This is a genomic window from Streptomyces sp. NPDC040545, assembly GCF_055595065.1.
Genome location: NZ_JBVIWA010000018.1, coordinates 1 through 115343 on the forward strand (window position 1 = coordinate 1; position 115343 = coordinate 115343).

Below are 115343 nucleotides of genomic sequence, written 5' to 3' on the forward strand. Positions count from 1 at the left end.
CGCCGAGACCCGCGAGGTCCTCGTCAGCGCCCTCGCGATGCTCCGCAACAAGCACGCCGATCTGCCGTCCCGCAAGCACGGCAACCCGCCGCAGTAACCGCGAAGGAGACCTGCCACCACATGAGCATCACCGCCGACACCCTGCTGAAGGTCGAGAAGGGCAACGCCGCCCCCGAGGAACTCGCCGCCATCACCGCGATCCTCCTCGCCCGCGCCGCCGCCACGCCCGACGAGACCCCGGTGCGCCTGCCCGGCCAGGCCGGCTGGCGCCGCCTGGAGCGCACGCCCGGCTTCCGCGCCCCGCACAGCTGGCAGGGCTGAGTTCCCGAGCCCAGAAGGCCCCGCACCCGTCCAGGGTGCGGGGCCTTCCGCGTACCCCCGCAGGGGGCCGCCGTACGCGCGAGGCTCCGCAGGCGCCAGGGAGACGCAGGAGCCGCTCCATGGCGAAGGCCCCCGCGTCGCGACACGGGGGCCTGTCGGGTACGGCAGGGCTGCTACCGCAGGCGCGCCATGAGGGCGTGCTCGACGAGCGTGATGAGCGCGCTCTTGGCGTCCGCGCGGTGGCGGGCGTCGGTGGTGATGATCGGGGCGTCCGGGCCGATCTGCAGGGCCTCGCGGACTTCCTCCGGCGTGTAGGCCTGGTTCCCGTCGAAGCCGTTGAGGGCCACGACGAAGGGCAGGCCGCTGTTCTCGAAGTAGTCGACGGCGGGGAAGCAGTCGGCGAGGCGGCGCGTGTCGACGAGCACGACGGCGCCGATGGCGCCGCGGACCAGGTCGTCCCACATGAACCAGAAGCGGTCCTGGCCCGGGGTACCGAAGAGGTACAGGATCAGGTCCTGGTCGAGCGTGATGCGGCCGAAGTCCATGGCGACGGTGGTGGTCGTCTTGTCACCGGTGTGGGTGAGGTCGTCGATCCCGGCCGAGGCGCTGGTCATCACGGCTTCGGTGCGCAGCGGGTTGATCTCGGAGACCGCGCCGACGAACGTGGTCTTGCCCACGCCGAAGCCGCCCGCCACCACGATCTTCGCGGAGGTGGTGGAGCGAGCAGGAGCCGCTCCGCCGTTAGAGCTTGCGAAGTCCACTGAGCACCCTTTCGAGCAGTGTCACATCTGGCTGGCCACCGGCAGACTCGTCGCCGCCGGGCTGGTGAATGGCGACAAGGCCCGCCTCCGCCAGGTCGGCGACGAGGATGCGGGCGACACCAAGAGGAATGGAGAGAAGTGCCGAGATCTCCGCGACGGATTTGATCTCCTGGCACAGACGGCAGATGCGCTGGTGCTCGGGCAACTGCCCTTGCAGACGCGCGGGATCCGCCGTGGTACTGACCAGCGCCTCGATGGCGAGCTGGTAGCGCGGCCGAGTACGGCCGCCGGTCATCGCGTACGGACGCACCAGCGGGTTGTGGGCCTTCGGCGCCGGCTGCCGCGCGGCGCGCGGAGGCGGCTGCTGAGGCATCTGGTACTGGGGCTGCTGGGGCTGTCCGTACGGCTGCTGCTGGTAGGGGTTCTGCTCCTGCACGGGCCGGCTCGGTGCGGAGGGAAAGTTGAAGCGGTTCTGGTCGTGCCCACCCTGCGGCTGCTGCGCGCCGCCATAAGGATGTCCTCCGGGTGTTGTCACGTTTCCTCCTCCGACTCCAAGTACGCAGTACTCCCTGTGGAACCGCGCCACCGCACCCTATGGTGCGATGGCGCGAAACGCACTGCCTGTCTGCTAGTTGAGAAGACTTCCTTGCAGCTCGGCGCGCAGGTCCGGGGTGAGGACACTGCCCGCGCGATCCACCAGAAGAGCCATCTCGTAGCCCACGAGGCCGATGTCACATTCCGGGTGCGCGAGCACCGCGAGGGACGAACCGTCCGAGACGGACATGAGGAAAAGGAATCCCCGGTCCATCTCGACCACGGTCTGGTTGACGGCACCACCCTCGAAGATGCGAGAGGCACCGGCGGTCAGCGAGGTCAGTCCGGAGGCCACGGCCGCCAGCTGATCGGCGCGGTCGCGCGGAAATCCGTCGGACATCGCCAGAAGAAGGCCGTCGGCGGAGACCACCACCGTGTGGGACACCCCGGGGGTGTTGTCCACGAAGTTGGTGATCAACCAGTTCAGGTTCTGTGCCGCCTGGCTCATCGGGCTCACACTAACGCTCCTGGTCATAGCTGTTACTTGACTGCTCAGAACCCGCGCTGCGTCCCTGCTGGACACCGCGCCGCAGGTTGCTCAACCTGCCGCGGACGTCCTCCGGAGCGCGGGAGACCTGGGGGCCGCCCTGCGGGGTCGTCTCCGCTGCGCCCTCGACCAGGTTGGCCTTGGGCACGCGCCGAGGGAGACCGGACGGGGTGACCCCGCCCGCCTTCGGCTCACGGAGCTTTCCGGCCTGCTGCCAGCGTTCGTCGTTGCGCGAACGCCAGGCGGCGGTGCCTTCAGTTCCCTCCGGCGCCCGCTCCGTTTCGGCGGGCTGCTGCTGACGCGGCGACCGCTGTTCGAAGAGGGATCCGGTGGACTCCGCTTCCTGCTTCCCGGGCGGCCACTGCTGCTGGCTGCCGCGTCGCGGCAGGCCCGCTCCGGTCACCGCGTGACCGGTGTCGGCAGCGGCACCCGGACGGTCGAAGCCTACGCGCTCCGGAGCCGGTTCGGGGACGGCCTGGGATTCCGATTCAGTCCCGTAATCCTGCTGGTAGGCAGCCGGATAGGTGTTCTGTTCGGGCCATTCGGCCTGCCCCGACCCGGCTTCGAAGCCATTGTCGTAGCCCTGAGCGGCCGGCTGCTGGTCCGGGTAACCGTCTTCCGTATAGCCGTAGTCCTGCTGCGGGTACGCCTCGTAGCCCTGCTGTGCCTGCTGAGCCTGCTGGGCCTCGTAGGAGGTGTCGTAGGCCTGCTCGGACTGCTGCTCGTAGCCCTGGTACTCCTGGTACCCGTGCTCCGGCTGAGGTTCCGGATACTCCTGGGCGGAGTACTGCTGCTGTTCCTGCGGGTAACCCACCTGGGCCGCCAGTGCGGCCCGGCGCTCCTGCTGTCCCAGGGACCGGCCGACCGGGTCGGCGGCGAGGCCGTCGGAGCCCTGCTGCTCGTACCGAGAGTCGTCGAAGCCGAGCTCGGCGGCGGTGCGCAGCGGGGCGGCCTGCTGGGCCTGCTGCTCCGGGATGATCTGCGAGACCGTGAAGTCGTCGTCCGGGATGCCCTCGCCACCGCCACCGTGGGTGATGGCGTCGGGGAGCATGACCAGCGAGGTGGTACCGGCAGCCTCGCCCGAGGGGCGCAGCTGGACGCGGATGCTGTGGCGGTCCGCCAGCCGGCCGACCACGAACAGACCCATGCGCTGCGAGATCGCGGCGTCCACGGTCGGCGGGTTGGCCAGCTTGTGGTTGATGTCCGCGAAGTCCTCGGCGGTGAGGCCGATGCCCTTGTCGTGGATCTCGACCATCACGCGGCCGTCGGGCAGACGCGTGGCGTTGACACGGACCTTGGTCTGCGGGGAGGAGAACGTGGTGGCGTTCTCCAGGAGCTCGGCGAGCAGGTGCACGAGGTCGGTCACGGCCTGGCCGTGGATCTCGGCCTCCGAGACACCGGAGAGCTCGATGCGCTCGTACTGCTCCACCTCGGAGGAGGCGGCGCGCAGGACGTCGACGAGCGGGACCGGCTGGTCCCAGCGGCGTCCCGGCTCTTCGCCCGCGAGGATGAGGAGGTTCTCGCCGTTGCGGCGCATACGCGTGGCCAGGTGGTCCAGGCGGAAGAGGTTCTCCAGCTGGTCCGGGTCGGCCTCGTTGTTCTCCAGGTCGGTGATGAGGGTCAGCTGGCCCTCGATCAGCGACTGGTTGCGCATGGAGAGGTTCGTGAAGATCGCGTTGACGTTCCCTCGCAGGAGCGCCTGCTCGGCCGCGAGCCGTACCGCTTCCCGGTGGACCTGGTCGAAGGCGCGGGCGACCTCGCCGATCTCGTCCTGGGAGTCGATGGGGATCGGGTGGACACGGGTGTCCACCTTGCCGGGATCGGTGCGCGAGAGCTGGTCGACGAGCATCGGCAGACGCTGCTCGGCGATGTCGAAGGCGGCGGCGCGCAGGCGGGCCATCGCGCGGCCCATCTGGCGGGCCATCATGCCGGCGAGGATGAAGGCGGCGAGCAGGGCCACGACCACGATGGCGCCGTTGACGATGGCGTCGGTGCGGGCGTCGTCGGAGACCGCGACGGCGTCCTTGACGGCCTTGTCGAGGAGTTCCTTCTCGACCTCGTCGTAACCGTCGAACTTCGCGGTGGCGGCGGCCTGCCAGAACGCGGGGGTCGCCCCGGTCTCGGAGAGCTTCTTCTTGCTCTCGCTGTTGGCGATCGCGTCGGTCATGCCGGCGAGCGCGGAGTCGTTGATCGTCGGCGGCGGCGTGAAGCGGACACCGGCCTGCTCGGCCTGGTGCTTCGCGTCGGCGATCTTGGCCTTGCCCTCCTCGGACTTCTTGGCCATGACCGCCTTGAGGCGGTTCACGTCGTCCTCGGTACCCGCCGCGACGTACTCGCCGATGGCGATGTCCTCGAGGTAGGCGTAGGAGGAGAAGGCGACGAGCTGAGCCTTGCGGGTGTTCTCGTCGGCGCTCGGGCGCACCAGCAGGTGCGTACCCACGGCGCGCTGCAGCGAGTTCGCAGCCTTGGCCAGCTGGATCGCGTAGACCATGCGGCCGTACGAGGTCACGTTGCCGGTGCCGAGACCGAGCTCGTTCGCGAACTGCATGAGGTAGTGCTGGACCAGCACATAGCCCTCTTCGGTCGGGATGGGCCCGGCCGCGGTGGGCAGATTCTTCTTGGGGCTCTCCAAGGCCGCCACGTACGCCTTGTCGCGTACGGCGTCGAGCTTGGGCTCCTCCGCGCGGAAGAGGTCCAGGCGCCGCTCCAGGCCGAGGTTCTTCGGCATGTCCTTGACGGCCTGGTCGAACTTCTCCTTGGCCGCGGCGGTGTCCGCGTAGGCCTTGAGGACCTTCGGGTCCTTCGTCTGGCCGTTCAGGAGGGGCTCGGCGGTCAGGTCACGCTCGTTGAGCAGTGCCTGGCTGTAGCCCGAGGCCGCCTGGACGACCATGGCTATGTTCTCGGCGTCCTTGGCCTCGTTCCAGGTGTCGATGGAGCCCTTCACCTGGAAGCCGCCCATGACCAGACCCACGAGGGCCGGCACGAGCAGGATGGCGTTCAGACGGGTCGGCACACGCCAGTTGCGGGGCGAGAACCTGCTGCTGCTCCCGCTGCTCGCGGGCGGGTCCACGGGCACGTCGACGGGCGACGCGGCCGCTCGCGGCGGCGGGGTGAAGTTGCCGCGCGCGGGTTCATCCGCGGGGCTTGCGATGCTTCGCCTCACTCGACCAACAACCTCTCGGCGGTGCTACTAGCTAGTTCGTTGAATTCCAGCACGGTTAACGGCCGTGTTCCAAACAGTTGAATCCGGCCGTACCCAGAAGCTTATGCCCTACGTAAACCGGACATAAAGAGCGTCCTGCGGCAAAAGCGGGGGCAGTTGTGCGCGCAGTGGTACCAGGCGACCGCACCCCGTTGCCAATTGGCCGTAATTCTCTGTCGAAACGTTATGAACGACAGGAGCGGGCCGTGTCGTAAGACACAGCCCGCCCCTCCCGCGCGACAACTGAAACCGTGTTACTTGAGCCGCGCCATGAGGGCGTGCTCGACGAGCGTGATGAGCGCGCTCTTGGCGTCCGCGCGGTGGCGGGCGTCGGTGGTGATGATCGGAGCACCGGGGCCGATCTGCAGGGCCTCGCGGACTTCCTCCGGCGTGTAGGGCTGGTGACCCTCGAAGCCGTTGAGGGCCACGACGAAGGGCAGGCCGCTGTTCTCGAAGTAGTCGACGGCGGGGAAGCAGTCGGCGAGGCGGCGCGTGTCGACGAGCACGATCGCACCGATGGCGCCGCGGACCAGGTCGTCCCACATGAACCAGAAGCGGTCCTGGCCCGGCGTACCGAAGAGGTACAGGATCAGGTCCTGGTCCAGGGTGATGCGGCCGAAGTCCATGGCGACGGTGGTGGTCGTCTTGTCACCGGTGTGGGTGAGGTCGTCGATCCCGGCCGAGGCGCTGGTCATCACGGCTTCGGTGCGCAGCGGGTTGATCTCCGACACGGCTCCGACGAACGTGGTCTTGCCCACGCCGAAGCCGCCCGCCACCACGATCTTCGCGGAGGTGGTGGAGCGAGCTGGAGCCGCTCCGCTAGATGTTCCGAAGGCCACTGAGCACCCTTTCGAGCAGCGTTACATCCGGCGTGCCGCCGGCCTCTCCATTGCCCGGCTGGTGGATGGCCACCATTCCGGCCTCCGCCAGGTCGGCGACGAGGATCCGGGCGACACCGAGCGGCATCGACAGCAGTGCGGAGACCTCGGCGACCGACTTGACCTCGCGGCACAGCGTGCAGATGCGCTGGTGCTCCGGGAGCAGGCCGGACAGGTGCATCGGATCGGCGGTGGTGCTGACCAGAGCCTCGATGGCGAGCTGGTAGCGGGGCCGGGTCCGGCCGCCGGTCATCGCGTACGGACGCACCAGCGGCTGATCGCCTTCCGAGTACGAGTCTCCGTACGAATCGGAGTAGGCGGGGGGCGGGGTCATTGATCCTCCGGGCTGGACAGCAGTGGTCAGCGTGCCGTCTTACGGGGCGGCCGGTGGGGGGAACGGGATGACGGCCTGGCGGGCGTACTGGATTCCGGGGCGGGGCCCCGATCTCCCGGCCGGTAGTACCGTCCGGCCGGGAGAGTGGGAAGTCAGCCGAGCAGACTTCCCTGGAGTTCGGCGCGCAGGTCCGGGGTGAGGACACTGCCCGCGCGATCCACCAGAAGAGCCATCTCGTAGCCCACGAGGCCGATGTCGCACTCGGGGTGCGCCAGTACGGCCAGCGAGGATCCGTCCGAGACGGACATGAGGAAGAGGAAACCCCGGTCCATCTCGACCACGGTCTGGTTGACGGCGCCACCCTCGAAGATACGGGAGGCACCGGCGGTCAGCGAGGTCAGTCCGGAGGCCACGGCCGCCAGCTGATCGGCGCGGTCGCGGGGGAATCCTTCGGACATCGCCAGAAGGAGTCCGTCGGCGGAGACCACCACCGTGTGGGACACCCCGGGGGTGTTGTCCACGAAGTTGGTGATCAACCAGTTCAGGTTCTGTGCCGCCTGGCTCATCGAACTCAACTAACGCTCCTGCTGGTAAGTGGGGTCGATGTGGTAACTGCCGGTCGCCGGTCCGTTGTTGCCGGCCTGACGGCCCTGCTGGATACCGCGTCGGAGGTTGGTCAGACGGCCGCGGACGTCGTCCGGCGCCCGCGAGACCTGCGGACCCGCCTGTGCCTCGGTCTGCTGCTGCGCAGTGCCGGCCACGAGGTTCGCCCGCGGGACCCGGCGGGGCAGCCCTGAGGTCGTGATGCCGCCTGCGGCGGGCTGACGCACGCGTTCGGCCTGCCGCATCAGCTCGTCGTTCGGCGAGGACCGCCAGCTGACGGTCGGCGTGGTGCCGGTCGCCGTGACGGCGGACTCGGCCGCCTGCTCCTGCCCGCGCTGCGGCAGCGGCTGCTGCTGCGGAGCCGCCGGAGCGGACTGCTGGCCCTGCTGGGGGATCGCCGTGCCCGGTCCCTGCGCGGGGGGCTGCTGCCCCTCCTCGCGGAACCAGTTCGATTCCAGGGTGTCGAAGATCGGGCTGCGGGCGTCGCCGGAGCTCTGGGCCGGGGGCAGTGCCTCCGGCCGGTGGGCCTGCGGCAGCCGCGGGGTCTCGGGACGCGCGGCCGGTGCGGGTGCGTACCCGTTGCCGGCCTGCGGAGCCTGAGCCTGGGGCTGCTGGGGCTGCTGGGGGGCGTAGCCGCCGACACCGGGGCCGCCGGGACGCTGGGGCTGGTAGCCCGGGCGCTCGAACTGTCCGGTGGAGGACGGGTTCATGGGGCCCCGCACGTCCGGACGCTCGAACTGTCCGGTCGTGCTGTTGCCGCCGTCCGCCTGGGGCATCGGGGCGTTGAAGTCCGGGCGGGCGAACTCGGCCGTCGAGCCGGGGCCCGACAGCTCGTCGTGACCGCGCGCCTGGTCGCTGCCCCAGCTGGTGGTCTGCGGGCCGGGGAGCTCCGCACGAGGAGCGCCACCGCGCGGCGGCAGCTGCGGCCGGGGTCCGTTCGAAGCCGGTGCCGCGGGCGGGGCCGGCTGCTGGGACTGCGACTGCTGGGGCTGCTGCTGCTGAGGCTGCTGGGGTCGCTCGAAGCCGTTGCCCTGCGGGTATCCGGTCGGACCGGAAGCCGGACGGGCCTGCGGGCCACCGCCGAACCCGGCGCTGGCGACCGGACCGCGCGCCGGCAGCGGCGCACCGGAACCGAAGGCACCCTGGCCCTGACCCGCGGTGGTCGGACCCTGCTGCGGACGGCCACCGGGCCCACCCTGCTGCGGGCGACCGCCCTGCGGACGCTGGCCGGGGCCGTCGCGGCCCGGCAGAGCGGCGCGCTGGCCGCCACCGGCGACCTGACCGCGCTGCGGGCCCGAGCCCACGGACGGACGTGCGGCCGGACCGCCTACGGCACCCTGGGCACCGGGAGCACCCGGAGCGCCACCGGGGCCGCCCTGGCCCGGCATCGGAGCCGGCTTCTTGCCGCCCTGGGCGACGTCCACCGGCAGCATGACGAGGGCCGTCGTACCACCCGAGTCGGAGGGGCGCAGCTGGATGCGGATGCCGTGTCGCAGGGACAGGCGGCCGACCACGAACAGACCCATGCGCCGGGAGACGGAGACGTCCACGGTCGGCGGCGACGCGAGTCGCTCGTTGATCGCGGCGAGGTCCTCGGGGGAGAGGCCGATACCGGTGTCATGGATCTCGACGAGCACGCGGCCGTCGGGAAGTGCGTGACCGGTGACCTTGACCTTGGTCTGCGGGGAGGAGAACGAGGTGGCGTTCTCCAGCAGCTCGGCGAGGACGTGCACGAGGTCGTTGACCACGCGGCCGGCGACATCGGTGCCGGGCACCGAGGCCAGCTCGACGCGCTCGTACTGCTCCACCTCGGAGGCCGCGGCACGGAGCACGTCGACCAGCGGGACGGGGCGGGTCCACCGGCGGCCCGGCTCCTCGCCCGCGAGGACGAGGAGGTTTTCGCCGTTACGGCGCATGCGGGTCGCGAGGTGGTCGAGCTTGAAGAGCGAGGACAGCTGGTCCGGGTCGGCCTCGCGCGACTCCAGTTCGGAGATGAGCGAGAGCTGACGCTGGATGAGGCCCTGCGAGCGGCGCGAGAGGTTGGTGAACATCGCGTTGACGTTGCCTCGCAGGAGGGCCTGCTCGGCGGCGAGTCGGACGGCCTCGCGGTGCACGTCGTCGAATGCCGCGGCCACCTGGCCGATCTCGTCGCGGGTGTGCACACCGACCGACTCCACGGACGTGTCCACGTCCTGTGGGTCGGACTCGGAGAGCTGCTTGACGAGCTCGGGCAGCCGGTCCTGCGCGACGCGCGTCGCGGTGTCCTGCAGGCGGCGCAGCGAGCGGATCATCGAGCGGGCCATGACGAAGGCGCCGACGAGGGAGACACCGAGGACGAGGAGGATCAGGGCACCGTTGATGATGGCGTCCTGCTGGGCCTCGTTCTTCAGCTCACGGGCCTTCTGCTCCATCTCCTCGAGCAGGGTCAGCTCGATGACCTTCATGGCCTGGAGCTTGGTGCCGTCGGCGTCGTACCAGTCGAGCCAGGAGCGGTTCTTCTCCCGGAGGAACGCGTCCTGGCTGGCCAGGACGCGGCGGGAGTAGCCGTCGGCGGTGGAGATCTCGGAGTTGCTGTCACCCAGACCCGCGAGGAGCTCCTCGGTCCGGCCCTGGTAGACGAGTCCGAAGGTCGTCTTCGCCTGCTGCTCGCCCTTCTGGGCGGAGAGGGCGTAGAGCCGGTCGTTCTCCTTCAGCTCACCCTGGCGCTCGTTGGTGTCGGGGAGCGAGGCGGCGATGATCGCGCGCTGGATGGAGGCGTACTCCTTGGCGGCGGAGAACGCGGCCAGGGCACGGGTACGCTTGATCATCTCCGGGTTGGAGGTGGCCTGCGCCATGTCCTGGGAGAGCGAAAGCAGCGAGACGATGACCGCGTTGTACTCACTGACGGTCTGCTGGGCGCCGTTGACGTACGCCCGGGTGCGGATCGTCTCGATGTTGGTGAGCTGACGGCCGATCTGCAGGACGTTGTTACGGATCGACCGGAGCGTGTCGTCCTTCGCGCCCGTGCTGTCGACCTTGTCGGTCGCGGCGGCGAAGGCCTTGGCAGCGGTGTCCGTCTGCTGACGGACGACGTCGACACTGCTGGTCGTCTTGCCCCTGGAGAGGGAGAGCGGACCTGCGGAGAGGTCGCGCTCCTCCTGGAGCATGGCGGCCAGGTTGGTGGCCTGTCGCGTCATCGTCGTCAGCAGCTGCATGTGCTCCAGCTGTGCGATGTCGTTGAGCGAGTCGTTGATACGGAAACCACCGAGCGTGGTGGCGGCGACGACCGGCAGGGTCAGCAGCGACACCAGTCGCGTACTGATGCGCCAGTTCTGCATGGCGAGACGAGAACCGGGCCCGTTCGGGGCCTTCGGTATCGCCTCGTCCTGCTCAGCCGGTCCGGCAGGCGCGGGGGATCCGGCTTTCGCCTTGACCCTGGCCTTCACGGACTTCCCACGGCCCTTCGCCTTCACCGCGGCGGAGGTGTCGGGGCCTGCGCCTTCGACAGCCGGCCCGCGGTTCTGGGCGTGCTGGGGCGAGGAGCCACGGTCGGTCCCGCCGCGCGGCTCCTGCTCCGCCGCAGCGCTGCCATCCCTCTTGAATCGTCCCTGCACTAGCGTCGCAACCTCTGGACCAGGCGTCCCGCCGGGAGACCGGTGGGACGGTGTCGAGTCGTGGGGCACTTGCCGCCCCATGGTGGTCGTCGGTGACCGGCGCGTCTTCCTCTCTTTGCCACCGCGCTCGGCGCGGTGTCGCGCCACCTGCGCGCCGGCTCATTCCCGCGGCGGTCCCGCGAATTCCAGCACAGTGGAGGATCTCCAACAAGGTGCGAGTGTCGGGCCGGAGAGTCGGTTACGGCTTGTGATAGATGGGCTACACGATGTGCGACTGCATTCGGTAGAAACCGGACTTACGCCATCCAAACAACGTGGCCGTCAAGGTGTCCCAGTCGAGATGATCAGGAGCGGAATGGCGCATTCAGTGGCGCAATGTCCGTTTCGGGGGGTGAAATTGACTGTCCATTATGCCGGTAATGTCGGGTCAAGGGTGAGCAAACTCACACAGCCGTGGCCATTACTTCCTGGTTCGCCGGGGGATTCAGATGTTTAGCCTTGCCCCTTAAAGGGTTGGCGCCAGGGTTGGTGCATACGACAACCGACATCCATAGATCGAACCGAGGACCCCGAACTCCGATGAAGACGACGACGATGTTCCGCAACATAGCCAACCCCCGCCGCACGACCCTCGCGCACCTCAAGGACGCCGAGGACCTGCAGGCGGCACCGGCCACCCCGGAGCACGCCGTCGAGCTGCCGACGCAGACCGCGAACCCGCGCCGCACCGTCCTGATGAACGTGCCGGTCGCCGCCGCCGCGGAGTAGCCACCCCCCAAGAACGTGAAGCGCCGCTGCCCGCCGCGTTAGCCTGGGGTCCGCAGACTCCAGCCAGCGGAAATACAGAGGGGCAGACGCAACAGGTGCGCATCGCCAGGTTCTCGATCGACGGCAACGTCGCGTTCGGCGCGGTCGAGGGCGACGGCGCCCCCGGCGACGACTCCACGCTCGTCCTCGACATCATCAAGGGCATCCCCTTCGCGGACTTCGAGCTCTCGGGTACGAAGGTCCCGATGAGCAAGGTCCGGCTGCTGCCGCCCGTGCTCCCGAACAAGGTCGTGGCCATCGGCCGCAACTACGCGGAGCACGCGGCGGAGCTCGGCAACGCCATCTTTGACGATCAAGGCCGTCCCGACGCCCCGATCACCTTCTTCAAGCCCTCCACCTCGGTGGTCGGCCCGGGCGACCCGATCACGTACCCCTCCTTCTCCCAGGACCTCCACCACGAGGCGGAGCTCGCCGTGGTCATCGGCCGCATGTGCCGCGAGGTCCCCAAGGAGCGGGTCAAGGACGTCATCCTCGGCTACACCTGCGCCAACGACGTCACCGCGCGCGACGTCCAGCAGCGGGAGAAGCAGTGGGCCCGGGCCAAGGGCTTCGACAGCGCCTGCCCCCTCGGCCCCTGGATCGAGACCGACCTGGACCCGAGCGACCTGACCATCCAGTGCACGGTCAACGGCGAACAGCGCCAGCTCGGCCGCACCAGCGACATGGTCCGCTCCATCGAGGACCTGATCGTCCACATCTCCGAGGCCATGACGCTGCTGCCCGGCGACGTCATCCTCACGGGGACCCCGGCCGGAGTCGGCCCCCTCAACGTCGGCGACGAGGTCGCCGTCACCATCGAAGGCATCGGCACTCTCACCAACAAGGTGATCAAGCGTGGTTAACGGACCTGTCCGCGTACGTTTCTGTCCCTCCCCGACCGGCAACCCCCACGTGGGCCTGGTCCGGACCGCACTCTTCAACTGGGCGTTCGCCCGCCACCACGGCGGTACGTTCGTCTTCCGCATCGAGGACACCGACGCGGCCCGTGACTCCGAGGAGTCCTACGACCAGCTGCTCGCCTCGCTGCGCTGGCTCGGCTTCACCTGGGACGAGGGTCCCGAGGTCGGCGGCCCGCACGCCCCGTACCGCCAGTCCGAGCGCATGGACATCTACGCGGACGTCGCGAAGAAGCTGCTCGACGGCGGCTACGCGTACCACTGCTACTGCTCCACCGAAGAGCTCGACGCCCGCCGCGCGGCCGCCCGCGCCGCCGGCAAGCCCTCCGGGTACGACGGTCACTGCCGCGAGCTCACCCCCGTGCAGGTCGAGGCGTACCAGGGCGAGCACCGCCCGGCGATCGTCCGCTTCCGGATGCCGGACGAGCCGATCACCTTCACCGACCTGGTGCGCGGCGAGCTGACCTTCACCCCGGAGAACGTGCCGGACTTCGGCATCGTCCGGGCCAACGGCGCCCCGCTCTACACGCTGGTCAACCCGGTCGACGACGCGCTGATGGAGATCACGCACGTCCTGCGCGGCGAGGACCTGCTGTCCTCGACCCCCCGCCAGATCGCCCTCTACGCGGCGCTGATCGAACTGGGCGTCGCCAAGAGCACCCCCGCCTTCGGCCACCTGCCGTACGTGATGGGCGAGGGCAACAAGAAGCTCTCCAAGCGCGACCCCGAGGCCTCGCTCAACCTGTACCGCGAGCGCGGCTTCCTCCCCGAGGGGCTGCTGAACTACCTCTCGCTCCTCGGCTGGTCCTTCTCCAAGGACCAGGACGTCTTCTCGATCGAGGAGATGGTCTCGAAGTTCGACATCGACGGCGTGAACGCGAACCCGGCCCGCTTCGACCTGAAGAAGGCCGAGTCGATCAACGCCGATCACATCCGCCTGCTGGACCCGAAGGCCTTCGCGGACGCCTGCGCCCCGTGGCTGCAGGCCCCGCACGCCAACTGGGCCCCCGAGGACTTCGACGCCGAGGCCTGGGCGCGGATCGCCCCGTACGCCCAGACCCGGGTGACCGTCCTGTCGGACATCACGGCCAACGTCGACTTCCTGTTCCTGAAGGAGCCGGTGGAGGACCAGGCCTCGTGGGACAAGGCGATGAAGGGCGAGCCGGCCGCACTGCTCACCACGGCGCGCGCCAACCTGGAGTCGGCGGACTGGGCCGACCCCGAGTCGCTCAAGCAGGCCGTCCTGACCGCCGGTGAGGCCCACGGCCTCAAGCTCGGCAAGGCCCAGGCCCCGGTCCGCGTGGCCGTGACCGGCCGCACGGTCGGCCTGCCGCTCTTCGAGTCCCTGGAGATCCTGGGCAAGGAGCGCTCGCTGGCCCGTATCGACGCGGCGCTGGCCAAGCTCGCCGCCTGACCGCTCCCGTACGAAGACCAGGCCCGGACCCCGAGGCAGTTGCCAGGGGTCCGGGCCTGAGTTCTGTGGTCCGGGCTCCGAGGTCCGAGCGGGATTTCCGCCTCTGCAATGAACCGGACGCGTACAGCAGCCCTTTTCCTGCACGCCCCGACGGCCCGCGAGTGTTCGGAATCCCTGCGGAAATCCAGAATCGACCGACCCGGGCCCCTCTTTCCGGGATCGACCCCGGAGGTCGCGGCGCCGCGCTGTACGGGGCCGGCGTCCGCGGTCGCGCCGCGTCCTCCTGCGGCGCTCCCTGTGCCAGGCGTCCGGCCGGAACGAACACGGCGAGCACGGCAGTTGCCACCTCGGCCCGTTCCGGCTGTGTGTAGCCGCTGCGGTCGGACCCCGAGGTCAGGGGAAATGAAAATGGAGAACTGAATTCCATTTCTTGCGTCCGTGAGACATGGTCCACAGGGGTTTCGCATACTTGGGGCATGGTCATCCGAGCGGTTCTCTGGGACATCGACGACACCCTCTTCGACTACACGGGGGCCGACGCCGCCGGGCTGGCGAGGCAGGTGGAAGCCGCGGGTCTGGCGGACCGGTACGGGACCCCCGCGCAGGCGCTCGCGCTGTGGCGGGAGATCACCGACCGGCACTGGGCGCGCTTCGCGGCCGGCGAGGGCACCTTCCAGGGGCAGCGGCAGGAGCGGGTGCGGGAATTCCTGGAGGAGCCCGGGATGACCGCGGACGAGGCCGACGCCTGGTTCGACCGGTACGTGGAGCACTACAAGGCCGGCTGGAGCGTCTTCCCCGACGTGGTGCCCGCCCTCGACGCCCTCGCGGCCGACTACCGGCACGGGGTGCTCTCCAACTCCTCCCTCGCCAACCAGGACCCCAAGCTGCGCGACCTCGGGCTCCGCGACCGCTTCGAGGTGCTGGTCTGCGCCGTCGAACTCGGGATCAGCAAGCCCGAGGCGGGGGCCTTCCTGGCCGCGTGCGAGGCGCTCGGGCTGCCGCCCGGCGAGGTGGCGTACGTGGGGGACCAGCCGGAGATCGACGCAAGGGGAGCGCGTGACGCCGGGTTGACGGCCGTCTGGATCGACCGCGACGGCGGCCGCGGCCCCGGGCCCGACGGCGCGCACCGCATCGAGGGCCTTGACCAGCTCCCTCAGCTGCTGGCACGGGATACCCGTTTTGGAGCACGGTCAGGCATCCGGTAATGTTCTTTCTGCGCCGCCGGAGCGGGCCGAGAGGCCGGACGGAGGCGCCACCCAAAGAAAAGCCCCCGCAAGGGGTTGACTTTTGGTGGGGTATAGTGTAATTGGCAACACGAGGGTTTCTGGTTCCCTTATTCTAGGTTCGAGTCCTGGTACCCCAGCGCAGTGCAGCAGTAACGCAGTGCTTTGCCCCCGTTGTGTAGCGGCCTAGCACGCCGCCCTCTCAAGGCGGTAGCGCCGGTTCGAATCCGGTCGGGGGTACAGATCCTTCCCGCGAGATCTCTTGGGTCGCACCCGGACGTCTCGAAGCAGGATCGCTAGGGCCCCCGTTGTGTAGCGGCCTAGCACGCCGCCCTCTCAAGGCGGTAGCGCCGGTTCGAATCCGGTCGGGGGTACTGGTCTGGTCTAGACCACTTTGGGCTATAGTGTAATTGGCAACACGAGGGTTTCTGGTTCCCTTATTCTAGGTTCGAGTCCTGGTAGCCCAGCGCAGTAACAGCAGCACCAGCTAGCCCCCGTTGTGTAGCGGCCTAGCACGCCGCCCTCTCAAGGCGGTAGCGCCGGTTCGAATCCGGTCGGGGGTACGCATCGAAGAGGCCCTCCGCGTTCATCGCGGAGGGCCTCTTTCGTATATGCCGGCGCACAGATAAGTAACGGGCCCGAAGGCGCGTGTCAGGACGTGTGCGGCGTCGTACGCGCCCCCGGGCCCGGGGGACGGGCGGGGGAAAAGGCCCTGTGGGCCCGAAGGGGCTCAGCCCGAGCGGCGCAGGGCCTCCGTGAGCCGGGCGGCCGCGTCGATGACGGCCTGGGCGTGCATCCGGCCCGGGTGGCGGGTCAGCCGCTCGATCGGTCCGGAGACCGATACGGAGGCCACCACGCGGTTCGACGGCCCGCGCACCGGCGCCGACACGGAGGCCACGCCGGGCTCCCGCTCGCCGATCGACTGCGCCCAGCCGCGACGCCGGACGCCCGAGAGCGCCGTCGCCGTGAAGCGCGCGCCCTGAAGACCGCGGTGGAGCCGCTCGGGCTCCTCCCAGGCCATCAGGATCTGCGCGGCCGAACCGGCCTTCATCGGAAGCGTCGAGCCCACCGGGACGGTGTCCCGAAGGCCCGACAGCCGCTCCGCGGCCGCCACGCAGATGCGCATGTCTCCCTGACGGCGGTAGAGCTGCGCGCTCTCTCCCGTCACGTCACGGAGGTGGGTGAGTACCGGTCCCGCCGTGGCCAGCAGGCGGTCCTCGCCGGCCGCGGCGGCGAGCTCCGCCAGCCGCGGTCCGAGGATGAACCGGCCCTGCATGTCCCTCGCCACCATCCGGTGGTGTTCCAGTGCCACGGCAAGGCGATGTGCCGTGGGTCGTGCGAGCCCTGTCGCCGCGACCAGCCCGGCGAGGGTGGCCGGACCGGACTCCAGTGCGCTCAATACCAGAGCTGCCTTGTCGAGAACGCCGACGCCGCTAGAGTTGTCCATGAAACGATATTCGCGTCTCACACTGTGAAACGCAAGTTCAATTTTTCCAAGAACCAGCGAGTCTGTATGTGCGGGTCCACGAACCACTGGGTCCGAGCCGTCGTCCGGGACGTGGGGTACGGGCGGCACGGCGCACAAGATCTCTATGAAGCGCCGGCACAACCGGCCGGCCGGAGGGAAAGCGATGGGTAGGACACTCGCGGAGAAGGTCTGGGACGACCATGTCGTCCGGCGCGCCGAAGGCGAGCCCGACCTCCTCTTCATCGATCTGCACCTGCTGCACGAGGTGACCAGCCCGCAGGCCTTCGAAGGACTGCGTCAGGCCGGCCGCAAGGTCCGACGCCTCGACCTCACCATCGCGACCGAGGACCACAACACCCCCACCATCGACATCGACAAGCCGATCGCCGACCCGGTCTCCCGCGCCCAGCTGGAGACGCTGCGGGCGAATTGTGCCGAGTTCGGCGTGCGCCTGCACTCGCTGGGCGACGTGGAGCAGGGCGTCGTCCACGTCGTGGGACCGCAGCTGGGTCTGACCCAGCCCGGCACCACCGTGGTCTGCGGCGACTCGCACACCTCCACGCACGGCGCCTTCGGCGCGCTGGCCTTCGGCATCGGTACGAGCCAGGTCGAGCACGTGCTGGCCACCCAGACGCTGCCGCTGGCCCGCCCGAAGACGATGGCGATCACCGTCACCGGCGCGCTGGCCGAGGGCGTCACCGCCAAGGACCTGATCCTGGCGATCATCGCCAGGATCGGCACCGGCGGCGGCCAGGGCTACATCCTGGAGTACCGGGGCGAGGCCATCGAGAAGCTGTCGATGGAAGCCCGCATGACCATCTGCAACATGTCGATCGAGGCCGGTGCCCGTGCGGGCATGATCGCCCCTGATCAGACCACCTTCGACTACCTGCAGGGCCGTGACCACGCCCCCACGGACAAGGACTGGGACGCGGCGGTCGAGTACTGGAAGACCCTGCGCACGGACGACGACGCGGTCTTCGACGCGGAGGTCGTCATCGACGGCACCGCGCTGTCCCCCTTCGTCACCTGGGGCACCAACCCGGGCCAGGGCGCGCCGCTGTCGGCCCACGTCCCCGACCCGGCTTCGTACGAGGACGCTTCGGAGCGCCTGGCCGCCGAAAAGGCCCTGGAGTACATGGGGTTGACCGCCGGACAGCCGCTGCGGGACATCAAGGTCGACACCGTCTTCGTAGGTTCCTGCACCAACGGCCGCATCGAGGACCTGCGCGCCGTCGCCGGCATCGTCGAGGGCCGCAAAGTCGCCGACGGCGTACGGATGCTGGTCGTCCCGGGCTCGGTCCGGGTCGCCCTGCAGGCCGTGGAAGAGGGTCTGGACAAGGTCTTCAAGGAGGCCGGCGCCGAGTGGCGGCACGCGGGCTGTTCGATGTGTCTGGGCATGAACCCCGACCAACTGGCTCCCGGTGAACGCTCCGCGTCCACCTCCAACCGCAACTTCGAGGGCCGGCAGGGCAAGGGCGGGCGCACCCACCTGGTCTCCCCGCAGGTGGCCGCCGCCACCGCGGTGCTGGGCCATCTGGCCTCGCCCGCCGACCTGTCCGCCGCCGACGCGACCGCCGGAGTCTGAACCATGGAAGCCTTCACCACCCACACCGGCCGGGCCGTCCCGCTGCGCCGCAGCAACGTCGACACCGACCAGATCATCCCGGCCCACTGGCTGAAGAAGATCACCCGCGACGGGTTCGAGGACGGGCTCTTCGAGGCCTGGCGCAAGGACCCGGAGTTCGTCACGAACCGCCCGGAGCGCGCCGGCGCGACCGTCCTGGTCGCCGGCCCCGACTTCGGTACGGGTTCCTCGCGCGAACACGCCGTCTGGGCCCTGCAGAACTTCGGCTTCAAGACGGTCATCTCCTCCCGCTTCGCCGACATCTTCCGCGGGAACTCGCTGAAGAACGGCCTGCTGACCGTCGTCCTCCCGCAGGAGACCGTCGAGCAGCTGTGGAAGCTGACGGAGGCCGACCCGGCCGCCGAGATCACCGTCGACCTGGTCGACCGCCAGGTGCGAGCGGAAGGCGTCGTCGCGGAGTTCGAACTCGACGACAACGCCCGCTGGCGTCTGCTGGAGGGCCTGGACGACATCTCGCTCACCCTTCAGAACGAAGCGGACATCGCCACGTACGAAAGCGCCCGACCCACCTTCAAGCCGCGCACGATTCAGGCCTGATTCCTGCCTGATCAGCGCTTATTCACCTTCGGGTGATCACATCGACAACACTGTGCCCCCCGCCCTCCGGCGGGGGGCACAGCCGTTTGTTGAGGCCCCGTGAGGCGACAACTCGCCCCAGATGGCACAATCTGTGCATGGAACGCGACAGTCAACTCGAGCTCTACGAACTCGTCGCGGACCGGTTGAAAGAAGCACACACACGGGTGCGCTCACTGCAAGTCCCGGAGGGCGTAAGGATGGCGCTGTCCCGGAAGCTGTTGGTCGTCACGGCCGCGGCGAAGCATGATCTCGCCGATGCGGCAAGGCGCCTGGACAGGTTGATGAAGGACCTCGACGAGGGTCGATTCCCTGAAGGCGACTGATGCGAAGGAACTCCGTAACGGCCTACAGCGTTGCGGCACTAGGGTGATTAGCCCGTTTCGTGTTTGATTTGCGGTATATATCCGCCTAACGTGCGAAATAAGCTTGAACACATTCGTTCTGGCGAAGTCTCCGAAGGGGAAGACGTGAACAAGGCGCAGCTCGTAGAAGCGATTGCCGACAAGCTGGGCGGCCGTCAGCAGGCCGCGGATGCTGTCGACGCGGTACTGGACGCGATCGTCCGCGCTACCGTCGCGGGCGACCGGGTCTCGGTCACGGGCTTCGGCTCGTTCGAGAAGGTCGACCGTCCGGCCCGTTACGCCCGTAACCCGCAGACGGGTGAGCGCGTCCGGGTCAAGAAGACCTCTGTGCCCCGCTTCCGTGCCGGCCAGGGCTTCAAAGACCTGGTCAGCGGCACCAAGAAGCTCCCCAAGGGTGGCGAGGTCTCCGTGAAGAAGGCGCCCAAGGGCAGCCTTACGGGTGGTGCCTCCGCGACGGTCAAGAAGGCCGCGGCGAAGAAGGCCACCACCGCCAAGAAGGCCGCGGCGAAGACCACGGTCGCAAAGAAGGCGACGGCGAAGAAGGCCACCGCGACCGCCAAGAAGGCGGCGGTGAAGAGCACGCCCACGGCGAAGAAGGCCACGGCCACCGCGAAGAAGACGACCGCGACCGCCAAGAAGACGACGCCCACGGCGAAGAAGACCACCGCCGCCGCGAAGAAGACCGCCCCGGCGGCCAAGAAGGTCACCGCCGCGACGAAGGCGCCCGCCAAGAAGACGGCGACGCGCAAGGCCACCGCGAAGAAGACCACGGCCCGCAAGAAGTAGGGGTACGGGTCACACACGCCGGGCCGGCTTCCCCCTGCTGGGGAAGCCGGCCCGCGGTGCGTTCCGTCGCAGGTCAGACGGCCGGGCGGCCGAACGGCCGGGCGGTCAGAAGGTCTGCAGCGTCACCAGGGTGATCCGCAGGCCCGCGCCCTCGCCGTCCGTCTCGATCCGCACCCGCTGCCCGGGCCGCAGCAGACGCAGGCCGCCCGCGTCGAAGGCCGGGGCCTCGAAGGGCACCGGGGTGCCGTCGTCCAGCAGCACACTGCCGCTGCGGGTCTCGGAGTCGTACGTGTACGCGGTCGCCTGCATACGGGCACTGTATCGGGCGGTGTGGCGCCCCACGCCGAGGGTGAGCGCGGTGCGCAGATCGGCCGCCGTGTCCACGTCCCGGCGCACGCTGTCGACGTCCGCCAGAGCGATTTCCACCGCCCCCGAGGCCGAATGTCTGGCCCGTGACGGCCCCCCGAAGGAGGGCGCCAATTCCACGTCCGGCGCGGCGGAAAGCAAGGTCGTCCCGATTCCGGCCGCATCCGCCAGAAATGCCCGCGGAAATACCGAGGCGTTTTCGAGCACGCGTAGCAATTCGGGGGGCCGCAGCGCCGGCAGATCGGCGTTCATCGCGGCGACCGCGGCACCGGGCCGCCCCGACCGCGCCGCCCGCGCCCCGTGGGCCAGCGCCGCGTTGAGCCCGGCCGCCGGGGCGTCCGGCACGATCCGCGCGCCCAGCCGGGACAGTTCCGCACCGGCCGCCGCGTCGTCCGTGACGACCACCACATCCGCGACCGCCGCGCAGGCCAGGGCCCCGGCGACGGTGTCCTGCGCGAAGGCCAGCGCGAGCCCGGGACGCGAGGCGCCCACGGCCGCCGCGAGACGGCTCTTGGCCACCGCCAGAGGCTTCAGCGGGACCACCAGACTCCAGACGGCGTTCGTGACGGACCCCTTCCCTGCGGCGCGCTCCGGCCCAACCCCGGACCATGGTCAGGTCATGGCCGGGTCATGTGTCGGCCCATTGTCGCCTCCCCCCGGGCGACCCGGGAGCCCGGTGGCGTGAGCGGGGCGTACGGTGTTCTCGACAGAGACCGGCCCCGGGGCGACACTTGTCCGGCCGACGAGGTGCCCAGACTCCCCAGCCGACGCTGGGAGGTACCCCAGCCCACCGGTCCAGAGGAAAGGTGTCCGAGTGTCCCGCCGCAGAATCGGCTTCTGGTACCGCCTGGCGGCGGTCATCGCAAAACCGCCGCTGGTAGTGCTCTTCAAGCGGGACTGGCGGGGAATGGAGCACATTCCGGCCGAGGGCGGCTTTATCACCGCCGTCAATCACAACTCGTATCTGGACCCGCTCTCCTACGCGCACTTCCAGTACAACACCGGCCGAGTGCCCCGATTGCTCGCGAAGGCCGCCCTCTTCAAGGTCCCTATTGTCGGGTCGATCCTGCGCGGCTCCGGCCAGATCCCCGTCTACCGGGAGAGCACCAACGCCCTGGACGCATTCCGGGCCGCGGTGGACGCGATCGAGCGCGGTGAATGCGTGGCCTTCTACCCGGAGGGCACCCTCACCCGCGACCCCGACATGTGGCCCATGGCCGGCAAGACCGGCGCCGCCCGCGTGGCGCTGATCACCAGGGCACCCGTCATCCCCGTGGCCCAGTGGGGCGCGAACCTCGCGATGCCCCCCTACGCCAAGGAGGACAAGGTCCGGCTCTTCCCGCGCAAGACCCTCCAGGTGCTCGCCGGACCGCCGGTGGACCTCTCCGCCTTCTACGACCGGGAACCCACCCCGGACGTCCTGCGGGAGGTCACCGAGGTCATCATGGCGGCCATCACCGGCCTGCTGGAGGAGGTGCGCGGCGAGACCGCGCCCGAGCAGCCGTACGACCATCGCAACGCCAGGGCGGAACAGCGGCGCAAGGCCGCAGGGGAGGGCAACAAGTGACACGTCCCGTGAAGGCGACCGTCTTCGGAACAGGCTCCTGGGGCACGGCCTTCGCCATCGTCCTCGCCGACGCCAGCTGCGAGGTGACGCTGTGGGGCCGCCGCCAGGAGGTGGTCGACGCCATCAACACCGGCCGGACCAACCCGGACTACTTCCCCGGCGTCGAACTCCCCGCGAACCTCAGGGCCACCACCGACCCGGCCGAGGCCGCGGCCGGCGCGGACTTCACCGTCCTCGCCGTCCCGTCCCAGACCCTGCGCGAGAACCTCGCCGCGTGGGCGCCCCTGCTGGCCCCCGACACCGTGCTCGTCTCCCTGATGAAGGGCATCGAACTCGGCACCGCCAAGCGGATGAGCGAGGTCATCGAGGAGGTGGCCAAGGTCCCCGCCGAGCGCATCGCCGTGGTCACCGGCCCCAACCTGGCCGCCGAGATCGCCGCCCGCCAGCCCGCCGCCTCGGTCGTCGCCTGCGTGGACGAGAGCGTGGCCCAGCGCCTCCAGGCCGCCTGCCACACCGCGTACTTCCGCCCGTACACGAGCACCGACGTCACCGGCTGCGAGCTCGGCGGCGCCGTCAAGAACGTCATCGGCCTCGCCGTCGGCATCGCGGACGGCATGGGCCTGGGCGACAACACCAAGGGCTCGCTCATCACCCGCGGACTCGCCGAAGCGACCCGCCTCGGCGTGGCGATGGGCGCCGACCCGCTCACCTTCTCCGGCCTCGCGGGCCTCGGCGACCTGGTCGCCACCTGCTCCTCGCCGCTCTCCCGGAACCACACCTTCGGCACCAACCTCGGCCGCGGGATGACCCTGGAGGAGACCATCGCGGTCACCAAGCAGACCGCCGAGGGCGTCAAGTCCTGCCAGTCCGTGGCGGATCTGGCCCGCCGCCACGGGGTCGACATGCCCATCACCGACACCGTGGTGGACATCGTCCACCACGGCAAGCCGACGCTGGTCGCGCTGAAGGAACTGATGAGCCGCAGCGCCAAACCGGAACGTCGCTAGCTCCTTTCCGGACGCATGAGCGGGTACTCTCGTGGCGATATGAGCAGCGAGAACCTCCCCCAGACCCCTGAGCAGCAGGGCCGCAAGCCCCGCGTGGCCGTCGTGTTCGGCGGCCGCAGCTCGGAACACGCCATCTCGGTCGTCACGGCGGGCGCCGTGCTGCGCTCCATCGACCGCTCCAAGTACGAGGTGCTGCCCATCGGCATCACCACGGACGGCCGATGGGCGCTGACCGCCGACGAGCCCGAGCGGATGGCCATCGCCGACCGCAAGCTCCCGAGTGTCGAGGAGCTCGCCGACTCCGAGGACGGCGCCGTCGTGCTCTCGGTCGACCCCGCCAGCCGCCAGGTCGTCTACACCGAACCGGGCGCCGTCCCCAAGGCCCTGGGCGAGGTCGACGTCGTCTTCCCCGTCCTGCACGGCCCGTACGGCGAGGACGGCACCCTCCAGGGCCTCCTGGAGCTCTCCGGCATCCCGTACGTCGGCTCCGGCGTCCTCGCCTCGGCCGTCGGCCAGGACAAGGACTACATGAAGCGGGTGTTCACGTCCTTCGGGCTGCGCGTCGGCCCGTACGTGACCATCCGCCCCCGCGAGTGGGAGGCCGACCGGGACGCGGCCACGGGCAGGATCCTGGACTTCGCCGCCGAGCACGGCTGGCCGCTGTTCATCAAGCCCGCCCGCGCCGGCTCGTCCATCGGCATCACCAAGGTCGACGACGCCTCCGGCCTGGACGCCGCGGTCAAGGAGGCCCGGCGCCACGACCCGAAGATCATCGTGGAGGCGCTGCTGCGCGGCCGCGAGATCGAGTGCGGAGTCCTGGAGTTCGAGGACGGGCCGCGCGCGAGCGTCCCCGCCGAGATCCCGCCGGTGTCCAGCCACGACTTCTACGACTTCGAGGCGAAGTACATCGACTCCGCCTCCGGGATCGTGCCCGCCCCGCTCACCCCGGAGCAGACCGCCGAGGTGCAGCGGCTCGCGATCGAGGCCTTCGAGGCCGCGTCCTGCGAGGGCCTGGTGCGCGCCGACTTCTTCCTCACCGAGGACGGCACCTTCGTCATCAACGAGATCAACACGATGCCGGGCTTCACGCCGATCTCCATGTACCCGCTGATGTGGCAGAAGACGGGCATCGAGTACCCGGAGCTGGTGGACAGTCTGATCCAGGCGGCCCTGCGCCGCTCCACCGGCCTGCGCTGACAGTCGTCCGAAAAGCCGACCGCCCGCCGACCGCCTTCGAGGCGGTCGGCGGGCGGTCGGCTGCTCGGTACCCCGTGCGCGGTACGCGGAGCGCGGTACTCAGTAGGAGGCGATGCCCTCGGGCACGGTCGCGGTGATGGCCGTGGACAGGCCGACCAGCATCCCCGCATCCGTGGCATGCTCCTTGTCGACCTGGACCTCGGTGTAGGCCAGCCGCAGCCCGGTGGTGAACCGGAACCCCCCGCCGGAACCCTCGTCGAGCTTCTCCAGCAGCCAGGCGACTCCGTTCACGTGGACGCCCTCCTGCTTCGGATCGAGCATCTTGGGGGGCTTGGGGATACCGCACCGCAGTACGATCGCCGAGCCGCCCCACGCGGCCGTCAGATCGGACTCCGGTTCGGTTCTGGTCCGCGCCAGGCCGGCCACCGTCTCCGGGAGCTCCTTGTGCAGTGCCGCACAGAGTCCCGCGACGGCGGCGGGCGGCGTCGGCGGTGGGTCCACCCGGGCTTCGGATCCGCCCGGGGAGCACGCCGCGGCGGCCAGGACGGCCATCGAGGCGGGCAGGGCGGACAGGGCGCGGACACGCAGGGGCCGGTGGTGGAGGGACATCACCGGCCAAGAGTAGACGGGGGCTACAGATGGACCACCGGGCAGGTCAAGGTGCGGGTGATCCCCTCCACCTGCTGGACCTTGGCGACGACCATACGGCCGAGGTCGTCCACGGTGTCGGCCTGGGCGCGCACGATCACGTCGTACGGGCCCGTCACATCTTCGGCCTGGATCACCCCCGGGATCTGGCCGATGGACTCGGCGACGAACGACGCCTTGCCCACTTCGGTCTGGATAAGGATGTACGCCTGTACCACGGAACCTCCAGGGCGGCCACGAGGATCATTTCCCCTAACCTTCGGGTGGGCCCCACACGATTGAACGGGCCGGGGGAAGAAGGGACGCCACGGTACCGCGTCGCCGTGCGCCGCGGGGAGACCCGCGGGCCCGGCGCCACGCACAGCGGGGCGTACGGAGAGCAGAAGTTGACGTATCTGTTGACGGTACCCAGAGCTGAGACGGCTCGCGACCGCAAGCGGACTGGGCAAGAAGGGGCACAGCGATGAAGGGCACTGTCGGCGAGCTGGGGGAGTTCGGGCTGATCAGGGAGCTCACCTCACGGCTCACCACCACCCCGGCGGTCCGGCTCGGGCCGGGCGACGACGCCGCGGTGGTGTCCGCCCCCGACCGGCGGGTCGTGGCGAGCACCGACATCCTGCTGGAGGGCCGGCACTTCCGGCGCGACTGGTCCACGGCCTACGACGTCGGCCGCAAGGCCGCCGCGCAGAACCTCGCCGACATCGCCGCCATGGGCGCGGTGCCGACCGCGCTGCTGCTCGGCCTCGTCGTCCCCGCCGAACTGCCGGTCACCTGGCCCACCGAGCTGATGGACGGGATCCGCGACGAGTGCCAGGTCGCCGGCGCGGCCGTGGTCGGCGGGGACGTCGTCCGCGGGGACGTCATCACCGTCGCCATCACCGCCCTCGGCGACCTGCGCAACCACGAGCCCGTCCTGCGCTCCGGCGCCCAGCCCGGCGACGTCGTCGCCGTCACCGGCTGGCTCGGCTGGTCCGCGGCCGGCTTCGCCGTGCTCTCGCGCGGCTTCCGCTCCCCGCGGGCCTTCGTAGAGGCGCACCGGCGCCCCGAGCCGCCGTACCACGCGGGCCCCGCCGCCGCCGGACTCGGCGCCACCGCCATGACCGACGTCAGCGACGGCCTGATCGCCGACCTCGGGCACATCGCCGACGCCAGCAAGGTACGGATCGACCTGCGCTCGGCGGCCGTCGACATCCCGACCCAGATGCACGACATCGGGCAGGCCGTCGGCGTGGACCCGCTGCAGTGGGTGCTCACGGGGGGAGAGGACCACGCGATCGTGGCGACCTTCCCGCCCGACGTGAAGCTCCCCGCCCGCTGGAAGGTCATCGGCGAGGTGCTCAACCGCTCCGCGCTGCCCCAGGTGACCGTCGACGGCGCGCCCTGGACCAGCACCGGAGGCTGGGACCACTTCGGGGCCGACCCGGCCGCCCAGGACGGCGCGCCGTGAGCTCCGCCCCGCCGCTGTGCCTGACCGTCGCCGGATCCGATTCCGGCGGCGGCGCGGGCATCCAGGCCGACCTCAAGACCATGCTGGCGCTCGGGGTCCACGGCATGAGCGTGGTGACCGCCGTGACGGCGCAGAACTCGCTCGGGGTACGGGGAGTGTGGGAACTGCCCGCCGAGGCCGTCACGGCCCAGTACCGGGCCGTGGTGGACGACATCGGGGTCCAGGCCGTGAAGACCGGCATGCTCTCCTCCGCCGCCCTCGTGGAGACGGTGGCCGGGCTGCTGGCGGACACCCGCGCCCCGGCCGTCGTGGACCCCGTCGGGGTCTCCAAGCACGGGGACGCGCTGCTCGCCGCCTCGGCGCTGGACGCCGTACGCAAGGAGCTGCTGCCACGGGCCACGGTGGCCACCCCCAACCTGGACGAGGTGGCCCAGCTCACGGGCGTGGTGGTGGAAACCGAGGACGACATGCGGCGGGCCGCCGACGCGATCCTCGGCCACGGGCCGCGGTGGGCGCTGATCAAGGGCGGGCACCTCGCGGCGCACCGCCACGAGGCGGTGGACCTGCTCACCGACGGCACCGATGAGCGGTGGCTGCGCGCCCCGCGGCACGACAACCGGCACACCCACGGCACCGGCTGCACCCTCGCCAGCGCGATCGCGGCGGGCCTGGCCAGGGGACTGCCCGTCCCGGAGGCGGTCATGGCCGCCAAGGAGTACGTCACGGGCGCCATCGCCGCCGGCTTCGCGCTCGGCGGGGGCATCGGCCCGGTGGATCACGCCTGGCAGTGGCGCTGAACCCGCTGCGACAGCCCGGCCGGCCCTCCGGCCGGGCCCCCGGGAAAGGCAAAAGGCCGGTTCACCAGAGGTGAACCGGCCTTTTTGGCAACCGGAAAGGGCTGCGCTACGACGGGAGGCGTCAGCGCGAGACCTTGCCGGCCTTGATGCACGAGGTGCAGGCGTTGAGGCGCTTCGGCGTCCCATTGACCACGGCACGGACGCGCTGGATGTTCGGGTTCCAGCGACGCGAGGTGCGGCGGTGCGAGTGGGAGATGTTGTTGCCGAAGCTCGGCCCCTTGGCGCAAACGTCGCAGTTGGCAGCCACAGGTCACTCCAAGACTTCAGATGCAATTACAGTGAAACCGGCGCACCGGATTCAGAGGTCTGAAGTGGTTTGCCGGGGGAATGGCCCGACTCTCGCCGGGCAACCGGAGCAGCATACAACGACTGCGTCCGTCCAAGAAAACTACCATGGCCGCCGCCGCCCCCGCCCCGCGGTCCCGACGCCCGGGCGGTCCTTCGTTACCCTGCGGTGAACCCTGGCCCGCACAAGGAGGAACGCCCGGTGCCGCACGAGTCGCAGCCGCAGCACCCTGACGAGCTCGACGCCGAAGCGGTGCGCACCTGGAGCTCCCTGGCCCTGGCCGCACTGGGCCGGGCCCGCGAGGACATCGACGCGATCAACGTCTACCCGGTCGCCGACGCGGACACCGGCACCAACCTCTACCTCACCGCCGAATCGGCCGACCGCGGCCTCGCCGAGGCCTTCCCCGAGGTGACCGACGGCACAGGGCGGACCTCCCTCGCCGAGGCCGTACGGGCCTGGGCGCACGGAGCACTGGTGGGAGCCCGCGGGAACTCCGGGACGATCCTGGCGCAGCTGCTGCGCGGGGTGGCCGACGTACTCGGAGACGAGCCGGCCGGGCCGGCCGAGCGGGCGCAGCAGGCCGGACAGGGCCCCGGCGGGCTGCTGGCCCGCGCGCTCACCCGGGCCGCCGAGGAGGCGTACGCGGCCGTCGCGCACCCGGTGGAGGGCACCATGCTCACCGTCGCCGGCGCCGCCGCCCGGGCCGGCGAGGCGGCCGGAGCCGCCGCCGGGACCGCGGCCGACGTGGCCCGGGCCGCCTACGACGGGGCCCGCGCCGCCCTGGCCGAGACCCCCGGGCAGCTCGCCGCGCTGGGCCGGGCCGGAGTGGTCGACGCCGGGGGCTGCGGGCTGGTCGTGGTCTTCGGCGCCCTGTGGCAGGCACTGTCCGGCCAGGAGGCGGCCGCCGAACCCGTACGCGGCCGCGCGGTGCCCGTACCGCAGTCGCCGGACCCCTGCGCTCAGGAGGACGACGGGCCCGCGTACGAGGTGATCTACCTGCTGGAGGCCTCCGAGGCGGCCGTCGGCGAACTGCGCGAACGCCTCGACGCACTCGGCGACTCACTGGTCGTGGTCGGCGGCGACGGACTGTGGAACGTCCACGTCCACGTCGACGACCCCGGCGCGGCCGTGGAGGCCGGAGTCGTGGCCGGACGGCCCTACCGGATACGGATCACCCACTTCGGGGACGAGCGCCGCCGGGCGCGGGGCGAGCGCGCCCAGCGGGCCGTGGTCGCCGTCGTCCCCGGCGAGGGACTGGCCGGGCTGTGCGGGGAGGCGGGAGCGACCACCGTGCTCGTACGCCCCGGGGAGCCGCCGGCCGTGGCCGAACTGCTCGACGCCGTCCGCCGCGCCCACGCCCGCGAGGTGGTGCTGCTGCCGGGCGGCGCCGAACTGCGCGCCGCCGCGGCCGCCGCGGCCGAACAGGCCCGCGCCGAGGGCGTACGGGTGGCCGTGATCCCCACCCGCTCCGCGGTCCAGGGCCTGGCCGCGCTCGCCGTGCACGACCCCGAGGGCAGCTTCGACGAGGACGTGGTCGCCATGACGGCGGCGGCCGGCGCCACCCGGTACGGGGAACTGGCCGTCGCCGAACGGCAGTCCTTCACCTCGGCCGGCATCTGCCAGGCCGGCGACGTGCTCGGCCTCATCGACGGGGACGTCGCGGTGATCGGCTCGGGCCTGGCCGAGACCGCCGAGGCCGTCCTGGACCGGATGCTGGGCTCCGGCGGCGAACTCGTCACCCTGGTCCTAGGACCCGACGTACCGGACGCCGTCGCCGAACGCCTTGAGGCCTACGTCCAGCAGGGCCACCTCGCCGTGGACACCGTCACCTACCGGGGCGGCCGGTACTCGGCGCCGCTCCTGGTCGGGGTGGAATAGCGGGCTTGTCAGCGCCATGGTGTGCAATGGAACACGTGCCCGCGCTCGACGAAGACCTCAAGAAGACGCTCGGTCCCGCCACCGCCAAGGTGCTGGCCGAGCAGCTCGGCCTGCACACGGCCCTGGACCTGCTCCACCACTACCCGCGGCGGTACGCCGAGCGCGGTGAGCTGACCTCTCTGGCCGAGCTCGCCGACCAGATCGACGAGCACGTGACCGTCGTCGCGCAGGTCGCCGACGCCCGGATCCTGACCTTCAACGGGGGCCGCGGCAAGCGGCTGGAGGTGACCATCACCGACGGCAGCGGCCGCCTCCAGCTGGTCTTCTTCGGCGCCGGCGTCCACAAGCCGCACAAGGACCTGCTGCCCGGCAGCCGCGCGATGTTCGCCGGCAAGGTCTCCAAGTTCAACCACAAGCTCCAGCTCGCGCACCCGGCCTACGAGCCGCTCGGCGGCGACGCCTCCGACCGGGACGCCGCGGCCGCCTTCGCCGGTCAGCTCATCCCGATCTACCCGGCCTGCGCCAAGCTGGAGTCCTGGAAGATCGCCAAGTGCGTGGACGCGGTGCTGCCCAGCGCCCAGGACGCCGTGGACCCGCTGCCGCCCGCCCTGCGCGAGGGCCGTGGACTGGTCCCGCTCACCGAAGCCCTGCTGAAGATCCACCGTCCGGGCACCAAGGCCGACATCGAGGACGCCCGCCAGCGCCTCAAGTGGGACGAGGCCTTCGTCCTCCAGGTCGCCCTGGCCCGCCGTCGGCACGCCGATTCCCAGCTCCCGGCCGTCCCGCGCCGCCCGGTCCCCGGCGGCCTGCTCGACTCCTTCGACGCGAAACTGCCCTTCACCCTCACCCAGGGCCAGCAGACCGTCTCGAAGGAGATCTTCGACGACCTCGCCACCGAACACCCCATGCACCGCCTCCTCCAGGGAGAGGTCGGCTCGGGCAAGACCCTGGTCGCGCTGCGGGCCATGCTCGCCGTCGTGGACAGCGGCGGGCAGGCGGCCATGCTCGCGCCCACCGAGGTGCTCGCCCAGCAGCACCACCGCTCCATCACCGAGATGATGGGCGAACTGGCCGAGGGGGGCATGCTCGGCGGCTCCGACCGGGGCACCAAGGTGGTGCTCCTCACCGGCTCCATGGGGATGCCCGCGCGCCGCCAGGCCCTGCTCGACCTGGTCACCGGCGAGGCCGGGATCGTGATCGGCACGCACGCACTGATCGAGGACAAGGTGCACTTCCACGACCTCGGCCTGGTCGTCGTGGACGAGCAGCACCGCTTCGGCGTGGAACAGCGCGACGCGCTGCGGTCCAAGGGGAAGCAGCCCCCGCACCTGCTGGTGATGACCGCGACCCCGATCCCGCGCACGGTCGCCATGACCGTCTTCGGCGACCTGGAGACCTCCGTCCTCGACCAGCTGCCGGCCGGACGCTCCCCGATCGCGACGCACGTGGTGCCCTCGAAGGACAAGCCGCACTTCCTCGCGCGGGCCTGGGAACGGGTCCGCGAGGAGGTCGAGAAGGGGCACCAGGCGTATGTGGTGTGCCCCCGCATCGGGGACGGGGAGGACGATCCCAAGAAGAAGTCCGCCGAGGACGACGGCGACAAGCGGCCGCCCCTCGCGGTCGTGGAGATCGCCGAGCAGCTCACGCGCGGACCCCTGGCCGGGATGGCCGTCGAGGTGCTGCACGGCCGGATGGACCCGGCCGACAAGGACGACGTCATGCGCCGGTTCGCCGCCGGCGAGGTCAAGGTGCTGGTCGCCACCACCGTCATCGAGGTCGGGGTGAACGTCCCCAACTCCACCGTCATGGTGATCATGGACGCGGACCGGTTCGGCGTCTCCCAGCTCCACCAGCTGCGCGGCCGCGTCGGCCGAGGCTCCGCGCCCGGTCTCTGTCTGCTGGTCAGCGAGATGCACGAGGCCAGCCCCGCGCGGGCCCGGCTGGCCGCCGTCGCCGCCACCCTCGACGGCTTCGAGCTCTCCCGGATCGACCTGGAACAGCGCCGCGAGGGCGATGTGCTCGGCCAGGCCCAGTCCGGAGTCCGCTCCTCGCTGCGCATGCTCGCCGTCATCGAGGACGAGGAGGTCATCGCCCAGGCCCGGGAGGAGGCCACCCGCGTCGTCGCCGAGGACCCCGCGCTGGAACACCTGCCGGGCCTGCGGACCGCGCTGGACGCCCTGCTCGACACCGAGCGCGAGCAGTACCTGGAGAAGGGCTGAGCGGCACGACCTATCGTTGGAGTGCCGCGGCAGCGCCGGGGCACCCCCCTACCGCCGTACCGAAGGACCCCAGATGACCCGCGTGATCGCCGGCAGCGCCGGCGGGCGACGGCTGGCCGTGCCCCCCGGCACCGGCACCCGTCCGACCTCGGACCGGATGCGCGAAGGCCTCTTCTCGACCTGGGAGTCGCTGCACGGCGTCGAAGGGGCCCGGGTGCTCGACCTGTACGGCGGCTCCGGCGCCGTCGGCCTGGAATCGCTCTCCCGGGGCGCCGCCCACACCCTGCTCGTGGAGGCCGACGCCAAGGCCGCCAAGGCGATCCGGGACAACATCCGCACGCTGGGCCTGCCCGGCGCGGAGTTCCGCGCGGGCAAGGCCGAGCAGATCGTGGCGGCCAGGGCCGCGGGGGACCCGTACGACATCGTCTTCCTGGATCCGCCGTACGCCGTGGACAGCGCGGAACTGCGGGAGATCCTCCTCACACTCCGGTCCAATGGCTGGATCACGGACGATGCGCTCGTCACCGTGGAGCGCAGCACCAGGAGCGGCGCCTTCCCGTGGCCCGAGGGCTTCGAGCCGCTCCGGTCGCGCAAGTACGGCGAGGGCACCCTTTGGTACGGCCGCGCCGCTTTCACCAGCGAAGACTCATGAACGAGGGAGTTCAGTTGCGCCGCGCCGTCTGTCCGGGGTCCTTCGATCCCATCACCAACGGACACCTCGACATCATCGGACGCGCCTCCAGGCTCTACGACGTCGTGCACGTCGCCGTGATGATCAACCAGTCGAAGCAGGGCCTGTTCACCGTCGAGGAGCGGATCGAGCTGATCCGCGAGGCCACGGCCGACTACGGCAATATCCAGGTCGAGGCCTTCCACGGCCTGCTGGTCGACTTCTGCAAGCAGCGGGACATCCCCGCCATCGTCAAGGGCCTGCGCGCGGTCAGCGACTTCGACTACGAGCTCCAGATGGCCCAGATGAACATGGGCCTGTCGGGCGTCGAGACGCTGTTCGTCCCGACCAACCCCACCTACAGCTTCCTGTCCTCCTCGCTGGTCAAGGAGGTCGCGGCCTGGGGCGGTGACGTCGCCCACCTGCTGCCGGCGCACGTCCACGCGGCGCTCCTGGAGCGGCTGCGCAACCGCTGACCGACTGACAGGGCGTCAGGCGGTGTCGGGGGCCCGCCCGGTGGCCTTACAGTCGTCCCGTCCGTCTCAGGAACCGCCTGAGGCCGAGAGAGTGCGAGCCCCCATGGACGTGCAGAAGAAGCTCGACGAGATCGTCGCGGCCGTCGGCGGCGCCCGGTCCATGCCCATGTCGGCCTCCTGCGTGATCAACCGCGCCGAGCTGCTGGAGCAGCTCGAAGAGGTGCGCCAGGCACTGCCCGGCTCGCTCGCGCAGGCTCAGGAGCTCATCGGCGGCCGGGAGCAGATGGTCGAGGAGGCCCGCCGGGAGGCGGAGCGGATCATCGACGCGGCCCACAACCAGCGCGGTTCGCTGATCTCCGACACCGAGATCGCGCGGCGCTCCCAGGCCGAGGCGGACCGGATCCTGGAGGAGGCCCGCAGGGAGGCGGAGGAGATCCGGGCCGAGGCGGACGACTACGTCGACAGCAAGCTCGCGAACTTCGAGGTCGTGCTGACCAAGACCATCGGCTCGGTGGACCGAGGCCGGGAGAAGCTCCTGGGCCGCGGCCCGGGTCTGGACGAGCACGGCTACCCGGACATGGACGCACCCGAGCGCAGCCACGACCCCGAGACGCAGCGGCAGCAGGCGGACGCCTACGTGGACACCAAGCTGGCGACCTTCGAGGCGGTGCTCTCCAAGACGCTGGAGGCCGTGGGCCGCGGCCGCCAGAAGCTCCTGGGCCGGGTCCCCACGGACGACCTGGGCGTGCACATGGCTGCCCAGGACGCGGTGGGCGGACAGCAGTCCCGCTCGGCGAGCGACTCGGACTTCCTGGCGGGCCTGGCGGAGCCGGAGCCGCTGCACGCGCAGGCACCGATCCCGGCGCAGGCGGAGCCCGTGTACGACACGTACGGCTACCAGCAGCCCGCCCAGCCCGCCGCCCAGCAGCAGGACGCGTACTCCTACCAGGACCCGTACGGCGGCTACCAGCAGCCGGACCCCTACTCCACCGCGGGCGGCGCCTCCGGAGCGGGCTACGCGGCGAGCTACGACGCGCAGCAGCCCGACCCCTACGCCGCGTACCAGCCGCAGGCCCAGCAGCCCTCGCTCGACGAGACCAGCCTCTTCGACACGAGCATGATCAACCTGGACCAGCTGCGTCAGTACGAACAGGGGCGCTAGACCGGATTGGGCGCTGGGCGCCGCTGCGGGTATCCTGGCTGTTCGGTCGCGCGTATGCACCGCGATCCATGCTGCCCTAGTGCGGCGGAATCTTTGATCTTCAGCGATCTGTGAAAGCAGGAACGGCCCTGAATACCCGCCTCGACCACCGCAACCCCCTCGTGTTCGACACGCACGAGCTGGGCCGGCGTCCTGGTGCCATGCAGCGGCTGTCCCGTGAGATCGCGGCACCGGCGGACTTCGGTCTCGTCGGCGTCATCGGAGTGCCGGAAGGCGCCCCGGTGAAGCTCAGCCTCCGCCTGGAGTCGGTCATGGAAGGGGTGCTTGTCACAGGCACCGCCCGTGCGTCGGCCGTGGGGGAGTGCGTAAGGTGTCTGGAGTCCGTCGAGCGCGAGCTCAAGGCGGACTTCCAGGAGATGTTCTCGTACCCTGACGCCGACGACCGGAGCCGCTCCAAGGCGGAACCGGCCGACGACGCCGAGGACGACGAGGACACGCTCTTCCTCGAGGACGGTTTGTTCGACCTCGAACCCGTGCTGCGGGATGTGGTGGTGCTCGCACTGCCCATGCAGCCGGTGTGCCGGGAGGACTGTCTCGGACTGTGCCCCGATTGCGGGCTCAGCCTGAACGACGACCCGGACCACCACCATGACGCCGTCGACATCCGTTGGGCGGCATTGCAAGGACTCGTCGTGACCGATCAGGACGGCGAGAAGGACAACATGAGCGGCACTGCCTCTGACGGAGTTCAGGGCGCCGCCGAGAAGCAGGAGAAGTAGCCGTGGCTGTTCCGAAGCGGAAGATGTCGCGCAGCAACACGCGCCACCGCCGGTCGCAGTGGAAGGCTGCGGTCCCCACCCTGGTTTCGTGCGAGCGTTGCCAGGAGCCGAAGCTCCAGCACATTGCGTGCCCGAGCTGCGGCACCTACAACAAGCGCCAGGTCCTCGAGGTCTGAGCGGCTGGTGAGAGGCGCAATGTCTGAGCTGTCCAACGCTGAGAAGCAGGCAGACAGTAACAACGCGGCCTCGTCCCACACGCTTCTGGAAGGGCGGCTCGGGTATCGACTCGAGTCCGCCCTTCTGGTGCGTGCGCTGACCCACCGCTCGTACGCGTACGAGAACGGCGGTCTGCCCACCAACGAACGCCTGGAGTTCCTCGGGGACTCCGTGCTGGGCCTGGTGGTCACGGACACGCTGTACACGACCCACCCGGATCTCCCCGAAGGCCAGCTGGCCAAGCTTCGGGCCGCGGTGGTCAACTCGCGCGCACTGGCGGAGGTCGGACGCGGCCTCGAACTCGGCTCCTTCATCCGGCTCGGCCGGGGCGAAGAGGGCACGGGAGGCCGGGACAAGGCCTCCATCCTCGCCGACACCCTTGAAGCGGTGATCGGCGCGGTTTACCTCGATCAGGGCCTCGACGCGGCCTCGGAGCTGGTTCACCGGCTCTTCGACCCGCTCATCGAGAAGTCCTCGAACCTCGGAGCCGGCCTGGACTGGAAGACCAGTCTCCAGGAACTCACGGCGGCCGAAGGCCTTGGCGTGCCCGAGTACCTGGTCTCCGAGACCGGTCCGGACCACGAGAAGACCTTCACTGCTGCCGCTCGCGTCGGTGGTGTCTCGTACGGCACCGGCACCGGCCGCAGCAAGAAGGAAGCGGAACAGCAGGCAGCGGAGTCCGCATGGCGCGGGATCCGTGCCGCCGCGGACGAGCGGACGGCGGCCGCGGCAGCTGCCGCAACCGCCGGTCCGGCGGAGGTTCCGGCTTCGGCCGGGACCGAGAACGGCGGGGTGCCGACGCCCGCCGACTCGGCGCCGGACGCCTGACCCTTCCTTCGGGACGTACCCGCCCGCCCCTGCCTCGCAGGGGCGGGCGGCTGTCGTTTTCGGCGGCCGGTACGCTCGCCGGGAGCGTCAGATCCACTCCCACCGGAGGTGCCCCGTGCCCGAGTTGCCCGAAGTCGAAGTCGTGCGGCGGGGGCTGGAGCGCTGGGTGGCGGGGCGGACCGTCGAGGCCGTCGAGGTCCTGCATCCGCGGGCCGTCCGGCGCCATCCGGGCGGCGGGGCCGACTTCGCGGCGCGGCTGCGCGGGGAGACCGTCGGGGTGCCGCAGCGGCGCGGGAAGTACCTGTGGCTGCCGCTGGAGGGCCGGGACCTGTCCGTGCTCGGACACCTCGGGATGAGCGGGCAGCTGCTGGTGCAGCCGCAGGACGCCCCCGACGAGAAGCACCTGCGGATCCGGGTGCGCTTCGACGACGACGCCGGGACGGAGCTGCGCTTCGTGGACCAGCGGACCTTCGGCGGCCTCTCGCTGCACGAGGTCGCCGCCGGCAGCACCGACGGGCTGCCCGACGTGATCGCGCACATCGCGCGCGATCCCCTGGACCCGCTGTTCGACGAGGGCGCCTACCATCTCGCGCTGCGCGCCAAGCGGACCACCGTCAAGCGGGCGCTGCTGGACCAGTCGCTGATCAGCGGGGTCGGCAACATCTACGCGGACGAGGCGCTGTGGCGCGCCAAGCTGCACTACGAGCGCCCCACGGCGGGCCTCACGCGCCCCCGGAGCGCGGAACTCCTCGGCCATGCCCGGGACGTCATGAACGCCGCCCTCGCGGTCGGCGGCACCAGCTTCGACAGTCTGTACGTCAACGTGAACGGGGAGTCGGGCTACTTCGACCGTTCGCTCGACGCCTACGGGCGCGAGGACGAGCCGTGCCGCCGTTGCGGTACGCCGATACGGCGCCGGCCGTGGATGAACCGGTCGAGCTACTTCTGCCCGCGCTGTCAGAGGCCGCCGCGCGTGGCGTCGTAGGACTGCCGGGCGCCCAGCACCGCCGGCATGTTCCCCTCCAGGCAGTGGATGAGCGCGAGCAGCCGGTCGGCGACCTCGACGCCGAGCGGGGTCAGTTCGTAGTCGACGCGCGGCGGGTTCGTGGGCTGCGCCTCGCGGTTGACTATGCCGTCGCGCTCCAGCGCGTGCAGGGTCTGGGAGAGCATCTTCTCGCTGACGCCCTCCACCCGTCGGCGCAGCTCGTTGAAACGGCACGGGCCTTCGCGCAGGGCGCCGACGGTGAGGCTGCCCCAGCGGCCGGTGACGTGTTCGAGGGTTTCCCGGGACGGGCAGGCGCGCGCGAAGACATCGAACGGTTGTGCCGTCTCGGCGGCTTCGGTACAGGCAGGGGTCTCCATACCGTCAGCGTACTCGCCCGCAGCGCTAACTCGGGGGTTGCGCTTTCTAAAAGTTAGTGATTCTCTTTGTCTCGTCGCACCACGTCCTGTGCCGCGACGAGAGTTTTCCCGAGGGAGAGATCAGCCTTGTCCGCAATCACGCACACCCCCGTCGTCTCGATCGCCTACCACTCCGGCTACGGCCACACCGCCGTCGTCGCCGAGGCGGTCCGCAGCGGCGCCGTGGACGCCGGGGCGACCGTTCACCTGATCAAGGTCGACGAGATCGACGACGCCCAGTGGGAGCTCCTCGACGCCTCCGACGCGATCGTCTTCGGCTCCCCGACGTACATGGGCACCGCCTCGGGCGCCTTCCACGTCTTCGCCGAGGCCTCCTCGAAGCGCTGGTTCGGCGACGCCTGGCAGGACAAGGTGGCGGCCGGCTTCACGAACTCCGCGTCCAAGAGCGGCGACAAGCTGCACACCCTGCAGTTCTTCCAGATCCTGGCCGCGCAGCACGGCATGAGCTGGATCAACCTGGGCCTGAAGCCGGGCTGGAACTCCAGCACGGCATCCGAGAACGACCTGAACCGTCTCGGCTTCTTCTCCGGAGCCGCCGCCCAGACCAACTCCGACGAGGGCGCGGACGCGGTCCACAAGGCCGACATCGCGACCGCCGAGCACCTGGGCCGCCGCGTCACCGAGCAGACCCGCATCGTCATCGCGGGCCGCGCGGCCCTGGCCGCCGCCGCGGCCTGAGCCCCAGGGCTCGCCTCAGAAGCCGAAGTCCTGGGTCCACCAGGGGCCGCCGTCGGCGACCTGGATGCCGACGCCCAGGGTGCGGAACTCGCAGTTGAGGATGTTCGCCTTGTGGTCCGGGCTGTTCATCCAGGCCTTCATCACGGCCTCGGCGTCACCCTGGCCGCGGGCTATGTTCTCGCCGCCGAGGCCTGAGATGCCGGCCTTGGTGGCGCGGTCCCAGGGGCTGTTGCCCTCGGGGTCCTCGTGACTGAAGAAGCCGCGGGTGGCCATGTCCAGGCTGAAGGCCCCGGCCAGCGCCGCGAGCGGCGGATTGGCCCGGACCGGGCCGCACCCGGCCAGCGCGCGCTCCTGGTTCACCAGGTCGACGACGGCGGACTCCTCCGCGGAGTGGCCGTCCAGGGGCGGGCGCGGCGCGGCGGTGGCCGGCTTCGAGGGCGCGGGGGCCGGGGCCTGGCTCGTGGCGGGTGCCGGGGCGGTCGGCGCGACCGGCGCGGCCGGGCTGGTGCGCGGGGCCTTGGGGGACGGGGCCTTGGTGGACGGGGCCGGCGTGGCCGACGGGGTCGACGGGGAGGGGGAGGCGCTCGGCGAGGCGGACGGCGAGGGCGGGGCGCTCGGGGAGCCGCTCGGCGAGGCGGACGCCGACGGCGAGGCCGGGGCCGACGGCTTCGGGGACGCGCTGCCCGACCCGGTGCCGGCGGAGGCGCGGCCGGAGAGGTTCACGAGGCCGTTCTGCTGCGGCAGAGCGGCATCGGAGCCGGTCGAGGACTTGGCCTTGGCCGCCGTGGTGGGGGCGTCCGTACCGCTGACACCCACATAGGGGAAGGAGCCGCCGACCGGCACCATGCCGGTGGTGACGGCCGCGGTGCCGAGGGCGACGGCCACGGAGATGCCCAGCAGGCCGGTGCGCAGGGCGGTGCCGCGCTTGCCGCCGCTGTGCGGCGGGGCGGGGAGTCGGTGACGGCCCATCGGAGCGTGCCTTCCTTGCCGGGTCAAGATCATCCCTTACCCACCCAAATGGGTGAGTTCATTGGTGCGCGACTGTACGCCATGGGGCCAGGGGGGCGATGTGTCCCGAAAGTGCCCGCCCGGTTAGCGTTCACGCATGAATGAAGATGTCCGTCTGACCGCCTGGGTGCGCGGCCGTGTGCAGGGAGTGGGCTTCCGCTGGTTCACCAGGGAGAACGCCCTGGAGATCGGCGGGGTCGTCGGCTTCGCGCTCAACCTCGATGACGGGCGAGTGCAGGTGGTCGCCGAAGGTCAACGTGAGAATTGCCACCGGCTGCTCGACTGGTTGCGCTCCTCCGACACGCCCGGCCGGGTGGACGGGGTGACAGAGATCTGGGGCACACCGCGCGGTGGCTACGACGGATTCGGGATGCGGTGACCGATCGACTGATCATGCACTCATCACATCTCTGAGCGTCCGCACACGGTCGGAACTGCGCATTCGTCGTCGACGCGTTGCCGACGACGGCGATCCGTGGAACGCTCGAAGATGAGGATGATCTCCACACCCCTTGCGGGGACCGGGGCGCGCGCCGATACGGGGCGTGATCGTGTTGACCGTCAAACTTTTTGGTGAGACGCTGGAAGCCCCGCGCACCTGAGCTGTTTGGCAGTGTTGGCAGTAGTAAGCGCAGTGACTGTCAGTCGCTGTCGGACATCCGCGGGTGCGATTCCCTCACGACCCACACCGCTTCGGTCGGTCACTCAGTGTGGAGGACCATCCATCATGGCAAAGGCGCTTCTCGGTTACGTCGGCGGTTCCGACCCGCGACTCCTCGCCGAGATGCGACGGCTTCAGCAGCGCGTCCAGGACCTCGAGTCCGAGCTCGTACGGATTCAGTCCGAAAATGACGCGCTGAACGCGGCCGCCGCTCAGCACGACGGAGACTCGCTGCTCGGCAGCATCGACATCGACGTACCCCAGGCGGAGCCTGCGCTCACCTGACCCGTGCTTCACTCGTCGCTCGACTCCAGCCCCGCATGATCTGCAAGGGACGCTCCGGCGTCCCTTCTTTCTTTCCTCGTTCCTCTTCCCTCGCCTTTCCCGCCCTCTTTCCCCGACCGCCGTGCCGCGTACCACAGGGCCAGGTGGGGGGCCTGATCCCATTGGCGTCAGTTGTGCCCAGCACCTTCATGGGTGAAACCGAACGCGAAAGGTAGAGTCCGGCGGCGTGCACCTCAAGTCCCTGACCCTGCGTGGCTTCAAATCCTTCGCGTCCGCCACCACCTTGCGCTTCGAGCCCGGGATCACCTGTGTCGTGGGCCCGAACGGCTCCGGCAAGTCCAATGTGGTGGACGCGCTGTCCTGGGTCATGGGCGAACAGGGGGCCAAGTCCCTGCGCGGCGGGAAGATGGAAGACGTCATCTTCGCCGGGACCACCGGGCGCCCGCCGCTCGGACGGGCCGAGGTGTCCCTGACGATCGACAACTCCGACGGCGCGCTCCCCATCGACTACGCCGAAGTCACCATCACCCGGATCATGTTCCGCGGCGGCAGCAGCGAGTACCAGATCAACGGCGACACCTGCCGCCTGCTCGACATCCAGGAACTGCTCTCCGACTCCGGCATCGGCCGCGAGATGCACGTCATCGTCGGACAGGGCCAGCTGGACTCCGTACTGCACGCCGATCCCATGGGCCGCCGCGCCTTCATCGAGGAGGCGGCCGGCGTACTCAAGCACCGCAAGCGCAAGGAGAAGGCGCTGCGGAAGCTGGACGCGATGCAGGCCAATCTCGCGCGCGTCCAGGACCTGGGCGACGAGCTGCGGCGCCAGCTCAAGCCCCTGGGACGGCAGGCGGCGGTCGCCCGGCGGGCGGCCGTGATCCAGGCGGACCTGCGCGACGCGCGGCTGCGGCTGCTCGCCGACGACCTGGTCGTACTGCGGCGCGCCCTCGACGCGGAGATCGCGGACGAGGCGGCGCTCAAGGAGCGCAAGGAGGCCGCCGAGGCCCAGCTCGCGGGCGCCGTGCGGCGCGAGGCGGAGCTGGAGGAGGCGGTACGGGAGCTCGCACCGCGGCTGCAGCGGGCGCAGCAGACCTGGTACGAGCTGTCGCAGCTCGCCGAACGCGTCCGGGGGACCGCCTCCCTGGCGGACGCGCGGGTCAAGAGCGCCTCGGCGCCGGCCGAGGAGGAGCGGCGCGGCCGCGATCCCGAGGAGATGGAGCGGGAGGCCGCGCGGATCCGTGAGCAGGAGGCGGAACTGACGGCGGCTCTGGAGGCGGCCTCGCGGGCGCTGGAGGACACGGCCGAGCACCGGGCGGAGCTGGAGCGGGCGCTGGCCGAGGAGGAACGCCGGCTGCGGGACGCCGCGCGGGCCATCGCCGACCGGCGCGAGGGACTGGCCCGGCTGACCGGGCGGCTCGGCGCGGCCCGCTCCCGTGCGGGGGCGGCGCAGGCCGAGATCGACCGGCTCGTCGCGGCGCGGGACGAGGCGCAGTCCCGGGCCGCCGCCGCGCAGGAGGAGTACGAGGCGCTGGCGCAGGAGGTCGGCGGCCTCGACGACCCGTCGGCCGACACCGACCACGAGAGCGCGCGGGAAGGGCTGGCACGGGCGGAGGCGGAACTGTCCGCCGCCCGGGAGGACCTGTCCGGGGCGGAGCGCTCACGGGCGGCCGTCTCGGCGCGCCGGGACGCACTGGCGCTGGGGCTGCGCCGCAAGGACGGTACGGGCGCACTCCTCGCGGCGCGGGAGCGGCTGGCCGGGATGCTGGGACCGGCGGCGCAGCGGCTGTCGGTGACCCCGGGGTACGAGGTCGCCGTGGCCGCCGCACTGGGCTCGGCCGCCGACGCGCTGGCGGTGGCCTCCCCGGGGGCGGCGGCCGAGGCGATCCGCCACCTCCGTGAGGCGGACGCGGGCCGCGCCACCCTGCTGATCGCCCCGGCCGTACCCGGCCTCCCGGGCCAGGCCCCGGCCGGATACGCCGACTCGGCCGGGGACGCGGGAGCGGCTGCCGGGGGAGCCGGATCCCCGGGAGCGGTCCCCCGTCCGGCCCCCTCCCGGGACGGAGATCTGCCCGCGCACGCAGCCGCACCGCACCTGCCGGCGAGCGTCGGGACATCCGCCCCGGCGGGCGCGCCCGTACCGGCCGCCGGGCTGGTCGGCGGGGACGCGGAGGTGCGGCGGGCCGTGGAGTGGGTGCTGCGGGACCACGTCGTGGTCGGGACCCTCGACGAGGCCGAGGCGCTGGTCGCGCAGCGCCCCGACGCGGTGGCCGTGACCCTCGACGGTGATGTGCTCGGGGCGCACCTCGCGCACGGCGGCTCCGCCGGAGCCCCCAGCCTGATCGAGGTGCAGGCGGCCGTCGACGAGGCAGCGGGCGAGCTGGCCCGGCTGGGCGTCCGGTGCGAGGAGCTCGCCGGCGCCCGGGCGGCCGCCCAGGCGCGCCGGCAGGACGCCGCAGCCCTGGTCGAGGAGCTCGCCGAGCGGCGGCGCGCGGCGGAAGCGGCCCGGGCCGGGGTCGCCCAGCAGCTCGGACGGCTCGCCGGGCAGGCGAAGGGCGCGGCCGGCGAGGCCGAACGCAGCGCCGCCGCCGCGGCCAGGGCCCAGGACGCCCTGGAACAGGCGCTGGCCGAGGTGGAGGAGTGCGCGGAGCGCCTCGCGACCGCCGAGGAGATGCCGGTGGACGAGGAGCCGGACGGCTCCAGGCGGGACCGGCTCGCCGCGGACGGGGCCAACGCCCGGCAGACCGAGATGGAGGCCCGGCTGCAGCTGAGGACCCTCGAGGAGCGGGTCAAGGGGCTGTCCGGACGAGCGGATTCACTCGACCGGGGGGCCCGTGCGGAACGCGAGGCCCGGACCCGCGCCGAGCGCCGCCGGGCCCGGCGGCGCCACGAGGCGGAGGTGGCCCGGGCGGTGGCCGACGGGTCCCGGCAGCTCCTCGCACACGTGGAGGTGTCGCTCGGCAGGGCCGACGCGGAACGGGTGGCGGCCGAACGGGCGAAGGGCCTGCGCGAGCGGGAGCTCGGCGAGGCGCGCAACCGCGGCCGGGAGCTGAAGGGGGAGCTGGACAAGCTCACCGACTCGGTCCACCGCGGCGAGGTGCTCGGCGCCGAGCAGCGGCTGCGCATCGAGGCGCTGGAGGCCAAGTCGCTGGAGGAGTTCGGCATGGCGGCCGCCGGGCTGGTCGCCGAGTACGGTCCCGACCAGCCGGTGCCCCCGTCCCCGGCCGCCGAGGGCGAGGTGCTGCCGCAGGACCCGCAGGACCCGCGGAACCGGCCCGGCCCCTTCGTCCGGGCCCAGCAGGAGAAGCGGCTCAAGGTCGCCGAACGCGCCTACCAGCAGCTCGGGAAGGTCAACCCGCTCGCCCTGGAGGAGTTCGCGGCGCTGGAGGAGCGCCACCAGTTCCTCAGCGAGCAGCTGGAGGATCTCCGTAAGACGAGGGCCGATCTCCTTCAAGTCGTGAAGGAGGTCGACCAGCGCGTCGAGCAGGTCTTCACCGAGGCGTACCGGGATACGGCCCGGGAGTTCGAGGGGGTGTTCTCGCGCCTGTTCCCCGGTGGCGAGGGCCGGCTGATCCTCACCGACCCCGACAACATGCTGACCACCGGCATCGACGTCGAGGCCCGTCCGCCGGGCAAGAAGGTCAAGCGGCTGTCGCTGCTCTCCGGCGGCGAGCGCTCGCTGACCGCCGTGGCGCTGCTGGTGTCCATCTTCAAGGCGCGCCCCAGCCCGTTCTACGTGATGGACGAGGTCGAGGCCGCGCTCGACGACACCAACCTGCAGCGGCTGATCCGGATCATGGAGGAGCTCCAGGAGAGCTCGCAGCTGATCGTCATCACGCACCAGAAGCGGACGATGGAGGTCGCGGACGCGCTCTACGGCGTCTCGATGCAGGGGGACGGGGTCTCCAAGGTCATCAGCCAGAGGCTGCGCTGAGGCCCGTAGTTACAAGAAGTGAATTCAATGTCAGCAATCTTCCGGACACGGCAACTTCAGGCCAAGTATTGACTTCAGAAACTGAACGCATAGGCTCGCTCCGCTGTCTCCCGCCTTCGAGTGGTGCCCGATCTTGAACTGTGCGCCACTGTGAGGACGGACAAAACCCCCACGGAGCACACCTTGACCAGCAGCACATCGCGGGCCCCGGCACCAGGCGGCGGATCCTCGCCGCACCCCGAGCACCTCGGCCACGTCATCTTCATCGCCGCGGCCGCGGCCATGGGCGGCTTCCTCTTCGGGTACGACAGTTCCGTCATCAACGGCGCCGTCGTCGCCATCCGCGAACGGTTCGACGTCGGGTCCGCGGCGCTCGCCCAGGTGATCGCCGCCGCGCTGATCGGCTGCGCGTTCGGCGCCGCCACCGCGGGCCGCATCGCTGACCGGATCGGCCGAATCCGCTGCATGCAGATCGCCGCCCTCCTCTTCACCGCGAGCGCCCTCGGTTCGGCCCTGCCGTTCGCCCTCTGGGACCTCGCCATGTGGCGCGTGATCGGCGGCATCGGCATCGGCATGGCCTCCGTCATCGGACCCGCCTACATCGCCGAGGTCTCCCCGGCCGCCTACCGCGGCCGCCTCGCCTCCTTCCAGCAGGCCGCCATCGTCATCGGCATCGCCGTCTCCCAGCTCGTCAACTGGGCCATCCTGAACCTCGCCGACGGGGACCAGCGCGGCAACATCGCGGGTCTGGAGGCCTGGCAGTGGATGCTGGGCGTCATGGTCGTCCCGGCCGCCCTCTACGGGCTGATGTCCTTCGTCATCCCGGAGTCCCCCCGCTTCCTGATCTCCGTCGGCCGCAACGACGAGGCCAGGAAGGTGCTGACCGAGGTCGAGGGTTCGAAGATCGACCTGGACGAGCGCGTCGCCGAGATCGAGCACGCGATGCGCTCCGAGCACAAGTCCACCTTCAAGGACCTGCTCGGCGGCCGCTTCGGCTTCCTGCCCATCGTCTGGGTCGGTATCGGCCTCTCGCTCTTCCAGCAGCTGGTCGGCATCAACGTGATCTTCTACTACAGCTCCTCGCTGTGGCAGTCGGTCGGCATCGACGCGAGCGCCTCGTTCCTGTACTCCTTCGAGACCTCGGTCGTGAACATCGTCGGTACGGTGATCGCGATGATCTTCGTCGACCGGATCGGCCGCAAGCCGCTCGCGCTCATCGGCTCCGTCGGCATGTCGATCTCGCTGGGCCTGGCCGCCTGGGCCTTCTCGTACAAGTCCGGGGTCGGCGACGACATCTCCCTGCCGCACGCCCAGGGCATCGTGGCCCTGGTCGCCGCCAACTGCTTCGTCCTCTTCTTCGCCCTCTCCTGGGGCGTGGTCGTCTGGGTGCTGCTCGGCGAGATGTTCCCGGGCCGCATCCGGGCCGCGGCCCTCGGCGTGGCCGCCGCCGCCCAGTGGATCGCCAACTGGGTCATCACCGTCAGCTTCCCGACGCTCTCGGACTGGAACCTGTCCGGCGCGTACATGATCTACACCGGCTTCGCCCTGCTCTCGATCCCGTTCATCCTCAAGTGGGTGCCGGAGACCAAGGGCAAGGCGCTGGAGGAGATGGGGTAACCACCCCCGCCAACGCCCCGTCTCCTCGATACTGCCCCGGCTCAGTCCTTGAGCCGGGGCAGTACCTGTTCGCAGAGCAGGTGCAGGCTCCGCCAGCCCTCGTCCAGCGGCATCCCGCCGCACAGCGGGTGCAGGACCAGGTTCCCCGCCTCGCCCGCGGCCCTGCCGTACGCGACCGCCTCGTCCGGGGTGAGGATCCGGTAGACGCCCTCCGCGCGCAGCTCCGCCACCGAGCGCGCCGCCGACCGTACGGCGCTGCGGATGTCCTTGGACTGCCAGGACGCGTACGTGGCCGCCTCGTGGAGGAAGCGCTCGCCGTGCTCGGCCCAGACCCGGTCCGGGTCCTCCGCGATGTGCAGCAGCGGGGTCTCGGCCGCCGGCATCATGCAGAAGCCCTCCGTGCCGTACTCCGCCAGCCGCGCGGTGTAGTACGCCTCCAGCTCCGGCAGGTGCGCGCTGGGGAAGAAGGGCAGCCCCAGCCGGGCGGCGCGGCGGGCCGCGGCCTCGGAGCTGCCGCCGACCAGGAGCAGGGGGTGCGGCCGGGTGAACGGCGCCGGGGTGACCCGTACCGTGCGGCCGCGGAACTCGAAGGGTTCGCCGGTCCACGCCTTCAGCAGGGTCTCCAGCAGCTCGTCCTGGAGCCTGCCGCGCCGGCCCCACTCCACGCCGTGCTGCTCGTACTCCTCGGGCCGGTAGCCGATGCCCGCGACCGTCACCAGGCGGCCACCGCTCAGCAGGTCGAGGACGGCTATGTCCTCGGCGACCCTCAGCGGGTCGTACAGCGGGCCGATGACCGCCGAGACGGTGACGGCGATCCGGCGGGTCGCGCCGAAGACCGCGCCCGCGAAGGCGAAGGGGGAGGGCAGCCAGTTGTTGCCGGTGCCGTGGTGCTCCTCGGTCTGGATGGTGTCGATCCCGCGGTCGTCCGCGTACCGGGCCATCTCCAGCGCCGCCTTGTAGCGGGCGGAGAGGGACTCGGGGGTGCCGTCGGGGTCGACGAGATTGAACCGGGCCACGGTGATGGGCATGGAGAAGTCCCCCTTCGCCGGATGTGGGTGGGCGGGCGAAGGGGGACGTTAGCTGACGTGACGTCAGTTGGACAGGGATCCGGCGAGCTCGCGCTCCCCGGCCGCGGCCGGCTCCACCGGAGCCGTGCGCGGCAGTACGGCGTACAGCGCGGCCGAGGTGAGGATGCCCGCGGCCCAGCCCAGGCCGTTCTCCCCGATCCAGGTGGAGGCGAGCGGTCCGGCGAACCAGTCCACCTTGGTGAACAGCAGGCCCACGACGAGGGCGAGGCCCCACGCGGTCATCGCCTGCCAGGCGTAGCCGCCCTTGTACCAGTAGGCACTGGTCCGCGTGGTGTCCAGCAGCGCGGGGCCGTCGTAGGCCGTACGGCGCAGCATGTCCACGCCGAAGACGCCGATCCAGGCGGAGAAGGCCACGGCCAGCAGCGTCAGGAAGGAGATGAACGAGCCGAAGAAGCTGGTGGCGACCACCATCAGAAGGAAGCCGAAGACCAGGCTGATGACCGCGTTGACGCTGACGGCCGCGGCGCGCGGGACCTTGATGCCCAGGGTCTGCGCGGTGAACCCGGCCGAGTACATGGACATCGAGTTGATCAGCAGCATGCCGACGAGCGCGATGAGCAGGTACGGGACCGCGATCCAGGTCGGGAGCAGCTCGCCGATGAAGGACACCGGGTCCTGGGCCGTGGCCAGGTCCGGGGTGCCGACGGCCATGACCGCGCCCATCAGGACCATCGGGAGCACGACCACGCCGGCGCCGCCGACCGTCGCGCCGACCATGGCCCTGGAGGAGGCGGTGCGCGGCAGGTAGCGGGTGAAGTCGGGGCCCGAGGGCACCCAGCTGATCCCGCCGGCCGCGATCGTGCCGATGCCCGCGATCATCATCGCGCTGGAGCCGGCGGGCTTGCCGAAGACGGCGGACCAGTCGGTGGTGAAGACCAGGTACCCGAGGACGAGCACGCTGAAGGCGCCGAAGAGGTACGTCGACCATGTGGAGCAGACACGCAGCGCGTTGATGCCGAGACCCGAGACCACGAAGGTGCAGCCCACGAAGAACAGCAGGGTGACGACGATGAGCGGGGTGCTGCTGCGGACCCCGAACAGCAGGTCGAGCACGGTCAGTACGGCGTAGGCGCCGCTCACCGCGTTGATGGTCTCCCAGCCCCAGCGGGCCACCCAGATCAGGGCGCCCGGGAAGAGGTTGCCACGCTGGCCGAACACCGCCCGCGAGAGGGCCATGCCCGGGGCGCCGCCGCGCTTGCCCGCGATGGATATCAGGCCGACGATCCCGTACGAGACGACCGGCGCGGCGACCGCGACGACGAGCACCTGCCAGATGTTCAGCTTGTTGAAGATCACCAGCCCCGCACCCATGGTCAGCAGCAGCACGCTGATGTTGGCGGCGACCCAGGTGGGTACGAGCTCGCGGACCCGGCCGCCGCGCTCGCTGTCCGGGACCGGTTCCAGACCGCGGGTCTCGATCGCGGTTTCGGCTGCGCCGTCGGCGGGCTCGGCAGGCATGCGATTGCTCCGTTGGGGAGGTTATGAGGGTAAGTCGCCCATCATCATGGATTTGCTGCTAAAACCACAAACCGCGGCTTACGCCCTGGTCCGCGCGCCCAGGTTCCCGGCTCCGGGGCGGCCGTGTCCGATACTGGTGGGGTTATGGACATCCTCATCCTTGCTGTAGTCATCGCCCTGGTCGCGGTCGGTGTGATCAGCGGGCTCGTGGTCAGCAGCCGCAAGAAGAAGCAGCTGCCGCCGCCGGCACCGCCGAGCACGCCGACCATCACTGCCCCGCCTGCCGAGCCGCAGGTGGGGGAGGACGCCGTAGAGACGGCGGAAGAGCCGCGCCGCACGATCGAGGAGGTCGGGCTCCCGGAGGCCGAGGCTCCCGTCGAGGCGCCGGTGGCCGAACCCGTGCCCCCGGCCCCGGCCGCGCCCGAGATCGAGGTTCCCGAGCCCACCGCCGGGCGCCTGGTCCGGCTGCGGGCCCGCCTGGCCCGGTCGCAGAACTCCCTCGGCAAGGGGCTGCTCACGCTGCTCTCCAGGGAGCACCTCGACGAGGACACCTGGGAGGAGATCGAGGAGACCCTCCTCGTCGCCGACGTCGGTGTCGTGCCGACCCAGGAGCTCGTGGACCGGCTCCGCGAGCGGGTCAAGGTGCTCGGCACCCGGACCCCGGCGGACCTGCGCGCCCTGCTCAAGGAGGAGCTGCTGACCCTGGTCGGCACCGACTTCGACCGCGCCGTGAAGACGGAGAGCGGCGAGGACACCCCCGGCGTGATCATGGTCGTCGGTGTCAACGGCACCGGCAAGACCACCACCACGGGCAAGCTGGCCCGGGTGCTCGTCGCCGACGGCCGCTCCGTGGTGCTCGGCGCGGCCGACACCTTCCGCGCCGCCGCCGCCGACCAGCTCCAGACCTGGGGCGAGCGCGTCGGCGCCCGTACCGTACGCGGCCCCGAGGGCGGCGACCCGGCCTCGATCGCCTACGACGCGGTCAAGGAGGGCATCGCCGAGGGAGCCGACGTGGTGCTGATCGACACCGCGGGCCGCCTGCACACCAAGACCGGCCTGATGGACGAGCTCGGCAAGGTCAAGCGCGTCGTGGAGAAGCACGGTCCGCTGGACGAGATCCTGCTGGTCCTGGACGCCACCACCGGGCAGAACGGCCTGACCCAGGCCCGTGTCTTCGCCGAGGTCGTGGACATCACCGGCATCGTGCTGACCAAGCTCGACGGCACCGCCAAGGGCGGCATCGTCGTCGCCGTCCAGCGCGAGCTGGGCGTACCGGTCAAGCTCATCGGCCTCGGCGAGGGGCCGGACGACCTGGCGCCCTTCGAGCCGGAGGCCTTCGTGGACGCCCTGATCGGCGACTGACCACGGTCCCGCACGGACACCTGTGCCCCCGCGTTCCGCCGGAACGCGGGGGCACCGTCATGTGCGCGTCCGGAACGGACACCCCCTAGCGGCGCAAGCGGTGGCAGATGTACGCGAGGGTCCCCAGCAGCAGCCTGGCCTGCGGCGGGCCGCCGGCGGAGTCGAGCGCGGGCGGCCGCAGCCAGCCGACCTGGCCGAGCCCGGCGCGGTCGGAGGGCGGGGCCGTCACGAAGGCGCCGTGGCCCAGGGCCCGCAGGTCGAGGTCGGCGTCGTCCCAGCCCATCCGGTACAGCAGCTGCGGCAGTTCGGCCGCCGCCCCCGGGGCCACGAAGAACTGCGCCCGGCCGTCGGCGGTGACGATGACCGGGCCGAGCGGCAGGCCCATCCGCTCCAGGCGTACCAGCGCGCGCCGCCCGGCCTCCTCGGAGACCTCGATGACGTCGAAGGCGCGGCCCGCGGGGAGCAGTACTGCGGCGCCCGGGTACTCGCCCCAGGCCTCGGTGACCTCGTCGAGGGTGGCCCCGGCCGGGACCGTGGGGGCGAAGGCCAGGGGATGCGCCCCGGGTGCGCGGCACTTGGCGTCCCCGCAGGAGCAGTCGCGGGCGGGCGCCGCGGCGCGGGCGCCGGGGACCACGTCCCAGCCCCACAGCCCGGTGTACTCCGCCACCGCCGTGCACTCCGAGGTCCGGCCGCCGCGGCGCCGGGTGCCGGAGCGGAACTCCTTGGTGCTGCGGCTGCCGCCGATCGTGAAGCCCATGCCCATGCCCCCTCCAACGGGTCGGACGTGCCGGTGGTTACGAAGCCGGTGCGACGACCTCGGCGGGACCTCTGCCGGCAGTCCCGCCGCGGGGTGTTCTCCGATGCCGCCCGGCGCACTCCTCGCCGCGCGCGCCCCGAGCGCACTCCAGTCCAACCGATCCGCTTTCACCTCGGTGTCAAGTGAATCGCGCCTGGCGGGTGGCTTGTTCATTCGAAGGGGTGGCGAATGGTGGCGTTTCTGGAATCGACCTGGCCGCAGGGGTGATCGTAGGATTACTTTCGGTACACGAAACCGAAGGCGACCCATCCGTGGGTATGCCGGAGGCAATACGTGAAGGACCTGTGAAGGTCCGTGGTGGCGCCCGGCGCCCCGGCCAGGGTTTCGTGTGGAAGATGCTGAGCGGATGGGGGCGTTCCAGTGAGCGGCAATGGCGCAAGCGGAACGATGGACGATGCTGCTGCGCGCAATGACCAGCTGACCTCGTGGTTCGTCCGCAGCGGCTGGTCCAAGGGTGAACTCGCCCGGCAGGTCAACCGCCGGGCGCGCCAGATGGGTGCCCACCACATCAGCACGGACACCTCCCGGGTGCGCCGCTGGCTCGACGGTGAACAGCCCCGCGAACCCGTCCCGCGCATCCTGTCCGAGCTGTTCTCCGAGCGCTTCGGCTCCGTCGTCGCCATCGAGCAGCTCGGCCTGCGCACCGCCCACCAGACCCCCTCCATCTCCGGGGTCGACCTGCCCTGGGCCGGCCCGCAGACCGTCGAACTGCTCGGCGAGTTCTCCCGCAGCGACCTGATGCTGGCCCGCCGCGGCTTCCTCGGGACCTCGCTCGCCCTCTCCGCCGGCCCCGCCCTCATCGAGCCCATGCAGCGCTGGCTCGTCCCGGTACCGGCCGCCGACCCGGGACCGCGCGGGGCGGGGCCGACGGGGGCCCTCGGCGGCCACCGCCCGCCCCGGCTCTCCGAACCGGAACTCGACCTCCTCGACGCCACCACCGTCATGTTCCGCCAGTGGGACGCCCAGTGCGGCGGCGGGCTGCGCCGCAAGGCTGTCGTGGGCCAGCTCCACGAGGTCACCGACCTGCTCCAGGAGAACCACCCGGCGCCGGTCATGAAGCGGCTCTTCAAGGTCGCCGCCGAACTGGCCGAACTGGCCGGCTGGATGAGCTACGACATCGGCCTGCACCCCACCGCGCAGAAGTACTTCGTCCTCGCGCTGCACGCCGCCAAGGAAGGCGGGGACAAGCCCCTCGGCTCGTACATCCTCTCCAGCATGAGCCGCCAGATGATCCACCTGGGCCGCCCCGAGGACGCCCTGGAACTCATCCACCTCGCGCAGTACGGCAGCCGCGACTGCGCCGGCCCGCGCACCCAGGCCATGCTGTATGCGATGGAGGCCCGCGCGTACGCCAACATGGGCCAGCCCAGCCGCTGCAAGCGGGCCGTGCGGATGGCCGAGGACACCTTCTCCGACGTCGGCTTCGCGGGCGAGCCCGAACCCGACTGGATCCGCTTCTTCTCCGAGGCCGAGCTGAACGGCGAGAACTCCCACTCGTACCGGGACCTGGCCTACGTGGCCGGGCGCAGCCCCATGTACGCCTCCCTCGCCGAGCCCGTCATGGAACGGGCCGTCGAGCTCTTCGAGAAGGACGAGGAGCACCAGCGCTCCTACGCCCTCAACCTCATCGGCATGGCCACCGTGCACCTGCTCCAGCGCGAGCCCGAGCAGGCCGCGGCCCTCGTCGACCGGGCCCTCGACGTGGCGGGAAAGGTGCGGTCCGAACGGGTGAACACCCGCCTGCGCAAGACCGTCGACACCGCCGCCCGTGAGTACGGCGACGTCGCCGAGGTGGTCCGGCTCACCGACCACCTCGCCTCCCGGCTCCCCGAAGCCGCGGAGGCCGTCTGAGGGCCCACGCGGCCGCACCCAAGGCCCCGGCCGCGGCAGTCACCCCGTGAAGCCCGATCAGGCTCCCCCAGCCAGGACATCCGGGTACTGCCGCGGCCGGCTTTTGTGATCCACCTGTTCATTGACGCGTAACACGCCCGCCCTCTTCGTCACGGGCGCGAAACACCGAGCGGCGCCGCCGGAAACCGGCCTGCGCGAATCTCGGGGTCATTAACCGGCCAGCCTCCCCAGCCCGGCCGGGCACCCCTTTTACGCCGCTCAGGTTTTCACGATCGCCCGCACGCGAACGTACCGACGACGAGGAGACGCCGATGGCATCAGCCATCACGACCCTCGCGGCAGACGCCCCGACGCTGTCTGCCGCGAACACCGGGTTCATGCTCATCTGCTCCGCCCTGGTCATGCTGATGACCCCGGGACTCGCCTTCTTCTACGGAGGCATGGTCCGCGTCAAGAGCAGCCTCAACATGCTGATGATGAGCTTCATCAGCCTCGGGATCGTCACGATCCTGTGGGTCCTGTACGGCTTCAGCCTCGCCTTCGGTACCGACTCCGGTTCCCTCATCGGCTGGAACTCCGACTACGTGGGCCTCAGCGGCATCGGGATCACCGAGCTGTGGGACGGCTACACCATCCCGGTCTACGTCTTCGCCGTCTTCCAGCTGATGTTCGCCGTCATCACCCCCGCCCTGATCAGCGGCGCCCTCGCCGACCGCGTGAAGTTCAGCGCCTGGGCCCTGTTCACCGTCCTGTGGGTCACCGTCGTCTACTTCCCCGTCGCCCACTGGGTCTGGGGCGCGGGCGGCTGGCTCTTCGAGCTCGGCGTCATCGACTTCGCGGGCGGCACGGCCGTCCACATCAACGCCGGCGCCGCCGCCCTCGGCGTGATCCTGGTCATCGGCAAGCGCGTCGGCTTCAAGAAGGACCCGATGCGCCCGCACAGCCTGCCCCTCGTGATGCTCGGCGCCGGTCTGCTCTGGTTCGGCTGGTTCGGCTTCAACGCGGGCTCCTGGCTCGGCAACGACGACGGCGTCGGCGCGGTCATGTTCGTGAACACCCAGGTCGCCACCGCCGCCGCCATGCTCGCCTGGCTCGGCTACGAGAAGCTGCGCCACGGCTCCTTCACCACCCTCGGCGCCGCCTCCGGCGCGGTCGCCGGCCTCGTCGCCATCACCCCCTCCGGCGGTGCGGTCAGCCCGCTCGGCGCCATCGCGGTCGGCGCCATCGCCGGTGTGCTCTGCGCCATGGCGGTCGGCCTCAAGTACAAGTTCGGCTACGACGACTCCCTCGACGTGGTCGGCGTCCACCTCGTCGGCGGTGTCGTCGGCTCCCTCCTCGTCGGTCTCTTCGCCACCGGCGGGGTCCAGTCCGACGTGGCTGGCCTCTTCTACGGCGGCGGCCTCGAACAGCTCGGCAAGCAGGCCATCGGGGTCTTCTCCGTCCTCGCCTACTCTCTGGTGGCGTCCGCGCTGCTCGCCTTCCTCCTCGACAAGACGATCGGGATGCGGGTGTCCGAGGACGTCGAGGTCGCCGGCATCGACCAGGCCGAGCACGCCGAGACCGCCTACGACTTCAGCGGAGCCGGTGGCGGCGCGACCTCGCGCAGCACCGCCGCACCCACCCCCTCCGCCGCGAGCAAGAAGGTTGACGCATGAAGCTGATCACCGCGATCGTCAAGCCGCACAAGCTGGACGAGATCAAGGAAGCCCTCCAGACCTTCGGAGTGCAGGGCCTCACGGTCACCGAGGCCAGCGGCTACGGCCGCCAGCGCGGCCACACCGAGGTCTACCGCGGTGCCGAGTACCAGGTCGACCTCGTCCCCAAGATCCGCATCGAGGTCCTGGTCGACGACTCCGACGCCGAGGAACTGATCCGGGTGATCGTGAGCGCGGCGGCCACCGGAAAGATCGGTGACGGCAAGGTGTGGAGCGTCCCCGTGGACTCGGTCGTACGGGTCCGCACCGGCGAGCGCGGCGCTGACGCGCTCTAGGTGACAGGAGCTCCCGGGTGACGAGCGTCGAAGAGAACACCGACCACACGGCCGACTCGGGACCCAGCGGATACGCCGCGGCCCGGCTGCGACTCCTCCAGGAGGAGTCGCAGTCCGGGCCTTCGCGCCGTTCCGCCCTGGCCGGGCTGACCGACGAATGGCTGAACGCCCTGTTCACGACCGCCGTACGGGAGACGGGCGTCCGCGGCGCCACGCTGGTGGCCGTCGGCGGCTACGGGCGCGCCGAACTCTCCCCGCGCAGCGACCTCGACCTGGTGCTGCTGCACGACGGCAAGTCCGAGCCGCGGGCGCTGGGCGCACTGGCCGACCGGCTCTGGTACCCGGTGTGGGACCTCGGCCTCGCCCTCGACCACTCCGTACGCACCCCGGGCGAGGCCCGCCGCACCGCCGCCGAGGACCTCAAGGTGCACCTCGGCCTGCTGGACGCCCGCACCGTCGCCGGTGACGCCGGACTCCTGGCCGGCCTGCGGACCTCCGTACTGGCCGACTGGCGCAACCAGGCGGCCAAAAGACTCCCGGAACTGCACTCCCTGTGCCGCGAGCGGGCCGAGCGGGCCGGGGAACTGCGCTTCCTGCTCGAACCCGACCTCAAGGAGGCCCGCGGCGGCCTGCGCGACGCCACCGCGCTGCGGGCGGTCGCCGCGTCCTGGCTGGCCGACGCCCCGCGCGAGGGCCTCGCCGAGGCCCGGCGGCGCCTCCTGGACGCCCGGGACGCCCTGCACCTGGTCACCGGCCGGGCCACCGACCGCCTCTCCCTCCAGGAACAGGACCAGGTCGCGGCCCAGCTCGGATTCCTTGACGCGGACGCGCTGCTGCGCGAGGTGTACGAGGCCGCCCGCGTCGTCGCCTACGCCGCAGACGTGACCTGGCGGGAGGTCGGACGCGTCCTGCGGGCCCGTGCCGCCCGGCCCAGGCTGCGCGGACTGCTGGGCACCCGCGGAGACCGGGCCGCTGCTGCGCGGGCGCCCCTGGCCGAAGGCGTGGTGGAGTCCGAAGGCGAGGCCGTACTGGCCCTGGCCGCGCGCCCCGACCGCGATCCCGTACTCGCCCTGCGGTTCGCCGCGGCCGCCGCGCAGGCCGGCCTGCCGGTCTCCCTGCACGCCGTACGCAGACTCGCGGCGCAGGGAAAACCGCTCCCGGTGCCCTGGCCGGCCGAGGCACGCGAGCAACTGCTGACCCTGCTGGGGGCGGGGGAGCCGACGTTGGCCGTGTGGGAGGCCCTGGAGGCCGAGGGCCTGATCACCCGGCTGCTCCCGGACTGGGAGCGGGTGCGCTGCCGCCCCCAGCGCAATCCCGTCCACACCTGGACGGTCGACCGGCATCTGATCGAGACGGCGGTGCGCGCCTCCGCCCTCACCCGCCGGGTCGGCCGCCCCGACCTGCTGCTGATGGCCGCGCTCCTGCACGACATCGGCAAGGGCTGGCCAGGAGACCACTCGGTGGCCGGCGAGACCATCGCCCGCGACGTCGCCGCCCGCGTCGGCTTCGACCCGCACGACGTCGCCGTGCTCGGGGCGCTCGTACGGCACCACCTGCTGCTGATCGACACCGCCACCCGGCGCGACCTGGACGACCCGGCGACGGTCCGCGCGGTCGCCGAAGCCGTGGGCTCGGTGAGCACGCTGGAGATACTGCACGCCCTGACCGAGGCGGACGCCCTGGCCACCGGTCCGGCCGCGTGGAGCGCGTGGCGGGGATCGCTCGTGGCGGACCTCGTCTCGCGGGTCGCCGCCGTACTGCGCGGCACGGCCCCGGCGGCCGGCGAACCGGAGATCCCGACCACCGAACAGGAACGCCTGGCGGTGGAGGCCCTGCGTACCGGGGAGCCGGTCCTGGCGCTCCAGGCCCGCCAGGAGGACGACGCGGTCGGCGTGGACCTCGTCGTCGCCGTCCCCGACCAGCCGGGGGTCCTCCCGGCGGTGGCCGGCGTCCTGGCCCTGCACCGGCTCACCGTACGGGCGGCCGACCTGCGCTCCATGGAGCTCCCGGACCGGCTGGGCGAGGTCCTGGTGCTGCGCTGGCGGGTGGCGGCGGAGTACGGCGCGCTGCCGCAGGCCGCCAGGCTCCGTACCGACCTGGTCCGCGCCCTGGACGGCTCGCTGGACGTCCCGGCCAAGCTGGCCGACCGCGAGGCCGCCTATCCGCGCCGGCGCGGGGTGGTCCCGCCGCCGCCCCGGGTCACGATGGTCCCGGACGTGTCCTCCCTGGCCACGGTCCTGGAGGTGCGCGCGCCGGACGCCGTCGGCCTGCTGCACCGGATCGGCCGGGCCCTGGAATCGGCGGGCGTCAGGGTGCGCAGCGCCCACGTCTCCACCCTGGGCGCGAACGCGGTGGACACGCTGTACGTCACCACACCCGAGGGCAAGCCCTTGGGCCCCCAGGAGGCAGCATCCCTGGCCGGCCTGGTGGCTGCTGCCCTGTCGTAGCGCGGGGGGCCGCTGCGCGGAGCGGTCCCCTACCCGCCCTTCCACCGTTCCCCGGGGCTCCGCCCCGGTCCCCGGCCCTCAAACGCCGGGCAGGCTGGATTTGCGCAGCAAATTCCAGCCCAGCCGGCGTTTGATGCGCGGGGACCGGGGCGGAGCCCCGGGGAAAGTCGACCGCAGGGCCGGATGGGCGGCCGGGCCGGATACCCTGGGGGACGACCACAACGCCCCCGACCCGAGGAATCGCGACCACCGTGTTCGATACGCTCTCCGACCGCTTGGCGAATACCTTCAAGGGCCTGCGCGGCAAAGGCCGGCTGTCCGAGGCTGACATCGACGCAGCGGCCCGGGAAATCCGTATCGCGCTCCTCGAGGCCGACGTCGCCCTCCCGGTCGTCCGCTCCTTCATCGCGAACGTCAAGGAACGCGCGCGCGGTGAAGAGGTCAGCAAGGCCCTGAACCCGGGCCAGCAGGTCCTGAAGATCGTCAACGACGAGCTCGTCACCATCCTCGGCGGCGAGACCCGGCGGCTGCGCTACGCCAAGACCGCCCCCACCGTGATCATGCTGGCCGGTCTCCAGGGTGCGGGTAAGACCACCCTCGCCGGAAAGCTCGGCCTCTGGCTGAAGGGGCAGGGCCACACCCCGCTGCTGGTCGCGTGCGACCTCCAGCGCCCCAACGCCGTCAACCAGCTGAGCGTCGTCGCCGAGCGCGCCGGTGTGGCCGTGTACGCGCCCCAGCCCGGCAACGGCGTCGGCGACCCGGTCCAGGTCGCGAAGGACTCCGTCGAGTACGCGCGGACCAAGCAGCACGACATCGTCATCGTCGACACCGCCGGCCGCCTCGGCATCGACGCCGAGCTGATGCAGCAGGCCGCGGACATCCGCGACGCCGTCAGCCCCGACGAGATCCTCTTCGTCGTCGACGCCATGATCGGCCAGGACGCGGTCAACACCGCCGAGGCCTTCCGCGACGGCGTCGGCTTCGACGGCGTCGTGCTCTCCAAGCTCGACGGTGACGCCCGAGGTGGTGCCGCGCTCTCCATCGCGCACGTCACCGGCAAGCAGATCATGTTCGCCTCGAACGGCGAGAAGCTCGACGAGTTCGACGCGTTCCACCCCGACCGCATGGCGGGCCGGATCCTCGACATGGGTGACATGCTCACCCTCATCGAGCAGGCCGAGAAGACCTTCTCGCAGGCCGAGGCCGAGAAGATGGCGGCCAAGCTCGCCAAGGGCCCCAAGGAGTTCACGCTCGACGACTTCCTGGCCCAGATGGAGCAGGTCCGCAAGATGGGCTCCATCTCCAAGCTGCTCGGCATGCTGCCCGGCATGGGGCAGATCAAGGACCAGATCAACAACATCGACGAGCGTGACGTCGACCGCACCGCCGCGATCATCAAGTCGATGACCCCGGCCGAGCGCCAGGACCCGACGATCATCAACGGCTCGCGCCGTGCCCGTATCGCCAAGGGCTCCGGCACCGAGGTCAGCGCGGTCAAGTCGCTGGTCGAGCGGTTCTTCGACGCCCGCAAGATGATGTCCCGCATGGCCCAGGGCGGCGGCATGCCGGGCATGCCCGGCATGCCCGGGATGGGTGGCGGCCCCGGCCGGCAGAAGAAGCAGGTCAAGCAGGCCAAGGGCAAGCGCAAGAGCGGCAACCCGATGAAGCGCAAGGAAGAGGAGGCCGCAGCCGCGGCCCGCCGGGAGCAGGGCCCGCAGGCGATCGAGCCCGCGGCCGCCGGCAACCCCTTCGGCCTTCCGGCGGGCGGTCAGGGCGGCGAGGACTTCGACCTTCCGGACGAGTTCAAGAAGTTCATGAAGTAACACCCGCGCACGTGGGTGAGGAGGGCCCCGGCCGTGTTCGCACGGTCGGGGCCCTGCTGTTCTCCGCTGGGGCGGCAGCCTGATATATCCCTTATGGTCGGCCGGGAGGATGGCAGAAGGAGGCGCCCCGTGCCCAGCCCCACCCCCGTACCTCCCCGCGACAGGGCCGACACCCCCTGGCGCTCGGAAGGCGCCCCGCCCAGTCCTCCGCCGAAGAAGAAGGGGCTGCCGGGCGGCTGGCGGGGGCTGATCCTCGCGGCCCTGATCGTCTACCTGGTGGCCAACCTGGTGCTGTCCTTCTTCAACGAGGGGGACGAGCCGACGATCTCGTACACCGAGTTCAGCAAGCAGGTGGCCGCCGGCAACGTCTCGAAGATCTACTCCAAGGGCGACGCCATCCAGGGCGAGCTGAAGGCGAAGCAGCCGCTGCCCGACGGCGACAAGGGCGACTACACCAAATTCGTCACCCAGCGCCCGGCCTTCGCCGAAGACGCGCTGTGGGCCGACCTCACCAAGCAGAACGTGACCGTGACGGCCTCCCCGGTCGTCGTCCAGCGCAGCTTCCTCGCCAACCTGCTGATCTCCCTCGCCCCCATGCTGCTGCTCGTCCTCCTGTGGGTGGTCATCGCCCGCCGGATGGGCTCGGGAATGGGCGGCATGGGCGCACTGGGCCGCAAGGCACCGCCCAAGCCGGTCGAGCTGGAGACGGGCTCCCGCCGCACCACCTTCGAGGACGTGGCGGGGATCGACGAGGTCGAGGGGGAGCTCAACGACGTCGTCGACTTCCTCAAGAACCCGCAGGAGTACCGGAGGATGGGCGCCCGGATGCCCGGCGGGGTCCTGCTCTCCGGCCCGCCCGGCACCGGCAAGACCCTGCTGGCGCGGGCGGTCGCGGGCGAGGCCGGGGTGCCCTTCTTCTCCGCCTCCGCCTCCGAGTTCATCGAGATGATCGTCGGGGTCGGCGCCTCCCGGGTGCGCGAACTGTTCACCGAGGCGCGCAAGGTGGCCCCCGCCATCATCTTCATCGACGAGATCGACACCATCGGACGGGCCCGCGGCGGCGGCAGCGCCATGGGCGGCCACGACGAACGCGAACAGACCCTCAACCAGATCCTCACCGAGATGGACGGCTTCTCCGGCTCGGAGGGCGTGATCGTCCTCGCGGCCACCAACCGCGCCGACGTGCTGGACCCCGCCCTCACCCGCCCCGGCCGGTTCGACCGCATGGTGGTCGTCTCCCCGCCCGACCGGGTCGGCCGCGAGGCCATCCTGCGCATCCACACCCGCGACATTCCGCTCGCCGACGGCGTCGACCTGGCACACGTGGCCCGTACCACCCCCGGCATGACCGGAGCGGACCTGGCCAACCTGGCGAACGAGGCCGCGCTGCTCGCCGTCAAACGCCGGCAGACGCAGGTGACCGGGGCGGACCTTTCGGACGCCCTGGAGAAGGTCCAGCTCGGCGCCGAGAGACCGCTGGTCATGCCGGAGGAGGAGCGCCGCCGCACCGCCTACCACGAGAGCGGCCACGCCCTGCTGGGCATGCTCCAGCCCGGCGCCGACCCGGTCCGCAAGATCACGATCGTGCCCCGCGGCCGCGCGCTGGGCGTCACCCTCTCGACCCCGGACGCGGACCGGTACGCCTACACCGAGCCGTACCTGCGCGGCCGCATCATCGGCGCGCTCGGCGGCATGGCGGCCGAGCACGTCGTTTACGACGTCGTCACCACCGGCGCCGAGAACGACCTGGAGCAGGTGACCAACATCGTCCGCGGCATGGTCGGCCGCTGGGGCATGAGCGAGCGGATCGGCCGCCTCACCGCGATCCCCTCCGACGGGCAGAGCCCCTACGGCCTCTCCGCCGCCCCCGCGACCCTCGACGCGGTCGACCACGAGATGCGGCGCATCGTGGACGAGTGCTACCTGGAGGCCTGCCGCCTGCTGCGCGATCACCGCCCGCAGCTGGACGCCCTGGCGCGGGCCCTCCTCGCCAACGAGACCCTGGACGAGACGGCCGCCTACGCCGCCGCGGGCATCACCCGGATGACGAAGGGGCACGGCACCGACTGAGGGCGGCCGTCAGCCCACCCGGGCGATCACGTACCGGAAGATGTTCGGCAGCCACACGGCGCCGTCGGATCGCTCGAACGGGTGGAGCGCCTCGGCCAGCTCCTTCTCCGCCAGCACGGAATCGGCCGTGCCGTCGTAGAGCCCGGTCGACAGCAGTCCGCGTACCGCGCTGTCCACGTCCGCATACCCGAACGGGCAGAACACCCGCCCGGAACCGTCCGGCCGGAGCCCGGCCCGCTCCACCAGCGCGTCCAGATCCCGCGGCGCGGGCCCGCCGCCGAGGACCGAGGGCACCGTGCAGCGCTCCGCGGGCCCCCAGCCGGCCAGCACCACCGCCCCGCCGCGGCGGACCGCGGGCAGGGCCGCGGCCAGGGCCGCGGGCGCCGGGGAGAAGGCGAGCAGGGCGTCGTACGGGCGGGGCGGGGCCGGTGGCTCCGGCGGGGCCGCCAGAACCTCCAGCAGCCGCTCACGGGCCAGCGCCCGCCGGGCCGGATCCGCCTCCACACCCGTGGCCACGGCTCCCCGCCCGGCCGCGAGCAGCAGCGGCAGCCCGGCTCCGCAGTCCAGCCCGAGCAGCCGGTCGCCCGGCCCGACCTCCAGCCGGTCGTAGACCGCTTCGTACAGCGGTACAAGCATCCGTTCCTGGATCTCCGCCCAGTCCCGGGCGACGAGCGTCGCCGTCGGCGTCGGTGTCATCGAAAGAGCGCTCCTGATTCCGTGTCGCCCCCTTGCCCCCGTTGCCAGAGAACTCCCCATTCGCCCCCGCGTCCAGAGGAGCGTGCCACCCGATTCACGCATCGCGTGCCCGGCGCCGTACGATTCGCGGCATGGCAAAGGCACCCGTTCTCACCCCGCAGGCGGAGGATTTCCCCCGCTGGTACCAGGATCTGATCAACAAGGCCGAGCTGGCCGACAACGGTCCGGTCCGAGGCACCATGGTCATCCGACCGTACGGCTACGGCCTGTGGGAGCGGATGCAGCAGGAGATGGACGCGCGCATCAAGGACGCGGGCGCCCAGAACGCGTACTTCCCGCTCTTCATCCCGCAGTCGTACCTGACGAAGGAAGCCGAGCACGTCGAGGGCTTCGCCCCCGAGCTCGCGGTCGTCACGCACGGCGGCGGCAAGGAGCTGGAAGAGCCGGTCGTCGTCCGGCCCACGTCCGAGACGATCATCAACGACTACTTCTCCAAGTGGGTCCAGAGCTACCGCGACCTGCCCCTGCTGATCAACCAGTGGGCCAACGTGGTCCGCTGGGAGATGCGCCCGCGCGTGTTCCTCCGTACGAGCGAGTTCCTCTGGCAGGAGGGCCACACCGCCCACGCCACCTACGAGGACGCCCGCGACTACGCCGCCCGCATCCACACGGACGTCTACGGCGACTTCATGACGAACGTGCTCGGCATCGACGTCGTGCTCGGCCGCAAGACCGCCAAGGAGCGCTTCGCCGGCGCCATCAACACCCTCACCCTCGAGGGCATGATGGGCGACGGCAAGGCCCTGCAGCTGGGCACGAGCCACGAGCTCGGCACCAACTTCGCCAAGGCCTTCAACACCCAGTACCTGTCGAAGGAAGGCAAGCAGGAGCTTGTCTGGCAGACCTCGTGGGGCGTCTCGACCCGCATGGTCGGCGGCCTGATCATGTCCCACGGCGACGACAACGGCCTGCGGGTCCCGCCGCGCCTCGCGCACGTCCAGGTCGTCGTCATGGCGATCAAGGGCGACGAGGCCGTCACCAAGGTCCGCGAGCTGGGCGCCCAGCTCAAGGCCGCGGGCCTGCGCGTGCACGTGGACGACCGCGTCGACACCCCCTTCGGCCGCCGCGCCGTGGACTGGGAGCTCAAGGGCGTACCGGTCCGCATCGAGATCGGTCCCCGCGACCTGGAGGCCGGCACCGCGATGCTGGCCCGCCGGATCCCGGGCGGGAAGACCCCCGTGCAGATCGACGCCCTCGCCGACCTGCTGCCCAAGGTGCTGGACGAGGACCAGGCGCAGCTGCTGCGCGAGTCCCGCGAGCGCCGTCTGGCCCGTACGTCCGACGTCGCGACCATCGGGGAGGCCGCCGAGGCCGCCGTCGCCGGTGGCTGGGCGCGGATCCCGTGGGCGGACCTCGGCCCGGAGGGTGAGGCGAAGCTGGCCGAGCAGGCCGTCTCCGTGCGCTGCCTGATCGCCGAGGACGGGTCGGTCCCGGAGGCGGACGACGCCCCCGGTACGCTCGCGATCGTCGCGCGCTCGTACTGACCGGGCCGACCGGCTCGTGTGCCCCGGCGTGCGGCTCGTGCCGCGCGCCGGGGCCGGTTCATGTCGGTCGACCGGGGCGGCTTGGTCGACGTTACGTACCGACTCCTCCTGAGATCGGCGCACCCGTCCTCGTCAGGACGCATGAGACTGAACTGACTGGTACGTGCAAAAAATTTGGAATGGCCCGGAATCGGAACACCCGGGCACCTCGGCTCGTTGTCACGACGTGAGCACGACACCACCTGTTCTCGCCGCAGAGCTGGCGCAGGCGTGGGCCGATATTCAGCGGTACCACCCCGAGCTGCCTGACCTTGCCGCGCCCGAGTCCCTGATCGGAGAGTCCTCGTCCGCCTGCGGCGCCGAGCTCTCCTTCGAGCGACTGCTGCACGAGGCAGTCCACGGCATCGCCGCCGCCCGCGGTGTCCGCGACACCTCGCGCGCAGGCCGCTACCACAACCGCAGATTCCTCGCGATCGCCGAGGAGATGGGGCTGGACCACTCCGAGGAACCGCACGCGAGCAGCGGGTTCTCCCTGGTCACGCTCAATCCGGAGGCGAAGCGCCGCTACCGTCCCACCATCGAGCGGCTGCAGCGCGCGCTGAAGGCACACACGGCCGCCACCGCGGCCGACACCAAGCGCAGCTTCCGGGGACCTGCCGCCCGGCACGGTTCCTCCGGCGGCGGCGTGCGCGTCAAGGCCGTCTGCGACTGCGGGCGCAACGTCCGGGTGGTCCCCTCCGTGCTGGCCCAGGCACCGATCGTGTGCGGTGGCTGCATGAAGCCCTTCCGCATCCCCGACGTGGCCATCGCGGCGGCCTCCTGACCGCCCTTCCGGTCGCCGCCGGGGCCACCGCCCCACGGCGAACCGGCCGCCGGGCCATCGCCCCCACCGGGGCGCCGCCGACGGCGCACGCACGGGTGGCCCGTACCGCCGCACCGCCGGCGGGCACCGGTCCTGCCCGCCCGGCTGAGCGCGCCGCAGGCGTATGGCACAATGGCTAGCTGTACTCGACAGTCGCATAGGACCCCTCTCTCCTCCGGCTGACGCGTCCATCGGGCACCCGAGTACCGCAACCCCACGTGGCATCTCATGTGCCCAACCACGTCAAGTTCAGGAGACACCACTCCAGTGGCAGTCAAGATCAAGCTCAAGCGCCTCGGCAAGATTCGCCAGCCGCACTACCGCATCGTCGTCGCCGACGCCCGCACCCGCCGGGATGGTCGCGCGATCGAGGAGATCGGTATCTACCACCCGACCTACAACCCGTCGCGCATCGAGGTCAACGCCGAGCGTGCGCAGTACTGGCTGTCCGTCGGCGCCCAGCCCACCGAGGCTGTGCTCGCCATCCTGAAGCTGACCGGTGACTGGCAGGCCCACAAGGGTCTCCCCGCCCCCGCGCCGCTCCTGCAGCCGGCGACGAAGGAGAGCAAGCGTCGCTCCTTCGACGAGTTCGCCAAGGCCCTCGAGGGCATCGGCGAGGGCAAGGGTGAGGCCATCACGCAGAAGGCGAAGAAGGCCGACAAGAAGGCGGACGAGGCTGAGGCCGCCGCCGAGTCGACCGAGGCCTGATCATGCTCGAGGAGGCTCTTGAGCACCTCGTAAAGGGCATTGTGGACAACCCCGACGAAGTGCAGGTCGCCTCGCGCAACCTGCGCCGCGGGCAGGTGCTCGAGGTCCGGGTTCACCCCGACGACCTCGGCAAGGTGATCGGCCGCAACGGCCGCACCGCACGTGCTCTGCGTACCGTCGTGGGCGCCATCGGCGGCCGTGGGATCCGCGTCGACCTCGTCGACGTGGACCAGGTCCGCTGAGCAGTTGATTCACCGGCACGGGCCGGGGAGGGCGTTGGTCGCCCGCCCCGGCCCGTGTCGTTTCTGCCCCCGGGCAGGAGCGACCATTGAAGTGAGCAACCACGCCGCAGTAAGGGAAGAGCACAGTGGAGTTGGTAGTCGCGCGGATCGGCCGCGCCCACGGCATCAAGGGTGAGGTCACCGTCGAGGTGCGCACCGACGAGCCGGAGCTGCGACTGAGTCCCGGCGCCGTGCTCAAGACGGACCCCACGACGGCGGGGCCCCTGACGATCGAGACGGGCCGCGTGCACAGCGGGCGGCTGCTGCTCCGCTTCGCGGGCGTCAAGGACCGCACCGGAGCCGAGTCGCTGCGCAACATCCTCCTGATCGCCGAGGTGGACCCCTCCGAGCTGCCGGAGGAGGAGGACGAGTACTACGACCACCAGCTGATGGACCTGGACGTGGTGCTGGAGGACGGCACGGAGATCGGCCGGATCACCGAGATCTCCCACCTGCCCTCGCAGGACCTCTTCATCGTCGAGCGCCCGGACGGCACCGAGGTGATGATCCCCTTCGTGGAGGAGATCGTCGCCGAGATCGACCTGGAGGAGCAGCGCTGCGTCATCACCCCGCCGCCCGGGCTGATCGACGAGCGTGACGCCGTCGTCGTCTCGACCCGGGACGAGGACGCCGCCGATTCCGGGGACGACGCCTGATGCGACTCGACGTCGTCACGATCTTCCCCGAGTACCTGGAGCCGCTGAACGTCTCCCTCGTCGGCAAGGCGCGCGCCCGCGGGCAGCTCGACGTCCACGTGCACGACCTGCGGGAGTGGACGTACGACCGGCACAACACGGTGGACGACACCCCGTACGGTGGCGGTCCCGGCATGGTCATGAAGACCGAGCCGTGGGGCGAGGCCCTGGACTCGGCCCTGGCCGACGGCTACGAGGCGGGCGCGCACGGTCCCGTCATCGTCGTCCCCACCCCCAGCGGCCGCCCCTTCACCCAGGAACTGGCCGTCGAACTCTCCGAGCGGCCCTGGCTGATCTTCACGCCGGCCCGGTACGAGGGCATCGACCGCCGGGTCATGGACGAGTACGCCACGCGCATGCCGGTGTACGAGGTCTCCATCGGCGACTACGTCCTGGCGGGCGGTGAGGCCGCCGTGCTGGTGGTCACCGAGGCCGTGGCCCGGTTGCTGCCCGGGGTGCTCGGCAACGCAGAATCGCACCGCGACGACTCCTTCGCGCCGGGCGAGATGGCGAACCTGCTGGAGGGGCCCGTCTACACCAAGCCCCCGGTGTGGCGCGGCCGGGACATCCCCGAGGTGCTGCTCAGCGGGCACCACGGCAAGATCGCCCGGTGGCGCCGCGACGAGGCCTTCCGCCGGACCGCGCAGAACCGCCCCGACCTGATCGAGCGCTGCGAGGCCGCCGGCTTCGACAAGAAGGACCGGGAGATCCTCTCCGTCCTGGGCTGGCAGCCGTCCGCCGACGGCCGATTTTGGCGCAGGGCCCAGGCCGTGGAAGAATAGGCGGCTGCTGTGTGCTCGCGGGCGCCCCTGCCACAGGGGGACCGTCGTCCGCCGGGCCCCGCAGCTCCCGAATTCTCTACGGAAACCCGCACTGGCGACCTGTGGCGTCATGCGAAGAAAGCAGACGAAGAACATGTCTCACCTGCTCGACGGCGTCAACGCCGCCACGCTCCGCACGGACGTCCCGGCCTTCCGCCCGGGTGACACGATCAACGTGCACGTCCGCGTCATCGAGGGCAACCGCTCCCGTATCCAGCAGTTCAAGGGCGTAGTCATCCGCCGCCAGGGTGCCGGTGTCTCCGAGACCTTCACCGTGCGCAAGGTCTCCTTCAGCGTCGGTGTGGAGCGTACCTTCCCGGTCCACTCCCCGATCTTCGAGAAGATCGAGCTCGTCACCCGCGGTGACGTTCGCCGCGCCAAGCTGTACTACCTCCGTGAGCTCCGCGGCAAGGCCGCGAAGATCAAGGAGAAGCGCGACCGCTGAGGTAACTCCCGGAGTCCGGAGGCGGCCGGATAGGCTCGCCCCCGATGGACACCGAAGCACCTCACACGCAGCGCGGCCACTCTTCCCCCGTCGAGGGGGAAGGGCGGCCGCGTTTTGCGTTCCCCCGGACCGGGCGGACGGCCGGCGGGCGACCCCTCACCTGGCGCCGCGCCGGAGTGCTCGGTGTGATCTGCACCGTCTTCCTGCTGCTGTTCAGCAATTTCGTGGTCCAGCCCTTCCTGATCCCGAGCCGCTCCATGGAGCCGACGCTCCAGGTCGGGGACCGGGTGCTGGTCAACAAGCTCGCGTACCGTTTCGGCGAACAGCCCCGCCGGGGGGACGTGGTGGTCTTCGACGGCACGGGCTCCTTCGTACGGGAACGCCCCGACGGCAATCCGATCGGCACCGTGCTGCACGGCGCGGCCTCGGCGCTCGGGCTGGCCGAGCCGTCCGACACCGACTTCGTGAAGCGGGTCGTGGGGGTCGGCGGCGACGACGTGGTGTGCTGCGACGCCGGCGGGCGGGTGGCGGTCAACGGTGTGCCGCTGGAGGAGCCGTACCTCCATCCCGGCGACGCGCCCTCGGCGGTGCCCTTCCGGATCGTCGTACCGCTCGGGACGCTGTGGGTCATGGGTGATCATCGTTCGCAGTCCCGGGACTCCCGGGACCACCTGGGGGAGCCGGGAGGGGGGATGGTGCCGGTGGAGAAGGTGATCGGGCGGGCCGACTGGATCGGTTGGCCGCTCTCGCGCTGGGACGACATCGGTGGTGGTCATGGGTAGCCGAGGGCGGTCGAAGGACGGACGGGGACGGGACTGGGAATTCGAGCCCGAACCCGAGCCGGAGCCCACCCCGGCTCCGGTGGTGGAGGGCGGCCGGGTGGAGGGCGGCCGGGCCGAACGGCGCCGGACGGCCCGCAAGGTGCGCCGGCGGCGCCGTACGCGCCGGGCCGGCGAGGTGCCGCTGCTGGTGGTCGTGGCGCTGTGCATCGCCCTGCTCCTCAAGACCTTCCTGGTGCAGGCCTTCTTCATTCCGTCGGGCTCGATGGAGCAGACGATCCGGATCGGCGACCGGGTCCTGGTGGACAAGCTGACGCCGTGGTTCGGCTCCGAGATCGAGCGCGGCGACATCGTCGTGTTCAAGGACCCCGGCGGCTGGCTCAAGGGCGAGGCGGCCCGTCCGCCCAAGGACCCGATCGTGGTCAAGCAGATCAAGCAGGCACTGACCTTCATCGGCCTGCTGCCCTCGGCCGACGAGCAGGACCTGATCAAGCGGGTCATCGGCGTCGGCGGGGACACCGTCAAATGCTGCGACAGCCGGGGCCGGATCACCGTCAACGGATCGCCCCTCGATGAGCCGTACGTGAACCCGGGCAACACTCCTTCGGACATCACGTTCGAGATTCAGGTGCCGGAGGGCCGGCTGTTCGTGATGGGCGATCACCGCGCGAACTCGTCCGACTCCCGGTTCCACCTCGACGAGGGCTTTCAGGGCACCATCCCCGAGAGCGGGGTGGTCGGGGAGGCCGTCGTGATCGCCTGGCCCTACGGGCACTGGACCCGGCTGGAGCAGCCGGCGACCTTCCGGATGGTCCCCGATCAGGCACGGCGCGAGGGACGCGGCCGACGACGGCGCCGTCGGAGCGCGCCGTTCGCATAGTGTGTCCTCGGTCTCCCGCGCCTTAGGGAACTCCCGCTCGTTAAGGGAGGGGAGGGCCCGTGCCGGATTCGGCGCGGGCGGCAATCGCGAGTGAGGAGTGGATGTGGGGGACGTGGCGGTAGGCGCACGGTCCGGACGCGACGAAGGCGAGGAGCGGCCGGACGACGCCGTCGAGCGCGAGACCGAGGAGGACGGCGATGCCAAGGAGCACGCGCACCGGTCCTTCTGGAAGGAGCTCCCGCTCCTCATCGGCATCGCCCTGCTGCTGGCCCTGCTGATCAAGACGTTCCTGCTGCAGGCGTTCTCGATCCCGTCGGCCTCGATGCAGAACACCCTGCAGATGGGTGACCGGGTGCTGGTGGACAAGCTGACCCCGTGGTTCGGCTCCGAGCCGGAGCGCGGCGAGGTCGTCGTCTTCCACGACCCCGCGGACTGGCTGTCGGGGCAGCCCACTCCCGAGCCGAACATCCTCCAGCAGGTGCTCAGCAAGATCGGCCTGATGCCGGACGCCTCCGAGAAGGACCTGATCAAGCGGGTCATCGCGATCGGCGGGGACACGGTCGAGTGCAAGAAGGGGGGACCGGTCGTCGTCAACGGCAAGGAGCTGGACGAGCCGTACATCTACCCCGGCAACACCCCGTGCGACGACGCCCCGTTCGGCCCGATCACCGTGCCCAAGGGCAAAATCTGGGTCATGGGTGACCACCGGCAGAACTCCGAGGACTCCCGCTACCACCAGCAGGACTCCACCAAGGGCTTCGTCCCGGTGGACAAGGTCGTCGGGCGGGCCGTGGTGGTCGCGTGGCCGGTCACCCGCTGGGCCACCCTGCCGGTCCCGGACACCTTCGACCAGCCGGGCATCGGCAACCAGGCCGCGGCGACCGCGCTCGGCCTCGGGGCCGCCGGGCTGGCCCCGGTCGGGCTCGGCCCGGCAGCACTGGGGCTCGCGGGAGCCGTCCCGCTCGTCATGTGGCGCAGGCGGAAGCTGACCAGCGGCCGTACCGACGGGTAGGGTGCCGCCCAGGTCGACGATCCCGAAGTGTAGGGGCGCTGCAATGGGCGGAACACAAGCAATACGCAGGGGCAAGGATGGCCGCGGCGGTCTCGGCAATGTGCTGTCGGGAATCGCCGTGGCCATCGGCTTTGCGCTCTTCCTGGGCGGCTTCGTGTGGGGGGCGGTCGTCTACCGGCCCTACACGGTGCCCACCGACTCGATGATGCCCACGGTGCGGCCCGGGGACCGGGTGCTGGCGCAGCGCATCGACGGCGCCGAGGTGCGCCGCGGGGACGTGGTCATCTTCACCGATTCCCTGTGGAGCGATTCCCCCATGGTCAAGCGGGTCGTCGGCATCGGCGGCGACGTCGTCAAGTGCTGCGGCGCGGCCGGCGAGCTGACGGTCAACGGCACCCGGCTGGACGAGCCGTACGCCGACACCACCAAGCCGGCCACGGACCTGGCCATGCCGCCCGGACAGACCGCACCCTCCGGGACCCCCTTCGAGGTGGCGGTCCCCGAAGGCAACCTCTTCCTGCTGGGCGACCGGCGGGCCGCCTCCCTGGACTCCCGGGCCCACCTGCAGGAGACCGGGCAGGGCAGCGTGCCCCGATCGGCGGTCAGCGCCCGCGTCGACGCCCTGGCCTGGCCCTCCGTGTCGATGGTGGAGCGGCCGGCCACGTACGCCGCCCTGCCCGGCGGGATCTCGCGGCCCGGGCCGCTGCGCCTCCAGGTGGTGGCGGTGCTGGCCGGGGCCGTCCTGGTGGTGCTGGGGGCCGCGTACGGCCCGGTCGCACGGGTCCTCGCACGCGGACGGCGGCAGGAGCGGGCCGGTGTCCGCTGACCCGGCCGCCGGGCACGGCCGCCGGAAGGTGTCGCGGGTGATCCTGCTGGACCCGGCCGACCGGATCCTCCTGCTGCACGGCTTCGAACCGGCCGACCCCTCCGACGACTGGTGGTTCACCCCCGGCGGCGGGCTGGAGGGGACCGAGAGCCGGGAGCAGGCCGCACTGCGCGAGCTGGCGGAGGAGACCGGGATCACGGAGGTGGAGCTGGGCCCGGTGCTGTGGCACCGCTACTGCTCCTTCCCCTTCGACGGGCGGCGCTGGGAGCAGGACGAGTGGTACTTCCTGGCCCGGACCGCCCGGACCGAGACCGAGATGGGCGGCCTCACCGAGCTGGAGCGGCGCAGCGTCACCGGAGCCAGGTGGTGGACCTCCGAGGAACTTCTCGCGGCCCATGAGACGGTGTACCCGACCAGACTCGCCGAGCTGCTCCGTACGCTGCTCGACGACGGTCCTCCGGGTGAGCCGGTGGTCCTGGCCCCGGAAATCGTTTAGGGGCGCAGGGGCCTGGCGCACAATAGGGGGACGCACGGCTGAAGGGGAACATGCCATGAGTGCCGAGGACCTCGAAAAGTACGAGACCGAGATGGAGCTGAAGCTCTATCGGGAGTACCGCGACGTCGTCGGGCTGTTCAAGTATGTGATCGAGACGGAACGCCGTTTCTACCTCACGAACGACTACGAGATGCAGGTGCATTCGGTTCAGGGGGAGGTCTTCTTCGAGGTCTCCATGGCCGACGCCTGGGTCTGGGACATGTACCGGCCGGCCCGCTTCGTGAAGCAGGTGCGGGTGCTGACCTTCAAGGACGTGAACATCGAGGAGCTCAACAAGAGCGATCTCGAACTGCCCGGCAGCTGAGGCCGGCACCCGCGAGGCCGCCTCACCCGCAAGGGTGAGGCGGTTTTCCACAACGGCCGGACCGTCCACCAAGATCCACAAGGTGGGCGGGGGTGCGGGACCGTCGGTGCCGGAGGTGGTGCCGGATGAACGCGAAGTGCGTGGCACAGCAGGCATTGGGGCGGTACGGCGAGGAACTCGCGGCACGGCGGCTGACCGAGGCCGGGATGACCCTGATCGCGCGGAACTGGCGGTGCCGCGGCGGCGAGATCGACATCGTCGCCCGGGACGGGGACGCCCTCGTCGTGTGCGAGGTCAAGACCCGCCGGGCGGGCCAGTTCGAGCATCCCATGGCCGCCGTACGGCCCGCCAAGGCCGAGCGCCTGCGCACGCTGGCCGGGCGCTGGCTCGCCGACCACGGCGGACCACCCCCGGGCGGCGTGCGCATCGACCTCGTCGGGGTCCTGCTGCCGCGGCGCGGCGCCCCCCAGGTGGAACACGTCAGGGGGGTGGCCTGATGGGCTTCGCGCGCGCCTGCTCGGTGGCCCTGGTAGGAGTCGACGGCGTGGTGGTCGAGGTACAGGCCGACCTGGAACCCGGCGTGGCCGCCTTCACCCTGGTGGGACTGCCGGACAAGACCCTGGTCGAGAGCCGGGACCGGGTGCGGGCGGCCGTGGTCAACTCGGGAGCGGCCTGGCCGCAGAAGAAGCTCACGGTCGGACTGAGCCCGGCCTCCGTACCGAAATCCGGCGCCGGCTTCGACCTGGCCGTCGCTGCGGCCGTGCTCGGGGCCGCCGAGGTGGTCGACCCGGACGCGATCGCCGACCTCGTCCTGATCGGGGAGCTGGGGCTGGACGGCCGGGTGCGCCCGGTCCGCGGGATCCTGCCCGCCGTCCTCGCCGCGGCGGAGGCCGGCTACCGGCAGGTGGTGGTGCCGCAGCAGTGCGCGGCCGAGGCCGCGCTCGTACCGGACGTCTCGGTCCTCGGCGTACGCAGCCTGCGCCAGCTCATCGCGGTCCTGACCGGCGGGGAGATCCCCGAGGAGGAACCCTGCGACCCGCCCGGCAGGCCGGACCCGATACTGGCCGGACTGCTCGTCCCGGGGGCGGGACTGGGCACGGGCCTCGCCCGGGGCCGGTCCGGCCGGGAGGACGGCACGGACTTCCCCGACCTCGCGGACGTGGCCGGGCAGCACACGGCGCGCCGCGCCCTGGAGGTGGCGGCCGCCGGAGGACACCACCTCTTCCTCAGCGGACCGCCCGGAGCGGGCAAGACCATGCTCGCCGAACGGCTGCCCTGGCTCCTGCCGCCCCTCACCCGTCAGGATTCTGTGGAGGTCACGGCCGTCCACTCGGTCGCGGGAATCCTCCCGCCCGGCGAACCGCTGGTCGCCAGACCGCCCTACTGCGCGCCGCACCATTCGGCGACCATGCAGTCCCTGGTGGGCGGCGGGACCGGGGTCCCCAGGCCCGGGGCGGTCTCCCTGGCCCATCGAGGCGTTCTCTTCCTGGACGAGGCCGCGGAGTTCCACAGCCGGGCGCTGGACGCGCTGCGGCAGCCCCTCGAATCGGGACACGTGGTCATCGCCCGCGCCGCCGGAGTGGTAAGGCTGCCCGCCAGGTTCCTGATGGTGCTCGCCGCCAACCCGTGCCCGTGCGGGCGCCACACCCTGCACGGAGCCGGCTGCGAATGCCCGCCTTCGGTGATCCGGCGTTACCAGGCGCGGCTGTCCGGGCCGTTGCTCGACCGGGTGGACCTGAGGGTGGAGGTCGAGCCGGTGACGCGCTGCGACCTGCTGGGGCAGGGCGGCCGCGGAGAATCCACCGCGGTGGTCGCCGACCGGGTGCGGCAGGCCCGGGAGCGCGCCGCGGCCCGGCTCGCCGACACGCCGTGGCGGCTCAACTCCGAAGTGCCCGGGCAGGAACTGCGCACCCGATGGCAGGCCGGGTCCGGCGCGCTCGCCCCCGCCGAGCGCGATCTGGAACGGGGACTGCTGACCGCGCGCGGGCTGGACCGGGTGCTGCGGGTCGCCTGGACCGTGGCCGACCTGCGGGGGCGGGACCGGCCCGAGGCGCTGGACGTGGCCGTGGCGCTGGAGCTGCGGACCGGGATCGCCCGCGGGGCGATGTCGCTGCCGGGGGCCGGGACATGACCGGCTCCGGGGACGCGGAACTGCTGGCGCGGGCCGCGCTCACCCGGGTGCTGGAGCCCGGCGACGCACACGGCGGGCGGTGGCTGCGCGAGTTCGGAGCGGTGCGGCTGATACGGCTGCTGACCGACCCCGGGGCGGAGCCGGACACTCCGTCCGGGGTGGGACCCGAGCGGCTCGCCGGATACCGCAGACGGGCCGCGCTGGCCGATCCCGGGCGGGACCTCGCCGATGTTGCCGAGGCAGGGGGCCGGTTCGTCCACCCGGGGTCGGCCGAGTGGCCGACCCAGCTCGACGACCTGGGCGACGAGAGGCCCGTCGGACTCTGGCTGCGGGGCCGGCCGAACCTGCGCACCTGGGCGCTGCGTTCGGTCTCCGTGGTCGGGGCCCGCGCCTGCACCCCGTACGGCGCGCACATGGCCCAGATCCTGGCCGCCGGGCTCGCCGAGCGGGGCTGGGTCGTGGTGTCCGGCGCCGCGTTCGGGATCGACGGCGCCGCCCACCGAGGGGCCCTCGCCTCGGGCGGCGCGACCGCGGCGGTGCTGGCCTGCGGGGTGGACGTCGCCTACCCGCGCGGACACGCCGGGCTGCTCGGCCGGATCGCCGGGCAGGGGCTGATCCTCGGGGAGCTGCCACCGGGCAGCCACCCGACACGCAGCCGGTTCGTCCTGCGCAACCGGGTCATCGCCGCCCTCACCCGGGGCACGGTCGTCGTGGAGGCCGCGCACCGCAGCGGTTCCCTGGTCACGGCCCGGCGGGCGCAGCGCCTGGGGCGGTTCACGATGGGCGTCCCCGGACCCGCCACCAGCGGGCTCTCCGCCGGGGTGCACGAACTGCTGCGGGGCGAGGCCGTGGTCGTCACCGACGCGGCCGAAGTGGTCGAGCTGGTCGGGGCCATGGGTGAGCTGGCCCCCGAGCGGCGCGGCCCGGTGCTCGCCCGGGACCTGCTGGACCCGGACACCGCCCGGGTGCTCGAAGCGCTGCCCGCCGGCCGCCCGGCGGACGTGGCCGAGCTGGCACTTGCCTCCGGCACCGGCGCCGATGAAGTCATCGGCAGACTGTACGAACTTCACTCTCTGGGGTTCGTCGAACGGCAGGGCGACGGCTGGCAGTTGAGCAGACAAACGGCTGGAGGAGGCACACAAACCGGAGCTGCCCGGCGAGGCGGTCGTTGACCTGGGGTGTTCCGGTGAAAGAGTGAAACCGATGAGAGACGCGGTCTTCCCGGTGGCGTTCGCCGGGACCGAGCGCCAGGCGCCGGTCCCGGGGCGCCCGCGCGAGTCCGGGCGCCTCCCGGCCCCCGCGCCATCCCGTACTCTTCGCGCACCGCGACAATCCCGTCACGCTACGCTCCCAAGGAATCCGGCTCCGGCAAAGGCGAAGCATGCCCCAGCACACCTCAGGGTCCGACCGCGCTGCGGTGCCCCCTGCTGCCCGAGGCAGCGTGCGGTCCACCGCGCCCTCGTCCCTGGAGGTGCTGTGGCGCTCGTACAAGGAATCGGGCGACGAGCGGCTGCGGGAGCAGCTGATCCTGCACTACTCGCCCCTGGTGAAGTACGTGGCCGGCCGCGTCAGCGTGGGCCTGCCGCCCAACGTGGAGCAGGCCGACTTCGTCTCCTCCGGGGTCTTCGGGCTGATCGACGCCATCGAGAAGTTCGACATCGACCGGTCGATCAAGTTCGAGACGTACGCGATCACCCGGATCCGCGGCGCGATGATCGACGAGCTGCGGGCGCTGGACTGGATCCCGCGCTCGGTTCGGCAGAAGGCGCGCGCCGTGGAACGGGCCTACGCCACGCTGGAGGCCCAGCTGCGGCGCACCCCGACCGAGAGCGAGGTCGCCGGGGAGATGGGGATCGGGGTGGAGGATCTCCACACCGTCTTCAGCCAGTTGTCGCTGGCCAACGTGGTCGCCCTGGAGGAGCTGCTGCACGTCGGCGGGGAGGGCGGCGACCGCCTCTCGCTGATGGACACCCTCGAGGACACCGCCGCCGACAACCCGGTGGCGGTGGCCGAGGACCGCGAGCTTCGGCGCCTGCTGGCGCGGGCCATCAACACGCTGCCCGAGCGGGAGAAGACCGTGGTCACCCTCTACTACTACGAGGGCCTCACGCTGGCTGAGATCGGCAATGTCCTCGGCGTCACCGAGAGCCGGGTCAGTCAGATCCACACCAAGTCCGTCCTGCAGTTGCGCGCGAAGTTGGCAGATGTAGGCAGGTGAGCTTGCGCCACCTCCGTACAGTGGATGCGTGCCCAGGATTCGAGCGGCCTCCGTGGCCGAGCACCGGTCGATGCAGCGCGGCGCCCTCTTGGACGCTGCGCGGTCCCTGCTGTCCGAAGGCGGGACGGAGGCGCTGACCTTCCCCGCCCTCGCGGAGCGCACCGGGCTCGCCCGGTCCTCCGTGTACGAGTACTTCCGCTCCCGCGCCGCCGTGGTCGAAGAACTGTGCGCCGTGGACTTCCCCGTGTGGGCCGCCGAGATCGAAGCGGCGATGGAGCAGGCCCCGTCGCCGGAGGAGAAGATCGAGGCCTACGTGCGCAGCCAGTTGGGGCTGGTGGGCGACCGGAGGCACCGGGCGGTCGTGGCCATCTCGGCCAGCGAGCTCGACGCGGGGGCCCGCGAGAAGATCCGCGCGGCCCACGGCGGTCTCGTGGCGATGATCGTCGAGGCGCTGAGCTCCCTGGGGCACGCGGAGCCGCGACTGGCCGCGATGCTGTTGCAGGGGGTCGTGGACGCCGCTGTGCGCCGGATCGAGCTGGGCGCCGCCGAGGATCCCGCCGTGGTGACGGAGGCCGCCGTGGCCATGGCCCTGCGGGGCGTCCGGGGCTGAGGTCCCCGGGGCTCCGCCCCGGACCCCGCGCCTCCAACGCCGGCGGGCCGGATCGCGCAGGGGGTTCGGCCGGCAGGAGGCGGGGTGTCGCGCGGGGGAGCAGGCTCAGCGGGTTGAGATAGGTCTCGCCCGCGAGAAGGCCCCAGTGCAGGCACGGCGCCGGGCAGTGCGAGCCTTCCGTCAGAACCGCCACCACCTGGCCCGCCGCGACCTGCTCGCCCTCCGTGACCAGGGGCCGGACCGGCTCGTAGGTGGTGCGCAGCCCGTTCGGCAGGGCCAGCGAGAGCACTCCGCGCCCGGCGACGGGCCCGGCGTGGTGGACGCGGCCGGCCGCGACCGCCCGGACCTCCGCGCCCACGGGCGCGGACAGGTCCACCCCGCGGTGACCGGCCGCGTAGGGGGTCGGCGGCGGGTCCCACCAGCGGGCCACCGACAGCGGGGCGGGCAGCGGGCGGACCCCGGGAAGGGCCGGCTGGGCCAGGGCCAGGAGCAGGCTGAGCAGCAAGGTCGTCATGGACCCCAGCGTCCCGCGCATCCCCGGACCGCCGCCCCGGCCTGTGGATCGCCGCGGTGTTGTGGACAACGGCGTCACCCGGCATACCGCCGGGTCCCGTACACTTCTTGTGGCGATCCGGGTCACCGGGTCGACTTCGCACGCCCCGGCGCCAGGCTGAAACAGCCAGGTGACAGCGTCTCTCGGTCCCTCATGGGGGCAGGGCGCGGTGGGGCGTCAGGAACCAAACCGAGAAACCAAGGAGATGGCCATGGCCGTCGTCACGATGCGGGAGCTGCTGGAAAGCGGCGTCCACTTCGGTCACCAGACCCGCCGTTGGAACCCGAAGATGAAGCGCTTCATCTTCACGGAGCGCAACGGCATCTACATCATCGACCTGCTGCAGTCGCTGTCGTACATCGACCGCGCCTACGAGTTCGTGAAGGAGACCGTCGCGCACGGTGGCTCCATCATGTTCGTCGGTACCAAGAAGCAGGCCCAGGAGGCCATCGCCGAGCAGGCGACGCGCGTTGGTATGCCGTACGTCAACCAGCGGTGGCTGGGTGGCATGCTCACCAACTTCTCCACCGTCTACAAGCGCCTTCAGCGTCTGAAGGAGCTTGAGGCGATCGACTTCGAGGACGTCGCCGCCTCGGGTCTCACCAAGAAGGAGCTCCTGGTCCTCTCCCGCGAGAAGACCAAGCTGGAGAAGACCCTCGGTGGTATCCGCGAGATGTCGAAGGTCCCCAGCGCCGTCTGGATCGTCGACACCAAGAAGGAGCACATCGCCGTCGGTGAGGCGCGCAAGCTCCACATCCCGGTCGTCGCGATCCTCGACACCAACTGCGACCCCGACGAGGTCGACTACAAGATCCCGGGCAACGACGACGCGATCCGTTCCGTCACCCTGCTCACCCGCGTGATCGCCGACGCCGTCGCCGAGGGCCTCATCGCCCGCTCCGGCGCTGCGACCGGTGACTCGAAGCCGGGCGAGAAGGCCGCCGCCGAGCCGCTCGCCGAGTGGGAGCGCGACCTGCTCGAGGGCGAGAAGAAGGCCGACGAGACCGAGGCCGCTCCGGCTGCCGAGGCCCCGGCCGCCGAGGCTGTCGAGGCTCCGGCCGCCGACGCCGAGCAGGCCTGACCCACTGAGAGCGCCCGGCGTTCACACGCCGGGCACTCGCAGCACGGACGATGACGGCGGGGGAGCCGCGCCACGAGCGCGGCGCCTCCGCCGTTCACCCGTAGATCTACGACTTCGAGAGAGAATCACAGACTCATGGCGAACTACACCGCCGCTGACGTCAAGAAGCTCCGCGAGCTCACCGGCGCCGGCATGCTGGACTGCAAGAACGCGCTCGTGGACGCCGACGGTGACGTCGACAAGGCCCAGGAAGCGCTCCGCATCAAGGGTCAGAAGGGCGTCGCCAAGCGCGAGGGCCGTTCTGCCGAGAACGGTGCGGTCGTCTCCCTCATCGCCGACGACAACACCTCCGGTGTCATCGTCGAGCTGAAGTGCGAGACCGACTTCGTCGCCAAGGGCGAGAAGTTCCTGGCCGTCGCCAACCAGCTGGCCGCCCACGTGGCCGCCACCTCCCCGGCCGACATCGAGGCGCTGCTCGCGTCCGAGATCGAGCCCGGCAAGACCGTCACCGCTTTCGTCGACGAGGCCAACGCCAACCTCGGCGAGAAGATCGTCCTGGACCGCTTCGCGCAGTTCAGCGGCGGCTACGTGACCGCGTACATGCACCGCACGATGCCCGACCTGCCGTTCCAGATCGGCGTCCTGGTCGAGCTCGACAAGGAGAACGCCGAGGTCGCCCGCGGCGTCGCGCAGCACATCGCCGCGTTCGCCCCGCAGTGGCTGTCCGCCGAGGACGTCCCGGCCGAGAAGGTCGAGTCCGAGCGTCGCATCGCCGAAGAGGTCACCCGCGCGGAGGGCAAGCCCGAGGCTGCCATCGCGAAGATCGTCGAGGGTCGCGTCAACGGCTTCTTCAAGGACGCCACGCTGCTCGGCCAGGCGTACGCCCTGGACAACAAGAAGTCCGTCCAGAAGGTTCTGGACGAGGCCGGTGTCACCCTGAAGCGCTTCACCCGCATCAAGGTCGGCATCTGAGTCCGTCCGTACGCGACGGACACCGGACCCCGGTAGGGTCTGAGGCAGTCGTCCGCGCTTGCGCGAGGCGACCGCAGATCTGACGAGGAGGCCATTGCCGTAGAGGGAACCGCAAGGACCCACCGGCAATGGCCTTCTTCGTATGTGCACGAGGAGATCTCCATGAATCAGGGCGTGGACCCCCACACCGCATCCGACGACAAGAGCGACCAGGACAAGAAGGGCCGCCGCTTCATGCTGAAGCTGTCGGGCGAGGCCTTCTCCGGTGGCGGAGGGCTCGGCGTCGATCCCGACGTCGTCCACGCCATCGCGCGTGAGATCGCCGCGGTGGTCCGCGACGGCGCGGAGATCGCCGTCGTGATCGGCGGCGGCAACTTCTTCCGCGGCGCCGAACTCCAGCAGCGCGGCATGGACCGGGCCCGGTCCGACTACATGGGCATGCTCGGTACCGTCATGAACTGCCTCGCGCTCCAGGACTTCCTGGAGAAGGAGGGCATCGACTCCCGCGTGCAGACCGCCATCACCATGGGCCAGGTGGCTGAGCCGTACATCCCGCTGCGTGCCGTGCGGCACCTGGAGAAGGGCCGCGTCGTCATCTTCGGCGCCGGCATGGGCATGCCCTACTTCTCCACCGACACCACGGCCGCCCAGCGCGCCCTGGAGATCGACGCCGAGGCCCTGCTCATGGGCAAGAACGGTGTCGACGGGGTCTACGACTCCGACCCGAAGAAGAACCCGGACGCGGTGAAGTTCGACGCGCTGGAGTACAGCGAGGTCCTCTCCCGCGACCTCAAGGTCGCCGACGCCACCGCGATCACGCTCTGCCGCGACAACAAGCTGCCGATCCTTGTTTTCGAGCTCCTGGCCGAGGGCAATATCGCCCGCGCCGTCAAGGGTGAGAAGATCGGCACGCTCGTGAGCGACCAGGAAACCCGGGCCTGAGCAGTCCGCTGCCGGACCGAGCGAGCCGTAGGCCGGCTCGCCGGCCCCGCCCGCCCGCCTGAACCATCCATATCTGACATGCAGGAGCACGTGGTGACCGAAGAGATCCTCCTCGAGGCCGAGGAGAAGATGGAAAAGGCCGTCGTCGTCGCCAAGGAAGACTTCGCCGCGATTCGCACCGGCCGTGCGCACCCGGCGATGTTCAACAAGATCGTGGCGGAGTACTACGGCGCCATCACGCCCATCAACCAGCTCGCCTCCTTCTCGGTGCCCGAGCCGCGCATGGCGATCGTGACCCCGTTCGACAAGAGCGCCCTGCGCAACATCGAGCAGGCCATCCGCGACTCCGACCTCGGTGTCAACCCGAGCAACGACGGCAGCATCATCCGGGTGACCTTCCCCGAGCTGACGCAGGACCGCCGCAAGGAGTACATCAAGGTCGCGCGCACCAAGGCCGAGGACTCGAAGATCTCGCTCCGCGCCGTCCGCCGCAAGGCCAAGGACGCCCTTGACAAGCTGGTCAAGGACAAGGAGGCCGGCGAGGACGAGGTGCGCCGCGCGGAGAAGGAGCTCGACGACACCACCGCGAAGTACGTCGCGCAGGTGGACGAGCTCCTGAAGCACAAGGAAGCCGAGCTCCTCGAAGTCTGATGAACGACACTTCCTGGCAGCCGGAGCCGGTTCCGGCGGGTCCCGCATACGATGCGCAGGTGGGCCCGCACACTCGGCCCATGCCCATCGTGCCCGATGCCGCCGGCCGTGACTTCGACGACCGGGAAGCACGCGATCGGGGGGTCGCCGCCGACAGCGACCCCCTCTTCCGCGCCGATACGCCGCCGCAGGAGCCCATGCCCAGCCCCCCGCCTCCGCATGCCCAGCAGCCGCAGGACGCCTCGCCCCCGCCGCCGAAGAAGCGCGCGGGCCGGGATCTGCGTGCCGCCATAGGGGTGGGCGTGGGTCTCGGCGCGGTGATCTTCGCCTCGCTGCTGATCGTCAAGGCCGTCTTCGTCGGCGTCATCGTCGTCGCGGTCGTCGTCGGCCTGTGGGAGCTCACCTCCCGGCTGCAGGAGCAGAAGGGCATCAAGGCCCCGCTGGTCCCGCTCGCGGTCGGCGGCGCCGCCATGGTCATCGCCGGATACGTCCGGGGGGCCGAGGGCGCCTGGGTCGCCATGGCCCTGACCGTGCTGGCGGTCCTGGTGTGGCGGATGACCGAACCACCCGAGGACTACCTCAAGGACGTCACGGCGGGCGCCTTCGCGGCGTTCTACGTGCCCTTCCTGGCCACCTTCGTCGCGATGCTCCTCACCGCCGACGACGGCGCCGAGCGCGTGATCACCTTCCTGCTCCTGACCGTGGTCAGTGACACCGGGGCCTACGCGGTCGGCTGGCGCTTCGGCAAGACCAAGCTCGCGCCGCGCATCAGCCCCGGCAAGACCCGCGAGGGCCTGTTCGGCGCGGTGGCCTTCGCGATGGCGGCCGGCGCGCTGTGCATGGAGTTCCTGATCGACGGCGGTTCCTGGTGGCAGGGCCTGCTGCTGGGCCTCGCGGTCGCGGTCAGCGCCACCCTGGGCGACCTGGGCGAGTCGATGATCAAGCGGGACCTGGGCATCAAGGACATGGGCACGCTGCTGCCGGGACACGGCGGCATCATGGACCGGCTGGACTCCCTGCTTCCGACGGCCCCCGTGGTGTGGCTGCTGCTGGCCGCCTTCGTCGGCACCGGCTGACCTGCGAAAAGGCGTCGCAGGACGCCGGGCGGTTACTCTTGGAAGGCGCGCTGCTTCTGCGGCGCGCCTTTCGTCTTACAAGGAGTACCTGCCATGGCCCGCCCCGTTCCGGGAGAGCTCACCTTCGTCGCCCCTCGCGGGGCCAAGAAGCCGCCCCGGCACCTTGCCGACCTGACCCCGGCCGAGCGCCGCGAGGCGGTCGCCGCGATCGGCGAGAAACCGTTCCGGGCCAAGCAGCTCTCCCAGCACTACTTCGCCCGGTACGCGCACGACCCGGCCGAGTGGACCGACATCCCGGCCGGCTCGCGGGAGAAGCTCCAGCAGGAGCTGCTGCCGGACCTGATGAGCGTCATCCGGCACATCTCGTGCGACGACGACACCACCCGCAAGACCCTGTGGAAGCTGCACGACGGCACGCTCGTCGAGTCCGTGCTGATGCGCTACCCCGACCGGGTCACCATGTGCATCTCCTCGCAGGCCGGCTGCGGCATGAACTGTCCGTTCTGCGCCACCGGCCAGGCGGGCCTGGACCGCAACCTGTCCACCGCCGAGATCGTGCACCAGATCGTCGACGGCATGCGCGCGCTGCGCGACGGCGAGGTCCCCGGCGGCCCGGCGCGGCTGTCGAACATCGTCTTCATGGGCATGGGCGAGCCGCTCGCCAACTACAACCGCGTGGTCGGGGCCATCCGCCGGCTCACCGACCCGGAGCCCGACGGCCTGGGCCTGTCGCAGCGCGGTATCACCGTCTCCACCGTCGGCCTGGTCCCGGCCATGCTGCGCTTCGCCGACGAGGGCTTCAAGTGCCGCCTGGCCGTCTCGCTGCACGCGCCGGACGACGAGCTGCGCGACACCCTCGTACCCGTGAACACCCGCTGGAACGTCCGCGAGGTGCTCGGTGCGGCCTGGGAGTACGCCGAGAAGTCGGGCCGCCGGATCTCGATCGAGTACGCCCTGATCCGCGACATCAACGACCAGGCCTGGCGCGGTGACCTCCTGGGCAAGCTGCTCAAGGGCAAGCGTGTGCACGTCAACCTGATCCCGCTCAACCCGACGCCGGGCTCCAAGTGGACCGCCTCGCGGCCCGAGGACGAGAAGGCCTTCGTGGAGGCCATCGCCCGCCACGGCGTGCCGGTGACCGTACGGGACACCCGGGGCCAGGAGATCGACGGCGCGTGCGGCCAGCTGGCCGCCTCGGAGCGCTAGATTCCGCTTCTGTTCGATGCGATTCGGCCAGGGGGTACCCTGTGGCCGAACCAATTTCATATTCCGACAGGGGAGCGCCACAGCGCTGAGAGTGCGGTATCCGTCACCGCAGACCCTCTGAACCTCGCCCCGGTCATTCGGGGTAGGAAGTTCGGTCACCACTCTTGCTGTTGCGCCCTGCCCGGCGTCCGCTCTCGCGGCGCCGGGCAGGGCCGCGTCTTCTCCTGGACATCCCAGGAGGAATTCACCGATGAGCACCACCAAGAAGCTGGCGGGCGTCGCGCTCGCGGCCGCGCTGGGCGTCACCACGCTCAGCGCCTGTGGCGGCGGCGCCGCCGAGGACAAGACCGCGGGGGCGGGCGACGCCCCGAAGTCCAAGACCGTCACGCTCGTCTCGCACGACTCCTTCAACGTGACCGAAGCGGTCCTCAAGGAGTTCGAGCAGCAGAGCGGCTACACGGTCAAGGTCCTGAAGTCCGGGGACGCGGGCGCGGCGCTGAACCAGGAGATCCTCACCAAGGGCTCCCCGCGCGGCGACGTCTTCTTCGGCGTGGACAACACCCTCCTCTCGCGCGCTCTCGACAACGGCATCTTCACCCCGTACGAGGCCAAGCGCCTGGCCGAGGTGAAGCCCGAGTACGTGCTCGACAAGGAGCACCGGGTCACCCCGATCGACTCCGGTGACATCTGCGTCAACTACGACAAGGCGTACTTCGCCGAGAAGAAGATCGCCCCGCCGCAGACGCTGGACGACCTCACCAAGCCGGAGTACAAGAACCTCCTGGTCACCGAGAACGCCGCGACCTCCTCGCCCGGTCTCGGCTTCCTGCTCGCCTCCGTCGGCAAGTACGGCGAGGACGGGTGGAAGGACTACTGGAGCAAGCTGAAGGCCAACGGCGTCGAGGTCGTCGACGGCTGGGAGCAGGCCTACAACGAGCGCTTCTCCGGCTCCGCGGGGGGCAAGAAGGCCAAGGGCGACCGCCCGCTGGTCGTCTCCTACGCCTCCAGCCCGCCGGTCGAGGTCCTGTACGGCGAGCCGCAGCCGGCCGAGGCCCCCACGGGCGTCTCCACCGGCACCTGCTTCCGTCAGATCGAGTTCGCGGGTCTGCTCAAGGGCGCCAAGAACGAGGAGGGCGGCAAGGCCCTCGTGGACTTCCTGGTCAGCAAGAAGTTCCAGGAGGACATGCCGCTCCAGATGTTCGTGAACCCCGTGACGAAGGACGCCGCCCTGCCGGAGCTGTTCACCAAGCACGGTGTGGTGGTCGAGAAGCCGGAAAACGTGGCTCCCGAGACCATCGCCAAGAACCGTGAGCAGTGGGTCAAGGCATGGACCGCGCTCGTCGTGAAGTAAGCGGTACCAAGGAGCCGGGCGTGGCGCCGGGGGACGCCGCGCCGGGCCCCGGCCCCCGCGAGGGGGCGCGGGCGACCGCCGTGCGGCTCGCCCTGATGGCCGTCCCCCTCGCCTTCTTCGGGCTGTTCTTCGCCTACCCCGTCGCCGCGATCGTCGGGCGCGGCCTGAAGACCGGCGAAGGGTGGCAGTTCGGCCGGTTCGCGGAGGTGCTGGGCCGGCCCGACATCGCCGACGTGCTGTGGTTCACCACCTGGCAGGCGTTCGCCTCCACCCTCCTCACCCTGCTGATCGCGCTCCCCGCCGCGTACGTCTTCGCCCGCTTCGAGTTCCCGGGCAAACAGCTGCTGCGCGCCGTGGTGACCGTTCCCTTCGTGCTGCCGACCGTGGTGGTCGGCACCGCCTTCCTCGCGCTGCTCGGGCGGGGCGGCCTGCTGGACGAACTCGCGGGCGTCCGGCTCGACACCACCGTCTGGGCGATCCTGCTCGCGCACGTCTTCTTCAACTACGCCGTCGTCGTCCGCACGGTCGGCGGGCTGTGGGCCCAGCTGGACCCGCGCCAGGAAGAGGCCGCCCGGGTGCTGGGCGCCGGGCGGTTCACCGCCTGGCGGCGCGTGACGCTGCCCGCGCTCGCCCCGTCGGTGGCCGCGGCCTCCCTGATGGTGTTCCTGTTCACCTTCAGCTCCTTCGGTGTCGTGCTGATCCTCGGCGGACCCTCGTACTCCACCCTGGAGGTGGAGGTCTACCGGCAGACCGCGCAGCTCCTGGACCTGCCGACGGCCGCCGTCCTGACGATGGTGCAGTTCGCCGCGATCGGCGCGATCCTCGCCGTGCACGCCTGGACCGTCCGCAAGCGCGAGACCGCGCTGCGGCTGGTCGATCCGGGCCGCACCACGCACCGGCCGCGCGGCTGGGCGCAGCGCACCCTGCTGGGCGGGGTGCTCCTGACCGTCGCGCTGCTGATCGTGCTGCCGCTGGGCGTGCTCGTCGAGCGCTCCTTCGACACCCCCGGCGGCTACGGCCTCGGCTACTACCGGGCCCTGCAGGACGCGGGCGCCGGCGGCGGGACCTTCCTGGTCGCGCCGCTGGAGGCGATCTGGAACTCCCTGCAGTACGCGCTCGCCGCCACCGCGATCGCCCTGGTCATCGGGGGACTCGCGACCGCGGCGCTGACCCGGCGCGGGGGCCGCTTCGTACGCGGCTTCGACGCGCTGCTGATGCTCCCGCTCGGGGTGTCCGCGGTGACCGTGGGCTTCGGCTTCCTGATCACCCTGGACGAGCCGCCGCTGGACCTGCGGACCTCGTGGATCCTGGTGCCGCTGGCGCAGGCCCTGGTGGGCGTGCCCTTCGTCGTACGGACCATGCTGCCGGTGCTGCGCGCGGTGGACGGGCGGCTGCGGGAGGCCGCCGCGGTGCTCGGCGCGTCGCCGCTGCGTGCCTGGCGGGAGGTGGACCTTCCGCTGGTGCGGCGGGCGCTGCTGATCGCGGCCGGGTTCGCCTTCGCCGTGTCGCTGGGGGAGTTCGGCGCGACCGTGTTCATCGCGCGGGCGGACCGGCCGACGCTTCCGGTGGCCGTGGCGCGGCTGCTGGGGCGGGCCGGCGAGCTGAACTACGGGCAGGCGATGGCCCTGAGCACGATTCTGATGCTGGTGTGCGCGGTGTCCCTGCTGCTGCTGGAGCGACTGCGGCCCGACAAGACCTCCGGAGAGTTCTGATGACACTGCTTCAGCTGGAGGGGGTGTCGGTCCGCTTCGGTGAGCGCGCGGCCCAGTACGCCCTGGACGGCGTGGACCTCGCGGTCGCCGAGCACGAGGTGGTGTGCGTGCTGGGGCCGAGCGGAAGCGGCAAGTCCACGCTGCTGCGGGTCGTCGCCGGACTGCAGCAGGTGTCCGCCGGCCGGGTGTTGCTGGGCGGGGCCGACCAGGCCGGCGTACCGGTGCACCGGCGGGGCGTGGGGCTGATGTTCCAGGACCACCAGCTGTTCCCGCACCGCGACGTCGGCGCGAACGTCTCCTTCGGGCTGCGGGTGCGGGGAACCGGACGGGCCTCGTCCGCGGACCGGGTCGCGCAACTGCTGGAGCTGGTCGGGCTCCCCGGGGCCCAGGGCCGGGCGGTGGCCTCCCTGTCGGGCGGCGAGCAGCAGCGGGTGGCGCTGGCCCGGGCGCTGGCACCGTCGCCGCGGCTGCTGATGCTCGACGAACCGCTGGGGCAGCTGGACCGGGGGCTGCGGGAGCGGCTCGTGGTGGAGCTGCGGGGGCTGTTCTCCCGGCTGGGCACGACCGTGCTGGCCGTCACGCACGACCAGGGCGAGGCGTTCGCCCTGGCCGACCGGGTGGTGGTGATGCGGGACGGCCGGATCGCGCAGGCCGGGACCCCGCTGGAGGTGTGGCAGCGGCCCGCGTCGGAGTTCGTGGCGCGGTTCCTCGGCTTCGAGAACGTGGCCCCGGCCGTGGTCTCGGGCACGCGGGCCGCCACCGCGTGGGGCAAGGTCCCCGTACCGGCCGGATCCCCCGAAGGGGAGCAGCGGCTGCTCATCCGCCCGGCCGGCGTCGTGCTCTGCGCGGCGGGCCTGCCCTGCGAGGTGCTCTCCCGCACCTTCCGCGGCACGCACGTCGCGCTGCTGCTGCGGCCGGAGGCGGGACCGGTGCTGGAGGCCGAGTGCGGGCCGGCGGGGGCGCCGGCCGTGGGGGACCGGGTCGAGGTGACGTTCACCCCCGCCGAGGTGGTCGTACTGCCTGAAGAAGAGACGTCCTAGGGACGGATGCCGTCACAGGCGATCGGCAGATGGCGCGGGCCGCGCAGGACCGCGTTCTGCCGGTACTGGGGCGGGTCCTCCAGCAGCCGCGGATTCTCCAGCCGGCGGGCCAGCTCGCTCAGCGCCAGCTGGGCCTCCTGCCGGGCCAGCGGCGCCCCGAAGCAGCTGTGGATCCCGCTGCCGAGCCCGAGGTGCTGGATGTCCTTGCGGTCGGGGTCGAAGCGGTCGGGATCCTCGAACCGCTTCGGGTCGCGGTTCCCGGAGGCCAGCATCAGCCACAGGGACGCGCCCTTGGGGATGGTGACACCGGCGACCTCGATGTCGGAGAGGGTGGTGCGCTGGGGCAGCAGCTGCACGGGCGGCTCGTACCGCAGCAGCTCCTCGACGATCGGGACGGCCAGGTCAGGATCGTCCCTCAGCCGCTGGAGGACCTCCGGATGGCGCAGCAGCGTCAGCATCCCGTTGGTGATGAGGTTGACCGTGGTCTCGTGGCCCGCGATCAGCAGCAGCGCGGAGGTGCTGAGCGCCTCCATGGTGGTCATCGCGCCGTCCGGGCCGTCCGCCGTCGCCAGCTGGGACAGCATGTCGTCGCCCGGCTTCTTGCGGCGCTCCTCGATCAGCCCGGCCAGGTACATGCCCAGCTCCATGCGCGCGTCCATCGCGCCCTTGCCGTGCTGCGTCGGGTCCGCGTCCGGGTCGGGGTCCAGGCTGGCGGCCAGGGTCTCCGCCCACACGTGGAAGCGGGGCTCGTCCTCGCGGGGGATGCCGAGCAGCCGGCAGATGACCGAGACCGGGAACGGGTAGGCGAACTGGTCGACGAGGTCGATCCGGTCCATCTGTCCGGTCTCCACGATGCCGTCGATGAGCCCGGAGACGAGGCCGCCGAGTTCCTCGCGCATGTCGTGCACCCGGTGTGGGGCGTGCGGCGGCCCGAAGGGGCGGTTCGTCATCCGCCGCAGGCGGTCGTGGTCGGGCGGGTCGAGCTTGAGGAAGGACGGGGGCAGCGTCGTCCCCTCCTCGTCGGACTGACCCCCCAGTGGATCGTCCCCGGTCGCCTTCAGGTTCTTGGCGTCGGAGCTGATCCGCGGGTCGTGCAGGAGGCTGTGGATCTCGTAGTACGTGCTGATGACGTACGGCCCGTCCCCGTCATGGGACACCGGCGTCTTGCGGAGTTCCTCGTACAGCGGGTACGGATTCGCGCGGTTCGCGTAGTCGATGATCTCCCGGAGCAGGGCTTGTGTCATGACAGGTCCTCGTGATCCTCGGGGGAGGGCGCGGCGCGGCGCGGCCGGTGGTGCGTGCGGACGAAGGTCATCTTCCGGGCGTGAAGGTCATCTTCCGGTCCGCCGGCGAGTAGCCGCTCAGCGTGATCGTCGGCCCGTGGGTCGGGACGGAGGGGTCGGGGAAGTCGGCCGGCAGCGGCTTGGCCCCGTCGGGCCTGCGGTCCACCGTGGAGAACGGCGGCGGGAACGGCGCCGTGGCCTCGATCTGCTGCTCGTAGAACGGCAGCCACCGGCAGTTGTCGAAGGTGACGGCGGCGATCATCCGCCCCTGGTACCCGTACACGGCCGCGAACCGGCGCTCGGCGAGCGAGCCCTGGGTGATGAGGATCTCGGTCCCCATCGGCGGTACCCCGACCGACTTGATGTTCACGCCGAACTGGGAAGACCAGAACGCCGGAACCCACAGGTGGGGGCGGCGGTCGGCGCTCTCGCTGAGCATGTTGTGCGCGGCGGTGTCCGCCTGGGCGACGGCGTTGCCCCAGTGCTCCAGCGACAGGAACTGGTAGCCGAACAGGGCGTGCGGGGAACGTGCCACATCGCCCGCCACGTAGATGTCATCGGTGACGATGCCCCGGACGTCGAAGGCCCGGCAGCCCGCATCGCAGGCGATGCCCCGCGGACCCGCGCCCAGCCCGGAGCCGGCGAGCCACTCGGTATTGCGCTGCGCGCCCAGCGAGACGACCACCACGTCCGCCTCGACGGTGGACCCGTCGGAGAAGTGGGCGGCGCGGACCCGCCCGGAGGGGTCACCCTCCAGCGAGGTCACCATGACTCCGGTACGCAGGTCGACGCCGTTCTCGCGGTGCATCTCGGCCGCCACCGCGCCGATCACCCCGCCCAGCGCTCCGACCAGCGGCGCGTCGCCCCGTTCGGCGACGGTGACGTCCAGGCCGCGCTCCCGGCACGCGGAGGCGATCTCGGACCCGGTGAACCCGGCTCCGATGACCAGCACCTGGCGGGGACCGGCGGCCAAGGCCCGTTGCAGCCCTTCGGCGTCGTCGCGGGTGCGCAGGACGAAGACACCCTTGAGGGCGCCCTCCTCCGGGTTGGGCCACGGCCGGGCGCGTACGCCGGTGGCGATGAGCAGCCGGTCGTACTCGACCTCGTCGCCGTTGCCGAGCCTGACCCGGCGGGCGGCCATGTCCAGGCCGGTGGCCGCGACCCCGAGGCGCCAGTCGGCGTCGATCGCCCGGCGCCGGGGGAGCGCCGTGTGGTCGGCGACCGCCTTGCCCAGCAGGACCTGCTTGGACAGCGGGGGCCGGTCGTACGGCTCGTACGGTTCGTCGCCGATCACCGTGAGCGAACCGGCGAAGCCCTTCTCGCGCATGGTCTCGGCGGCCCGCAGACCGGCCAGGGACGCGCCGACGACGACGATGCGGCCCTCGCGCTTGAGGCGCTCCAGGGATCCGTCGTGTGATCCTGCACCGGTCACTGGGCGCCTCCGGAACGGGATCCGGCGCCGGCCACGGCATCCGGGGTCACCATGTTCGCCATGTCCTCGTCCGTGATCTCCAGAAGGATGGCCTGCACGGGACAGGCGGCCACGGCACGCAGGACGTCCTCGCGCTGCTCCGGATCCGCCTGCGGGTTGTAGAGCAGCGACTCGTCGCCGTGCATGGCGAAGACATCGGGAGCGAGGAATGCGCACTGGGCGTATCCCTGGCAGCGGTTGAGGTCGACGACAAGCCTCATGACGGTTCTGCCTTTCCCTCGGCCGTTCCTCCCCGTCACCCCCCGAAGCCCCCGGGGCCTCCCCTTCCCACCAGCATGCACGCGGCGCCCACGGGCCGCCTGCCGGAGTAAGGGGCTCCAGGTCAGGGCGGTTCCGTGGGAGTCGGAGCCCGGCGGGCGGTGCCGCGCCCCACGCGCAGGATGTACAGGCTGAGGATCAGCGCCCAGGCCGGGAACACCAGCTCGGACCAGGGCACTCCGGAGCCGACCACGAGCAGGACCAGGCCGACGACGGTGCCCAGCAGGGCCAGTGGCCGCGGGAAGACGCCGAGCATCCGCCCGATGGTCGAGGTCGCGAGGACGAAGACGGCCGCCATCCGCATGGCGTACGTCGCGAGGAGGGTGTAGGCGTAGTGGCGGCCGAATCCGGAGGGCGTCTCCTCGGCCAGCACCGTGCCCGCCGCCGCGGCGGAGGCGAACAGGGTGGCCACGAAGACGAATCCGCTGCCGAGGAACACGGTGGCGACGAACCGGTCCTCGGCCGGACCCGTGTGTGCGCGCAGTGCGCCCATGAACCAGAGGAAGAAGATGCCCGCGAAGGGCACGATCTCCAGTGCCACTTGGACCGCCCAGCGCTTGTCCGGGTCGACGGGCGCGTCGGCGACGTTGCCCGACGGGATGGCGATCCGCATGAGGACGATCGCGGCCCCGAGCAGCAGGGCGAAGGCGATTCCGGCCATCCCGGCCGCGCGTGGTGTGTCGAGCCGATCGGTCGTGGGACTCACGGACCCTCACTCTCTCCCCCGCTCCAGCAAGCGGCAGACACCGCCGCGCCACCACCGGGGGGCGGCCGACCGGGTGAGGGGACCCGGCCGGCCGGTGGGTCAGCCGACCGGCTCCGGCACCGGGGTGACGGCTCCCTCGTCGGCCCCCTCGTGCTTGCCGTACCAGGCGACCGCCACAGCTCCGGCGACGGCCATGACGAAACCGAGGACCGCGAGCCAGGCAAGGCCGGGGCGGGAGGCGTCGCCGAGCCACAGGACGCCGATCGCGCCCGGCAGGACCGTCTCGCCGACGACCAGGGCCGCGGTGGCGCCGTTCACCGAGCCGATCTGGAGGGCGACCGTGTGCAGGTACATACCGCCGATGCCCGCCACCAGAATGGCGTAGAGGGCCGGGTCGGTGAGGAGCGTGCCGAGGTCGAACGGGTCCACGCCGTTCAGGATCCGGACGCCGACGCCGAGCGCGCCGAAGCCGAGACCCGACAGCAGGCCCGCCAGGATCGCGGCGCCGCCGCCGAGGAGGCGTACGGCCACGGTGCCGCCCACCATCAGCAGCAGGGTGATCCCCAGCAGCCACCAGTGCGTGGACATCGGCGCGTGGTGGCCGCCCTCGTGGCCCGCGGCCGTCGCCAGCAGCACCAGCGCGGTGCACACGACACCGATCGAGGTCCATTCCTTCCGGCTCAGCCGGATGCCGAGCATCTTCACGCTCAGCACGGCCGTGATCACCAGGTTGGCGCTGATGACCGTCTGCGAGAGGAAGAGGGGAAGCAGCCGGGCGGCCAGGGCCCCGAGTCCGAAGCCCACGAAGTCCAGGATGGTGCCGACGATGAATTCCCAGGTCATCGCCGCTTTCGCGGTCGACGACAGGTTGGGGCCGCCATGGGCGGTCACCCCGGCGGCGGCGGGGGACATGCGTGCGGCGCGGCGCGAGCCGACGGCTTGCAGCACGGATCCCGTGCCGTAGCAGATGGACGCCGCGACAGCGGTCAGCAGGCCTATGAGCACCAAGGGCTCCGTTCACGTCTGGCAGGTTTTGCGGTACCTCTGCCAGACGTCGGAACGGGCCGGGAAGTTGCTTCCGGAACTCAGCTCATCGACGCGAGGACGCCCGGAACCTCGTCCACCGAATCGACGAGCGCGATCCGGGACTCCATCGCACGGCCGCGCGCCAGTGCCTGGAGCAGGGGCCACGCCGGCAGGTGCTCGGTCCAGTGGGTGCGGCCGACCAGGATCATCGGGGCCGGCTCGCCCCGGGACTCGTAGTAGTTGGGCGTCCCGTTGTCGAAGATCTCCTGGACGGTGCCCGCCGCGCCGGGCAGGAAGACCACGCCCGCGTCGGAGCGGGCCAGCAGCCCGTCCTCGCGGGTGGCGTTCGCGAAGTACTTCGCGATGTGGCCCGCGAAGGCGTTCGGCGGTTCGTGCCCGTAGAACCAGGTCGGGATGCCCACCGAGTCACCGCCGGCGGGGAAGCGCTCGCGCACGGCGAAGGCCGCGCGCGCCCAGTCGGACACCGACGGCGCGAAGGAGGGGGCCTTGGCCAGCAGCTCCAGGGCCTCGGCGAGGGCCTCGTCCGGGGCCGGGGCCAGGTAGGCGCCGAGGTTGGCGGCCTCCATCGCGCCGGGGCCGCCGCCGGTGGCCACCGTCAGCCCGGACCGGGTCAGCGCCCGGCCCAGCTCGGCCGCGCCGCGGTAGTCCGTACCGCTGCGAACCATCGCGTGGCCGCCCATCACACCGACGACCCGGACACCGGCGAGATGCTCGTCGAGGGCGTCGGAGATGGCGTCGTCATGGACGGAACGGAGCATCGAGGAGAAGACGTCGCCGTCGGACTTCGTCTCCTGGAACCAGGCGTACGCCTCGGCGTCCGGGGTGATCTCGTACCCGCCGGGCAGTCCGGTGAAGAGCTCCTCGGGCGTGTAGAGCAGGCCCCGGTACGGGTTGAACGGCAGGTCCGGTACGGGCGGGAAGACCAGCGCGCCGTCGGCGCGGACCTTCACCGCCGCGTCGGGCTCCATCGCGCAGCCCAGGAACACGGCCGCCGAGGTGTCGGCGGCCAGCAGCGCGAAGGTCCGCTCCAGCAGGTTGACCGACTGGATCCGGTAGCCGCTGAGCGAGCCGCGTGCCACGACCTGGTCGAATTCGGCGAGCGTCTCGATCTCGATGTCTGGGTTGACCATTCGGCCCACCCTAAGGGCTGCTCGGGTCAGCGGGTCAATGCCAGCGACGTCAGCTGCGCCACACCCCAGCTGAGCGGTACGCACACGGCCAGGAGCGCGGTGGCCCGCAGACTCGCGGCGGTGCGAAGGACGTTGGACGGGGCGCCCAGGTCGAGCAGGGCCGTGCGTCCGGGCTGCCGGCTCCGGCGGGCCTCCACCACGGATGTGAGAAGGGTCGCGGCGGCGCACAGGGTCACCAGGGCGACGGCCGGCCAGGTCAGCGGGCCCAGCGGGACGGGCAGCCCGCCCCGGTCACGCAGGGCGAACGCGGTCAGGGCGCCCGCGGCCACCGAGCAGAGCACCCCCAGCGGGGGGCCGATCAGGGGGGCCTCCTCCTGGAGGGTCCGCCCGGCCAGCAGCCGCAGCGCTCCCGGGCGCACGGCCTGGACCAGACTCCCGCAGGCGTAGGCGAGCCCCGGTCCGGCGAGGGCGAGCCCGACCGCCGTCAGCGACCAGCCGATGAGCATCCCGGCGTCGACCCGGCCCGCGTAGGCCGAGGCCGCGAGCCCACAGGCGGTCAGGGCGATGCCCCAGGGCAGTCCGGTCTGGGGGGCCAGCGGCGGGCGCGGGCGCAGCGCGAGGGCGGTGGCGGCCGAGGCGGTCAGCGGGATCAGGGCCAGCAGGGTGAGGGCGCCCGCCACCGGCAGCGGCTGGTCGGCTTGGAGCAGCTTCGCCCCGGCCCCGTCGAACGGCAGCCCCGCCAGCTCCCCGCGCAGGTGGAGGAAGACGGCCAGGGCCACGGCGCTGCCCAGGGCGCAGGCGACGGCGGTGGAGATCGCGGCGGCCAGCATGAGCCGGACGGGTCCCAGCCCGACGGCGTCCAGTCCCTCGCGGGGCTGGGTCGCGGGGTCGGCTCGGGCCACGACGACGGCGAAGTGGACGGTGACGGCCAGCGGGATCAGGGCCCACAGCAGGCGAGGGAACGATCCGGCGGGCCGGGCCACGGCACCGGCGAGTACATAGAGGAGCAGGAATCCGGTTCCGGCCGAGGCCGCGGCGACGAGGAGCCGCCGCAGCTGGACCAGCGGCCGGGAACCGCGGGCTAGGCGGAGAGCGAGCACGCGGTCTGGTCCTCCGTGGTGTCGGCGACGGGGGAGGCGTCGGCCGCGGCCCCCGCGAGGCGGCCGTCGAGCAGGGCGATCCGGCGGTCCGCGACGGCCGCGGTGGCCTCGTCGTGGGTGGCCAGCAGCACGGTGATGTCGTGGGAGCGGGCCGCGGTGGTGAGCGTACGGAGCAGCAGGGCCCGCTCGGTGCGGTGCAGGGGGGCCGTGGGCTCGTCGGCGAAGATCACCGCGGGCTCGTTGACCAGGGCCCGGGCGAGTGCGACCCGCTGGCACTCGGCGCGGGTCAGGGCGCCGGGGCGCTTGCGGGACAAGCCGGCGATGTCGAGGCGGTCCAGCCATTCGCAGGCGGCTTTGCGGGCGGTGCGGTGGGAGGCCCCGGCGAGCAGCAGGGGCAGGGCCGCGTTCTCCCAGACCTTCAGCTCGGGCAGCAGCTGGGGCTCGTGGCCGATCCAGCCGAACCGGTCGCGGCGCAGCCGTTCGCGGACGACCGTGCCCATGGTGTGCACGGGGAGGCTGTTGAACCAGACCTCGCCCTGCTGGGGGCGCAGCTGCCCGGACAGACAGCGGAGCAGGGTGGTCTTGCCGCTGCCGCGGGGACCGGTCAGGGCGAGGATCTCGCCCTGGCGGACCGCGACGGAGATTTCGACGAGGGCGGGGGAGCCTCCCCCGGACTTCGTCCGGGGGGACCCCCTGTGGGAGTAGTACAGGGACCGAGCCCACAGGACGTCATTGTCAGGCGGGGCAATGTCCGGTGGAGCCACCATGGCGTACACCTCCGTCCGAGGGAACGAAGCGGAACCGGTCGAAGTCACTGGCGCCGCACTGAGATGTAAAGAGACGAACGTCTTGGATGGTGACAGCACACGGCCCGGACCCCCGCGTTCTCACTCGAACGGAGGATCCGGGCCGTGTGGTTGGACTACAGCGGTCGGGCGGTCTGAGCGCCGGTTACAGCTTGGTCCATGCCTCGGTGAGTACCGAGCGCAGGATTCCCTCGATCTCGTCGAAGGTGCCCTGGTCGGCGATCAGCGGCGGCGCGAGCTGGATGACCGGGTCACCGCGGTCGTCGGCCCGGCAGTAGAGGCCGTTCTCGAAGAGCGCCTTGGAGAGGAAGCCGTAGAGCACGCGCTCCGTCTCCTCGTCCGTGAAGGACTCCTTGGTGACCTTGTCCTTGACGAGCTCGATGCCGTAGAAGTAGCCGTTGCCGCGGACGTCGCCGACGATCGGCAGGTCGTGCAGCTTCTTCAGCGTCGAGAAGAAGGCGCCCTCGTTGTCCAGCACGTGCTGGTTGAGGCCTTCCTTGTCGAAGATGTCGAGGTTGGCCAGCGCGACGGCCGAGGAGACCGGGTGGCCGCCGAAGGTGTAGCCGTGCAGGAAGGTGTTGTCGCCCTTGTAGAACGGCTCCGCGAGGCGGTCGGAGATGATGCAGGCGCCGATCGGGGAGTAGCCCGAGGTCATGCCCTTGGCGCAGGTGATCATGTCCGGGACGTAGTCGAACTTGTCACAGGCGAACATGGTGCCGAGGCGGCCGAAGGCACAGATCGTCTCGTCGGAGACGAGCAGCACGTCGTACTCGTCGCAGATCTCGCGGACCCGCTGGAAGTACCCGGGCGGCGGCGGGAAGCAGCCACCGGCGTTCTGCACCGGCTCCAGGAAGACGGCGGCGACGGTGTCGGCACCTTCGAAGAGGATCTCCTGCTCGATCTGGTCGGCGCACCAGCGGCCGTAGGCCTCCGGGTCGTCGCCGAAGATCGGGGCGCGGTAGATGTTGGTGTTCGGCACCTTGTGCGCGCCGGGGACCAGCGGCTCGAAGGGGGCCTTCAGGGCAGGCAGGCCCGTGATGGACAGGGCGCCCTGCGGAGTGCCGTGGTAGGCGACCGCACGCGAGATGACCTTGTACTTGGTGTGCTTGCCCTGCAGCTTGAAGTACTGCTTGGCGAGCTTCCAGGCGGTCTCCACGGCCTCGCCGCCACCGGTGGTGAAGAAGACCTTGTTCAGGTCGCCCGGGGCGTAGTGGGCGAGGCGCTCGGCGAGCTCGACGGCCTTGGGGTGGGCGTATGACCAGATGGGGAAGAACGCGAGTTCCTGGGCCTGCTTGTAGGCGACCTCGGCCAGTTCCTTGCGCCCGTGACCCGCGTTGACCACGAACAGTCCGGCGAGACCGTCGAGGTAGCGCTTGCCCTTGTCGTCCCAGATGTAAGTGCCCTCGCCCCGGACGATGGTGGGGACGGGGGAGTTCTCGTAGGACGACATGCGGGTGAAGTGCATCCACAGGTGGTCGTACGCGGTTTTGGAGAGGTCCTGGCTCACGGTTATCGGGTTCCCCACATGTAGGTCTGCTTCTTCAGCTTCAGGTAAACGAAGCTTTCGGTTGATCGCACGCCGGGGAGCGTGCGGATCTTCTTGTTGATCGTTTCGAGCAGGTGGTCGTCGTCCTCGCAGACGATCTCCACCATCAGGTCGAAGGACCCGGCGGTCATCACCACGTACTCGCACTCGGCCATGGCGGTCAGCGCGTCGGCCACCGGGTCGAGGTCGCCCTCGACGTTGATGCCGACCATGGCCTGGCGCCGCAGGCCCACGGTGAGCGGGTCGGTGACGGCGACGATCTGCATGACGCCCTGGTCGAGCAGCTTCTGCACCCGCTGGCGCACGGCTGCCTCGGAGAGGCCTACGGCCTTGCCGATCGACGCATAGGGACGGCGACCGTCCTCCTGCAGTTGCTCGATGATCGCCAGGGACACAGCATCGACCGAAGGGGACGGTTGTCTGTTCCTGGAATCTGCGCTTCGACTGACCACGACCTCACTGTGCACGAGGGTCGTCTGTTCCGCAAGACGGAATCGATGAAATTCGTTGTTTGAAGACTCTGATCTCACTGATTTCGTAGTTGGTGGCGTCTGGGTCTGTCGAAAGCCTCCGCCGAGAGGCTAGGCTTGGTAATCGTCTCAATCGTTGGACATGTGATCAGGAGTGTGGCTGTAGTGACCACCGAACTGCGTCGTCTGCGCAACTACATCGGCGGGGAGTTCAAGGACGCCGCCGACGGGCGGACCACCGAGGTGGTCAACCCGGCCACCGGCGAGGTGTACGCCACCGCCCCGCTCTCGGGCCAGGCCGATGTGGACGCCGCCATGGCCGCTGCCGCGGCCGCCTTCCCGGGCTGGCGCGACACCACCCCCGCGGAGCGCCAGAAGGCCCTGCTGAAGATCGCGGACGCCTTCGAGGCGCGCGCGGACGAGCTCGTCGCCGCCGAGTCGGAGAACACCGGCAAGCCGCTGGGCCTCACGGCCAGCGAGGAGCTGCCCCCGATGGTGGACCAGATCCGCTTCTTCGCGGGTGCCGCACGCCTCCTCGAGGGCCGCTCGGCCGGCGAGTACATGGAGGGGATGACCTCGATCATCCGCCGTGAGCCGGTCGGCGTCTGCGCCCAGGTCGCGCCGTGGAACTACCCGATGATGATGGCCGTGTGGAAGTTCGCCCCGGCGATCGCCGCGGGCAACACCGTCGTGCTCAAGCCCTCGGACACCACCCCGGCCTCCACCGTCCTGATGGCGGAGATCATCGACTCGGTGCTGCCCAAGGGCGTCTTCAACGTCATCTGCGGTGACCGCGAGACCGGCAAGGCCATGGTCGAGCACTCCACCCCGGCGATGGCCTCCATCACCGGCTCGGTGCGCGCGGGCATGCAGGTCGCCGAGAGCGCCTCCAAGGACGTCAAGCGCGTCCACCTGGAGCTCGGCGGCAAGGCCCCGGTCGTGGTCTTCGAGGACGCCGACATCGCCAAGGCCGTCGAGGACATCGCGGTCGCCGGCTACTTCAACGCCGGCCAGGACTGTACGGCCGCCACCCGCGTGCTCGTGCACGAGTCGATCCACGACGAGTTCGTGGCCGCGCTCGCCAAGGCCGCCGCCGACACCAAGACCGGCCAGCCGGACGACGAGGACGTGCTGTACGGCCCGCTGAACAACCCGAACCAGCTCAAGCAGGTCGCGGGCTTCATCGAGCGCCTCCCCGCCCACGCCAAGGTCGAGGCGGGCGGCCACCAGGTCGGCGACAAGGGCTACTTCTACGCCCCGACCGTGGTCTCCGGCCTCAAGCAGGACGACGAGATCATCCAGAACGAGGTCTTCGGCCCCGTCATCACCGTCCAGTCCTTCGTGAACGAGGGCCAGGCCCTGGAGTACGCGAACGGCGTCGAGTTCGCCCTCGCCTCCTCCGTGTGGACCAAGGACCACGGCCGCGCGATGCGGATGTCCAAGAACCTCGACTTCGGCTGCGTGTGGATCAACACCCACATCCCGCTCGTCGCCGAGATGCCGCACGGCGGCTTCAAGAAGTCCGGCTACGGCAAGGACCTCTCCGCCTACGGCTTCGAGGACTACACGCGCATCAAGCACGTGATGACCTCGCTCGACGGCTGATCGGCCGCATCGATCACAGCACAGCGTTGACGGGGCGGGCAGTAGACAACATGTCTATTGCCCGCCCCCTCGCGTTCACCGAGGCTGTGCGCATGCCTGAACTCGCCTTCTCCCGCCGTTCTGCGCTGTACGGCCTCGGCGCCGCGGGCCTCGCGGCCGCCCTCGCCGGCTGCGGCGTGCCCGCCGCCTACGTTCCCGAGGAAGGGCGCGAGGGCCCTGACCGTTCCGAGCGGGACCGCAGTGTCGCCTTCTCCAACTGGCCGCTCTACATCGACACCGACGAGGAGGACGAGGAGCGCCGCCCGACACTGGAGGCCTTCTCGGAGCGGACCGGCATCGAGGTCCGGTACGCAGAGGAGATCAACGACAACGACGAGTTCTTCGGCAAGGTCAGCCCGGCCCTGATGAGCCGCCAGGAGACGGGCCACGACCTGATCGTGGTCAGCGACTGGATGGCCGCCCGCTTCGTCCACCTGGGCTGGGCCCAGAAGCTGGACCGCTCGGCCCAGCCCAACGTGGCCCGGCACCTCGACCCGCAACTGCGTTCCCCCGCCTTCGACGAGGGCCGGCTGCACACCGTCCCCTGGCAGTCGGGGATCACCGGCATCGCCTACAACCGCAAGGCCCTGGGCCGGGAGATCAAGTCGGTCAAGGACCTGTGGCAGCCGGACCTGGCGGGCAAGGTCACCCTCTTCTCCGGCCTTGACGAGTCCTTCGCCCTGCTCATGCAGGGCAACGGCGTGGACGTCACCCGCTGGACCGAGTCCGACTTCCACCGGATGTGCGACCAGGTCGAGAACATGGTGAAGAAGAAGCACATCCGCCGCTTCACCGGCAACGACTACACCTCCGATCTGAGCAAGGGCGATGTCCTCGCCTGCCAGGCCTACTCCGGCGACGCCATCCAGCTCCAGGCCGACAACCCGGACATCGAGTTCGTCGTCCCGGAGGAAGGGGCCGAACTCTGGGCCGAGAGCCTGCTCGTCCCCAACCTGGCCCGGCACAAGGCCAATGCCGAGGCCCTCATCGACCACTACTACGCGCCCGAGGTGGCCGCCTCGCTCGCCGCCTCGGTCAACTACGTCTGCCCGGTCCCGGCCGCCCGGGAGGTCCTGGCCGCCTCCGGCGACCAGGAGACCGCCGAACTGGCCGGGAATCCGCTGATCTTCCCGGACGACGACATGCGCAAGCGGCTGGTCGTGGCCCGGGACATCTCCTCGGCCGAGCGCCGGTCCCTCGCCAAGCGCTGGAACGCGATCGTCGGCCTCTGACGGAGCGCCGGGCGGAAGGTATTGAACATGTTCAGCAAATTGGCTGAACGTGTTCAGAAATGGGCGTAGGCTCTCTTCCATGAGCGAGAGAAGCGCCCTTCAGCGGCGGATCCGTGCCTGGTTGACCCTGTTCCTGATCTGCCTGGTGCTCAGCGGCCTCACTGCCTTCCCCCTGGTCAGCGAGCTCCGCTGGGCCAACGCCCTGATCGACCACGAGTGGCTGCGACGGGTGGGCGACGGGCTGGAGCGGGCCGACGCCGATTACCCCTTCCTCCTCTACGGAACCGACTGGCTCGCCTTCGCCCACCTCGTCATCGCGGTCTTCTTCTACGGCGTCCACCGCGACCCGGTCCGCAACATCTGGATCGTCGAAGCCGGCATGATCGCCTGCGCCGGAGTGATTCCGCTGGCCCTGATATGCGGCCCGATCCGGGGCATCCCCCTCTGGTGGAGCGTCATCGACATGTCGTTCGGCGTCTTCGGGGTGATCCCCCTGCTGATCCTCCGCCGCATGATCAAGCGCCTCGAAGCGATGCCTGCTTGACGCCTACCTGGCGAAGGCCGCCATCACGATGCCCAGGACCACCGGGTTCGTGTCCTCTCCCTTGGCGTCCGTGGAGTTGACCGAGTAGACCAAGGTGCGGGACAGGTCCCGCGTCGCACCTATGCCGGTGTTGTACCCGTGCCGGCCGCCCGACTTGCCCCAGGCCACCGTGCCGTCCGGCAGGACGATCCTGGACAGTCCCGCGGTCATCCTGGCGTCCTTCCCGTCGGCGAAGTCCTTCACCGCGGGCACGGTGAACATCTCCTCCAGCTGGGCCGCCGGCACGATCCGCTCGCTGAACAGGGCCTTGGTGAACCGCTCCAGATCGGCCGTGGTCGAGATGATGTCCCCGGCCGCCCAGCGGTCCGAGGAGTTCCACTCGGTCACGTCCCGCAGCTCCCGGGAGCCGTCCGCCTTCGGGAGCGCCTGGTACCCGCGGTTGTGCGGACCGTGGATCCTCGTCTGCGTCCGGGACGGGAAGGAGGTCTGATGCAGACCGAGCGGCCTCAGGATCCGCCGGCCGACCGCCTCCTCGTACGAGGTGCCCGTCACCTTCTCGACGAGCACGCCCAGCAAGGTGTAGTTGATGTTCAGGTAGTGCTGGGCCGAGCCCGGGGTGAACTCCCGCTTCTTCGCCAGGGCATCGGCCAGCTGGTCGTGCGGGTCGGTCACATCGAAGCGGTGCTCCCACTGCGCCTCGAACGAGTCGCCCGGGCCGTCCGCGGCCGGTATGCCGCTGGTGTGGTTGAGCAACTGCCGGACGGTGACCGTGCCGTAGGCATCGGGAACGGTTTCGGGCAGGTACCGCCGGACCGGCCGGTCCAGGTCCACCCGGCCCTCGGCCGCCAGCTGGAGCACCACCGCCGCGGTGAAGGTCTTGGTCACCGACCCCGCCCGGAACCTTCCGTGCTCCTCGGCCGCCCGCCCGGTGACGATGTCCGCGACACCGGAACTGCCCCGCCAGCTACCGCTCGTACCCCCGACGCGGACCAGAGCGGCAGTCGCATCCTTGTGCTCCGCTCCGAGACCGGCGATCGCCCGCTCCAGTACCGCGGCATTCGGCGGGGCCGGTACGAGAGGCGCCGAGACACCCGCCGTGCCCCCCGCCCGTGCGGGAAGCGAAGCGGCGTGTGCGACGACGGGTCCGGACCCGATGCCCAGGACCAGAGCGGCTGCGATCAGCGTGCGCGTACGTGCGTTCATGGTGGTGTGCTCCCCGGTGAGGTCATCGGCGCCGTCTGCCCCGATGACCTCAATGCTCCAGGTCAGAGGGGTAGTTGCGGATCACCCACCAGAGGGGTCTTCACCGGTACGACAACTCACCGGCGCGAGGGAGGCGACACGCCGCACCTCACTCCCCGGAGGGAGCACCCGCCGCGATCAGGCCCGTCTCGTACGCGCAGATCACCGCCTGGATCCGGTCCCGCAGCCCCAGCTTCGCCAGCACGTTCCCCACGTGCGACTTCACCGTGTGCTCGCTCACCACCAGCGCCGCCGCGATCTCCGCGTTCGACATCCCCCGCCCCAGGTGCAGCAGCGTCTCCCGCTCCCGCGCCGTCAGCACCTCCAGCCGCTCCGCCGGAAGCGCGGGCACCCGCACCGTCGCCGCCGTGTACTCCTCGATCAGGCGGCGCGCCACCGAAGGCGCCAGCAGGGACTCGCCCGCCGCCACCACCCGTACGGCGTGGACCAGGTCGTCGCGCCGCACGTCCTTCAGCAGGAACCCGCTCGCCCCGGCGTGCAGGGCCTCGTACACGTACTCGTCCGAGTCGAAGGTCGTCAGCATCACCGTCCGGCACGCACTGCGCGCCGAGATCGACCGGCACGCCTCGATCCCGTCCAGCACCGGCATCCGGATGTCCAGCAGCGCCACGTCCGGCGCGAGCCGGGCCACCGCCTCCACCGCCGCCGCGCCGTCCCCCACCTCCGCCACGACCTCGATGTCGTCCTGGAGGTCCAGGATCATCGCGAAGCCGCTGCGCACCAGCTCCTGGTCATCGGCCACCACCACACGGATCGTCAATTCCCCACCTCCAGCGGCGAGGTTACAAGGGACACCCGCACCGAGTACCCGACCCCGTCCGGGCCCGGGCCGGACTCTGCAGTTCCGCCGTGGGCCGCCGCCCGCTCGCGGATGCCGATCAGCCCGTGCCCGCCCGAGGTGCCACCGGGTCCCCGGCCGTCGTCCGTGACCGTCACCGTGAGCGTCCCCGGTCCGTACACGAGCGTCACGTCCGCCGCCGAGGCCCCGGCGTGCTTGACCACGTTGGTCAGGGCTTCCTGCACCACCCGGTGCACGGTCGCCTCCAACGCGGCCGGCAGCTCGCGCACCGCGCCGGTCCGTTCGTACGTCACCCGCAGCCCGCTGGCGCGTACCCGGTCCACCAGCTCCGTCAGCCCGGCGATCCCCGGCTGCGGGCTCCGGGGCGCGGCTTCGTCGGTGCGCAGCACGCCCAGCATCGCGCGCAGCTGCGCCATCGCGTCCCGCCCCGTCTCCGCGATCGCCTCGAAGGCCGCCTCGGCCCGCTCCGGGGCCCGGCGCACGGCCACCGGTCCGGCTTCCGCCTGCACGATCATGATGCTGACCGCGTGCGAGAGGATGTCGTGCATCTCCCGCGCGATCCTGGCCCGTTCACGTGCGGCGGCCTGCTCCGCCTCGATCCGGTTGGCCCGCTCCAGCTCGGCGGCGCGAGCCAGGGCGGCCTCGGTGTAGGCCTGCCGCGTGTGCTGGAGCCGTCCCAGGGCGTAGGCCGCCGCCGAGACGAAGAGCGTGAACAGCAGTTCCCGGGCCGTCCCCGTCTCCCAGCCCACCGACAAGGCAACCACCACCACGGTGGCCAGCCCCACGGCCGCACGGACCCTCGGGGCGCACTGCAGGGCGACCGTGTAGAAGGCGATGAGGCCGGCGTACGGCAGCGGCTGGCCCGGCCCGTCGACCGCGACCTCGTAGATCCCTCCGATGACCAGGATCGCCGCCAGTACACCCACCGGTGCCCGGCGCCGCCAGATCAGGGGCAGCACGGCGGCCGTGGTCATCGCGTACGAGGTCCAGGTCGCGGGCGGGAGATCGGGCGATCGGGGCACGACGAACGGCATCGTGACGGCCAGCTGCACCAGCAGGGTCAGGCCCAGGTCCTGCCACCGCTCACCGGCGCCGCGTATGCCCTCCCGGAAGACCCGTATCACCGCCCGAGCCCGCTCCGTACGGCCGCCAGCGCGTCCAGCCGGTTCGTGGTGATCGAGTCGACCCCCGCTGCGACCAGGCCCTTCATCGTCCGCTTGGTGTCCGCGGTCCAGGCCGACACGAGAAGGCCGTCCCGGTGCAGCGCGTCCACCAGCTCCCGGCTCACCAGTCCGAAGCGGTAGTTGAGCCAGCGCGGCGCCACGGCGTCGATCAGTGCCCGCCGCGGCGGCGACAGCGAGGTCCAGGTCAGCGCGATCTCCGCGCCCGGATCGGCGGCGCGGACCGCCAGCATGGTGTTCGGGCCCGCGCAGTAGTACGTCCGCTCGCGCGCCCCGCACTCACGGACCTCGCCCACGACGATGCGCACCGCCTCGGGCGTGGCGCCGGGGAGGTCGAGCATCAGCCGGCCCGGCCCGGCGGCCGTCAGGGCGTCGCGCAGCGTGGGAACTCCGCCCAGCGTCAGCCCCTTCAGCTGCGGGGCCGTGACGTCGTCGAGGCGTACGTCGTGGCCCCACAGCCGCAGGAGCGTGTCGTCGTGGAGGAGCACCGGCACCCCGTCCCTGGTCAGCCGTACGTCGATCTCGACGGCGTCCGCCCCGCGCGCGAAGGCGGAGCGGATCGAGGCCAGGGTGTTCTCACGGACACGGTAGGGATCGCCGCGGTGGCCGACGGCAGTCAGAGTGCTCATGTCCCCATTCTCAGGGGCGCAGTTGCCGAGAAGGCGTCAGCGCGCGAGCCATTCCTCGGTGTACGTGTCGATCTCCGCGCTCAGCTTCGCCTTGCCGGCCGCATCCAGGAAGGAGGCCTCGACGGCGTTCTTGGCGAGCTGCGCGAGCCCGCGCTCGTCGAGGTCGAGGAGGCGGGCGGCCACCGCGTACTCGTTGTTCAGGTCGGAGCCGAACATCGGCGGGTCGTCGCTGTTGATCGTGACGAGCACGCCCGCCGCGACCATCTCCTTGACGGGGTGCCGGTCGAGGTCGGTCACCGCGCGGGTCGCGATGTTGGAGGTCGGGCAGACCTCCAGTGCGATCCGGTGCTCGGCGAGGTACGCGAGCAGCTCCGGGTCCTGGGGCGCGCTGGTGCCGTGGCCGATGCGCTCGGCGCCGAGCTCGCGGATGGCGTCCCAGATCGTCTCCGGGCCGGTGGTCTCGCCGGCGTGCGGGACACTGCGCAGGCCGACGGCGCGGGCGGCGTCGAAGTACGGCTTGAACTGCGGGCGCGGGACGCCGATCTCGGGGCCGCCGAGGCCGAAGGAGACCAGCCCCTCGGGGCGGTGGTCGACGGCGAGCCGGGCGGTCTCGGCGGCGGCCTCCAGGCCGGCCTCGCCAGGGATGTCGAAGCACCAGCGCAGGATGACGCCGAGTTCGCTCTCGGCGTCCCGGCGGGCGTCCTCGATGGCCTCCATGAAGGCCTTCTCGTCGATGCCGCGGCGGGTGGAGGAGTACGGGGTGATGGTCAGCTCGGCGTAGCGGATGTTCTGCCGGGCCATGTCGCGGGCGACCTCGAAGGTGAGGGTGCGCACGTCGTCCGGGGTGCGGACCAGGTCGACCACCGACAGGTAGACCTCGATGAAGTGCGCGAAGTCGGTGAAGGTGAAGTAGTCGGCGAGGGCCTCGGGGTCGGTGGGGACCTTCGAGTCGGGGTGCCGGGCGGCGAGCTCCGCCACGATGCGCGGGGATGCCGAGCCGACGTGGTGGACGTGGAGTTCGGCCTTGGGCAGCCCCGCGATGAAGGGGTGCAGGTCGGTCATGGGGGTGCCTCCGGGAGGGACGCGGGTGCGGGCAGGTCGGGATTCATCGTAGGCACGCCCGTGACTGTCGGTGGCAGCGCTTAGCATGGCTGTACGAGAGGGGGGCGCCGTATGACCGACAGCAGTCCCGAGCCGCGAGACCCGTGGGCGCCGCTGGAGCGGCCGGCGGTCGAGCTGGGCAAGCCGCAGGGGGCACCGGGCGTGTCGGGCCCGCCGTCCGTGCACGACCAGCCGACACTCGCCGGGATGCCGGGCGACCAGTACCCCCCGTCCGCGCCGACCCCGTCCGCGCCGACCCCGGCTCCGATACAGACGCCGACCCCGACCCCGCCCCCGATGGCCGGGCCGCCCACGTCCGCGGCGTACGGGTACCCGGCCCAGCCCGGCTACGGGTACCCCGGCGACGCCGGATACCCCGCGCAGACCGGTCACCCGGGGTATCCCGGGTATCCGGGATACCCGGGCCAGGGCGCGTACCCGCCGCCCTACGGGGCGCAGCGCAGCAACGGCTTCGGCATCGCCGCGCTCGTCCTCGGCATCCTCGCGGTCGTCGGCTGCATCACCAGCTTCTTCGCGATAGCGCTCGGGGCGGCCGCGGTCGTCTTCGGCGCCCTGGGCCGCGGCAAGGCGAGCCGGGGCGAGGCGGACAACGGCGGGATGGCGCTCGCCGGCATCATCCTGGGAGCGATCGGCATCGTGCTGGGCGCCGTGATGATCGCGGTCATATTCGCCGGCTTCATGGAGCGCGGGTCCACCGACGACTCGCCCTACGACAGCCCCTACGACAGCCCCTACGACAACTCCCAGGTGCGCGAGAAGGTCTGACCGGACGGCCTCAGGAGGCCCACGGCCAGTCGGCGTCGCGGCCGGCCTCGATCAGGGACACCATCCGGAAGGCCCCGTCGGTGAGCCCGCCGAAGGTGTGCCGGTTCGCGGTACCGGAGGGCGCGTGCCCCACCCGGTAGCCGGCCAGGTTCCAGGTGTAGACCGGAACCGAGGCCGGCACCTCGGCGGTCGGATCGCCGCCATGGCCCCACGCGGCGACCTGCTCGTCCGTGACGATCAACACCCGGTCGTGGCCGTCGTAGTACTTCTTCACCGCCGCGGCCGTGTAGGTCCCGCCGAGCTGCCCGAACCGCTCCAGCACCTTCAGTACGGACTCGCCGCGGCGGCACGGGACCGCCTCGCTGGTCGTACCGAACTGCACGAGGTCGGCCTGCTCGGCCCGCAGCGCCAGCGCCGTTCCGAAAATGGCCGCCGCGTCCGCCCGGTTGAGCTCGGAGCGGTCCGACAGCGGGGACCACATCGACCCGGACCGGTCGACGAGGACCAGCGTCCGGCCCGGCAGGGCCGGTACGTTGGCCAGCGAGTGGCCGAGCGCCTGCTCCAGCGGGTACGACCAGCGCAGCGAAGGCGCGTGCTGATAGGCGGCCAGGTAGCGGAAGGGGAACTGCCGGGACCGCGCGACGACCGCGGGGTCGGAGATCCTCGCCGCGACCTGAGCGGCCACCGCGTCCGAGACCCCGGCCCGGTCGAAGTTGCGCAGGTTGCGCAGCAGCGCCATCGCACCCATGGACGGGATGACCGCCTCCCAGGCGGCCGCGTCCATCGGCCCCTGCAGCCAGCCGGCCAGCGACTCCCAGGTCATGCCCGCCGCCGCGAGCCGCTCCGCCCCGTCCGGGGCGACGACCTGTGCCCGGCGCTCGTGCACCGGCAGCTCCATCAGCGCCCGGTGGGCCACGAGGGTCCGGTTGCCCGCCGGGACCTCGGCGCTCTCCGGGTTGTGCCTGCGGTCGAGGGCATAGCGGAACAGCTCGCCCTGCCAGGGCCTGGCCGGGTCCGGGGAGGCGTGCACGAGGTTGAGGACGTCGCCGAAGCGGAAGGCCTTGGAGTCGGTGTCGTACTTCAGCAGCGAGGTGCCGGAGTAGAGCCGGCGTACGGCGTCGGCGATACCGCGCTTGACGGGCTTGGGCACGTTGCGCCCGTACGCCGCCGTCCAGTAGGCCAGCAGCTCACCGGGCTCGTCCGCGCGCCGCAGTACGGAGTCGACCACCTGGCGGTTCGAAGGCCCGTCGGTGGCGCCCGCGTCGAGCCGGGCCTTCACGTACTCGGCGGCGCCGACGAGCGAGGCGGTCCGCATGTTGGCGTCCGCGCGGAGCCAGCCCAGCAGGCCGGCCGTCCAGACGGGATCCTCGACGGCGAGGGTGCGTACGAGCGCCGCGAACCGGTCGTCGCGCGCCCCGCCGCCCTCGTAGGCGGTCCGCTGCGTCACGAAGTTGGCGACGGCGAGCAGGAACAGCTCGGAGCGCGGGTCGCGCAGGTGGCCCGGGCCGCCCTGAGCGGTGCGGGCGGGTCCGGTGGAACGGACGGGCGAAGTGGGCGAGGCGGGCGCCGGCTTGAGCGCACGCTGGTTGAAACGAGCCATGAGAATCCCCCCGAATTCGATGGAAGCGGGGGAGGCGTCGGGTGAGGGATGCCCGAGATCGGGAGTCGGCGGCGGACTTTATGCCCGGCGAGCTACCTGGCTGCTCCACCGGCCCGTTCCCTTGCGGGTGACGAGCCGGGTGGGATTCGAACCCACGGCCTCCGGGTCCCCAGAAGTAACCGTCGCCTGCGCACCGGGCATCCCCCACGCCGGCCTCCCGAGATCAAGATGGCGGCGGCCTGGGTTTCTTTGCAAAAGAAGGAGCCGCAGCCTGCGCACCGGGAGGTGCGTGACGTAGGTGTCCAGAGATCGAAGCCGGCGAAACCACAAGGTGCTCTACCAGCTGAGCTACACCGGCCCGAAGCCGGTGACGGGACTCGAACCCGCGGCCGCCCGATTATGAGTCGAAGTAGGTCTCGCCTTCGCACCTGGACACTGATCACGTTAGGCGGGCGGTCCGGGCCGCCGCCACGCATTTACGTCAGCGGGACGTCAGCGGGACGGCGGCGGCCCGGCGCCGCCGCCTCACCCGTCCGTCCCGCGCAGCCGCTCGCGGGCCTCCATGAGGGCGAAGCCCAGCAGGTTCAGTCCGCGCCAGCGCGCCGGGTCCAGGGCGCGCTCGTCGTCGGCCGCCAGCCCGATGCCCCAGATCCGGTCCAGCGGGCTCGCCTCCACCAGCACCCGCTTCCCCGTGCCCAGCAGGTACCCGCGCAGCGCCGGGTCGGAGTCGAACTTGTGCACGCTGCCCTCCACCACCAGGGCGAAGCGCTCCCGCTCCCATATCGCGTTGTCGAAGCCGCGCACGAGCCGCCCGACCTTCTTCGCCTCCGCCGGGCTCTTGGCCCCCACAGCGGCGCGCTCCGCCTCGGCATCGCCGAAGAGCCGGGCCTTGCCGGCCATCATCCAGTGCTCCGCCGTCGCATAACGGACGTCACCGACAGTGAAGGAAGCGGGCCACCACTGGCTCAGGCAGCTCGGACCGAGCCTGCCGTCCGGCAGCGGGCGGTGCCCCCAGAACGGCAGGTACTTCACCCGCTCACCACGGCTGACCTGCTTGATCAGTTCGTCCATCATCTCCATGCACGCGAGTCTGGCAGTCGCCACTGACACTTCGTACGGGTTTTTCGGTGTGCCTCGACACATGGTCGACCGATTCCGTCGCGTAATCAAAAGGCAACAACGGAATCACTTGGCCGAGGGCATCACCTCTGCCAGGATCGGCACTCAATTCGAGCTGTAGCTCGAACTGTAGCTACGGAGAGCGTGAGAGCGTTATGGGCAACCGCTTCCAGGTCAAAGACCGCTTCGCAGACGGCGCGCAGTACATCGACGGGCAACTGAGGTCCGGCACCTCCGGACAGTCACACACCGTGGTCGATCCGGCGACCGGCGACGAGGTCCTGACCTACGAGCTCGCGAGCACCGCGGACGTCGACGAGGCCGTCGCCGCCGCCAAGAGGGCCTTCCCGGGCTGGTCCGGCGCCACCCCCGGCGAGCGCTCGGACGCCCTGCACCGGCTGGCGGCCGTCCTGGCCGAGCAGGCGGAGGACTTCGCGTACGCCGAGTCCCTCCAGTGCGGCAAGCCGATCAAGCTGTCCACGGAGTTCGACGTACCGGGGACCATCGACAACACCGCCTTCTTCGCGGGCGCCGCCCGGCACCTCCAGGGGCAGGCGGCCGCCGAGTACTCGGGCGACCACACCTCGTACGTACGCCGCGAGGCCATCGGGGTCGTCGGCTCGATCGCGCCCTGGAACTATCCGCTCCAGATGGCCGCCTGGAAGATCCTCCCGGCGATCGCCGCGGGCAACACCATCGTCCTCAAGCCCGCCGAGCTCACCCCGCTGACCTCCCTGATGTTCGCGCAGGCGGCCAAGGACGCGGGCCTGCCCGACGGCGTGATCAACATCGTCACCGGTGCCGGCCGTGAAGCCGGAGAACACCTGGTGGGCCACCCCGACGTGGTGATGACCTCCTTCACCGGCTCCACCGCCGTCGGCAAGCGGGTCGCCGAGATCGCCACCGCCACCGTCAAGCGGCTCCACCTGGAGCTCGGCGGCAAGGCCCCCTTCCTCGTCTTCGACGACGCCGACCTGGAGGCCGCCGCGCACGGCGCCGTCGCCGCCTCCCTCATCAACACCGGCCAGGACTGCACGGCCGCCACCCGTGCCTACGTCCAGCGCCCCCTGCACGACGCCTTCGTCTCCCGGGTGGCCGAGCTGATGGAGAGCGTCCGCCTCGGCGACCCCTTCGCGCCCACCACCGACCTGGGCCCGCTGGTCTCGCACGCCCAGCGCGACCGGGTCGCCGGGTTCGTCGAGCGCGCCCGCGCCTACGCCACCGTCGTCACCGGCGGCGAGATCCCGGCCGGGGACCTGGCCGAGGGCGCGTACTACCGGCCCACCCTCATCGCCGGCGCCGCCCAGGACAGCGAGGTGGTCCAGTCCGAGATCTTCGGCCCGGTCCTCGTCGTCCTGCCCTTCGACACCGACGACGAGGGCATCGCGCTGGCCAACGACACCCCGTACGGACTCGCGGCCTCCGCCTGGAGCCGTGACCTCTACCGGGCGAACCGGGCCACCCGCGAGATCAAGGCGGGCTGCGTCTGGGTCAACGACCACATTCCGATCATCAGCGAGATGCCCCACGGGGGCTACAAGGCCAGCGGCTTCGGAAAGGACATGTCGACCTACTCCTTCGAGGAGTACACGCAGGTCAAGCACGTGATGTACGACAACACCGCGGTGGCCGAGAAGGACTGGCACCGCACGATCTTCGGGGACCGTCCGTAACCACCTGCGGCCGACGCCGCGTGGGCCCACCGCCTGACCAGCGGTACACCTCCCGAAAGGGCACAGCGCATGGAGCAGTTCGAGCCCGACCGCCTCTCGGCGGCGCAACTCGCCGCGATGCGGCGCAGCCTCACCAGCGGGCGCGGCGCCCTGACCCGCCGCTCGCTGCTGCGCGCCTCCGGAGTCGGAGCGCTCACCCTCGGAGGGCTCTCCGCCCTCACCGGGTGCGGGATCCCGCCCGCCAAACGCGAGGGCGACGCGGCAGCGGCCTCCGACGACCACTCGGCCCAGGAAAAGGAGATCAACTTCTCCAACTGGACCGAGTACATGGACACCAGCGAGGACGAGAAGAGCCGTCCCACGCTGGAGGAGTTCACCAAGCGGACCGGCATCAACGTCAAGTACACCGAGGACATCAACGACAACGTCGAGTTCTTCGGCAAGATCCGCCCCCAGCTGGCGGCCGGCCAGGAGACCGGCCGCGACCTGATCGTGGTCACCGACTGGCTGGCCGCCCGCATCATCCGTCTCGGCTGGGCGCAGAAGCTGGACCCCGCGCGCCTCCCGCACGCCTACGCCAACCTGATCCCGCAGTTCCGCACCCCCGACTGGGACCCGGGACGGTCCTACAGCTACCCCTGGACCGGCATCGACACCGTCATCGCCTACAACGAGAAGGCGACCGGCGGCAAGAAGGTCGACTCCGTCACCCAGCTGCTCGACGACCCCTCCCTCAAGGGCCGCGTCGGCTTCCTCACCGAGATGCGCGACAGCGTCGGCATGACCCTGCTCGACCAGGGCAAGGACCCGGCGAAATTCACCACCGCCGACTTCGACGAGGCCATCGGCCGGCTCCAGAAGGGCGTGGACAAGAACCAGATCCGCCGCTTCACCGGCAACGACTACACCTCCGACCTCGACAAGGGCGACATCGCCGCCTGCCTCGCCTGGGCCGGGGACATCATCCAGCTCCAGGCCGGCAACCCGGACATCAAGTACGCCATCCCCGCCCCCGGATACATCACCTCCAGCGACAACCTGCTGATCCCCGCCAAGGCCCGGCACAAGGCCAACGCGGAGAAGCTCATCGACTTCTACTACGAGCCCGAGATCGCCGCCCAGCTGGCCGCGTACATCAGCTACGTCTGCCCGGTCGAGGGCGTCAAGGACGAGCTGGCCAAGATCGACCCCGCGCTCGCGGACAACCCCCTGATCGTCCCGGACAAGGCGATGGCCGCCAAGGCCCACGCCTTCCGCTCCCTCACCAGCGAGGAAGAGACGGCGTACGAGGAGAAGTTCGCCAAGCTCATCGGCGCCTGACGCACGCCTTGCGGCGGGCCGATCCCGCCGGACCGCCGCGCCGGCCGCCGGACCCCTCCGGCGGCGGCGCGGCCCGCCCCGGCCGACTCCGCTCCGCCGAGCCTCCGACCCCTTGACCCACCCAACCCCGGGACCATCCATGACTGACAAGACCGCGGGCGGCGACGTCCGCCTCTCCGGGATCAGCAAGCACTACGGGACCTTCACCGCCGTGCACCCGCTGGATCTCACCATCCCCCAGGGCTCCTTCTTCGCCCTGCTCGGCGCCTCGGGCTGCGGGAAGACCACCACCCTGCGCATGATCGCCGGCTTGGAGGAGCCCTCCACCGGCACGGTGCACCTCGGCGACCGGGAGGTCACCGACCTGCAGCCGTACAAGCGCCCGGTCAACACGGTCTTCCAGAGCTACGCGCTCTTCCCGCACCTGAGCATCTTCGAGAACGTCGCCTTCGGGCTGCGCCGCCGCGGCATCAAGTCGGTCAAGAAGCAGGTCGACGACATGCTGGAGCTGGTCCAGCTCGGCCAGTTCGCCCAGCGCAAGCCGCACCAGCTCTCCGGCGGCCAGCAGCAGCGCGTCGCCGTCGCCCGCGCACTGATCAACCACCCGCAGGTCCTCCTCCTCGACGAGCCGCTGGGCGCCCTCGACCTCAAGCTGCGCCGCCAGATGCAGCTGGAGCTCAAGCGGATCCAGACCGAGGTCGGCATCACCTTCGTGCACGTCACGCACGACCAGGAGGAGGCCATGACCATGGCCGACACGGTCGCCGTGATGAACGGCGGCCGCGTCGAGCAGCTGGGAGCCCCCGCCGAGCTGTACGAGAACCCGGGCACCACCTTCGTGGCCAACTTCCTCGGCACCTCGAACCTCATCGAGGCCTCGGTGGACTCCGCCGGCTCCGAGGTCGTCGTCTCCGCCTCCGGCACCACCCTGCGGCTGCCCGCCGCCCGATGTTCGACCACCCCCCGCGCGGGCGGAAAGCTCCTGGTCGGGGTGCGCCCGGAGAAGATCTCCCTGGTCCACGCCGACGAGGAGCACACCATCGCGGCCGGCCGCAACAAGGTCGCCGGCCGGATAGCCGACTCCTCCTTCATCGGCGTCTCCACCCAGTACGTCATCGACAGCCAGGTCTGTCCGGAGCTGGAGGTGTACGCCCAGAACATCGAGCGCGACGGCCGCCTGGTGCCGGGCGCCGAGGTGATCCTGCACTGGAACCCGGAGCACACCTTCGGCCTCGACGCCGCCCAGGACATCGACGCGGGCATCGAGACGGTGGAGGAGAGCGCATGACGGCCACCGCGGCGCCGCCCCAGGCGCCCGCCCCCACCGAACCCCCGGTGCACAAGGCGTCCCTGCGCAAGCGGCTGATCCCGTACTGGCTGCTGCTCCCCGGCATCCTGTGGCTGCTGGTGTTCTTCGTGCTGCCGATGGTCTACCAGGCCTCCACCTCGGTGCAGACCGGCTCCCTCGAAGAGGGCTTCCAGGTCACCTGGCACTTCGGGACCTACTGGGACGCCTTCACCGAGTACTACCCGCAGTTCCTGCGCTCCCTGCTCTACGCGGGCACCGCGACCGCGCTGTGCCTGCTGCTCGGGTACCCGCTCGCCTACCTGATCGCCTTCAAGGCCGGCCGCTGGCGCAACCTGCTCCTGGTCCTGGTCATCGCCCCGTTCTTCACCAGCTTCCTGATCCGCACGCTGGCCTGGAAGACGATCCTGGCCGACGGCGGCCCGGTGGTCGGCGTCCTCAACGACATCGGCTTCCTCGACGTCACCAGCTGGCTCGGCATGACCGAGGGGGACCGGGTGCTGGCCACGCCGCTCGCGGTGGTCTGCGGTCTGACGTACAACTTCCTCCCCTTCATGATCCTGCCGCTGTACTCCTCGCTGGAGCGCATCGACACCCGCCTCCACGAGGCGGCCGGGGACCTGTACGCACGCCCCGCCACGGTCTTCCGGAAGGTGACCTTCCCGCTCTCGATGCCGGGCGTGGTCTCCGGGACCCTGCTCACCTTCATCCCGGCGAGCGGCGACTACGTGAACGCCGAACTGCTCGGCTCCACGGACACCCGGATGATCGGCAACGTCATCCAGTCGCAGTACCTGCGGATCCTCGACTACCCGACGGCGGCCGCGCTGTCCTTCATTCTCATGGCCATCGTGCTGATCATGGTCACCATCTACATCCGCCGAGCGGGGACGGAGGACCTGGTCTGATGCGTAATCCCCTCACCTGGCTCCGGCGCAACCTGGTCGTCATCGCGGGCCTCGGCACGCTCGCGTACATGATCCTGCCGAACGTCGTCGTCACCGTCTTCTCCTTCAACAACCCCAGCGGGCGGTTCAACTACGCCTGGCAGGAGTTCTCCCTCGACGCGTGGAAGGACCCCTGCGGGGTCGCCGACATGTGCGGCTCGCTGTCCCTCTCGCTCCAGATCGCCCTCTGGTCCACCCTCGTCGCGACCGCGCTGGGCACCGCGATCGCCTTCGCGCTCGTGCGCTACCGCTTCCGGGCGCGCGGGGCGGTCAACTCGCTGATCTTCCTGCCCATGGCCATGCCCGAGATCGTGATGGCGGCCTCGCTGCTCGCGCTCTTCCTCAACATGGGCATCCAGCTGGGCTTCTGGACGATCCTGATCGCGCACATCATGTTCTGCCTCAGCTTCGTCGTCGCCGCCGTCAAGGCGCGTGTCCTGTCCATGGACCCGCGGCTGGAGGAGGCCGCCCGCGACCTCTACGCCGGCCCGGTGCAGACCTTCGTACGGGTCACCCTGCCGATCGCGGCACCGGGTATCGCGGCGGGCGCGCTGCTCTCCTTCGCGCTCTCCTTCGACGACTTCATCATCACCAACTTCAACTCGGGCAACACCGTCACCTTCCCCATGTTCGTGTGGGGATCGGCCCAGCGCGGTACGCCCGTGCAGATCAACGTCATCGGTACGGCGATGTTCGTCATCGCGGTGCTGGTGGTCCTCGCCGGCCAGATGGTCGGCAACCGCCGCAAGAAGGCACAACCGAAGTAATTCGGGAAAGCACGTCATCAGTTCCGTAGGGAGTTGGAAGCCATGGCCCCAGTCGCCATGCGAAGTGTTGCGAAATCCCTTTCCGAAGCGAAGCCGGTCTCGTACTGGCTGGACGACCCCGGCAAGCCGGCCCCCGAGCCGGCGCTGACCTCCGACGAGCGCTGCGACCTGCTGGTCATCGGCGGCGGTTACAGCGGACTGTGGACCGCCCTGATCGCCAAGGAGCGCGACCCCGGGCGGGACGTCGTACTGATCGAGAGCAAGGAGGCGGGCTGGGCCGCCTCCGGCCGCAACGGCGGATTCTGCGCCGCCTCCCTCACCCACGGCCTCAGCAACGGAATCGCCCGCTGGCCCGGCGAGCTGGCCAAGCTGGAGGAGATGGGCACCCGCAACCTCGACGCCATCGAGGAGGCCGTCGCCCGTTACAACATCGACTGCGACTTCGAGCGGACCGGCGAGATCGACGTCGCCACCGAACCGCACCAGGTCGAGGAGCTGCGCGAACTGCACGAGGAGGCGCTGCGCCTGGGCCTCGCCGACGGCTCCGAATGGCTGGACGGCGAGGCGGTGCGCGCCGAGGTCGACTCGCCGACCTTCCTCGCGGGCCTCTGGGACCGTGACGGCGTCGCCATGCTCAATCCGGCGAAGCTGGCCTGGGGCCTCAAGCGGGCCTGCCTGGAGCTCGGGGTGCGGATCTACGAGAACACCCGCGGCCTCAAGCTGGCCGGGGCCGGCTCCGGGATGACCGTGACGACCCCCTACGGCACGATCCTCGCGCGCCGGGTCGCCCTCGGCACCAACATCTTCCCCTCGCTGGTGCGCCGGGTCCGCCCGTTCACCGTCCCGGTCTACGACTACGCGCTGATGAGCGAGCCGCTCGACGAGGCCCAGCTGGCCGCGATCGGCTGGAAGAGGCGGCAGGGGCTCGGCGACAGCGCCAACCAGTTCCACTACTTCCGGATCACCCGCGACAACCGGATCCTGTGGGGCGGCTACGACGCGATCTACCCCTACCGGGGGAAGCTCGACTCCGAGTACGACCACCGCCCCGAGACCTACCTCAAGCTCGCGGAGCACTTCTTCACGGCCTTCCCGCAGCTGGAGGGGCTGAAGTTCAGCCACGCCTGGGGCGGGGCCATCGACACCTGCTCGCGCTTCTCCGCCTTCTTCGGCACGGCGCACTCGGGGAAGGTGGCCTACGCGGCCGGCTACACCGGCCTCGGCGTGGGGGCCACCCGGTTCGGAGCGGACGTGATGCTGGACCTGCTGGACGGGCTCTCCACCGAGCGCACGCGGCTGGAGATGGTGAAGTCCAAGCCGATGCCGTTCCCGCCCGAGCCCTTCGCCTGGACCGGGATCGCGCTCACCAAGTGGTCGCTGGCCCGCGCGGACGCCCGCGGCGGACACCGGAACCTGTGGCTCAAGACACTGGACCGCTTCGGCCTCGGCTTCGACAGCTAGTGCTGTGACCGGGTTCACTACCATGGAGTAACGAAACCCGCGTCATACCCGCGCCCGGCCCCGCTCTCTCCAGGTGAGAACCCCTCACCT

At 71.0% G+C, this 115343-nt stretch carries 107 protein-coding genes, 5 tRNA genes and 2 pseudogenes; 77 read left to right on the top strand and 37 right to left on the bottom strand.

From position 1 onward, the window contains the following. The first annotated feature begins 120 nt into the window (after positions 1-120). Positions 121-321 (top strand): acyl-CoA carboxylase subunit epsilon, encoded by a 201-nt coding sequence (locus ACZ573_RS28640; RefSeq protein ID WP_471309401.1) that lies wholly within the window; start codon positions 121-123, stop codon positions 319-321. A gap of 173 nt (positions 322-494) precedes the next feature. On the opposite strand, the gene ACZ573_RS28645 is transcribed toward ACZ573_RS28640, so the two are convergent. The 8 genes from ACZ573_RS28645 to ACZ573_RS28680 form a co-directional block, all read right to left on the bottom strand. After that, positions 495-1082, bottom strand: coding sequence for a GTP-binding protein (locus tag ACZ573_RS28645; RefSeq protein WP_215149809.1), 588 nt, complete (start codon positions 1080-1082; stop codon positions 495-497). Then, a complete protein-coding gene (locus ACZ573_RS28650; RefSeq protein ID WP_471309405.1) occupies positions 1063-1617 on the bottom strand; it encodes a DUF742 domain-containing protein in 555 nt (184 codons plus the stop codon). Before ACZ573_RS28650 ends, ACZ573_RS28645 begins: the two co-directional genes overlap by 20 nt. Positions 1618-1710: 93 nt before the next feature. Further along, the gene (locus tag ACZ573_RS28655) at positions 1711-2124 is read right to left on the bottom strand and encodes a roadblock/LC7 domain-containing protein (RefSeq protein ID WP_030037347.1); all 414 of its coding nucleotides are present in this window, start codon (positions 2122-2124) and stop codon (positions 1711-1713) included. A 10-nt stretch (positions 2125-2134) separates the two neighbouring features. Next, positions 2135-5326: a sensor histidine kinase gene (locus ACZ573_RS28660; RefSeq protein WP_471309408.1), complete on the bottom strand. Its 3192-nt coding sequence runs from the start codon at positions 5324-5326 to the stop codon at positions 2135-2137. 293 nt (positions 5327-5619) lie between these two features. Continuing rightward, positions 5620-6204, bottom strand: coding sequence for a GTP-binding protein (locus ACZ573_RS28665; protein ID WP_266605322.1), 585 nt, complete (start codon positions 6202-6204; stop codon positions 5620-5622). Beyond that, a complete protein-coding gene (locus ACZ573_RS28670) occupies positions 6185-6577 on the bottom strand; it encodes a DUF742 domain-containing protein (RefSeq protein ID WP_030014827.1) in 393 nt (130 codons plus the stop codon). The genes ACZ573_RS28665 and ACZ573_RS28670 overlap by 20 nt, the downstream gene beginning before the upstream one ends. A gap of 152 nt (positions 6578-6729) precedes the next feature. Then, positions 6730-7143 carry a roadblock/LC7 domain-containing protein gene (locus ACZ573_RS28675; protein WP_030708442.1) on the bottom strand — a complete coding sequence of 138 codons (414 nt, stop codon included), beginning with the start codon at positions 7141-7143 and terminating at the stop codon, positions 6730-6732. A 9-nt stretch (positions 7144-7152) separates the two neighbouring features. Beyond that, positions 7153-10773 (bottom strand): sensor histidine kinase, encoded by a 3621-nt coding sequence (locus ACZ573_RS28680; RefSeq protein ID WP_471309412.1) that lies wholly within the window; start codon positions 10771-10773, stop codon positions 7153-7155. A 579-nt stretch (positions 10774-11352) separates the two neighbouring features. Between ACZ573_RS28680 and ACZ573_RS28685 the strand changes: the two genes are divergently transcribed. From ACZ573_RS28685 to ACZ573_RS28725, 9 genes are all read left to right on the top strand, one after another. Next, entirely contained in the window at positions 11353-11541 is a 189-nt protein-coding gene (locus ACZ573_RS28685) for a hypothetical protein (RefSeq protein ID WP_030009260.1), read from the top strand. Between the two features lie 95 nt (positions 11542-11636). Next, positions 11637-12443: a fumarylacetoacetate hydrolase family protein gene (locus tag ACZ573_RS28690; RefSeq protein WP_189745462.1), complete on the top strand. Its 807-nt coding sequence runs from the start codon at positions 11637-11639 to the stop codon at positions 12441-12443. Further along, complete coding sequence (gene gltX / locus ACZ573_RS28695) at positions 12436-13911, top strand: glutamate--tRNA ligase (RefSeq protein WP_471309420.1); 1476 nt, start codon at positions 12436-12438, stop codon at positions 13909-13911. The genes ACZ573_RS28690 and gltX overlap by 8 nt, the downstream gene beginning before the upstream one ends. 476 nt (positions 13912-14387) lie before the next feature. Further along, on the top strand, positions 14388-15116 hold the full coding sequence (locus tag ACZ573_RS28700; protein ID WP_471309424.1) for an HAD family hydrolase: 729 nt from the start codon (positions 14388-14390) through the stop codon (positions 15114-15116). A gap of 86 nt (positions 15117-15202) precedes the next feature. Further along, positions 15203-15274 (top strand) — tRNA-Gln (locus ACZ573_RS28705). Positions 15275-15301: 27 nt separating this feature from the next. Continuing rightward, positions 15302-15374 (top strand) — tRNA-Glu (locus ACZ573_RS28710). Positions 15375-15435: 61 nt separating this feature from the next. Next, positions 15436-15508: transfer RNA gene (locus ACZ573_RS28715), tRNA-Glu, on the top strand. Positions 15509-15529: 21 nt separating this feature from the next. Then, a tRNA-Gln gene (locus ACZ573_RS28720) sits at positions 15530-15601 on the top strand. 23 nt (positions 15602-15624) lie between these two features. After that, positions 15625-15697: transfer RNA gene (locus tag ACZ573_RS28725), tRNA-Glu, on the top strand. Between the two features lie 167 nt (positions 15698-15864). Here ACZ573_RS28725 and ndgR read toward each other — a convergent pair. Further along, complete coding sequence (ndgR, locus tag ACZ573_RS28730) at positions 15865-16581, bottom strand: IclR family transcriptional regulator NdgR (RefSeq protein WP_007266782.1); 717 nt, start codon at positions 16579-16581, stop codon at positions 15865-15867. 184 nt (positions 16582-16765) lie between these two features. Between ndgR and leuC the strand changes: the two genes are divergently transcribed. The 4 genes from leuC (at position 16766) to ACZ573_RS28750 (ending at position 19977) form a co-directional block, all read left to right on the top strand. After that, complete coding sequence (gene leuC / locus ACZ573_RS28735) at positions 16766-18190, top strand: 3-isopropylmalate dehydratase large subunit (protein ID WP_471309428.1); 1425 nt, start codon at positions 16766-16768, stop codon at positions 18188-18190. Positions 18191-18193: 3 nt separating this feature from the next. Then, a complete protein-coding gene (gene leuD, locus ACZ573_RS28740; protein ID WP_301366290.1) occupies positions 18194-18787 on the top strand; it encodes a 3-isopropylmalate dehydratase small subunit in 594 nt (197 codons plus the stop codon). A 137-nt stretch (positions 18788-18924) separates the two neighbouring features. After that, positions 18925-19152, top strand: a complete 228-nt coding sequence (locus ACZ573_RS28745) for an SCO5555 family protein (RefSeq protein WP_030009267.1) — start codon at positions 18925-18927, stop codon at positions 19150-19152. A gap of 144 nt (positions 19153-19296) precedes the next feature. Continuing rightward, positions 19297-19977 carry an HU family DNA-binding protein gene (locus ACZ573_RS28750; protein ID WP_471309433.1) on the top strand — a complete coding sequence of 227 codons (681 nt, stop codon included), beginning with the start codon at positions 19297-19299 and terminating at the stop codon, positions 19975-19977. A gap of 312 nt (positions 19978-20289) precedes the next feature. Here ACZ573_RS28750 and cofC read toward each other — a convergent pair. Further along, a pseudogene (gene cofC / locus ACZ573_RS28755) lies at positions 20290-20889 on the bottom strand (2-phospho-L-lactate guanylyltransferase); the annotation flags it as partial. Between the two features lie 268 nt (positions 20890-21157). On the opposite strand from cofC, the gene ACZ573_RS28760 reads away from it, so the two are divergent. Genes ACZ573_RS28760 through ACZ573_RS28770 form a run of 3 tightly spaced genes read left to right on the top strand, consistent with a single transcriptional unit; the run spans position 21158 to position 24114 of the window. Beyond that, positions 21158-21910, top strand: a complete 753-nt coding sequence (locus tag ACZ573_RS28760) for a lysophospholipid acyltransferase family protein (protein ID WP_471309436.1) — start codon at positions 21158-21160, stop codon at positions 21908-21910. Further along, positions 21907-22917: an NAD(P)H-dependent glycerol-3-phosphate dehydrogenase gene (locus ACZ573_RS28765; RefSeq protein ID WP_471309440.1), complete on the top strand. Its 1011-nt coding sequence runs from the start codon at positions 21907-21909 to the stop codon at positions 22915-22917. The genes ACZ573_RS28760 and ACZ573_RS28765 overlap by 4 nt, the downstream gene beginning before the upstream one ends. 39 nt (positions 22918-22956) lie before the next feature. Beyond that, complete coding sequence (locus ACZ573_RS28770) at positions 22957-24114, top strand: D-alanine--D-alanine ligase family protein (RefSeq protein ID WP_301366285.1); 1158 nt, start codon at positions 22957-22959, stop codon at positions 24112-24114. Positions 24115-24213: 99 nt separating this feature from the next. Here the strand turns inward: ACZ573_RS28770 and ACZ573_RS28775 are convergent, their stop codons facing one another. Both ACZ573_RS28775 and ACZ573_RS28780 read right to left on the bottom strand, forming a co-directional pair. After that, the gene (locus ACZ573_RS28775) at positions 24214-24723 is read right to left on the bottom strand and encodes a DUF3515 domain-containing protein (RefSeq protein ID WP_471309442.1); all 510 of its coding nucleotides are present in this window, start codon (positions 24721-24723) and stop codon (positions 24214-24216) included. A 23-nt stretch (positions 24724-24746) separates the two neighbouring features. After that, a complete protein-coding gene (locus tag ACZ573_RS28780) occupies positions 24747-24980 on the bottom strand; it encodes an Lrp/AsnC family transcriptional regulator (protein WP_030011290.1) in 234 nt (77 codons plus the stop codon). 245 nt (positions 24981-25225) lie between these two features. On the opposite strand from ACZ573_RS28780, the gene ACZ573_RS28785 reads away from it, so the two are divergent. Both ACZ573_RS28785 and thiD read left to right on the top strand, forming a co-directional pair. Further along, positions 25226-26209 (top strand): thiamine-phosphate kinase, encoded by a 984-nt coding sequence (locus tag ACZ573_RS28785; RefSeq protein WP_373044997.1) that lies wholly within the window; start codon positions 25226-25228, stop codon positions 26207-26209. After that, complete coding sequence (thiD, locus tag ACZ573_RS28790; protein ID WP_471309446.1) at positions 26206-27006, top strand: bifunctional hydroxymethylpyrimidine kinase/phosphomethylpyrimidine kinase; 801 nt, start codon at positions 26206-26208, stop codon at positions 27004-27006. Before ACZ573_RS28785 ends, thiD begins: the two co-directional genes overlap by 4 nt. A 121-nt stretch (positions 27007-27127) precedes the next feature. Here the strand turns inward: thiD and rpmB are convergent, their stop codons facing one another. Beyond that, positions 27128-27313, bottom strand: coding sequence for a 50S ribosomal protein L28 (gene rpmB, locus ACZ573_RS28795; protein WP_007266795.1), 186 nt, complete (start codon positions 27311-27313; stop codon positions 27128-27130). Between the two features lie 240 nt (positions 27314-27553). On the opposite strand from rpmB, the gene ACZ573_RS28800 reads away from it, so the two are divergent. The 9 genes from ACZ573_RS28800 to mutM all read left to right on the top strand — a co-directional run bounded on the left by ACZ573_RS28800 (position 27554) and on the right by mutM (position 36568). Then, complete coding sequence (locus tag ACZ573_RS28800) at positions 27554-29233, top strand: DAK2 domain-containing protein (protein ID WP_471309449.1); 1680 nt, start codon at positions 27554-27556, stop codon at positions 29231-29233. Between the two features lie 26 nt (positions 29234-29259). Then, entirely contained in the window at positions 29260-31452 is a 2193-nt protein-coding gene (recG, locus tag ACZ573_RS28805; RefSeq protein WP_471309452.1) for an ATP-dependent DNA helicase RecG, read from the top strand. Positions 31453-31525: 73 nt separating this feature from the next. Then, entirely contained in the window at positions 31526-32104 is a 579-nt protein-coding gene (gene rsmD, locus ACZ573_RS28810) for a 16S rRNA (guanine(966)-N(2))-methyltransferase RsmD (protein ID WP_314244343.1), read from the top strand. Between the two features lie 14 nt (positions 32105-32118). Continuing rightward, positions 32119-32598, top strand: coding sequence for a pantetheine-phosphate adenylyltransferase (gene coaD / locus ACZ573_RS28815; protein ID WP_301374460.1), 480 nt, complete (start codon positions 32119-32121; stop codon positions 32596-32598). A gap of 103 nt (positions 32599-32701) precedes the next feature. After that, positions 32702-33760: an ATP synthase subunit B family protein gene (locus ACZ573_RS28820; protein WP_471309455.1), complete on the top strand. Its 1059-nt coding sequence runs from the start codon at positions 32702-32704 to the stop codon at positions 33758-33760. 110 nt (positions 33761-33870) lie between these two features. Further along, entirely contained in the window at positions 33871-34539 is a 669-nt protein-coding gene (locus ACZ573_RS28825; RefSeq protein ID WP_301366277.1) for a YceD family protein, read from the top strand. 2 nt (positions 34540-34541) lie between these two features. Then, complete coding sequence (gene rpmF / locus ACZ573_RS28830) at positions 34542-34715, top strand: 50S ribosomal protein L32 (protein ID WP_003965982.1); 174 nt, start codon at positions 34542-34544, stop codon at positions 34713-34715. A 19-nt stretch (positions 34716-34734) separates the two neighbouring features. Further along, on the top strand, positions 34735-35583 hold the full coding sequence (gene rnc / locus ACZ573_RS28835; protein ID WP_471309458.1) for a ribonuclease III: 849 nt from the start codon (positions 34735-34737) through the stop codon (positions 35581-35583). Between the two features lie 115 nt (positions 35584-35698). Beyond that, positions 35699-36568 (top strand): bifunctional DNA-formamidopyrimidine glycosylase/DNA-(apurinic or apyrimidinic site) lyase, encoded by an 870-nt coding sequence (mutM, locus tag ACZ573_RS28840; RefSeq protein ID WP_471309460.1) that lies wholly within the window; start codon positions 35699-35701, stop codon positions 36566-36568. Here mutM and ACZ573_RS28845 read toward each other — a convergent pair. Further along, positions 36541-36945, bottom strand: coding sequence for a winged helix-turn-helix transcriptional regulator (locus tag ACZ573_RS28845; protein ID WP_390800784.1), 405 nt, complete (start codon positions 36943-36945; stop codon positions 36541-36543). The genes mutM and ACZ573_RS28845 overlap by 28 nt on opposite strands. 135 nt (positions 36946-37080) lie before the next feature. Here ACZ573_RS28845 and ACZ573_RS28850 point away from each other — a divergent pair, with 135 nt between their 5' ends. Beyond that, positions 37081-37683, top strand: a complete 603-nt coding sequence (locus ACZ573_RS28850) for a flavodoxin family protein (RefSeq protein ID WP_471309712.1) — start codon at positions 37081-37083, stop codon at positions 37681-37683. Positions 37684-37698: 15 nt separating this feature from the next. On the opposite strand, the gene ACZ573_RS28855 is transcribed toward ACZ573_RS28850, so the two are convergent. Then, a complete protein-coding gene (locus ACZ573_RS28855; protein WP_471309462.1) occupies positions 37699-38652 on the bottom strand; it encodes a CAP domain-containing protein in 954 nt (317 codons plus the stop codon). Positions 38653-38788: 136 nt separating this feature from the next. On the opposite strand from ACZ573_RS28855, the gene ACZ573_RS28860 reads away from it, so the two are divergent. From ACZ573_RS28860 to ACZ573_RS28875, 4 genes are all read left to right on the top strand, one after another. After that, positions 38789-39070, top strand: coding sequence for an acylphosphatase (locus ACZ573_RS28860; RefSeq protein ID WP_030012523.1), 282 nt, complete (start codon positions 38789-38791; stop codon positions 39068-39070). A gap of 348 nt (positions 39071-39418) precedes the next feature. Further along, complete coding sequence (locus tag ACZ573_RS28865; RefSeq protein WP_030012524.1) at positions 39419-39637, top strand: hypothetical protein; 219 nt, start codon at positions 39419-39421, stop codon at positions 39635-39637. 226 nt (positions 39638-39863) lie between these two features. Next, a complete protein-coding gene (locus ACZ573_RS28870; protein ID WP_471309465.1) occupies positions 39864-43568 on the top strand; it encodes an AAA family ATPase in 3705 nt (1234 codons plus the stop codon). A gap of 183 nt (positions 43569-43751) precedes the next feature. Beyond that, complete coding sequence (locus tag ACZ573_RS28875) at positions 43752-45185, top strand: sugar porter family MFS transporter (RefSeq protein ID WP_471309468.1); 1434 nt, start codon at positions 43752-43754, stop codon at positions 45183-45185. 41 nt (positions 45186-45226) lie between these two features. On the opposite strand, the gene ACZ573_RS28880 is transcribed toward ACZ573_RS28875, so the two are convergent. Beyond that, positions 45227-46213, bottom strand: coding sequence for an LLM class flavin-dependent oxidoreductase (locus ACZ573_RS28880; RefSeq protein ID WP_471309471.1), 987 nt, complete (start codon positions 46211-46213; stop codon positions 45227-45229). A 63-nt stretch (positions 46214-46276) separates the two neighbouring features. Then, positions 46277-47731, bottom strand: a complete 1455-nt coding sequence (locus ACZ573_RS28885; RefSeq protein ID WP_471309474.1) for a purine-cytosine permease family protein — start codon at positions 47729-47731, stop codon at positions 46277-46279. Between the two features lie 144 nt (positions 47732-47875). On the opposite strand from ACZ573_RS28885, the gene ftsY reads away from it, so the two are divergent. After that, positions 47876-49093, top strand: a complete 1218-nt coding sequence (ftsY, locus tag ACZ573_RS28890) for a signal recognition particle-docking protein FtsY (RefSeq protein WP_471309477.1) — start codon at positions 47876-47878, stop codon at positions 49091-49093. 85 nt (positions 49094-49178) lie between these two features. Here ftsY and ACZ573_RS28895 read toward each other — a convergent pair whose 3' ends face one another. Beyond that, entirely contained in the window at positions 49179-49850 is a 672-nt protein-coding gene (locus tag ACZ573_RS28895) for a bifunctional DNA primase/polymerase (protein ID WP_471309479.1), read from the bottom strand. 447 nt (positions 49851-50297) lie between these two features. Between ACZ573_RS28895 and nsdA the strand changes: the two genes are divergently transcribed. The 6 genes from nsdA (at position 50298) to ftsH (ending at position 60091) form a co-directional block, all read left to right on the top strand. Beyond that, positions 50298-51761, top strand: a complete 1464-nt coding sequence (gene nsdA / locus ACZ573_RS28900; protein ID WP_471309482.1) for a transcriptional repressor NsdA — start codon at positions 50298-50300, stop codon at positions 51759-51761. Positions 51762-52072: 311 nt separating this feature from the next. After that, a complete protein-coding gene (locus ACZ573_RS28905) occupies positions 52073-53416 on the top strand; it encodes an ammonium transporter (protein WP_471309485.1) in 1344 nt (447 codons plus the stop codon). Further along, positions 53413-53751 (top strand): P-II family nitrogen regulator, encoded by a 339-nt coding sequence (locus ACZ573_RS28910; protein ID WP_030708521.1) that lies wholly within the window; start codon positions 53413-53415, stop codon positions 53749-53751. Before ACZ573_RS28905 ends, ACZ573_RS28910 begins: the two co-directional genes overlap by 4 nt. A gap of 17 nt (positions 53752-53768) precedes the next feature. Continuing rightward, complete coding sequence (locus ACZ573_RS28915; protein WP_471309488.1) at positions 53769-56198, top strand: [protein-PII] uridylyltransferase; 2430 nt, start codon at positions 53769-53771, stop codon at positions 56196-56198. 251 nt (positions 56199-56449) lie between these two features. Further along, entirely contained in the window at positions 56450-58021 is a 1572-nt protein-coding gene (gene ffh / locus ACZ573_RS28920) for a signal recognition particle protein (RefSeq protein WP_471309490.1), read from the top strand. 129 nt (positions 58022-58150) lie between these two features. Then, on the top strand, positions 58151-60091 hold the full coding sequence (ftsH, locus tag ACZ573_RS28925; protein ID WP_471309493.1) for an ATP-dependent zinc metalloprotease FtsH: 1941 nt from the start codon (positions 58151-58153) through the stop codon (positions 60089-60091). 9 nt (positions 60092-60100) lie between these two features. Here the strand turns inward: ftsH and ACZ573_RS28930 are convergent, their stop codons facing one another. Continuing rightward, entirely contained in the window at positions 60101-60787 is a 687-nt protein-coding gene (locus ACZ573_RS28930) for a class I SAM-dependent methyltransferase (protein WP_471309496.1), read from the bottom strand. 131 nt (positions 60788-60918) lie between these two features. Between ACZ573_RS28930 and proS the strand changes: the two genes are divergently transcribed. From proS to ACZ573_RS29020, 18 genes are all read left to right on the top strand, one after another. Further along, a complete protein-coding gene (proS, locus tag ACZ573_RS28935) occupies positions 60919-62331 on the top strand; it encodes a proline--tRNA ligase (protein ID WP_471309499.1) in 1413 nt (470 codons plus the stop codon). Positions 62332-62557: 226 nt separating this feature from the next. Further along, on the top strand, positions 62558-63154 hold the full coding sequence (locus ACZ573_RS28940; RefSeq protein WP_030012572.1) for a hypothetical protein: 597 nt from the start codon (positions 62558-62560) through the stop codon (positions 63152-63154). 306 nt (positions 63155-63460) lie between these two features. Continuing rightward, positions 63461-63901, top strand: coding sequence for a 30S ribosomal protein S16 (rpsP, locus tag ACZ573_RS28945; RefSeq protein ID WP_030011890.1), 441 nt, complete (start codon positions 63461-63463; stop codon positions 63899-63901). A gap of 2 nt (positions 63902-63903) precedes the next feature. Beyond that, positions 63904-64143, top strand: coding sequence for an RNA-binding protein (locus ACZ573_RS28950; protein ID WP_030011889.1), 240 nt, complete (start codon positions 63904-63906; stop codon positions 64141-64143). 125 nt (positions 64144-64268) lie between these two features. After that, positions 64269-64838, top strand: a complete 570-nt coding sequence (rimM, locus tag ACZ573_RS28955) for a ribosome maturation factor RimM (protein WP_471309504.1) — start codon at positions 64269-64271, stop codon at positions 64836-64838. Then, a complete protein-coding gene (trmD, locus tag ACZ573_RS28960) occupies positions 64838-65659 on the top strand; it encodes a tRNA (guanosine(37)-N1)-methyltransferase TrmD (protein WP_471309507.1) in 822 nt (273 codons plus the stop codon). Before rimM ends, trmD begins: the two co-directional genes overlap by 1 nt. A gap of 133 nt (positions 65660-65792) precedes the next feature. Then, positions 65793-66143: a 50S ribosomal protein L19 gene (rplS, locus tag ACZ573_RS28965; protein WP_301366251.1), complete on the top strand. Its 351-nt coding sequence runs from the start codon at positions 65793-65795 to the stop codon at positions 66141-66143. Between the two features lie 44 nt (positions 66144-66187). Beyond that, complete coding sequence (gene lepB / locus ACZ573_RS28970; RefSeq protein ID WP_471309510.1) at positions 66188-66925, top strand: signal peptidase I; 738 nt, start codon at positions 66188-66190, stop codon at positions 66923-66925. Continuing rightward, positions 66918-67802 carry a signal peptidase I gene (gene lepB / locus ACZ573_RS28975; RefSeq protein WP_471309513.1) on the top strand — a complete coding sequence of 295 codons (885 nt, stop codon included), beginning with the start codon at positions 66918-66920 and terminating at the stop codon, positions 67800-67802. Before lepB (ACZ573_RS28970) ends, lepB (ACZ573_RS28975) begins: the two co-directional genes overlap by 8 nt. 112 nt (positions 67803-67914) lie before the next feature. Continuing rightward, complete coding sequence (lepB, locus tag ACZ573_RS28980) at positions 67915-68814, top strand: signal peptidase I (RefSeq protein ID WP_471309515.1); 900 nt, start codon at positions 67915-67917, stop codon at positions 68812-68814. Positions 68815-68857: 43 nt separating this feature from the next. Then, on the top strand, positions 68858-69640 hold the full coding sequence (gene lepB, locus ACZ573_RS28985; RefSeq protein ID WP_471309518.1) for a signal peptidase I: 783 nt from the start codon (positions 68858-68860) through the stop codon (positions 69638-69640). Next, a complete protein-coding gene (locus ACZ573_RS28990; protein ID WP_471309521.1) occupies positions 69630-70136 on the top strand; it encodes an NUDIX hydrolase in 507 nt (168 codons plus the stop codon). Before lepB (ACZ573_RS28985) ends, ACZ573_RS28990 begins: the two co-directional genes overlap by 11 nt. A gap of 55 nt (positions 70137-70191) precedes the next feature. Beyond that, positions 70192-70500 (top strand): DUF2469 domain-containing protein, encoded by a 309-nt coding sequence (locus ACZ573_RS28995; protein WP_005311352.1) that lies wholly within the window; start codon positions 70192-70194, stop codon positions 70498-70500. A gap of 125 nt (positions 70501-70625) precedes the next feature. Next, positions 70626-70997: a YraN family protein gene (locus ACZ573_RS29000; RefSeq protein WP_471309524.1), complete on the top strand. Its 372-nt coding sequence runs from the start codon at positions 70626-70628 to the stop codon at positions 70995-70997. Then, positions 70997-72631 (top strand): YifB family Mg chelatase-like AAA ATPase, encoded by a 1635-nt coding sequence (locus ACZ573_RS29005; protein WP_471309529.1) that lies wholly within the window; start codon positions 70997-70999, stop codon positions 72629-72631. The genes ACZ573_RS29000 and ACZ573_RS29005 overlap by 1 nt, the downstream gene beginning before the upstream one ends. Continuing rightward, a complete protein-coding gene (dprA, locus tag ACZ573_RS29010; protein ID WP_471309532.1) occupies positions 72628-73803 on the top strand; it encodes a DNA-processing protein DprA in 1176 nt (391 codons plus the stop codon). Before ACZ573_RS29005 ends, dprA begins: the two co-directional genes overlap by 4 nt. Before the next feature lie 209 nt (positions 73804-74012). Further along, complete coding sequence (gene whiG, locus ACZ573_RS29015; protein WP_030012408.1) at positions 74013-74849, top strand: RNA polymerase sigma factor WhiG; 837 nt, start codon at positions 74013-74015, stop codon at positions 74847-74849. 52 nt (positions 74850-74901) lie between these two features. Then, complete coding sequence (locus ACZ573_RS29020; RefSeq protein ID WP_150262113.1) at positions 74902-75459, top strand: TetR/AcrR family transcriptional regulator; 558 nt, start codon at positions 74902-74904, stop codon at positions 75457-75459. A 169-nt stretch (positions 75460-75628) separates the two neighbouring features. Here the strand turns inward: ACZ573_RS29020 and ACZ573_RS29025 are convergent. Beyond that, positions 75629-75994 (bottom strand): annotated as a pseudogene (locus ACZ573_RS29025) (peptidoglycan DD-metalloendopeptidase family protein); the annotation flags it as partial. A gap of 229 nt (positions 75995-76223) precedes the next feature. Here ACZ573_RS29025 and rpsB point away from each other — a divergent pair. The 9 genes from rpsB (at position 76224) to ACZ573_RS29070 (ending at position 86043) form a co-directional block, all read left to right on the top strand. After that, positions 76224-77093, top strand: coding sequence for a 30S ribosomal protein S2 (rpsB, locus tag ACZ573_RS29030; protein ID WP_375935134.1), 870 nt, complete (start codon positions 76224-76226; stop codon positions 77091-77093). A gap of 135 nt (positions 77094-77228) precedes the next feature. Further along, entirely contained in the window at positions 77229-78065 is an 837-nt protein-coding gene (gene tsf / locus ACZ573_RS29035) for a translation elongation factor Ts (RefSeq protein WP_301366227.1), read from the top strand. Between the two features lie 162 nt (positions 78066-78227). Beyond that, complete coding sequence (gene pyrH, locus ACZ573_RS29040) at positions 78228-79007, top strand: UMP kinase (protein WP_030016384.1); 780 nt, start codon at positions 78228-78230, stop codon at positions 79005-79007. Between the two features lie 93 nt (positions 79008-79100). Further along, a complete protein-coding gene (gene frr, locus ACZ573_RS29045; protein ID WP_030016386.1) occupies positions 79101-79658 on the top strand; it encodes a ribosome recycling factor in 558 nt (185 codons plus the stop codon). Beyond that, the gene (locus ACZ573_RS29050; RefSeq protein WP_471309535.1) at positions 79658-80734 is read left to right on the top strand and encodes a phosphatidate cytidylyltransferase; all 1077 of its coding nucleotides are present in this window, start codon (positions 79658-79660) and stop codon (positions 80732-80734) included. The genes frr and ACZ573_RS29050 overlap by 1 nt, the downstream gene beginning before the upstream one ends. Before the next feature lie 93 nt (positions 80735-80827). Continuing rightward, the gene (rlmN, locus tag ACZ573_RS29055; protein WP_030718543.1) at positions 80828-81940 is read left to right on the top strand and encodes a dual-specificity RNA methyltransferase RlmN; all 1113 of its coding nucleotides are present in this window, start codon (positions 80828-80830) and stop codon (positions 81938-81940) included. Between the two features lie 250 nt (positions 81941-82190). Beyond that, positions 82191-83291, top strand: coding sequence for a thiamine ABC transporter substrate-binding protein (locus ACZ573_RS29060; protein ID WP_471309538.1), 1101 nt, complete (start codon positions 82191-82193; stop codon positions 83289-83291). A gap of 95 nt (positions 83292-83386) precedes the next feature. Continuing rightward, positions 83387-85003 carry an ABC transporter permease gene (locus ACZ573_RS29065; RefSeq protein ID WP_471309715.1) on the top strand — a complete coding sequence of 539 codons (1617 nt, stop codon included), beginning with the start codon at positions 83387-83389 and terminating at the stop codon, positions 85001-85003. After that, positions 85003-86043, top strand: a complete 1041-nt coding sequence (locus tag ACZ573_RS29070; protein WP_471309541.1) for an ABC transporter ATP-binding protein — start codon at positions 85003-85005, stop codon at positions 86041-86043. Before ACZ573_RS29065 ends, ACZ573_RS29070 begins: the two co-directional genes overlap by 1 nt. On the opposite strand, the gene ACZ573_RS29075 is transcribed toward ACZ573_RS29070, so the two are convergent. The 10 genes from ACZ573_RS29075 to ACZ573_RS29120 form a co-directional block, all read right to left on the bottom strand. Next, positions 86040-87287 (bottom strand): cytochrome P450, encoded by a 1248-nt coding sequence (locus ACZ573_RS29075; protein ID WP_471309544.1) that lies wholly within the window; start codon positions 87285-87287, stop codon positions 86040-86042. The two genes, ACZ573_RS29070 and ACZ573_RS29075, sit on opposite strands and share 4 nt — an antisense overlap. Before the next feature lie 67 nt (positions 87288-87354). Further along, a complete protein-coding gene (locus ACZ573_RS29080) occupies positions 87355-88758 on the bottom strand; it encodes an NAD(P)/FAD-dependent oxidoreductase (RefSeq protein WP_471309547.1) in 1404 nt (467 codons plus the stop codon). Beyond that, complete coding sequence (locus tag ACZ573_RS29085; RefSeq protein ID WP_471309550.1) at positions 88755-89018, bottom strand: ferredoxin; 264 nt, start codon at positions 89016-89018, stop codon at positions 88755-88757. The genes ACZ573_RS29080 and ACZ573_RS29085 overlap by 4 nt, the downstream gene beginning before the upstream one ends. A gap of 122 nt (positions 89019-89140) precedes the next feature. Then, complete coding sequence (locus tag ACZ573_RS29090; protein ID WP_471309553.1) at positions 89141-89782, bottom strand: hypothetical protein; 642 nt, start codon at positions 89780-89782, stop codon at positions 89141-89143. 99 nt (positions 89783-89881) lie between these two features. Next, positions 89882-90787 carry a DMT family protein gene (locus ACZ573_RS29095; RefSeq protein WP_471309556.1) on the bottom strand — a complete coding sequence of 302 codons (906 nt, stop codon included), beginning with the start codon at positions 90785-90787 and terminating at the stop codon, positions 89882-89884. Positions 90788-90867: 80 nt separating this feature from the next. Then, positions 90868-91959: an LOG family protein gene (locus ACZ573_RS29100; RefSeq protein ID WP_471309558.1), complete on the bottom strand. Its 1092-nt coding sequence runs from the start codon at positions 91957-91959 to the stop codon at positions 90868-90870. A 26-nt stretch (positions 91960-91985) separates the two neighbouring features. Beyond that, complete coding sequence (locus tag ACZ573_RS29105) at positions 91986-93059, bottom strand: hypothetical protein (protein WP_471309561.1); 1074 nt, start codon at positions 93057-93059, stop codon at positions 91986-91988. Next, a complete protein-coding gene (locus ACZ573_RS29110) occupies positions 93041-93826 on the bottom strand; it encodes an ABC transporter ATP-binding protein (protein ID WP_471309565.1) in 786 nt (261 codons plus the stop codon). Before ACZ573_RS29110 ends, ACZ573_RS29105 begins: the two co-directional genes overlap by 19 nt. A 184-nt stretch (positions 93827-94010) precedes the next feature. Continuing rightward, positions 94011-95390, bottom strand: coding sequence for an aspartate aminotransferase family protein (locus ACZ573_RS29115; RefSeq protein WP_008737612.1), 1380 nt, complete (start codon positions 95388-95390; stop codon positions 94011-94013). After that, on the bottom strand, positions 95375-95878 hold the full coding sequence (locus tag ACZ573_RS29120; RefSeq protein WP_007266859.1) for an Lrp/AsnC family transcriptional regulator: 504 nt from the start codon (positions 95876-95878) through the stop codon (positions 95375-95377). The genes ACZ573_RS29115 and ACZ573_RS29120 overlap by 16 nt, the downstream gene beginning before the upstream one ends. A 168-nt stretch (positions 95879-96046) precedes the next feature. Between ACZ573_RS29120 and ACZ573_RS29125 the strand changes: the two genes are divergently transcribed. The 3 genes from ACZ573_RS29125 (at position 96047) to ACZ573_RS29135 (ending at position 99301) form a co-directional block, all read left to right on the top strand. Then, a complete protein-coding gene (locus ACZ573_RS29125; RefSeq protein ID WP_471309569.1) occupies positions 96047-97486 on the top strand; it encodes a gamma-aminobutyraldehyde dehydrogenase in 1440 nt (479 codons plus the stop codon). A gap of 92 nt (positions 97487-97578) precedes the next feature. Further along, positions 97579-98757: a polyamine ABC transporter substrate-binding protein gene (locus ACZ573_RS29130; protein ID WP_471309573.1), complete on the top strand. Its 1179-nt coding sequence runs from the start codon at positions 97579-97581 to the stop codon at positions 98755-98757. 79 nt (positions 98758-98836) lie between these two features. Further along, positions 98837-99301, top strand: a complete 465-nt coding sequence (locus tag ACZ573_RS29135) for a hypothetical protein (protein WP_471309576.1) — start codon at positions 98837-98839, stop codon at positions 99299-99301. Between the two features lie 3 nt (positions 99302-99304). On the opposite strand, the gene ACZ573_RS29140 is transcribed toward ACZ573_RS29135, so the two are convergent. The 5 genes from ACZ573_RS29140 to ACZ573_RS29160 form a co-directional block, all read right to left on the bottom strand. Further along, a complete protein-coding gene (locus ACZ573_RS29140) occupies positions 99305-100504 on the bottom strand; it encodes a serine hydrolase domain-containing protein (protein ID WP_471309579.1) in 1200 nt (399 codons plus the stop codon). Between the two features lie 148 nt (positions 100505-100652). Continuing rightward, complete coding sequence (locus ACZ573_RS29145) at positions 100653-101324, bottom strand: response regulator (protein ID WP_471309582.1); 672 nt, start codon at positions 101322-101324, stop codon at positions 100653-100655. After that, a complete protein-coding gene (locus ACZ573_RS29150) occupies positions 101321-102487 on the bottom strand; it encodes a sensor histidine kinase (protein ID WP_471309586.1) in 1167 nt (388 codons plus the stop codon). The genes ACZ573_RS29145 and ACZ573_RS29150 overlap by 4 nt, the downstream gene beginning before the upstream one ends. After that, entirely contained in the window at positions 102484-103173 is a 690-nt protein-coding gene (locus tag ACZ573_RS29155) for a glycerophosphodiester phosphodiesterase (RefSeq protein WP_471309590.1), read from the bottom strand. The genes ACZ573_RS29150 and ACZ573_RS29155 overlap by 4 nt, the downstream gene beginning before the upstream one ends. A 36-nt stretch (positions 103174-103209) precedes the next feature. Next, a complete protein-coding gene (locus ACZ573_RS29160) occupies positions 103210-104235 on the bottom strand; it encodes an adenosine deaminase (protein WP_471309592.1) in 1026 nt (341 codons plus the stop codon). A gap of 111 nt (positions 104236-104346) precedes the next feature. Here ACZ573_RS29160 and ACZ573_RS29165 point away from each other — a divergent pair, with 111 nt between their 5' ends. Further along, a complete protein-coding gene (locus tag ACZ573_RS29165; RefSeq protein WP_471309594.1) occupies positions 104347-105060 on the top strand; it encodes a DUF4190 domain-containing protein in 714 nt (237 codons plus the stop codon). A 10-nt stretch (positions 105061-105070) separates the two neighbouring features. On the opposite strand, the gene ACZ573_RS29170 is transcribed toward ACZ573_RS29165, so the two are convergent. Further along, positions 105071-106660, bottom strand: coding sequence for a TROVE domain-containing protein (locus ACZ573_RS29170; protein ID WP_471309596.1), 1590 nt, complete (start codon positions 106658-106660; stop codon positions 105071-105073). A 525-nt stretch (positions 106661-107185) separates the two neighbouring features. Next, a complete protein-coding gene (locus ACZ573_RS29175; protein WP_471309599.1) occupies positions 107186-107740 on the bottom strand; it encodes an NADAR family protein in 555 nt (184 codons plus the stop codon). 194 nt (positions 107741-107934) lie between these two features. Here ACZ573_RS29175 and ACZ573_RS29180 point away from each other — a divergent pair, with 194 nt between their 5' ends. From ACZ573_RS29180 to ACZ573_RS29205, 6 genes are all read left to right on the top strand, one after another. Then, positions 107935-109452 (top strand): gamma-aminobutyraldehyde dehydrogenase, encoded by a 1518-nt coding sequence (locus tag ACZ573_RS29180; RefSeq protein ID WP_393783657.1) that lies wholly within the window; start codon positions 107935-107937, stop codon positions 109450-109452. A gap of 69 nt (positions 109453-109521) precedes the next feature. Continuing rightward, positions 109522-110772 (top strand): polyamine ABC transporter substrate-binding protein, encoded by a 1251-nt coding sequence (locus ACZ573_RS29185; RefSeq protein WP_471309602.1) that lies wholly within the window; start codon positions 109522-109524, stop codon positions 110770-110772. Positions 110773-110911: 139 nt separating this feature from the next. Continuing rightward, on the top strand, positions 110912-112060 hold the full coding sequence (locus ACZ573_RS29190) for an ABC transporter ATP-binding protein (RefSeq protein WP_301366183.1): 1149 nt from the start codon (positions 110912-110914) through the stop codon (positions 112058-112060). After that, the gene (locus ACZ573_RS29195) at positions 112057-112986 is read left to right on the top strand and encodes an ABC transporter permease (RefSeq protein ID WP_471309605.1); all 930 of its coding nucleotides are present in this window, start codon (positions 112057-112059) and stop codon (positions 112984-112986) included. Before ACZ573_RS29190 ends, ACZ573_RS29195 begins: the two co-directional genes overlap by 4 nt. Beyond that, a complete protein-coding gene (locus ACZ573_RS29200) occupies positions 112986-113792 on the top strand; it encodes an ABC transporter permease (RefSeq protein ID WP_471309608.1) in 807 nt (268 codons plus the stop codon). The genes ACZ573_RS29195 and ACZ573_RS29200 overlap by 1 nt, the downstream gene beginning before the upstream one ends. Before the next feature lie 42 nt (positions 113793-113834). Further along, the gene (locus ACZ573_RS29205; RefSeq protein WP_471309611.1) at positions 113835-115253 is read left to right on the top strand and encodes an NAD(P)/FAD-dependent oxidoreductase; all 1419 of its coding nucleotides are present in this window, start codon (positions 113835-113837) and stop codon (positions 115251-115253) included. Positions 115254-115343 lie beyond the last annotated feature (90 nt).

Excerpts from the sequence above, each read along its gene's own strand:
- ACZ573_RS28880 (WP_471309471.1), bottom strand. The coding sequence starts at position 46,213 with ATGCCCATCACCGTGGCCCGGTTCAATCTCGTCGACCCCGACGGCACC.
- ACZ573_RS28845 (WP_390800784.1), bottom strand. The coding sequence starts at position 36,945 with ATGGAGACCCCTGCCTGTACCGAAGCCGCCGAGACGGCACAACCGTTC.
- ndgR (WP_007266782.1), bottom strand. The coding sequence starts at position 16,581 with ATGGACAACTCTAGCGGCGTCGGCGTTCTCGACAAGGCAGCTCTGGTA.
- lepB (WP_471309513.1), top strand. The coding sequence starts at position 66,918 with ATGGGTAGCCGAGGGCGGTCGAAGGACGGACGGGGACGGGACTGGGAA.
- ACZ573_RS29185 (WP_471309602.1), top strand. The coding sequence starts at position 109,522 with ATGGAGCAGTTCGAGCCCGACCGCCTCTCGGCGGCGCAACTCGCCGCG.
- ACZ573_RS29000 (WP_471309524.1), top strand. The coding sequence starts at position 70,626 with ATGAACGCGAAGTGCGTGGCACAGCAGGCATTGGGGCGGTACGGCGAG.
- ACZ573_RS29190 (WP_301366183.1), top strand. The coding sequence starts at position 110,912 with ATGACTGACAAGACCGCGGGCGGCGACGTCCGCCTCTCCGGGATCAGC.
- rplS (WP_301366251.1), top strand. The coding sequence starts at position 65,793 with ATGTCTCACCTGCTCGACGGCGTCAACGCCGCCACGCTCCGCACGGAC.
- ACZ573_RS28865 (WP_030012524.1), top strand. The coding sequence starts at position 39,419 with ATGGCAAAGGCGCTTCTCGGTTACGTCGGCGGTTCCGACCCGCGACTC.
- ACZ573_RS28775 (WP_471309442.1), bottom strand. The coding sequence starts at position 24,723 with ATGTCCCTCCACCACCGGCCCCTGCGTGTCCGCGCCCTGTCCGCCCTG.
- ACZ573_RS29085 (WP_471309550.1), bottom strand. The coding sequence starts at position 89,018 with ATGAGGCTTGTCGTCGACCTCAACCGCTGCCAGGGATACGCCCAGTGC.
- ACZ573_RS28855 (WP_471309462.1), bottom strand. The coding sequence starts at position 38,652 with ATGGGCCGTCACCGACTCCCCGCCCCGCCGCACAGCGGCGGCAAGCGC.
- tsf (WP_301366227.1), top strand. The coding sequence starts at position 77,229 with ATGGCGAACTACACCGCCGCTGACGTCAAGAAGCTCCGCGAGCTCACC.
- ACZ573_RS28820 (WP_471309455.1), top strand. The coding sequence starts at position 32,702 with ATGGACGTGCAGAAGAAGCTCGACGAGATCGTCGCGGCCGTCGGCGGC.
- lepB (WP_471309510.1), top strand. The coding sequence starts at position 66,188 with ATGGACACCGAAGCACCTCACACGCAGCGCGGCCACTCTTCCCCCGTC.
- nsdA (WP_471309482.1), top strand. The coding sequence starts at position 50,298 with ATGGACGATGCTGCTGCGCGCAATGACCAGCTGACCTCGTGGTTCGTC.
- ACZ573_RS29195 (WP_471309605.1), top strand. The coding sequence starts at position 112,057 with ATGACGGCCACCGCGGCGCCGCCCCAGGCGCCCGCCCCCACCGAACCC.
- ACZ573_RS29075 (WP_471309544.1), bottom strand. The coding sequence starts at position 87,287 with ATGACACAAGCCCTGCTCCGGGAGATCATCGACTACGCGAACCGCGCG.
- ACZ573_RS29155 (WP_471309590.1), bottom strand. The coding sequence starts at position 103,173 with ATGAGCACTCTGACTGCCGTCGGCCACCGCGGCGATCCCTACCGTGTC.
- proS (WP_471309499.1), top strand. The coding sequence starts at position 60,919 with ATGGCAAAGGCACCCGTTCTCACCCCGCAGGCGGAGGATTTCCCCCGC.
- ACZ573_RS29065 (WP_471309715.1), top strand. The coding sequence starts at position 83,387 with ATGGCCGTCCCCCTCGCCTTCTTCGGGCTGTTCTTCGCCTACCCCGTC.
- ftsY (WP_471309477.1), top strand. The coding sequence starts at position 47,876 with ATGGACATCCTCATCCTTGCTGTAGTCATCGCCCTGGTCGCGGTCGGT.
- lepB (WP_471309518.1), top strand. The coding sequence starts at position 68,858 with ATGGGCGGAACACAAGCAATACGCAGGGGCAAGGATGGCCGCGGCGGT.
- ACZ573_RS28655 (WP_030037347.1), bottom strand. The coding sequence starts at position 2,124 with ATGAGCCAGGCGGCACAGAACCTGAACTGGTTGATCACCAACTTCGTG.
- ACZ573_RS28930 (WP_471309496.1), bottom strand. The coding sequence starts at position 60,787 with ATGACACCGACGCCGACGGCGACGCTCGTCGCCCGGGACTGGGCGGAG.
- ACZ573_RS28895 (WP_471309479.1), bottom strand. The coding sequence starts at position 49,850 with ATGGGCTTCACGATCGGCGGCAGCCGCAGCACCAAGGAGTTCCGCTCC.
- ACZ573_RS29005 (WP_471309529.1), top strand. The coding sequence starts at position 70,997 with ATGGGCTTCGCGCGCGCCTGCTCGGTGGCCCTGGTAGGAGTCGACGGC.
- ACZ573_RS29180 (WP_393783657.1), top strand. The coding sequence starts at position 107,935 with ATGGGCAACCGCTTCCAGGTCAAAGACCGCTTCGCAGACGGCGCGCAG.
- leuC (WP_471309428.1), top strand. The coding sequence starts at position 16,766 with ATGGGTAGGACACTCGCGGAGAAGGTCTGGGACGACCATGTCGTCCGG.
- ACZ573_RS28910 (WP_030708521.1), top strand. The coding sequence starts at position 53,413 with ATGAAGCTGATCACCGCGATCGTCAAGCCGCACAAGCTGGACGAGATC.
- pyrH (WP_030016384.1), top strand. The coding sequence starts at position 78,228 with ATGAATCAGGGCGTGGACCCCCACACCGCATCCGACGACAAGAGCGAC.
- ACZ573_RS28905 (WP_471309485.1), top strand. The coding sequence starts at position 52,073 with ATGGCATCAGCCATCACGACCCTCGCGGCAGACGCCCCGACGCTGTCT.
- ACZ573_RS29200 (WP_471309608.1), top strand. The coding sequence starts at position 112,986 with ATGCGTAATCCCCTCACCTGGCTCCGGCGCAACCTGGTCGTCATCGCG.
- ACZ573_RS28685 (WP_030009260.1), top strand. The coding sequence starts at position 11,353 with ATGAAGACGACGACGATGTTCCGCAACATAGCCAACCCCCGCCGCACG.
- ACZ573_RS29165 (WP_471309594.1), top strand. The coding sequence starts at position 104,347 with ATGACCGACAGCAGTCCCGAGCCGCGAGACCCGTGGGCGCCGCTGGAG.
- ACZ573_RS29110 (WP_471309565.1), bottom strand. The coding sequence starts at position 93,826 with ATGGTGGCTCCACCGGACATTGCCCCGCCTGACAATGACGTCCTGTGG.
- ACZ573_RS29160 (WP_471309592.1), bottom strand. The coding sequence starts at position 104,235 with ATGACCGACCTGCACCCCTTCATCGCGGGGCTGCCCAAGGCCGAACTC.
- ACZ573_RS28745 (WP_030009267.1), top strand. The coding sequence starts at position 18,925 with ATGGAACGCGACAGTCAACTCGAGCTCTACGAACTCGTCGCGGACCGG.
- dprA (WP_471309532.1), top strand. The coding sequence starts at position 72,628 with ATGACCGGCTCCGGGGACGCGGAACTGCTGGCGCGGGCCGCGCTCACC.
- ACZ573_RS28670 (WP_030014827.1), bottom strand. The coding sequence starts at position 6,577 with ATGACCCCGCCCCCCGCCTACTCCGATTCGTACGGAGACTCGTACTCG.
- ACZ573_RS28860 (WP_030012523.1), top strand. The coding sequence starts at position 38,789 with ATGAATGAAGATGTCCGTCTGACCGCCTGGGTGCGCGGCCGTGTGCAG.
- ACZ573_RS29130 (WP_471309573.1), top strand. The coding sequence starts at position 97,579 with ATGCCTGAACTCGCCTTCTCCCGCCGTTCTGCGCTGTACGGCCTCGGC.
- ACZ573_RS29060 (WP_471309538.1), top strand. The coding sequence starts at position 82,191 with ATGAGCACCACCAAGAAGCTGGCGGGCGTCGCGCTCGCGGCCGCGCTG.
- rnc (WP_471309458.1), top strand. The coding sequence starts at position 34,735 with ATGTCTGAGCTGTCCAACGCTGAGAAGCAGGCAGACAGTAACAACGCG.
- ACZ573_RS29170 (WP_471309596.1), bottom strand. The coding sequence starts at position 106,660 with ATGGCTCGTTTCAACCAGCGTGCGCTCAAGCCGGCGCCCGCCTCGCCC.
- ACZ573_RS29135 (WP_471309576.1), top strand. The coding sequence starts at position 98,837 with ATGAGCGAGAGAAGCGCCCTTCAGCGGCGGATCCGTGCCTGGTTGACC.
- whiG (WP_030012408.1), top strand. The coding sequence starts at position 74,013 with ATGCCCCAGCACACCTCAGGGTCCGACCGCGCTGCGGTGCCCCCTGCT.
- ACZ573_RS29175 (WP_471309599.1), bottom strand. The coding sequence starts at position 107,740 with ATGGAGATGATGGACGAACTGATCAAGCAGGTCAGCCGTGGTGAGCGG.
- ACZ573_RS29205 (WP_471309611.1), top strand. The coding sequence starts at position 113,835 with ATGGCCCCAGTCGCCATGCGAAGTGTTGCGAAATCCCTTTCCGAAGCG.
- ACZ573_RS28995 (WP_005311352.1), top strand. The coding sequence starts at position 70,192 with ATGAGTGCCGAGGACCTCGAAAAGTACGAGACCGAGATGGAGCTGAAG.
- ACZ573_RS28700 (WP_471309424.1), top strand. The coding sequence starts at position 14,388 with ATGGTCATCCGAGCGGTTCTCTGGGACATCGACGACACCCTCTTCGAC.
- ACZ573_RS28785 (WP_373044997.1), top strand. The coding sequence starts at position 25,226 with ATGAAGGGCACTGTCGGCGAGCTGGGGGAGTTCGGGCTGATCAGGGAG.
- ACZ573_RS29050 (WP_471309535.1), top strand. The coding sequence starts at position 79,658 with ATGAACGACACTTCCTGGCAGCCGGAGCCGGTTCCGGCGGGTCCCGCA.
- leuD (WP_301366290.1), top strand. The coding sequence starts at position 18,194 with ATGGAAGCCTTCACCACCCACACCGGCCGGGCCGTCCCGCTGCGCCGC.
- recG (WP_471309452.1), top strand. The coding sequence starts at position 29,260 with ATGGAACACGTGCCCGCGCTCGACGAAGACCTCAAGAAGACGCTCGGT.
- rsmD (WP_314244343.1), top strand. The coding sequence starts at position 31,526 with ATGACCCGCGTGATCGCCGGCAGCGCCGGCGGGCGACGGCTGGCCGTG.
- ACZ573_RS28640 (WP_471309401.1), top strand. The coding sequence starts at position 121 with ATGAGCATCACCGCCGACACCCTGCTGAAGGTCGAGAAGGGCAACGCC.
- rlmN (WP_030718543.1), top strand. The coding sequence starts at position 80,828 with ATGGCCCGCCCCGTTCCGGGAGAGCTCACCTTCGTCGCCCCTCGCGGG.
- ACZ573_RS28885 (WP_471309474.1), bottom strand. The coding sequence starts at position 47,731 with ATGCCTGCCGAGCCCGCCGACGGCGCAGCCGAAACCGCGATCGAGACC.
- ACZ573_RS28950 (WP_030011889.1), top strand. The coding sequence starts at position 63,904 with ATGCTCGAGGAGGCTCTTGAGCACCTCGTAAAGGGCATTGTGGACAAC.
- ACZ573_RS29100 (WP_471309558.1), bottom strand. The coding sequence starts at position 91,959 with ATGGTCAACCCAGACATCGAGATCGAGACGCTCGCCGAATTCGACCAG.
- ACZ573_RS28770 (WP_301366285.1), top strand. The coding sequence starts at position 22,957 with ATGAGCAGCGAGAACCTCCCCCAGACCCCTGAGCAGCAGGGCCGCAAG.
- ACZ573_RS28675 (WP_030708442.1), bottom strand. The coding sequence starts at position 7,143 with ATGAGCCAGGCGGCACAGAACCTGAACTGGTTGATCACCAACTTCGTG.
- ACZ573_RS29070 (WP_471309541.1), top strand. The coding sequence starts at position 85,003 with ATGACACTGCTTCAGCTGGAGGGGGTGTCGGTCCGCTTCGGTGAGCGC.
- rpsB (WP_375935134.1), top strand. The coding sequence starts at position 76,224 with ATGGCCGTCGTCACGATGCGGGAGCTGCTGGAAAGCGGCGTCCACTTC.
- trmD (WP_471309507.1), top strand. The coding sequence starts at position 64,838 with ATGCGACTCGACGTCGTCACGATCTTCCCCGAGTACCTGGAGCCGCTG.
- ACZ573_RS29140 (WP_471309579.1), bottom strand. The coding sequence starts at position 100,504 with ATGAACGCACGTACGCGCACGCTGATCGCAGCCGCTCTGGTCCTGGGC.